This window comes from Mojavia sp. (assembly GCF_059505145.1).
Genome location: NZ_JCACKA010000047.1, coordinates 309,215 through 414,448, shown reverse-complemented (window position 1 = coordinate 414,448; position 105,234 = coordinate 309,215). Strand labels below are relative to the sequence as shown.

81 protein-coding genes and 1 other RNA gene (1 of these 82 running past the window's edge) are annotated in these 105,234 nt (G+C 42.0%); 31 read left to right on the top strand and 51 right to left on the bottom strand.

Going from position 1 to position 105,234, the window contains the following annotated elements; all coding sequences use genetic code 11:
• Positions 1 to 128: 128 nt before the first annotated feature.
• Positions 129 to 584 (bottom strand): DUF2141 domain-containing protein, encoded by a 456-nt coding sequence (locus tag AC5JL8_RS08965; protein ID WP_495879424.1) that lies wholly within the window; start codon positions 582 to 584, stop codon positions 129 to 131.
• 193 nt (positions 585 to 777) lie between these two features.
• Here AC5JL8_RS08965 and AC5JL8_RS08960 point away from each other — a divergent pair, with 193 nt between their 5' ends.
• The 3 genes from AC5JL8_RS08960 to AC5JL8_RS08950 all read left to right on the top strand — a co-directional run bounded on the left by AC5JL8_RS08960 (position 778) and on the right by AC5JL8_RS08950 (position 4,264).
• Positions 778 to 1,860, top strand: coding sequence for a glycosyltransferase family 4 protein (locus tag AC5JL8_RS08960; RefSeq protein ID WP_495879423.1), 1,083 nt, complete (start codon positions 778 to 780; stop codon positions 1,858 to 1,860).
• Positions 1,861 to 1,903: 43 nt separating this feature from the next.
• Positions 1,904 to 3,208 carry an ABC transporter substrate-binding protein gene (locus AC5JL8_RS08955; RefSeq protein ID WP_495879422.1) on the top strand — a complete coding sequence of 435 codons (1,305 nt, stop codon included), beginning with the start codon at positions 1,904 to 1,906 and terminating at the stop codon, positions 3,206 to 3,208.
• Positions 3,209 to 3,364: 156 nt separating this feature from the next.
• On the top strand, positions 3,365 to 4,264 hold the full coding sequence (locus AC5JL8_RS08950) for a S66 peptidase family protein (protein ID WP_495879421.1): 900 nt from the start codon (positions 3,365 to 3,367) through the stop codon (positions 4,262 to 4,264).
• Between the two features lie 13 nt (positions 4,265 to 4,277).
• On the opposite strand, the gene AC5JL8_RS08945 is transcribed toward AC5JL8_RS08950, so the two are convergent.
• The 5 genes from AC5JL8_RS08945 to AC5JL8_RS08925 form a co-directional block, all read right to left on the bottom strand.
• Positions 4,278 to 4,742, bottom strand: a complete 465-nt coding sequence (locus AC5JL8_RS08945; RefSeq protein ID WP_495879420.1) for a YbhB/YbcL family Raf kinase inhibitor-like protein — start codon at positions 4,740 to 4,742, stop codon at positions 4,278 to 4,280.
• Positions 4,743 to 4,834: 92 nt separating this feature from the next.
• The gene (locus tag AC5JL8_RS08940; RefSeq protein ID WP_495879419.1) at positions 4,835 to 5,950 is read right to left on the bottom strand and encodes a Gfo/Idh/MocA family protein; all 1,116 of its coding nucleotides are present in this window, start codon (positions 5,948 to 5,950) and stop codon (positions 4,835 to 4,837) included.
• A gap of 712 nt (positions 5,951 to 6,662) precedes the next feature.
• Positions 6,663 to 7,226: an FkbM family methyltransferase gene (locus AC5JL8_RS08935; protein WP_495879418.1), complete on the bottom strand. Its 564-nt coding sequence runs from the start codon at positions 7,224 to 7,226 to the stop codon at positions 6,663 to 6,665.
• A gap of 172 nt (positions 7,227 to 7,398) precedes the next feature.
• Entirely contained in the window at positions 7,399 to 9,483 is a 2,085-nt protein-coding gene (locus AC5JL8_RS08930) for a S9 family peptidase (RefSeq protein ID WP_495879417.1), read from the bottom strand.
• 165 nt (positions 9,484 to 9,648) lie between these two features.
• Positions 9,649 to 10,401, bottom strand: a complete 753-nt coding sequence (locus AC5JL8_RS08925; protein ID WP_495879416.1) for a hypothetical protein — start codon at positions 10,399 to 10,401, stop codon at positions 9,649 to 9,651.
• 116 nt (positions 10,402 to 10,517) lie between these two features.
• On the opposite strand from AC5JL8_RS08925, the gene hemE reads away from it, so the two are divergent.
• The 3 genes from hemE (at position 10,518) to AC5JL8_RS08910 (ending at position 14,544) form a co-directional block, all read left to right on the top strand.
• Positions 10,518 to 11,570: a uroporphyrinogen decarboxylase gene (hemE, locus tag AC5JL8_RS08920; protein WP_495879415.1), complete on the top strand. Its 1,053-nt coding sequence runs from the start codon at positions 10,518 to 10,520 to the stop codon at positions 11,568 to 11,570.
• Between the two features lie 232 nt (positions 11,571 to 11,802).
• Positions 11,803 to 12,765: an NAD-dependent epimerase/dehydratase family protein gene (locus AC5JL8_RS08915; protein WP_495879414.1), complete on the top strand. Its 963-nt coding sequence runs from the start codon at positions 11,803 to 11,805 to the stop codon at positions 12,763 to 12,765.
• 189 nt (positions 12,766 to 12,954) lie between these two features.
• The gene (locus AC5JL8_RS08910) at positions 12,955 to 14,544 is read left to right on the top strand and encodes a B12-binding domain-containing radical SAM protein (RefSeq protein WP_495879413.1); all 1,590 of its coding nucleotides are present in this window, start codon (positions 12,955 to 12,957) and stop codon (positions 14,542 to 14,544) included.
• 667 nt (positions 14,545 to 15,211) lie between these two features.
• Here the strand turns inward: AC5JL8_RS08910 and AC5JL8_RS08905 are convergent.
• Positions 15,212 to 16,099 carry a carbohydrate ABC transporter permease gene (locus AC5JL8_RS08905; RefSeq protein WP_495879412.1) on the bottom strand — a complete coding sequence of 296 codons (888 nt, stop codon included), beginning with the start codon at positions 16,097 to 16,099 and terminating at the stop codon, positions 15,212 to 15,214.
• Positions 16,100 to 16,184: 85 nt separating this feature from the next.
• Between AC5JL8_RS08905 and AC5JL8_RS08900 the strand changes: the two genes are divergently transcribed.
• Positions 16,185 to 16,727, top strand: coding sequence for a hypothetical protein (locus tag AC5JL8_RS08900; RefSeq protein WP_495879411.1), 543 nt, complete (start codon positions 16,185 to 16,187; stop codon positions 16,725 to 16,727).
• On the top strand, positions 16,724 to 17,389 hold the full coding sequence (gene purN, locus AC5JL8_RS08895) for a phosphoribosylglycinamide formyltransferase (protein ID WP_495879410.1): 666 nt from the start codon (positions 16,724 to 16,726) through the stop codon (positions 17,387 to 17,389). The genes AC5JL8_RS08900 and purN overlap by 4 nt, the downstream gene beginning before the upstream one ends.
• 11 nt (positions 17,390 to 17,400) lie before the next feature.
• Here purN and AC5JL8_RS08890 read toward each other — a convergent pair whose 3' ends face one another.
• Positions 17,401 to 18,024, bottom strand: coding sequence for an HMA2 domain-containing protein (locus AC5JL8_RS08890; RefSeq protein ID WP_495879409.1), 624 nt, complete (start codon positions 18,022 to 18,024; stop codon positions 17,401 to 17,403).
• 822 nt (positions 18,025 to 18,846) lie between these two features.
• Positions 18,847 to 19,716 carry a nitrate ABC transporter ATP-binding protein gene (locus AC5JL8_RS08885; protein WP_495879408.1) on the bottom strand — a complete coding sequence of 290 codons (870 nt, stop codon included), beginning with the start codon at positions 19,714 to 19,716 and terminating at the stop codon, positions 18,847 to 18,849.
• A 150-nt stretch (positions 19,717 to 19,866) separates the two neighbouring features.
• On the opposite strand from AC5JL8_RS08885, the gene AC5JL8_RS08880 reads away from it, so the two are divergent.
• Positions 19,867 to 20,136: a hypothetical protein gene (locus AC5JL8_RS08880; protein ID WP_495879407.1), complete on the top strand. Its 270-nt coding sequence runs from the start codon at positions 19,867 to 19,869 to the stop codon at positions 20,134 to 20,136.
• A 173-nt stretch (positions 20,137 to 20,309) separates the two neighbouring features.
• Here the strand turns inward: AC5JL8_RS08880 and AC5JL8_RS08875 are convergent, their stop codons facing one another.
• On the bottom strand, positions 20,310 to 22,307 hold the full coding sequence (locus AC5JL8_RS08875) for an ABC transporter ATP-binding/substrate-binding protein (protein ID WP_495879406.1): 1,998 nt from the start codon (positions 22,305 to 22,307) through the stop codon (positions 20,310 to 20,312).
• Positions 22,308 to 22,341: 34 nt separating this feature from the next.
• Between AC5JL8_RS08875 and AC5JL8_RS08870 the strand changes: the two genes are divergently transcribed.
• Complete coding sequence (locus tag AC5JL8_RS08870; protein WP_495879405.1) at positions 22,342 to 22,536, top strand: hypothetical protein; 195 nt, start codon at positions 22,342 to 22,344, stop codon at positions 22,534 to 22,536.
• A gap of 3 nt (positions 22,537 to 22,539) precedes the next feature.
• On the opposite strand, the gene ntrB is transcribed toward AC5JL8_RS08870, so the two are convergent.
• Together ntrB and AC5JL8_RS08860 are read right to left on the bottom strand one after the other, a co-directional pair.
• Positions 22,540 to 23,379 (bottom strand): nitrate ABC transporter permease, encoded by an 840-nt coding sequence (gene ntrB, locus AC5JL8_RS08865; RefSeq protein ID WP_495879404.1) that lies wholly within the window; start codon positions 23,377 to 23,379, stop codon positions 22,540 to 22,542.
• A 205-nt stretch (positions 23,380 to 23,584) separates the two neighbouring features.
• Complete coding sequence (locus AC5JL8_RS08860; RefSeq protein WP_495879403.1) at positions 23,585 to 24,967, bottom strand: CmpA/NrtA family ABC transporter substrate-binding protein; 1,383 nt, start codon at positions 24,965 to 24,967, stop codon at positions 23,585 to 23,587.
• A 667-nt stretch (positions 24,968 to 25,634) separates the two neighbouring features.
• On the opposite strand from AC5JL8_RS08860, the gene AC5JL8_RS08855 reads away from it, so the two are divergent.
• Positions 25,635 to 26,345, top strand: coding sequence for a phosphatase PAP2 family protein (locus AC5JL8_RS08855; protein WP_495879402.1), 711 nt, complete (start codon positions 25,635 to 25,637; stop codon positions 26,343 to 26,345).
• A gap of 75 nt (positions 26,346 to 26,420) precedes the next feature.
• On the opposite strand, the gene AC5JL8_RS08850 is transcribed toward AC5JL8_RS08855, so the two are convergent.
• Positions 26,421 to 26,873, bottom strand: a complete 453-nt coding sequence (locus tag AC5JL8_RS08850) for a hypothetical protein (RefSeq protein WP_495879401.1) — start codon at positions 26,871 to 26,873, stop codon at positions 26,421 to 26,423.
• A 361-nt stretch (positions 26,874 to 27,234) separates the two neighbouring features.
• Here AC5JL8_RS08850 and AC5JL8_RS08845 point away from each other — a divergent pair, with 361 nt between their 5' ends.
• Positions 27,235 to 27,681: a hypothetical protein gene (locus AC5JL8_RS08845; protein ID WP_495879400.1), complete on the top strand. Its 447-nt coding sequence runs from the start codon at positions 27,235 to 27,237 to the stop codon at positions 27,679 to 27,681.
• Positions 27,682 to 27,885: 204 nt separating this feature from the next.
• Here AC5JL8_RS08845 and AC5JL8_RS08840 read toward each other — a convergent pair whose 3' ends face one another.
• The 5 genes from AC5JL8_RS08840 to AC5JL8_RS08820 form a co-directional block, all read right to left on the bottom strand.
• Positions 27,886 to 28,086, bottom strand: coding sequence for a sugar-transfer associated ATP-grasp domain-containing protein (locus AC5JL8_RS08840; RefSeq protein WP_495879568.1), 201 nt, complete (start codon positions 28,084 to 28,086; stop codon positions 27,886 to 27,888).
• A 370-nt stretch (positions 28,087 to 28,456) separates the two neighbouring features.
• Entirely contained in the window at positions 28,457 to 29,353 is an 897-nt protein-coding gene (locus AC5JL8_RS08835; protein WP_495879399.1) for an isoaspartyl peptidase/L-asparaginase family protein, read from the bottom strand.
• 165 nt (positions 29,354 to 29,518) lie between these two features.
• Entirely contained in the window at positions 29,519 to 30,802 is a 1,284-nt protein-coding gene (locus AC5JL8_RS08830) for an ATP-grasp domain-containing protein (protein ID WP_495879398.1), read from the bottom strand.
• A 75-nt stretch (positions 30,803 to 30,877) separates the two neighbouring features.
• On the bottom strand, positions 30,878 to 32,563 hold the full coding sequence (gene hflX, locus AC5JL8_RS08825; RefSeq protein WP_495879397.1) for a GTPase HflX: 1,686 nt from the start codon (positions 32,561 to 32,563) through the stop codon (positions 30,878 to 30,880).
• A 90-nt stretch (positions 32,564 to 32,653) separates the two neighbouring features.
• Entirely contained in the window at positions 32,654 to 33,931 is a 1,278-nt protein-coding gene (locus AC5JL8_RS08820; RefSeq protein WP_495879396.1) for a glycosyltransferase, read from the bottom strand.
• Positions 33,932 to 34,665: 734 nt separating this feature from the next.
• Between AC5JL8_RS08820 and AC5JL8_RS08815 the strand changes: the two genes are divergently transcribed.
• Complete coding sequence (locus tag AC5JL8_RS08815) at positions 34,666 to 34,812, top strand: hypothetical protein (RefSeq protein ID WP_495879395.1); 147 nt, start codon at positions 34,666 to 34,668, stop codon at positions 34,810 to 34,812.
• A gap of 71 nt (positions 34,813 to 34,883) precedes the next feature.
• On the opposite strand, the gene galE is transcribed toward AC5JL8_RS08815, so the two are convergent.
• The 9 genes from galE to AC5JL8_RS08770 all read right to left on the bottom strand — a co-directional run bounded on the left by galE (position 34,884) and on the right by AC5JL8_RS08770 (position 47,464).
• Positions 34,884 to 35,870 (bottom strand): UDP-glucose 4-epimerase GalE, encoded by a 987-nt coding sequence (galE, locus tag AC5JL8_RS08810; protein ID WP_495879394.1) that lies wholly within the window; start codon positions 35,868 to 35,870, stop codon positions 34,884 to 34,886.
• 20 nt (positions 35,871 to 35,890) lie between these two features.
• The gene (locus tag AC5JL8_RS08805; RefSeq protein ID WP_495879393.1) at positions 35,891 to 38,113 is read right to left on the bottom strand and encodes a family 1 glycosylhydrolase; all 2,223 of its coding nucleotides are present in this window, start codon (positions 38,111 to 38,113) and stop codon (positions 35,891 to 35,893) included.
• A gap of 191 nt (positions 38,114 to 38,304) precedes the next feature.
• Positions 38,305 to 40,749: a UDP-galactopyranose mutase gene (gene glf, locus AC5JL8_RS08800; protein WP_495879392.1), complete on the bottom strand. Its 2,445-nt coding sequence runs from the start codon at positions 40,747 to 40,749 to the stop codon at positions 38,305 to 38,307.
• 1,316 nt (positions 40,750 to 42,065) lie between these two features.
• Positions 42,066 to 43,121 (bottom strand): 3-deoxy-7-phosphoheptulonate synthase, encoded by a 1,056-nt coding sequence (aroF, locus tag AC5JL8_RS08795; RefSeq protein WP_495879391.1) that lies wholly within the window; start codon positions 43,119 to 43,121, stop codon positions 42,066 to 42,068.
• Between the two features lie 209 nt (positions 43,122 to 43,330).
• A complete protein-coding gene (locus AC5JL8_RS08790; protein WP_495879390.1) occupies positions 43,331 to 43,801 on the bottom strand; it encodes a PAM68 family protein in 471 nt (156 codons plus the stop codon).
• Positions 43,802 to 43,812: 11 nt separating this feature from the next.
• On the bottom strand, positions 43,813 to 44,082 hold the full coding sequence (gene rpsO / locus AC5JL8_RS08785) for a 30S ribosomal protein S15 (RefSeq protein ID WP_495879567.1): 270 nt from the start codon (positions 44,080 to 44,082) through the stop codon (positions 43,813 to 43,815).
• 93 nt (positions 44,083 to 44,175) lie between these two features.
• Complete coding sequence (locus AC5JL8_RS08780) at positions 44,176 to 45,846, bottom strand: alpha-amylase family glycosyl hydrolase (protein WP_495879389.1); 1,671 nt, start codon at positions 45,844 to 45,846, stop codon at positions 44,176 to 44,178.
• Positions 45,847 to 46,069: 223 nt separating this feature from the next.
• Positions 46,070 to 46,924 (bottom strand): cyanophycinase, encoded by an 855-nt coding sequence (locus tag AC5JL8_RS08775; protein ID WP_495879388.1) that lies wholly within the window; start codon positions 46,922 to 46,924, stop codon positions 46,070 to 46,072.
• Between the two features lie 336 nt (positions 46,925 to 47,260).
• A complete protein-coding gene (locus AC5JL8_RS08770; RefSeq protein WP_495879387.1) occupies positions 47,261 to 47,464 on the bottom strand; it encodes a hypothetical protein in 204 nt (67 codons plus the stop codon).
• 348 nt (positions 47,465 to 47,812) lie between these two features.
• Here AC5JL8_RS08770 and AC5JL8_RS08765 point away from each other — a divergent pair, with 348 nt between their 5' ends.
• Positions 47,813 to 49,723 carry an acetate--CoA ligase family protein gene (locus tag AC5JL8_RS08765; RefSeq protein WP_495879386.1) on the top strand — a complete coding sequence of 637 codons (1,911 nt, stop codon included), beginning with the start codon at positions 47,813 to 47,815 and terminating at the stop codon, positions 49,721 to 49,723.
• A gap of 311 nt (positions 49,724 to 50,034) precedes the next feature.
• Here AC5JL8_RS08765 and AC5JL8_RS08760 read toward each other — a convergent pair whose 3' ends face one another.
• From AC5JL8_RS08760 to AC5JL8_RS08750, 3 genes are all read right to left on the bottom strand, one after another.
• The gene (locus tag AC5JL8_RS08760; protein WP_495879385.1) at positions 50,035 to 51,078 is read right to left on the bottom strand and encodes a 3-deoxy-7-phosphoheptulonate synthase; all 1,044 of its coding nucleotides are present in this window, start codon (positions 51,076 to 51,078) and stop codon (positions 50,035 to 50,037) included.
• 261 nt (positions 51,079 to 51,339) lie between these two features.
• On the bottom strand, positions 51,340 to 52,998 hold the full coding sequence (locus tag AC5JL8_RS08755) for an alpha-amylase family glycosyl hydrolase (protein ID WP_495879384.1): 1,659 nt from the start codon (positions 52,996 to 52,998) through the stop codon (positions 51,340 to 51,342).
• Between the two features lie 325 nt (positions 52,999 to 53,323).
• Positions 53,324 to 53,701, bottom strand: coding sequence for a DUF1823 family protein (locus AC5JL8_RS08750; protein ID WP_495879383.1), 378 nt, complete (start codon positions 53,699 to 53,701; stop codon positions 53,324 to 53,326).
• A 259-nt stretch (positions 53,702 to 53,960) separates the two neighbouring features.
• On the opposite strand from AC5JL8_RS08750, the gene AC5JL8_RS08745 reads away from it, so the two are divergent.
• The 3 genes from AC5JL8_RS08745 to hisD all read left to right on the top strand — a co-directional run bounded on the left by AC5JL8_RS08745 (position 53,961) and on the right by hisD (position 56,695).
• Positions 53,961 to 54,263, top strand: coding sequence for an acylphosphatase (locus AC5JL8_RS08745; RefSeq protein ID WP_495879382.1), 303 nt, complete (start codon positions 53,961 to 53,963; stop codon positions 54,261 to 54,263).
• Positions 54,264 to 54,634: 371 nt separating this feature from the next.
• Positions 54,635 to 55,252 carry a hypothetical protein gene (locus AC5JL8_RS08740; protein ID WP_495879381.1) on the top strand — a complete coding sequence of 206 codons (618 nt, stop codon included), beginning with the start codon at positions 54,635 to 54,637 and terminating at the stop codon, positions 55,250 to 55,252.
• A gap of 162 nt (positions 55,253 to 55,414) precedes the next feature.
• Complete coding sequence (gene hisD, locus AC5JL8_RS08735; protein WP_495879380.1) at positions 55,415 to 56,695, top strand: histidinol dehydrogenase; 1,281 nt, start codon at positions 55,415 to 55,417, stop codon at positions 56,693 to 56,695.
• Between the two features lie 157 nt (positions 56,696 to 56,852).
• On the opposite strand, the gene AC5JL8_RS08730 is transcribed toward hisD, so the two are convergent.
• The 6 genes from AC5JL8_RS08730 to AC5JL8_RS08705 all read right to left on the bottom strand — a co-directional run bounded on the left by AC5JL8_RS08730 (position 56,853) and on the right by AC5JL8_RS08705 (position 69,895).
• Positions 56,853 to 61,643 (bottom strand): CHAT domain-containing protein, encoded by a 4,791-nt coding sequence (locus AC5JL8_RS08730; RefSeq protein ID WP_495879379.1) that lies wholly within the window; start codon positions 61,641 to 61,643, stop codon positions 56,853 to 56,855.
• A 172-nt stretch (positions 61,644 to 61,815) separates the two neighbouring features.
• The gene (locus AC5JL8_RS08725; RefSeq protein ID WP_495879378.1) at positions 61,816 to 62,550 is read right to left on the bottom strand and encodes an amino acid ABC transporter ATP-binding protein; all 735 of its coding nucleotides are present in this window, start codon (positions 62,548 to 62,550) and stop codon (positions 61,816 to 61,818) included.
• Positions 62,543 to 64,042: an ABC transporter permease subunit gene (locus AC5JL8_RS08720; protein ID WP_495879377.1), complete on the bottom strand. Its 1,500-nt coding sequence runs from the start codon at positions 64,040 to 64,042 to the stop codon at positions 62,543 to 62,545. The genes AC5JL8_RS08725 and AC5JL8_RS08720 overlap by 8 nt, the downstream gene beginning before the upstream one ends.
• A gap of 529 nt (positions 64,043 to 64,571) precedes the next feature.
• Complete coding sequence (gene murD / locus AC5JL8_RS08715) at positions 64,572 to 65,942, bottom strand: UDP-N-acetylmuramoyl-L-alanine--D-glutamate ligase (RefSeq protein ID WP_495879376.1); 1,371 nt, start codon at positions 65,940 to 65,942, stop codon at positions 64,572 to 64,574.
• An 88-nt stretch (positions 65,943 to 66,030) separates the two neighbouring features.
• Entirely contained in the window at positions 66,031 to 68,181 is a 2,151-nt protein-coding gene (gene glyS / locus AC5JL8_RS08710; RefSeq protein WP_495879375.1) for a glycine--tRNA ligase subunit beta, read from the bottom strand.
• A gap of 496 nt (positions 68,182 to 68,677) precedes the next feature.
• Positions 68,678 to 69,895 (bottom strand): HhoA/HhoB/HtrA family serine endopeptidase, encoded by a 1,218-nt coding sequence (locus tag AC5JL8_RS08705; RefSeq protein ID WP_495879374.1) that lies wholly within the window; start codon positions 69,893 to 69,895, stop codon positions 68,678 to 68,680.
• Between the two features lie 478 nt (positions 69,896 to 70,373).
• Between AC5JL8_RS08705 and AC5JL8_RS08700 the strand changes: the two genes are divergently transcribed.
• Positions 70,374 to 70,775 carry a metal-sensing transcriptional repressor gene (locus tag AC5JL8_RS08700; RefSeq protein ID WP_495879373.1) on the top strand — a complete coding sequence of 134 codons (402 nt, stop codon included), beginning with the start codon at positions 70,374 to 70,376 and terminating at the stop codon, positions 70,773 to 70,775.
• Positions 70,776 to 70,846: 71 nt separating this feature from the next.
• Positions 70,847 to 71,662: a 2-succinyl-6-hydroxy-2,4-cyclohexadiene-1-carboxylate synthase gene (gene menH / locus AC5JL8_RS08695; RefSeq protein ID WP_495879372.1), complete on the top strand. Its 816-nt coding sequence runs from the start codon at positions 70,847 to 70,849 to the stop codon at positions 71,660 to 71,662.
• A 215-nt stretch (positions 71,663 to 71,877) separates the two neighbouring features.
• Here the strand turns inward: menH and AC5JL8_RS08690 are convergent, their stop codons facing one another.
• Complete coding sequence (locus AC5JL8_RS08690) at positions 71,878 to 72,591, bottom strand: glycoside hydrolase family 24 protein (protein WP_495879566.1); 714 nt, start codon at positions 72,589 to 72,591, stop codon at positions 71,878 to 71,880.
• 131 nt (positions 72,592 to 72,722) lie between these two features.
• Here AC5JL8_RS08690 and AC5JL8_RS08685 point away from each other — a divergent pair, with 131 nt between their 5' ends.
• Entirely contained in the window at positions 72,723 to 72,887 is a 165-nt protein-coding gene (locus AC5JL8_RS08685; RefSeq protein WP_495879371.1) for a hypothetical protein, read from the top strand.
• On the opposite strand, the gene AC5JL8_RS08680 is transcribed toward AC5JL8_RS08685, so the two are convergent.
• The gene (locus AC5JL8_RS08680) at positions 72,888 to 73,547 is read right to left on the bottom strand and encodes an SDR family oxidoreductase (protein WP_495879370.1); all 660 of its coding nucleotides are present in this window, start codon (positions 73,545 to 73,547) and stop codon (positions 72,888 to 72,890) included.
• A 178-nt stretch (positions 73,548 to 73,725) separates the two neighbouring features.
• Between AC5JL8_RS08680 and AC5JL8_RS08675 the strand changes: the two genes are divergently transcribed.
• Positions 73,726 to 74,409 carry a DUF1997 domain-containing protein gene (locus tag AC5JL8_RS08675; protein ID WP_495879369.1) on the top strand — a complete coding sequence of 228 codons (684 nt, stop codon included), beginning with the start codon at positions 73,726 to 73,728 and terminating at the stop codon, positions 74,407 to 74,409.
• A gap of 60 nt (positions 74,410 to 74,469) precedes the next feature.
• Here the strand turns inward: AC5JL8_RS08675 and AC5JL8_RS08670 are convergent, their stop codons facing one another.
• Complete coding sequence (locus AC5JL8_RS08670) at positions 74,470 to 74,940, bottom strand: DUF4079 domain-containing protein (protein WP_495879368.1); 471 nt, start codon at positions 74,938 to 74,940, stop codon at positions 74,470 to 74,472.
• 231 nt (positions 74,941 to 75,171) lie between these two features.
• Between AC5JL8_RS08670 and AC5JL8_RS08665 the strand changes: the two genes are divergently transcribed.
• Both AC5JL8_RS08665 and AC5JL8_RS08660 read left to right on the top strand, forming a co-directional pair.
• On the top strand, positions 75,172 to 76,455 hold the full coding sequence (locus AC5JL8_RS08665; RefSeq protein ID WP_495879367.1) for an ankyrin repeat domain-containing protein: 1,284 nt from the start codon (positions 75,172 to 75,174) through the stop codon (positions 76,453 to 76,455).
• 842 nt (positions 76,456 to 77,297) lie between these two features.
• Positions 77,298 to 77,888, top strand: a complete 591-nt coding sequence (locus tag AC5JL8_RS08660; protein ID WP_495879366.1) for a cobalamin biosynthesis protein — start codon at positions 77,298 to 77,300, stop codon at positions 77,886 to 77,888.
• On the opposite strand, the gene AC5JL8_RS08655 is transcribed toward AC5JL8_RS08660, so the two are convergent.
• From AC5JL8_RS08655 to AC5JL8_RS08620, 8 genes are all read right to left on the bottom strand, one after another.
• Positions 77,860 to 78,213 (bottom strand): phage holin family protein, encoded by a 354-nt coding sequence (locus AC5JL8_RS08655; protein ID WP_495879365.1) that lies wholly within the window; start codon positions 78,211 to 78,213, stop codon positions 77,860 to 77,862. The genes AC5JL8_RS08660 and AC5JL8_RS08655 overlap by 29 nt on opposite strands.
• 405 nt (positions 78,214 to 78,618) lie before the next feature.
• Positions 78,619 to 79,527 (bottom strand): peptidoglycan-binding domain-containing protein, encoded by a 909-nt coding sequence (locus AC5JL8_RS08650; protein WP_495879364.1) that lies wholly within the window; start codon positions 79,525 to 79,527, stop codon positions 78,619 to 78,621.
• Between the two features lie 155 nt (positions 79,528 to 79,682).
• Entirely contained in the window at positions 79,683 to 80,972 is a 1,290-nt protein-coding gene (locus tag AC5JL8_RS08645; protein ID WP_495879363.1) for a M16 family metallopeptidase, read from the bottom strand.
• A gap of 61 nt (positions 80,973 to 81,033) precedes the next feature.
• A complete protein-coding gene (locus AC5JL8_RS08640) occupies positions 81,034 to 82,275 on the bottom strand; it encodes a M16 family metallopeptidase (protein ID WP_495879565.1) in 1,242 nt (413 codons plus the stop codon).
• 379 nt (positions 82,276 to 82,654) lie between these two features.
• Positions 82,655 to 82,839: non-coding RNA, 6S RNA (gene ssrS, locus AC5JL8_RS08635), on the bottom strand.
• A 64-nt stretch (positions 82,840 to 82,903) separates the two neighbouring features.
• On the bottom strand, positions 82,904 to 84,076 hold the full coding sequence (locus tag AC5JL8_RS08630) for a 5-(carboxyamino)imidazole ribonucleotide synthase (RefSeq protein ID WP_495879362.1): 1,173 nt from the start codon (positions 84,074 to 84,076) through the stop codon (positions 82,904 to 82,906).
• On the bottom strand, positions 84,073 to 84,561 hold the full coding sequence (locus tag AC5JL8_RS08625; protein WP_495879361.1) for a pentapeptide repeat-containing protein: 489 nt from the start codon (positions 84,559 to 84,561) through the stop codon (positions 84,073 to 84,075). Before AC5JL8_RS08625 ends, AC5JL8_RS08630 begins: the two co-directional genes overlap by 4 nt.
• A 216-nt stretch (positions 84,562 to 84,777) precedes the next feature.
• Positions 84,778 to 86,967, bottom strand: coding sequence for an ATP-binding protein (locus AC5JL8_RS08620; protein ID WP_495879360.1), 2,190 nt, complete (start codon positions 86,965 to 86,967; stop codon positions 84,778 to 84,780).
• 525 nt (positions 86,968 to 87,492) lie between these two features.
• On the opposite strand from AC5JL8_RS08620, the gene AC5JL8_RS08615 reads away from it, so the two are divergent.
• Together AC5JL8_RS08615 and AC5JL8_RS08610 are read left to right on the top strand one after the other, a co-directional pair.
• On the top strand, positions 87,493 to 87,816 hold the full coding sequence (locus AC5JL8_RS08615) for a slr1957 family protein (protein ID WP_495879359.1): 324 nt from the start codon (positions 87,493 to 87,495) through the stop codon (positions 87,814 to 87,816).
• A 437-nt stretch (positions 87,817 to 88,253) separates the two neighbouring features.
• Positions 88,254 to 89,843, top strand: coding sequence for an alkaline phosphatase D family protein (locus tag AC5JL8_RS08610; protein WP_495879358.1), 1,590 nt, complete (start codon positions 88,254 to 88,256; stop codon positions 89,841 to 89,843).
• 147 nt (positions 89,844 to 89,990) lie between these two features.
• Here the strand turns inward: AC5JL8_RS08610 and AC5JL8_RS08605 are convergent, their stop codons facing one another.
• Entirely contained in the window at positions 89,991 to 91,904 is a 1,914-nt protein-coding gene (locus AC5JL8_RS08605; protein WP_495879357.1) for a GTPase family protein, read from the bottom strand.
• Positions 91,905 to 92,147: 243 nt separating this feature from the next.
• Between AC5JL8_RS08605 and AC5JL8_RS08600 the strand changes: the two genes are divergently transcribed.
• The 3 genes from AC5JL8_RS08600 (at position 92,148) to AC5JL8_RS08590 (ending at position 94,002) form a co-directional block, all read left to right on the top strand.
• The gene (locus tag AC5JL8_RS08600; RefSeq protein ID WP_495879356.1) at positions 92,148 to 92,438 is read left to right on the top strand and encodes a DUF433 domain-containing protein; all 291 of its coding nucleotides are present in this window, start codon (positions 92,148 to 92,150) and stop codon (positions 92,436 to 92,438) included.
• Entirely contained in the window at positions 92,435 to 92,806 is a 372-nt protein-coding gene (locus tag AC5JL8_RS08595; protein ID WP_495879355.1) for a DUF5615 family PIN-like protein, read from the top strand. Before AC5JL8_RS08600 ends, AC5JL8_RS08595 begins: the two co-directional genes overlap by 4 nt.
• A 215-nt stretch (positions 92,807 to 93,021) precedes the next feature.
• The gene (locus AC5JL8_RS08590) at positions 93,022 to 94,002 is read left to right on the top strand and encodes an aldo/keto reductase (protein ID WP_495879354.1); all 981 of its coding nucleotides are present in this window, start codon (positions 93,022 to 93,024) and stop codon (positions 94,000 to 94,002) included.
• A gap of 113 nt (positions 94,003 to 94,115) precedes the next feature.
• Here the strand turns inward: AC5JL8_RS08590 and AC5JL8_RS08585 are convergent, their stop codons facing one another.
• Positions 94,116 to 95,225 carry an S-(hydroxymethyl)glutathione dehydrogenase/class III alcohol dehydrogenase gene (locus AC5JL8_RS08585; RefSeq protein WP_495879353.1) on the bottom strand — a complete coding sequence of 370 codons (1,110 nt, stop codon included), beginning with the start codon at positions 95,223 to 95,225 and terminating at the stop codon, positions 94,116 to 94,118.
• Positions 95,226 to 95,600: 375 nt separating this feature from the next.
• On the opposite strand from AC5JL8_RS08585, the gene AC5JL8_RS08580 reads away from it, so the two are divergent.
• Both AC5JL8_RS08580 and rimM read left to right on the top strand, forming a co-directional pair.
• Positions 95,601 to 96,884 (top strand): valine--pyruvate transaminase, encoded by a 1,284-nt coding sequence (locus tag AC5JL8_RS08580; protein ID WP_495879352.1) that lies wholly within the window; start codon positions 95,601 to 95,603, stop codon positions 96,882 to 96,884.
• A 13-nt stretch (positions 96,885 to 96,897) separates the two neighbouring features.
• A complete protein-coding gene (rimM, locus tag AC5JL8_RS08575; protein ID WP_495879351.1) occupies positions 96,898 to 97,563 on the top strand; it encodes a ribosome maturation factor RimM in 666 nt (221 codons plus the stop codon).
• Positions 97,564 to 98,141: 578 nt separating this feature from the next.
• On the opposite strand, the gene AC5JL8_RS08570 is transcribed toward rimM, so the two are convergent.
• Positions 98,142 to 101,405 carry a PAS domain S-box protein gene (locus AC5JL8_RS08570; protein ID WP_495879350.1) on the bottom strand — a complete coding sequence of 1,088 codons (3,264 nt, stop codon included), beginning with the start codon at positions 101,403 to 101,405 and terminating at the stop codon, positions 98,142 to 98,144.
• 866 nt (positions 101,406 to 102,271) lie between these two features.
• On the opposite strand from AC5JL8_RS08570, the gene AC5JL8_RS08565 reads away from it, so the two are divergent.
• The gene (locus AC5JL8_RS08565) at positions 102,272 to 104,653 is read left to right on the top strand and encodes a phosphoketolase family protein (protein ID WP_495879349.1); all 2,382 of its coding nucleotides are present in this window, start codon (positions 102,272 to 102,274) and stop codon (positions 104,651 to 104,653) included.
• 382 nt (positions 104,654 to 105,035) lie between these two features.
• Here the strand turns inward: AC5JL8_RS08565 and trxA are convergent, their stop codons facing one another.
• A protein-coding gene (trxA, locus tag AC5JL8_RS08560; RefSeq protein ID WP_495879348.1) for a thioredoxin crosses the window boundary here: on the bottom strand, positions 105,036 to 105,234 show its 3' portion. 134 nt of this gene lie beyond the right edge of the window; only the last 199 of its 333 coding nucleotides appear in the window; the start codon falls outside the window, past its right edge — the gene reads right to left on this strand; the stop codon is at positions 105,036 to 105,038.

Genomic DNA, 105,234 nt, shown 5'->3' with positions numbered 1-105,234 from the left:
GCAGGGAGCAGGGAGCAGGGAGCAGGGAGCAGGGAGCAGGGAGCAGGGAGCAGGGAGCAGGGGGAAAGAAAAAAGGCTGATCTGTATTGCCTACCTAATATATCTGTATTACAGCCAATAGCAAACCACTATAAATATTTTAAATGTATTTGGATGCTGGTATTTGGGCCTGCCAGCAAAACGGCTGCATCGCTAAATGGAGGCGCACTAGTGCGAACTTCAGGATTTCTGGAAAAGCCAAAGCCTTCGGTAGGCATCCCTAGAGTATTACGATTGAGCTTCAAATCTTCATTTTGATCGTGCATGGCTGCAATGGCATAACTACCTGCTGTCAAATTTTCAAAAGTAATTTTTACAGTCTTGTCGGTAATCTTGGTACACTGCCTTTGTAATACGCGATCGCGTTTGTTAGGAAAACCTTCACTCTGGGCAAAGATGCTGGCGCATACTTGGCCTTGCGTGTTTTTAAATCCATCAATTTCTATGGTGAGGTTGCCTTTAAAAGCTGCCTTAGCACTAGATGACCATGCTAAATTTCCCAAAACTGCTAACAGCAGCATACTAACTTTCAATTTGTTAACCATAAATTTTCAATTTATCCAAAAATGTTAGGTAACTAAATTTCTACTTATAGAAAGACGGCTTTCCTGGTATCTTGAACAGCAGAAAGACAGTAATTATTTTCTTTAGATAATCATATAGTGGGAAATGCTTTTCACTTGTGATCTAGCTACTCAATAATTCAAAAACAACAAAACTAACTAAATTTTGCACAAGATGAAGCTAGCATTTATCACAGCTACCCCCCAAAATGCCAAGCTTGGAAGTGGAACCTTTGTTGGTAATGCCCACTTGATTGCTCAGTTGCGATCGCAGCATACTGTTGATGTATTCACTCCAGCTAAGTCATCCGGGCCGATGGGTTATATGGTGCATCGTTTCCGTTGGAACTGGCGACTTGATCCGCTTGACTTTGACAAATATGATGCGGTAATTGGTCTGGATATGGATGGTTACACGATTGGCGATCGCATTAAAGCGCCTTTTATTGCCTATATTCACGGTATTATTGCTGACGAAGCCAAGTTTGAACGGGGTTGGGTACGTACATCCTTAGAGTTAATGGCAAAAGCAGAGCGTGTTAGTGCCCATCGTGCTGATATGGTGATTGCTACTAGCAAATATTCTCGCCTCAGACTCACCGAACTTTATGGCTATAGCAAAGATATCCATATCGTACCGCCTCCGTTTGATCTTCAAGGATGGGATGCGGCAGTAGCATCCGTAACTAAAAATGAAGAAGACCAAGTAAATACACGCCCTACTGTACTATGTGTGGGTGTGCAGTACCCACGTAAAAATGTCGCTACTCTAATTCGCGCCGCAGCAATTCTCCGCCAACAAATCCCAGATGTGGAAGTGCGAATTGCAAGTAAAGGGCCAGAGTGGAATAACCTACGCCGTCTTGCTCAAAAACTTAAGTTAAATCAAACTGTGACCTTTCTTGGCTACGTACCCTATGAGGAGCTTGTCCGCGAGTATGTCCGGTGTCATGTCTTCTGCTTACCAAGCCTGCAAGAAGGCTTTGGAATTGTTTTTGCCGAAGCAATGGCTACCAGTAAGCCTATTGTCGCTAGCCGTTCCTCGTCGACACCTGAGTTAATTCAACATGGCGTTCAAGGTTTACTAGCAAATCCTTTAGATCCAGAAGATTTGGCGCACCAATTAGCAGAAGTACTTTCGTCGCGGGCAAAAGCCTTGGTGTTGGGTAAAGCAGGCCGCGCTAAAGTTGCAGAGTTTGATGCACCTGTAATTGCCCAACAATTTAATCAGTTGTTGAACAAAATTACTGAAACCTAAATAACTATTAAAATTAGCCGCTTGCCAATTTTTCATTTTGCCTATGAAAGCCAGATCTGCCATTTTCCCAAGCAATAATATAGGCGATCTATTGCTGCGATCGCTGTTTATAATTTTACTGGGTCTATTTTTACTTACTCTCGGCGGTTGTCAGACTACTAGCCAAGCAGACAGCAAAATTGTGCATCTCACTCTTTGGCATGGTATCAATCCGCCTCCTAATCGAGATGTATTTCAAAAATTAGTAGATCGATTTAATCAGGATCATCCTGATATTCAAGTGGAATCTATCTATGCAGGACAACTCGATCAACAAATACCGAAAGTTTTAACCGCAGTTATCGGTAATGTTCCACCAGATATTTTGTTCTTCAACCCGCAAATTACAGGTCAGTTTGTGGAATTGGGAGCAATTCGTCCCCTTGAAGATTGGTTAAATAAATCACCACTAAAATCAGAAATTATCCAGAATCTTTTTGACGAGATGCAGTTGGACGGTCATATTTGGTCAGTTCCTTTATTTGCTGGCAATGTTGGACTTTTTTACAGACCAGATTTGTTTAAAGCAGCAGGAATTACTGAGCTGCCAAAAACATGGCAAGAATTACGGCAAGTAGCTAAAAAATTGACTGTAGACCGCAATGGTGATGGAACTCCAGAACAGTATGGAATATTAATGCCGCTAGGTAAAGGAGAATGGACGGTTTTTACTTGGTTTCCTTTTTTATTAAGTAACGGTGGCACAGTAGTAGAAAATAACCAGCCCAATTTAGCAAATCCTAAAGCGATCGCTGCTTTACAATTTTGGCAAGACTTAATTAAAGACGGTTCTACTAAATTCTCTGCACCAGAAAGAGGATACGAAGAAGATGATTTTGTTGCCGGTCGTGTTGCTATGCAGTTAACAGGGCCTTGGACATTTATTATGAAAAGTAAAGTAAATTTCGATGTCCTGCCGATTCCTGGCAATGTTCAGCCAGCAACTGTGCTTGCTAGCGGCAATATGTTTGTGATGAAGACCACACCTCAAAGAGAACAGGCAGCTTTAAAGTTTTTAGAATATATAGTGAGTGAAGAATTCCAAACAGAATGGAGTATTGGCTCAGGTTTTTTGCCTGTAAATATTAAATCTGCTCAAAGTCAGGCTTACCAAGAATTTATTAAACAAAAACCCGTTTTTAAAGTCTTTCTTGACCAAATGTCTATATCAGGTTCTCGCCCAATTATTCATGGCTATAGTCGCCTGTCCGACAATTTAGGAACAGCCATCGAAGCTACCATGCTAGGAGCATCTCCAGAAACAGCCTTGAAAAAAGCCCAAGAACGCCTTAATTTAATGTGGAATTAATTAAGAAAGGCAGATGGCAGATGGAATCAAGAGATTTTTTTCTCATATACCATAAAGGTTTAAGTTTTGTAGGGTGGGAATTTCCCACCTTAGAAATTAAATTCTAAGTTAATAATTTAAACAGAATTTGTAATTTTTACACCTAACAGATTATTAATGAAAACCACAATTTTACCAGCACCCTTAAAACCTGGAGACTTACTAAAAGTAATTGCTCCTAGTGGTGCTTTGCGGGAATTTGAAGTGTTTGAGCGGAGTTTAGAAATTTGGCGATCGCGTGGTTATAAAGTAGAAATCATCCCCACAATAGATGATAGATGGGGATATTTAGCAGGTAAAGACGAAGACCGCCGCGATCGCCTAGCCACAGCATGGCATGATCCAAATTGTCGAGGTATCCTTTGCGCCAGGGGTGGTTTCGGTAGTACCCGCATCCTCGAAGATTGGAATTGGCAAGAAAATTCAACACTACCAAAATGGTTAATTGGCTTTTCTGATATCACTGCTCTGTTATGGAGCCTTTATAATGTCGGCATTTCCAGCCTTCATGCTCCTGTACTAACAACTCTTGCCAATGAGCCAGATTGGTCAATTGAGCGCTTGTTTAATTGGGTGGAAGGTCGCCCCATCGAACCTATTAAAGGTTGTGGTTGGGGCGGTGGTGTTGCTAGTGGTATTTTGCTACCAGGCAATTTAACGGTCGCCACTCATCTGTTGAATACACCGATACAACCAAACTTTGATAGTGTGATTCTAGCATTTGAAGATGTTACAGAAGCACCTTACCGGATAGACCGAATGTTGACACAGTGGCGTTTATGTGGGGCTTTAGCAAAAGTCCGGGGAATTGCATTGGGTAATTTTACTGATTGTGAAGCGCCACCAAACGTGCCTAGTTTTAGTGTTGAAGAAGTTTTGCGCGATCGCTTGGGTAATTTAAGAATTCCTGTAATCTCTGGCTTACCCTTTGGTCATGAGAGTCCCAATGCAACTTTGCCAGTTGGTGTATTGGCAACTTTAGATGCAGACGAGGGGATTTTGAGTTTAGAAACATAGAGCATAAAATTGGCTACTCAATCTGCCTCGCGTAGCGCCCCATGACTTCTGCCTTATCCAGCACATGACCATCTATCGCTGCCATTATCTCTTGTTTGCTTGCTCCTGCTGGCAAATCAAGCATTATGTCTAATGCATGAAGTTTAAAAAAGTAGCGATGAGTGCTGTCTTTTGGTGGACAAGGCCCGCCAAAACCTAAATCCCCAAAACTATTTTTTCCTTGAAAGCAGCCATCAGCAAGTTTAGGTTGCTTGGCAACATCTTCTGGTAATTCGCGGCTATCAGCGGGAATATTGTAGATAATCCAATGGGTAAATGTTCCGTTGGGTGCATCGGGATCATCCATAATCAAAGCAAAACTTTTTGTTCCTGGAGGAGGGTCTTCCCAGGTTAAAGGAGGAGAGATATTTTCCCCATCGCAAGTGTATTTAAATGGAATAGTATTGCCAATAAAAAAAGCTGAACTTCTTATTTCCATAGTTTTACAAAAATAGAGGGATATGGATGAGGGGGTGTAGGTAATTCCTATACCCCTATAGCAAAATTTTGGTAGCAAAATTTTGAAATTGTTTACGATTTACCAGAAGGGTCTGCTGCGTGAACTAATTCTGTCTGTTGAGCCTCAGGACGCTGAATAATTTGCTGGGCTGAGGGTCTATGCTGACGCTTAAACTCGCCCAATTGCACAGGCTGATGAGTTTGTGCTGATTGGTAGATAGCACGGATAATGCGAACATCTGCCAACCCCTCCTCACCTGATGGTTCTGGGTCTTGACCAGTCAGCACGCAGTCTGAAAAGTAGATGATTTCTGCGGCAAACTGGCTACCAGCAGGATAGGATTGTTCCTGCGTTTCATTGTTGATGGTGATTTGTTGCTTCAGTTCCCCCGCATAAGAGTATGCCGATTCCATCTGCAAATTACCTTTTGTACCCACTACTTGGAGAGTCGAAATTGGTGCAACACCAAAGCTAGAAGTAAAGCTTGCTAGTCTCTCCCCAGGAAAACGTAAAATAGCGCTAGTCATTTCGTCAGCTTCGTCAAAGCCCTTTTCGCCTTTGCTGCTACTATAAGCAAAGACTTCTGTGGGTTCATCCCGGAATAGATAGCGGGCAGCATTGATACAGTACACACCCATATCGTAAACAGTACCGCCGCCATTAGAGATTGGCTCTAATCGCACGTTTCCTTCCTCAACCTGTTGAGAAAAGACGGAGTTAAAGATCCGAGACTCGCCTATTTTTCCTGAATTGACAATTTCTACTGCCTCCATATTTGCTTTGTCAAAGTGCAGACGGTAGGCAATCATCAGCTTGACATTGTTATCTTTGGCAGCACGAATCATCTGTTCGCACTCTTGTTCTGTTACCGCCATTGGCTTCTCGCACAGCACATGAACTCCGGCATTTGCTGCCCGCACGGTATAATCGCAGTGCAAATGATTGGGCAGAGCAATATAAACTGCATCAATTTCACCACTTCTTAAGCAGTTGTCGTACTCTTCGTATGGGTAAGCCTTCACCCCGTACTGCTTACCTAGTTCTTCACGCTTGATTGGATCTTCGGAAAACAAAGCGACCAATTGTGAATTTTCGGTTTGGGCAAAAGCAGGCAAAACAGTTTCTTGGGCAATCCAACCTAGTCCGATAACAGCATAACGAATTTTGCGCTTACCGTTTGTTGTCATTTTTAAACCTCCTGATAATTGCCTCTCCATGAATTTTTGCCAGATGCAGCAATCCCTCTGGCGTACCTAACTCCAAAAATTTCCCCAACGCTAAATTTATTAAATTCTGGTTTTGAGAGAACCCCTACGAAAATAAGGGTTAAACACTAGGGGGTAGGGAATAATAGATTTTTTATCCTGCATTGTGGCGATTCGTTCATGGAGTCTCTTGCCTTAAAGCTAGAAACTTATGACATCACCTCCATCCCCCTATCGATTGAGAACAGAAGTAGCACATTTCATTCTCATTCCATTTCTCGTACCAAGCTTGCTCGTAGAAAAGTACAAAAATACGGCATCTCACAGCCAACTCTCTACCTGACTGGAAAATGCCGCTGCTTACTATAAGACTCCTATTTGATTTTTGCGAAGCTAGGTACACCTTTATTCATTCTTCCCTGTTAAGAGTTCCCTATCTCCACAAGTGATTCAGAATCAAATCGGATTGCTATTTTGCTACCTATTCTTAGCGCACAGCATACAAATTAAAGATATCAACAAAGCTAGAGGGTAAAAGTTCCCTTTTTTGAGTTTTCATCTTAAAACCATAAGATTCTAGCATTCTTTTTATTTTATCTAGCCGCCCTTCTGTATCATGAACCTCAGCGACTATTTGCTTTATTTTGCCCCAGTCCTTATCTTCTATACCTTTTAAAACTTCGTACTCTTCACCTTATACATCTATTTTTAATAAATCTATTGAATCGATCGCTAATTCATCAATTACAGAAGATATTGTTCTCACCTTACATTTAACTTGTTGTTTTTCTACAAATAGATGTTCAAATATATTTTCTATCTTTTCTGATTCGTTTTCATTTGTAACAGTATCTGTATTAGCTAACGCATCACCTGGCTTGATTGTGGAATTTCCAGCCATATTTGGATAAAAAGTAAATAATTTTTCAGGGTTATTTTCTGAACTAAAGCCACAATTAAATAAAGACACGTTAGTCAACGAGTGCATATATATATTTGCTTGTAGAACTGCAAAAGTCGGCTGAATCGGCTCAAAAGCGTAAATTTTCAAGTTTTGTTGAAGTTTGCTGACAAATAGAGAGAAAAGTCCAATATTTGCTCCAATGTCGAATATACAATCATCTTCGTTAATTACAATATCCTGCCCAAGATACTGCTGTTCGGTGAATATTTCTGAAAAGATATATTCTGTTTCTTCATCACTGCTGATATAGTAGCATTCCAAACCATTTGAAAAAGTCATTTTTTTTCCGCTCATTATTGGCCCTCTACTTATTTATTGGCAAACTTAATTATTCTACCTTGTGGCAGGTAAAATTACGGCTAAACTGGTTGTAAAAATCTAAATACTAAAATTAACCACAGATAAACACAGATAAATATCGGTGTGAATTTGTGTTCATCTATGGTTCTATATCCTCAACAGAGACCTACGCAAGAGGTTTAATATTTCCCAAACCCAACCGATCCAGAATAAAAGCATATTCAAAAGCAAGTTCTCGCAAGCTTTCATAGCGTCCAGATGCGCCGCTATGTCCTGCACCCATATTCGTTTTCAGCAGAAGAACGTTGTTATCAGTTTTGAGTTCTCGTAATTTAGCTGTCCACTTAGCTGGTTCCCAATACTTAACGCGAGAGTCATTTAAGCCAGCAAGAATCAACAAATCTGGGTAATCTTTAGCCTCGACGTTATCGTAGGGGGAATAAGATTTCATGTAGTCATAATAAACTTTGTCGTTGGGATTACCCCATTCTTCCCATTCCATTGCTGAAAGGGGTAATGATGTATCCAAGATAGTAGTTACTATGTCTACAAATGGAACATCAGCAACTACTACTTTAAATAAATCGGGACGCATATTAATAACTGCTCCCATGAGTAAACCGCCTGCACTACCACCAGAAATGGCTAGGCGATCGCTTGCTGTCCATTTTTCGGCAATTAAATATTCTGCACAGGCAATAAAATCTGTGAAGGTGTTCTTTTTGTGCAAAAATTTGCCATTTTCATACCACTTACGCCCCATTTCTTCACCACCACGAATATGGGCGATCGCAAACACCACTCCCCGATCTAAAAGTGACAGGCGATTTGATGAAAATGTTGCTGAATACGAATAACCATAAGCGCCATACCCTGTAAGCAACAAGGGATTTTGACCATCTTTTTTAATCCCTTTTTTGTAAACAATGGATATGGGAACCTTTGTACCATCTTGGGCGGTAGCCATCAGCCACTCACTCTGATACTGAGTTTTATCGTAGCCACCAATAACTTCCAATTCTTTTTTCAACTCCCGCTGATGTGTTTCCATGTCGTAATCAAACACAGATTGGGGAGTAATCAAAGAGGTGTAACTAAACCGCAGAATGGTAGTATTAAATTCTGGGTTATTGCCTTCAGAAAATTCATAGGTAGGCTCTGGAAAAGTAATATTGCTCTCATCACTTGTTAATAAATTTTGTACTCTTGCAGTTTCCAGACCACCTTTTCTTTCATAAATTACTAAGTACTTGGCAAAAAGACTAATTCCTAATAACAACACATCTTCTTGATGGGGAATTACAATTTGCCAATTTTCTTTGGCTGGTGAAGTTACTGGAGTTTTTACTAGTTTAAAGTTAGTAGCTTTTTCATTAGTAACGATATAGAAATAATCACTATGATGGTCAACGTTATATTCTATGCCTGTAGTGCGTGGATGGATTATTTTCCAATTGTCAGTAGAATTATTTGCATCTAAATAGTGAATTTCTGTAGTGATGCTGCTTTGTAAATTCATCAAGATATATTCTTGACTGCGGGTTTTGCCAACATATAAGTGGTAACTTTCATCCGGTTCTTCATAAATCAAAACATCTTCGCTAGGAGAAGTGCCTAAAGTATGGCGAAATAGTTGGTAAGGGCGATTGGCTTCATCAATTTTGGTGTAGAAGACTGTCTGGTTATCGTTAGCCCAAGCCAAAGAGAAATAAGTGTCAGGGATGCTTTCAGAGGATAGCTCAAATGTAGTTAAATCTAGGAAATAAAGGGTGTATTGCTCAGAACCACTAGTATCAACTGAGTAAGCTAAGATTTGATGATTAGGACTAATAGCAATTACACCTAAACTGAAAAAATCGTATCCTTTTGCTAGCTCATTTTCATCTAAAAGGATTTCTTCAGGAGCTTCTAGGCTGCCTTTTTTGCGACAGAAAATGGGATAAGCTTTTCCTTCTTCAGTACGTACATAGTAGTAGTAATCATCTTTGCGATATGGCACTGACAGGTCAGTTTCTTTAATCCGTGCCAGCATTTCATTGTAGAGTTTTGTTTGCAGCGCTTCTGTATGCTGCATCATCGCTGCTGTATAAGTGTTTTCCGCTTCTAAATAGGCGATAACTTTTGGGTTTTCAATATCGCGCATCCAAAAGTAGTTGTCAATTCTTTGCTCGCCGTGTAACTCTAAAACTTGTGGTTGTTTGTCCGCGATAGGAGGCTTACTAATATTACGTGAAAGATTATCCTTATTCATATTTTGCAAAGTCAAGTATAGATATAACAATTCGAGTGATTCCTGAATCACTCATAGAGACAAGGAACGGGGAACTCTTAACATGGAAGAAGGAATAAAGATGTACCTAGCTTCGCAAAAATCAAATTGGAGTCATATATGAGTATAAACTAACTGCTTAGTAACTTAAGATGAACTAGAAATTCTAGTTGTGTGGTGTAAGTTTCTTTTCAAATTACACAACCCAATTGCTGGTATAATCCCCAAAATAAATGCCGTAAATCCTTGCTCATTAAAATACCATATCGAACTCCGGTAAGCTTCGGGAATAAAATTTTGCAGTAAGGAAAGCAAGCCAACCAAAAGACTGATGAAGAAGAAGCAAATGGTAGGCAGGAAATTCCACCACCAAGCACCTACTGTGTAGCGACGCAACACCAACCATTGGCAAAGCCCTAGCCAAACTCCAGAAATAATATATGCAACAGTAGACATAAATCCCAAAATTATCATTGCATCAGAAGTTAAACTGTCATTCAAAGATGAGGCAACGCCAGAAATGTAAGAAATCCAGGCTGTAGAAACAGTGTTGGCAATTAGCCAACCGACGCTAGTGGCTAGCATCCACAGCCAACCGGATAGATATCGACGCAAGACAAGCGCTTGATCGGCGGCGAAAATTGCCGCAAACACAAAGCTGCTGAAATAGCTGGCCAAGGTATTCCACATTTGTGGATCTTGAGACAAAACAAGCAAGAAGTTATATAAAATTTTTTCTAAGGCAATACTGGCAACACCACCCACAACCCATCCTAAGCAGGTCATGAAAGTAAATTGAATTAAAAACCTCCTTCTTTGGGAACGCGGGATCAAAAACCTTCCTGGGTTAGGAACCTTCTGAGTAGATGCAACATGAGAGGAACCGTTATCAGCTTGCATATAAAGTTAAGTTAAGCAAAGACTAGCATTTTTGAGTCCAGCTACCTGAAAAAGCGTAATCTCAGAATGATAAGCTAAACAGTGACATAAAAAAGTGACTTAGGATGAAGTGTTAAATGGGCGTTTCCTCAACAGCTCCTAATCTTCTTAGAGCAGCTCGTGGTGAAGTAGTAGACCGTCCCCCTGTATGGATGATGCGACAAGCGGGACGATATATGAAAGCATATCGAGATTTAAGAGAGAAGTATCCTTCTTTCCGCGATCGCTCAGAAATTCCCGAAGTAGCGATTGAGGTTTCCTTACAGCCTTGGAGAGCCTTTCAACCAGACGGAGTTATTCTATTTTCCGATATTGTAACGCCGTTGCCTGGTTTGGGCATTGACATGGATATTGCGGAAGGTAAGGGGCCAATTATTTACTCGCCCATTCGCACTCAAGAACAAGTTGATCACCTGCGTTCCTTTGATCCAGAAGCATCTCTGCCATTTATCAAAACAATTTTGCAGGCGTTGCGTCAGGAAGTGGGGAATCAATCAACAGTGCTAGGCTTTGTCGGTGCGCCGTGGACGTTAGCTGCTTATGCAGTGGAAGGAAAAGGTTCTAAAACCTATTCCATTATCAAAAATATGGCTTTCTCTGAGCCAGCGATATTGCACGATCTGTTAGGAAAATTAGCAGATGCGATCGCCGTCTACGTGCGCTACCAAATTGACTGTGGCGCTCAAGTTGTGCAAATGTTTGATTCTTGGGCTGGTCAATTAAGTCCTCAAGATTATGATGTCTTTGCTCTGCCTTATCAACAAAGGGTGTTTGAGCAAGTCAAGCAAACCCATCCAGATACACCTTTGATTTTGCTGGTTAGTGGTAGTGCAGGTGTGTTGGAGAGAATGGCAAAATCTGGCGCAGATGTTGTGACTGTAGACTGGACAGTAGACATGGCAGACGCACGGGCAAGATTGGGTAAGCACGTGAAAGTTCAGGGAAATCTCGATCCGGGAGTGCTATTTGGTTCCAAACAGTTTATCCGCGATCGCATTCTCGATACCGTTCGCAAAGCTGGAAATTGGGGCCACATTCTCAACCTCGGTCATGGTGTAATGCCAGAAACTCCAGAAGAAAATGTTGCTTTCTTCTTTGAAACGGCAAAGCAACTTAATGCACTTGTATAGTCAAGTGTGAGTTGTCAGTGACCATTGACAACTCACAACTCATAAATCCTTGGGAATCTCTAATTTAAAATTCAATTCAGCAACTCATTTTTTACAGCATTGTAAAAAAATTGAGAGTTTGTTATAAATTCAAAAACTAAGTGAACAGTTAACTGAGTGATTTACTCACAAGGCTAGATTGGGAACTAAAAATTAATAATAAACAACTTATAACTAAAACTAAAAATTTTCTATGAGCCAGAAACGGATTTTAGTGACTGGTGCAAGTGGCTGTATAGGTCACTACCTAGCTGAAGCCTTAATTAAAGAAACTGATCACGAGTTGTATTTACTGGTGAGAAACCCAAACAAATTGCAAGTTGATACTCAGGCGCGTCCAGGTATCACTGTTTTGCAAGGCGATATGCAACAAATTGGCCAGTTTGCTGAATTGCTGTCAACAATTGATATTGCGGTACTCACAGCAACAGCTTGGGGCGGTGATGAAACATTTAATATTAATGTAAACAAGACTCTAGAATTGCTGAAGTTGCTAGATCCAGATAGATGCGAACAGGTAATTTATTTTTCTACTGCTAGCGTTTTGGATCGTTACAATCAACCACTCAAAGAAGCTGGGGAAATTGGTACAGATTACATTAGTTCTAAATACGAGTGCTTGCATCAGTTACCGAAATTAGCGATCGCACCCAAAATTACCACAGTTTTTCCCACTTTAGTTTTAGGCGGCGATGATAGAAAGCCCTATTCCCATTTAACATCGGGTATCCCAGAAGTCACAAAATATATTAACATAATTCGGTTTTTGCAAGCCGATGGTAGTTTCCACTTTATCCACGGCCGAGACATTGCTACCACAGTGCGATATTTAATAGAGCATCCACCCAGCGAGCGGGAACCTCGCAAGTTTGTTTTAGGTCAACAGCAATTGACTGTTAACCAAGCTGTAGAAGAAGTCTGCGCCTATTTAGGTAAAAAAATTTACTTTCGCATTCCCCTGTCTCTATCATTAGCCAATTTTATTATTATCGTGTTCCGCATTCAAATGGCGGCTTGGGATAGATTCTGTATGAACTATCGGCATTTTACTTACGAAAAGGTAATTAATCCCGCCAGTTTTGGGTTACCAAATTATTGTGCAACTATGAGCGATGTTTTAAAAATTAGTGGTGTTAAAAGTACTAAATCTTATTAGTTTAGGTGGGCAATGCCCACCCTGCAACTATATCTATTTCAAAAATCCAATAGAAATCCTATGATATTGCTTTTATTTAGGATAAGAAAAAAATATTAGCGAACATTTGAAGCTGCTTAGATAAAAAGTCAATGTGTCTTTATTTTCGTTAAAGTGGGATAACAATCAAAGTGTGAGGATTGATACTGTATGCGAGTCTTACTAGTGTATCCAATATTTCCTAAAACCTTTTGGTCATACGAAAAAATTCTGGAGTTAGTTAATCGCAAGGTTTTATTACCACCTTTGGGTTTAGTGACAGTGGCGGCAATTTTGCCTCAAGAATGGGAATATAAGCTAGTTGATCGCAACATCCGCCCGGTGACTGAGGAAGAGTGGAACTGGGCTGATGTAGTCATTTTCTCCGCAATGATTGTCCAGAAACAAGATTTACTAGACCAAATCAAAGAAGCAAAACGGCGTGGTAAGTTAGTTGCCGTGGGTGGCCCCTATCCCACCTCCACACCCCATGACGTGCAGAACGTTGGCGCAGACTTTCTGATTCTCGATGAAGGGGAAATCACTTTGCCCATGTTCGTTGAGGCAATTCAACGTGGTGATAGATCTGGTACTTTCCGCACTGCTGAAAAACCAGATGTGACAAGCACACCAGTACCCCGCTTTGATTTATTAGAATTAGATGCCTATGACATGATGTCGGTGCAGTTTTCGCGGGGTTGTCCCTTCCAGTGCGAATTCTGTGACATCATTGTTCTTTACGGTCGTAAACCGCGCACCAAAACACCAGCCCAACTGTTGGCAGAGTTAGATTATCTCTATGAGTTAGGTTGGCGACGGGGTGTGTTCATGGTGGATGACAACTTTATTGGCAACAAACGCAATGTGAAATTGTTGCTGAAAGAGTTAAAAGTTTGGATGCAAGAACATCAATATCCCTTCAAGTTTGACACCGAAGCTTCAATTGATTTAGCACAAGACCCAGAATTGATGGAGTTGATGGTTGAATCTGGTTTTGCGGCGGTATTTTTGGGTATTGAAACACCAGATGAAGATAGCTTGCAAATGACGAAGAAGTTTCAGAATACCCGTAGTTCTCTGACTGAGGCGGTAGAAAGCATCATCAAAGCCGGATTGCGCCCAATGGCTGGGTTTATTATCGGGTTTGATGGCGAAAAAGCAGGTGCAGGCGATCGCATTGTCCGGTTTGCTGAACAAGCTGCAATTCCTTCCACTACCTTCGCCATGTTGCAAGCGCTACCCAATACAGCGTTGTGGCATCGTCTGAAAAAAGAAGGTAGGTTGCGGGAAAACAAAGACGGCAACATCAACCAGACCACCTTGATGAACTTTATTGCTACTCGTCCCCTGGAAGATATTGCTAGAGAATATATTGAAGCATTCTGTACTTTATACGACCCAGTAAAGTATTTGGATCGTACTTATCGCTGCTTCTTGATGATGGGTGGGCCAAGCTGGAAAGCACCTGCCAAAATGCCAGAGTTGATAGTAATTAAAGCGCTGTTGATTGTAATCTGGCGACAAGGCATCAAACGCGAAACCCGCTGGAAGTTCTGGCATCACTTATTTAGCATCATCAAGCATAACCCCAAAGTTGCCGATCATTACCTCGCTGCTTGTGCCCACAACGAGCATTTTCTAGAGTATCGCCAAATTGTGCGCGATCAAATTGAAAGTCAGCTAGCAGAATATCTCGCACAAGGTGCAGAAAGACCTTATGTACCACCCGTGAAGGAAAAGGCAGAAGCCGTAGTTAGTTAAGGGAATAGTAAAAAATAAATTTCCCAGAATGTAGGGGCACAGCACTGCTGTGCCCTTTGCAATGTTGTTGGTTAATTGATGATGTGCCTGAGCTAAAGCTTACCAGGAAAAAACAGTCCAGAACTTACGCACTCAGATCCCCCAACCCCCTTCAAAAGGCGAGCCACTGCGCCCTTGCGGGTTAAGCGACTCCCTCAGTGGCGTGGCTTTAGACGTTCCCCCTTTTTTAAGGGGGGTTAGGGGGGATCAGGGTTTCAGACTTCAGTGCGTAAGTCCTATAATTGTTAAAATTGGCAGGTGAAGAAAAATTAGAATCTGGTGTGACTCTTGTTTTGCTTTGCGGTTTCTATTTCCTCATTCACGAGTATCAAACACTCCTTGATAAAAGAGCAACCTACTTCTTTGCGCCTTTGCGCCTACCCTGCGGGAAGCCCTTCGGGTGAATCCTACGGATACGCTACGCGAGCGGCAGTTGCTTCAAGTCGCTTAACCCTTTCGGCAGTCGCTCATGGGGAGCCACTGCGTTGCGCGGGTTTCCCGCGTTGTAGCAAGTGGCGTGGAAACCCCCTGCGTACCCGTCGCTGCCTCACCAACGCACTGCCTCACCACCCCGTGTCTATGCGCGAAACAAAAAAGACTTTTCATTGACGTGAAAACATCTGTAATATTACTCTTCGCCCCAAGTTCGCAACTGTAAATACACAAACACTAACGTCACTGCTAACAATACGGTTGCTGCTGCGGCTGCGTAACCAAAATCAAATTGACCAAAGGCTTCTTGATAAATGTAGTAAACTAATAAATTTGTAGAATTTAGTGGGCCGCCACCAGTCATCACATAAACTTGCTCAAAACCCCGCAAAGTAAAAATAGCAGTGGTGACGATCGCAAATATTAAAGTAGGTCGCAATCCAGGTAAGGTAATGTGCCAAAATTGTTGCCAGCCATTTGCGCCATCCAATTCCGCAGCTTCGTAGCGACTGGGAGGAATTGCTTGCAAACCTGCTAAAAATACCACCATATTAAAACCGAGTTGTTTCCAAATACTCAATAAAATGAGTACAGGCATAGCCCAAAAAGTATCTCCTAACCAGGGGATCGATGGAATAGCAAAAAAACCTAAAAATGCATTTACTGGCCCGGAGGTTTGAAACAGCCAGCGAAATCCTAAACCTGCCGCTACAAGGGAAATAATTGAAGGTAAGAAGTAAGCACTCCGCATAATTCCTCGCCAGGGAACGGAACGATTTAATAGTACTGCCAACCCTAAGGGAATAACTAAACTGGGAATGACGGTGGCAACGGTAAAATAAATAGTGTTACCCAGAACTTGCCAGAAATCGCTATTGAATAGTAACCGCCAATAATTTTTGAAGCCTACTAGATAAGTGCCTGTGGATGTGAAACTACCAGCGGTAAAACTGAGGTAAAACAAATAGGCGATCGGCCAAATTATAAACACACTCAATAAAATCAGCGCTGGTGTGAGAAAAATCCAAGCGGCAACTGTATCATTATCAAGCAGCTGCATACGAAACAAACGTGATGCTTTCATGGCAATGTTAGCTATTGAATATCGGCAGAGTGTGATTCTACGCAGAGGTACTGTTAAGATCCTTTCAATTTAGTGGCTCACACAAATGCTGAAAATTTTTCCCCAGTTTGGCAAATTCACCATTGCTGGTAAAGTTCTGACCTCTAGCGTATTTATAGCATTATTGATGACACTCAATAATACTGTGCTAGGTCAACCAACAACAGCACCGACCCCAAAGCCATCTCAACCAAATCAGCCTTTGCAGCCTATTGCCCAGAAAATATTAGGACAATGGCAAGCTAAAGACCCTTCATCTGCGATCGCCTTAAACTTCATATTCTCGCCTGAAGGTAAATTATATATTTTTTCGCCCAATTCTCAGAATCCTGTGGCTGTCGAAGTGAAATACAGCATTAACCCGACACCACAACCTATGCATCTAAATATCACCATCTCCAAGAATCCAGAACCAGTGCTGACAATCTTTGAATTTACCGCTGATAATCAACTACGGTTGCAATTAGATAATACTGATTCTGGCAAATCCCGGCCTAAAACTTTTTCTCCAACAGCGACGCTATTCACCAAAGTTTCCGACACAGCCAAATTGCCGGAAAATGTTAAAATTATTGACCCTCGTTTATGAGTAAAAATTTCACTCTAGATACTGCTAGCCTCATTTCACCAGACATTTCTAGCAACCATACACCCAGCACTCCCCTAAAACTGGGAATTATGGCTTCTGGGAATGGTAGCAATTTTGAGGCAGTTGCTCAAGCTATCCAAGCAGGACAGCTAAACGCCCAAATTCAAGTTTTAATTTATAATAACCCGGAGGCTAAGGCTGCTGTACGGGCTACAAATTGGGGTGTAGAAGCGGTTTTATTAAATCACCGTGACTACAAAAGCCGCGCTAAGTTTGACGGGCAAGTTGTGCAGACATTGCAGCAGTATGATGTCGAATGGGTGATTTTGGCAGGCTGGATGCGACTGTTAACGCCAGTATTAATTGATGCCTTTGCCGACAAAATTATTAATATTCATCCTAGCTTGTTGCCCAGTTTTAAGGGAATTCATGCTGTGGAACAAGCTTTGGCTGCTGGTGTAAAAATTACTGGCTGTACAGTGCATTTAGTTTGTTTAGAAGTGGACAGCGGCCCAATATTAATGCAAGCAGCTGTGCCAGTTCTCCCGGATGATACAGCAGAAACTCTTCATGCCAGAATTCAAATTCAGGAACATCGAATTTTACCACAGGCGATCGCACTAGCAGCACAAAGGCAATTGCAGCTGACATCAAAAGGATGAAAGGCACTCTATTACAGCGGCGCTGGCTGTAAGCTTACTTGTTTAGGGCTGGTTTGCGTTTGCGATCGCTTACCGGGCAAGATGAAATTGGCAGTAGATTTCAGCCCTTTAACAAAAGCTTTCGCGCTTGTGAGTAACCGTTCCCATCTGTCTTTTCTAAACTGGTGATGTGTAATAGCGTTACGTGCTTGGTTGATGTTACGTGTACTGTCAATCAAGTTAATTAGAGCATCAAAAACCGCTGTTGCTATTGATTTTGCCGTTACTTGGGCAGGCAAAGTTACATTTGGGGCGGTTTGAATCAGATTTACCAGATGCGATCGCATTTGGTCATCTGAAATTCCGCCTAGTTGATAATGAATAACAATAGATGCAGCCGTCGAGTTAACACGAACATTCGTAGTCCGAGAGTCGGATTCTATTACTCGCTTGAGTTTATTGGCATACTCAGAATCTTTGGCTATTCGAGGAATACGAAAACGAATACGTCCAGGAATTGCATGGGCAACACTATAAGATATATTTGGCGGCGACACTGTTTGATTAGCTGCGCTCTTATTTGTCTTCTGAGATTGTTGTCGATGCTGATTGAGAATAGGAGTTTTGTTAGAATTAGACCGTTTTCTAGAAGTCATAATGTTATATATTAGTTACAAAAAAGTAAAAATAGAGCCGAGGTTTAGAAATTTTTTTTAATATAGGACTCATATTTGATTTTTGAACAAAATTCAGTACACCTTTATTCCTTCTTCCCAGTCCCCAGTCCCCAATCCCCAGTCCCTTACCTCTACGAGTGGTTCAGAAATCAAATCGGATTGCTATATGCTTTTTAAATTAATACGCTTCAGTTTAGCTATAGCTATTTTTAATTGAGCCTGTCTATGAAATTGTTAAAGTTTGCAATTGATTCGGTTTATGTACCAAAAGCTGATTGATATAGGACTCATATTTGATTTTTGAACAAAATTCAGTACACCTTTATTCCTTCTTCCCAGTCCCCAGTCCCCAATCCCCAGTCCCTTACCTCTACGAGTGATTCAGAAATCAAATCGGATTGCTATACTACTTTACAGACACGCTCTAGCTGAAAAAATCTATCCCAATAGTGAGAAAAGATTTTAGGAATGCACAAGGCTAGTAAAAAGACACTGTATCCAGCTTTCAAGAGGTAGTCAGCACATTAAGCCATTGTGACTAGCACCAATAATTACAACGTCATACGATTCCATAATTGCAATTTTAAGGGTAAAGCATATTCCCCGATGTTAGAAACTGCTGCAAGTGTCTAAATCTTCCGTGGGTTATAGAAATTTTGCGATTTTGATATATTGCTATAGGTTTATGATCCCCAGACAACAAAGTTTTTGCTACAAATTACAAAAAAAGCCAAAAGAAATAGGTAAAACTTTTGACTTCTACCCTTTGACTTTTGGCCTGTGTGCTACTCAGGGAACGTTCTAGCCGACATCATCGTGGGCAAAACGGTTAAAGAGGAAATCTAAGGCATAGTTACGTAGTTGGTAATATTGTGGATCTTCCATGATCCGGGCGCGATCGCGTGGACGCGCAAAGGGAATTTCCAACACTTCACCAATCTTGGCATGAGGGCCATTGGTCATCATTACCAATTTGTCTGCTAAAAATAGCGCCTCATCAATATCATGGGTAATCATCAGCACTGTACAGCGATTATCACCCCAGATTTTCAGCAGTTCTTCTTGTAACTCTTCTTTGGTAATTGCATCCAATGCGCCAAAAGGTTCATCTAAAATTAGAACTTTAGGACGAATTGCCAAAGCACGGGCGATGGAAACACGTTGTCTCATACCGCCGGACATTTGCATTGGCTTCTTTTCCATAGCATCAGCCAAGCCTACCATTGCCAGATGTTCTTTAACGATCGCTCTTTTCTGCGCTTCTGGCTTTTCGGGATAAACGGCGTTAACAGCTAGGTAAATATTTTCAAAAGCAGTCCGCCAAGGTAAAAGCGCATAATTTTGGAAGACAACCATCCTATCTGGGCCTGGTTTGGTGATTGGCTGTCCTTCTAGCAATACTTGCCCAGAGGTAGGAAAGTTAAAACCCGATACCATATTTAGCAGCGTCGATTTGCCACAACCAGAGTGACCAATCACACAAAGGAACTCGCCTTGTTCTACGTTGAGGTTAACACCATCAAGTACAGTGAAAGGGCCTTTTTTTGTGGGGTAAACTTTAGAAACGTCTCTAATCTCTAGAAAAGGCTGACGGTTACCAAATCCAGTTACTGATGTTCTTCTTTGTGTATCTCTAGGGATTTCGTTTAATTTTAAATTGCGGTTTTGCATGGGGATTATGGAGTTAAAAAGCTGAGGGTTAAAGTTCAAAAGCTGATTTAGGAGTTACGCAGCGATTAAGGAGAAGGGAAAACAAACCACGAAGGGCGCAAAGGACGCTAAGGAAGAGGGTTTGAGAGAGATTTTTGCCTATGTCTTGTTATGGTTAAGGTACTAAGACTGATTAATGAGGATAAAAGGCTCATTAGTGAGGTTCAAAGAGTGATTAACGGAGCTAAAAGCCTCGTTAACGGAGATAAAAGCCTCATTAACGGAGCTAAAAGCCTCGTTAACGGAGATAAAAGCCTCGTCAACGGAGATAAAAGACTCGTTAACGGAGATAAAAGCCTCGTTAACGGAGATAAAAGCCTCGTCAACGAAGATAAAAGCCTCATTAACGGAGATAAAAGGCTCTCGCGTCTGGAAAAATAAGGGCTGGGAGTGTCCTCAAGGTTTAAAACCTGTGAGAATAATTTTGAATTTTGAATTTTGAATTTTGTAGGGCTTACGCACTCGCAACGAGAATCAAGACTTTGGGATTGCTTCCCTACGGTCGCAATGACGAAATTACGTTATTGGTGCGTAAGTCCTGTTTTGAATTCTCCCTAAGCTGCTGTCCTTCTTGGTGCATCAAGGATGACTTCGGCAACTGAAAAATCGCGTTTAATTTGCAGGCTGTTAAGATAGGCAATTGGATCATCAGCGTTAAAAGGTTTGCCATCAAATAACTGAATGGGTTGGCGAGTGTAGCTAATATCCAAACCTAATTCTCTAGCTGCGGTGCTGAAAACACTCACCCGACAAACTCTTTCTACAACTTCTACCCAATTTCTGGGAAAAGGAGTGTCACCCCAACGCGCCAATTGACTCATAATCCAAATTTGTTCGGTGCGACTGGGGCGGTTAATCGCAGACTCAGAATAAAATTGGTGATGAGCATAATCCCGCAGTGGATGGTCTAAATCACAGACAAGGTTATTAGGATCTTCGAGTTGGATATACTCTACATCAGTGCTGACATAATCTCGCCCTGCCAAAATCTGTCTAATTTCTTCGGCATTGTTGGGATTTGCACAGTATTGACAAGCTTCTAGCAAAGCTTTGGTTAACGCAATGTGGGAATTAGGATAAGCCTGTGCCCAATCTTCCCGTACACCAAGAACTTTACCAGGGTGTCCTAGCCAAACTTCTAAGTCTGTAGCAATTGTAAAGCCAACGCCTTCTACAGCAGCACGGTAGTTCCAAGGTTCGCCCACGCAGTAACCATCAATACTTTTAGCTTGCAAGTCGGCTACCATCTGTGCAGGTGGAATGGTCTTGATATCCACATCACCATCGGGGTCAATTCCCCCAGCCGCCAGCCAGTAACGCAGTAGCAAGTTGTGCATTGATGCGGGATGCACTACCCCCATTGTGTGCCTTTGCTCACGGGTGCGTAGCAAATACTTTTTAAAGTCTGATAATGTTTGTATACCTTCATCGTAAAAACGTTTTGCCAAGGTAATGGCGTTACCGTTACGAGTCATGGTCAAGGCGGTGACAACGGGGAGGGGTTGGTTTTTATGTCCCCCCAAAGTTAACCACATCGGCATCCCGGAAGGCATTTGAGCAGCATCTAAATAACCGCCGCTGATACCATCCTCGATACCTCGCCAGCTGCTTTCTCGCACTAGGTTAACTTCATCTAAACCATGCTTGGTAAAGAAACCTTTTTCTTTAGCAACTGCTAAGGGGGCGCAAGCAGTAAGGGGTAAAAAGCCGATTTCTAAATTAACTTTTTCTAAGCCATGACGGGCAATATTAGCAGTTTTTCTGGCGCGGATTTTCTTAATACGTTTCTGCTGGTTGAGGAAGTAAATCATCTCACTCCGCAGACTGTAGTAGCTGGGGTGTTCGACTACTTCCATGCGCTTACGGGGTCTGGGGATATCTACTTCAAGAATGTCACCAATTTTGGATTCGGGGCCATTGGTCAGCATGACGATTCTGTCAGACAACAGCACTGCTTCATCTACGTCATGGGTCACCATCACAGCAGTGACTTCATTTTCTTCGCAGATTTGCATCAGTTGTTCTTGCAAATTCCCCCGTGTGAGTGCATCCAATGCACCGAAAGGTTCATCTAGCAATAGTAACTTGGGACGAATCGCTAAAGCACGGGCGATCGCAACTCGCTGCTTTTGTCCTCCAGATAACATTCCCGGCTGTTTATCAGCATGGGGACGCAACCCCACCATATCTATATGTTTTTCGACAATGGATTTGCGTTCAGCAGCAGGCATCCCCTTCATTACTGAGTCTACAGCCAGGGCAATATTTTCTCTTACCGTCCGCCAAGGTAGTAGCGAATAATTTTGGAATACTACCATCCGGTCTGGGCCTGGTTTGGTGATTCTTTGCCCTTCCAAAGTAACTACACCTTCAGATGGTAAATCCAAACCTGCAATCATATTTAACAGAGTGGATTTTCCGCAACCGGAGTGACCAATCAAGGAAACAAACTCACCTTTTTTAATCTGGAGGTCAATTCCTTTGAGGGCGATATATTTACCACCGCCGGTTAATTCAAAAACCTTATCAATTTGATCAACAGCTACAAACATAAGTTATTGGGGAATGGGGATTGGGGATTGGGGAATGGGGAATGGGGAATGGGGAATGGGGAATGGGGATTGGGGATTAGGGAATGGGGAATGGGGATTGGGGAATGGGGATTGGGGATTGGGGATTGGGGATTGGGGAATGGGGATTGGGGCATTGGACATTGGGTATCGGGTATCGGGGAAGTTTTTCTCCCCTGCTTTTTCCCTGTCCCTAGTCCCCAGTCCCTAGTCCCTACTTCTGCTCTGCTGGTAAAATTTTGTTTTGCAGCCAAGCCATCGCTTTATCTAGGAGCAACCCAACAATGCCGATGTAAACTAGAGCCAAAATCACTTCGCTGACGTTGTTATTTTGATAAGCATCCCAAATAAAGAAGCCGATGCCGACAATACCAGACATTACAATTTCTGCTGCGATAATCGCTAACCAAGCCAAACCAATTGCAATTCTCAAACCAGTGAAAATATAAGGTAAAGCAGCAGGAATCAGAATGTTGGTGAAATATTCTTTGCGGCTAAGTTGCAGAACTTTCGCAACGTTGTTGTAATCTTGGGGAATTTGGGTAACGCCGACAGCAGTGTTAATTAATATGGGCCAAATTGCTGTGATGAAAATAACGAATAAAGCTGCTGGTTCGTTTTGTCTTAGTGCTGCTAAAGAAATCGGAACCCAAGCCAAAGGTGGTACAGTCCGCAATAGCTGAAAGATGGGGTCTAAAGCTTTGGACATTGTTTGATTGACACCAATTAAAATGCCCAAGCCAATACCGGCAACTGCCGCTAGGCTATAACTAATTGCAACCCGTTGCAGACTGGCCAAAATTTGCCAAAACAAACCTTTATCTATACCACCTCGGTCATAAAATGGCCAGAAAATTAGTATCCATGTGTCTTGAATAACTTGTATGGGGCCTGGTAATGTTGCTCCGGGAGTTAAAGCAAACAGTTGCCAGAGAATCAGGAAAATAGCGATCGCGATCGTTGGAGGTATTAGGTCAGGAAATTGCTTTTGCAGACGAGATATAAAGCTATTATCAAATCTAGGGGTTGCAGGGCGTTTTTGGGCGAGTGTCATAAACTGTGTTTTCCTGTATTGAAATTGGGGATTAGGGACTGGGGACTGGTGAGACAGCGACGGGTACGCAGGGGGTTTCCACGCCACTTGCTACAACGCGGGAAACCCGCGCAACGCAGTGGCTCCCCATGAGCGACTGCGTTCCCCGAAGGGGTTCTCGAAGAGTACCCGAAGGGGGACTGGGGATTGGGGTTCTGGCTAATAACTAAACATTAACTTTCTTGATTTTGAGACTCTTCAAATATGCTTCTGGATTTTCGGGGTCAAACTTAGTGCCATCAAAAAATTCTTCTACACCACGGGATGTATTTTTAGGGATGTCAGCAGCAGCAATTCCTGCCTCTTTCGCTGCTTCTTTCCAAATATCTTCGCGGTTGACTTTATTAATAAGTTCTTTTGCCTTAGCCGCATTATTAGCAATGTAGTCTTTGGGTAAAAATCCCCAACGAACGTTTTCAACTATGAACCATAAATCATGACTTTTATAGGGGTAAGATACATTACCTTTCTCATCTTTCCAGTAGTAAGCTGCCATTGATTTATCATCAATCTTGCGACCATCTCCCATGTCATACTTGCCTTGGTATGGTTCTGCAAGAATTTCCGGTGAAGGAAGGTTGAAATAATTTCTCCCAGCCAGAATTTGCGCTGCTTCTTTGCGGTTCTCGAAATTATCCAGCCACTGCTGTGCTTCCATAATGCCTTTGAGTAGTGCTTTCGTTGCTTTGGGATGTTTGTCTACCCAATCGGCTCTCATAGCCAGGTATTCTTCTGGATGATTCTTCCATATCTCTGCGGTTAATGCTGCTACGTAGCCGGTTTTGTCTTGCACAAGGCGATAAGGCCAAGGGTCGCCTGTACTAAAAGCATCCATCGTTCCTGTCTTCATGTTGGCAACAGTTTGAGCCGCAGGTACGGTGAGCAGTTTGACATCTGCATCAGGATCTATACCGCCTGCTGCTAACCAGTAGCGAATCCATAAATCTTGGTTCACGTGAGGGAAGGTGAATGCTGCGGTGAAGGGTGTTGAGGATTTGAGTTGCGTTAGCACAGACTTTGCGCTAGCCAATTGCAAACTAATACCTTTGCCTTGGTGCTTGCTGGCGATCGCAATTCCATTCCCATGTGTAATTAATTGACACAATACATACATAGGAATTTTTTGATTGCCTTTGGTAATTAAGCCTTCTGTAATTAAATGTGGCATTGGCATTTGCCATTGACCACCATCAATACCACCACCAGCAGCGCCAATTTCTACATTATCTCTTGCTGAACCCCAAGAAGCTTGTTTAGAAAGGTCAACATTGCTCATGCCATACTTGGCAAAAAAGCCTTTTTCTTTAGCAATAATTAACGGAGCCGCTTCTACAATGGGAATATATCCCAGCTTTACTGTAGTAGTTTCTGGTTTTTGTTCAGGACTAATATTAACCACTTGCTGAACTGCTGCTTGTGTTGCCCCACCACCATTGCTTAGATTCTCAGGAGGATTTCCTAAACAGCCTTTCAGTAATACAGCACCTGCCGAGGCTCCGGCTGTGACAATAAATTTGCGGCGAGAAATTTGATTAAATAATTCTGTCATAATATCTCCTTTTATGTAAATTTAAGTTTTTGTAAACATGGCAAATCAGGCAAAAGAAACTTTATGTTTCTTGCACTATTAATCGGTCATTAAATCTATATCTCAACAGCAAAACTCAGCCATTTCTATTAAGAGAAGGCAACTTTTACTGTCTTGATAAAAACTTTGTTGGCTTGATTTTGGCTGTAACTTCGGCTGTAACTTAGTTAGTGTGCCGCAGAAACATTACCTAACCTTGTTGAAATTAGTTTACAGGGTTTAAAACTAAAATGGTTAACTCGACCCCAGGAAATATTAAATAAATATTAGATTGCTTATATAAGTAAAACCTTATATTTCTTCACGGAAATGAAGCAAAAACCTTGATAGATAGATCAGCATCTATGCAATATATTGATGCCAAAATATGATTTTGGCTTGAAACCTGGATTTTTTGAAGTTAAACAAATAAGACAATTAAAAAAAGTTGATATTAGCTGCATATAATCTATGGTTATGAGAGATTTTTTCAATGCTATAAGTTATCCACTAGATAGAATCAATAGATGGATATAAATACACAGCATCAAAAACCTCAACATAAGCGCACTAAGATAAGGCAGCTAAGTTGAGGGGGAATGTGTACATCTGTGGTTCCTTTTAGTATTGGTTTTTGGCAATAAGTCTAATGTTTAACTTTAATCTCTGGGGACATCTCCAGTCCTTGTTCAACTTTCTTAAGCACCTAGCAAAAACTCAACGTGTCTCTCTAATACTGTTGTTGATAGGAGTCTTTTTACCCTTACAGGTATTTGGGGAGTTGGCGGAAGAGGTTTGGGAAAATGAAGGTGGCTTTCCGTGGGATGTACCTATTCTGTTAGCAATTCACTCAACATCTCAACCGCAACTAGATGTTTTTGCCTCTGTACTAACCAAATTGGGGGTATTCTGGGGAGTCTTTCCTCTTGCCACTGCGATCGCATTAAGTCTATTCATCCGCCGACAATGGCGTAAACTTGCTTACTTGGTTATCACCTTGCTAGGAAGCATCATTATTAACCGCACGGCAAAAGAACTGCTGCATCGAGTGCGTCCTCATCTGTGGATCTCACCAGCACCAGAATTTGACTATGGATTTCCTAGCGGTCATGCTATGTCGAGTATGACCCTAGTAGCCGCCTTGGTAATTCTGACATGGGGCACTCGCTGGGGCAAGCTGGTTTTGATTTTAGGGATTTTGTTTGTCTTGGCGATTGGTTGGACTCGGCTGTACCTCGGAGTTCACTATCCTAGCGACATTCTTGCAGGCTGGACAGCCTCGATCGCTTGGGCAACAGGAGTCAGTTTGCTCATTAAACCACGTTCAACAAACCCCTTCGGGGTAGGGAACAGGGAATAGGGAACAGGGCATAGAGAACAAACGGATGCCAAGGCTTTAATCTTCCCCTTCCCCTTCTGGCTTCCCCTTAAGCACTTAAAATCCTTGTTGTTGTCTAAATTGCTGCTGCTGTTGTTGTTGCCTCAACTGTTCCCATTGCTGTTGTAATCTAAATTGTTCTCCCGGTTGTTGCTGTCTTAGTCTGAAATTATCTTGCTGTCTAAATTGTTCTCGCTGCTGTTGTTGTCGGAGTCTGAATTCATCTTGCTGCTGCCTAAATTGTTCCCACAGCTGTTGAGATTGTTGCCTCGACTGATTCTGCTGTTGACTCCATCCCTGTTGCGGTCTTCTCAATTCTTCCCATCGTTGTTGTTGTTGCAGTTGTCTTAACTGCTCTTGCTGCTGCTGTCTTAACTGTTCTTGTTGCTGTTCTTGGTTTTGAGCAATTGTCTCAACAGTTCCTGCCCATGCTGGAGAATGTGTCAGCGAGGCTATTGCCAGGATAATGAGCGGTAGCCTTGATTTAACTATTAATGAATAATTCAACATACATTATTCTCGAAAATTGTTACAAATTGTAATGCGCCTTCGTCCTCAGAAGGATTGCACAGATACTCTCAAACCTTTATAAATTTAATTAATATTAAAATTAACTCGTTATATTAGCTTTACTACGAAATAATTTTTTTCATTTTTGGAGCCTCAAGAGTTCATTTAGTTCGCATAGCTTTAAGATATGTTGAAGAATGCTTAAGTGTCATCACCTGAGTGGATGACAGTCTAAGAATCTATTAAAAGAGCGAATTTGTCTAACAACTTATGACTGTAAAACCTCTGCCTAGAGAGCGATATAGCTGATCAACCAAATGAAGTAAAAATAGAATGCTAAATCTCATGAAGATTGTATTCTATGAAACTAAAGTATTTTACGAAACGCCTTTCGATTGTAGGACGCTGGATAGCGACAACTCTGTTTTGTGCCTTAGCAATGACCTTCGTTTGGCAGGGTGCGTTTTTCTCGAATACTTCAGCAATGGCTAATCCTGCTGCAAGCTTGATCGCATCGGCAGACGCAGGCGATAAAGTTCAAGACAAACTCGATGACACTGCTAAAGCATCCAAGAATTTCATCCGAGATGCGGCAGATAAAGTTGAGCAAACTGCAAATAAAAACGCTAATAAAGTTGATCAAGCAGATGATAATGGCAGTTTTGTTGAGCGCAAAGCCAAGAGCGATCGCAATACAATTGAGAAAAGAGCAGAGGAAGATGCGGCTCGGACAGAGAAAGCAGTAGACAACAACATCAATGCTGTTCAACGCACTATTGAGAACATCAAGGATGCTTTTACTAAGTAGAGAATAGATACTATAGGACTTACGCAAGAAATCTCTACTGCCTCACCGCGCTGGTTCACCGCTACGCGTCTACGTTTTTTCAGAATTTTGCGTAAGTCCTGATTAAGTCTGACTTTTATTTTTTAGTATTACTTTTGGCTTTATTTAATACTTTTGTACTATTAATCGCACTTCACTGTTCCAGTTGCGTAAGTCCTGCAAATATTAGAGCGGGAGTAAGTGGCTAGAAAACACGGCAAATTTTTCCTGAGCAAAAGCTATTTTGTTTTGAAGTCCCGAAAGTTTTGGCAAAGTGCCATCGATCGCTTCTAATCGCGGTATTAGTCCCTCTCGATTGGCAATTTGAATCGAAAGTCCAGGACGGGCATTGATTTCTAGTAAAAGCGGCCCTTTTTCGCGATCAATAAGTCCATAAATAATATATTTTGTTACATTTATAACTAAATCATTCTAAACGTTGATTTGACGAGATTTTTGAAAAAAAACCTGAAATTGTGACTTAGAAGACAGAAATTAACGTTTGCTATATTTACCCCAAAACCAACATTGATTGGCTTATTGCTCTAATAGTGCGTCAACTTTGAATTGACGGGTGTAGATCGACGCGGTGACGTGGGGAAATTGTCCGTGCCGCCGCGCCAACCTTAGCCTAGCAATTTCAACTTGACAGACCACTACTTCGGTGAGCAAAAATTAGAACTCAGACTTATGGAGCCGTTGCACATCAAACTAAATCATAGTTGGAATGTTGCGATCGCATGATTGCGCTGCGCCTTTAAATTTTTTCAGCAAGAGTCTTTTTCTTAGTAAACACAGCTGGCTTGTCTTGGGATGTGGTCATATAACCACAAGCCATATCCGACGAGTTATGCGCCCAGCCAACTCTTCCCTGACCATCCAAAAGGATGCACCCAGCTTCTCCCTCAACTTTAGATTTCAAAATCTCAATTGCCATTTGCGCTGCTTCGTCTGGATGTCTATCTCCATCTAGCAAATCAATCGCAGTTTTAGCCAGAACCACCGGGATAATCGACTCGCCATCACCTGTTGTTGAGCAAGCACCAAGTTTATTATCAGCATACAAGCCAGAGCCAACGAGCGCGGTATCGCCGACGCGACCAGCTAACTGATTTGTAGTCCCCCCAGTAGAAGTGCCAGCTGCTAGAGTGCCGTTAGCATCTAAAGCTACACAACCAACGGTATTGGGGCGATCGATTACTTCTTGTTCTTCCTCCCACTCTTTTCGTTGTTCCCCAGTAATTAAGTCTTCTTTTGCACACATCTCAACTCCATTGTCAGCTGCAAAGCGTTCTGCACTCCGCGCCACTAGTAGCATGGGTTTTGTATCCATAATCTTTCTTGCTACCGAGATGGGATGACGGACGCCCTGAACTGCTGCTACCGATCCCCAACCAAAGGAATCGCCCTCCATAATTGCTGCATCTAGCTCTACCTCCCCATCGTCATTAAGAACCGCACCCAGACTAGCATTAAATGTTCGGTCAGCTTCTAGAACCCGAATGGCTGCCTCAACAGCTTCTGCGGCAGTACCCCCGCTTGTTAGGACTGCCCAACCAGCCTCTACAGCTGCTTTGCAACCTGCATTATTGGCTTCAACCTTATTGTCTGTGATGGTTTTTGCCCCACCGTGAACAACAATAGCTAGTGTCATAACTTTCCTTTTATCTTTTATAGATAGGTGTATTCGTCAAAATTGGAATTATTAGGCTTGTTGAAGTCAACAGGCCTTTTGCAATCTATTGATTGCATCACTCGCATTCCATACAAGATTGTTATATGGGTGCAATTTCTTGAAAGCAGGAAATTTAGGGGATGATTACACTGACTCACCAAGCCAATGTAATCCCTTATTTTTTAGGTTCTGCTCATTGTCCTGCATTTGCGCGATCGTCTCTCCAGCTACAATCCCGTAAATTTCTGTGTAGATTTTTCCGTATTTGACCTTCTCTAGAGCCGACAGAATGATAAAATCTTTGCTCTCCAGTTCTGGTTTCAAGGTCATTAAAACAGAGTCCAATGCCCCAGCCATACGATAGTCACTGGAATACTTAGCTACCTCTTTTCCCATGCCTAGTAGGGTATGGCGCTGCAAGCAGAGTGGAGTCGAGCCATTTATTCGGAAATTAACATCAATTACATAAAGCTGTCCGTCTTTGTCTTCTAGTACGTCAAAGCCAACAAAGCCAAAATAACCATGCTTATGAGCATACTCACCAATGGCGGCAATCATCTCACCGAATCGGCTCATGTCGGTTTGGCGGTAGTTAATTACTCCCCCTAAATAGTTGCCTTCTGAGGTGACGAGTTGACTTGTAGCGCCGATGAGCGTTATATCTCCTACTTTGTTGACATAGAACTGTACGCAGTAATTCTGCACGACATTGTTGACAAAGTCAGAGACAATAATGTGATCGAGCAATTTAATATCGAGATATTTCCTCACCTCTTTCAAGCAATAGTTTAAATCGCTGGTGCTTTTGATAATATAAGTACCTTCACCTGAGAGTCCGTGGGACGTTTTGATTAAGTAGGGAAATTGCTCTGGTAACTGGATATCTTCAAGACTGACGGCGTGAAGATTGTAACTATCGTATTTCGGACATTGCGCCCCAAGTTCAGCTAGCGTCACTTTGCTGAGTAAGCGGTAGTGGGTATCGGGGGCTACTGCGTGTTTTTCATAACGCAGATGATCGAAGGGAAATAGAGTGATAATTTTGTCAAAGCGATCGCCTTGGCTTAACTCATCAAGATAAACTGAGCAGTCCATCTTCTCCATATTGGTGTAGCTAAAGCCAAAATGCTCCTGCCAGTAATCAATTAATGGCTTTTGGGGTGAAATAATCGCAATTCCCACAATAGCGTCACCTAGCACAGCTAGATTTTTCCAAGGTTCCTTCTGGCAAATCTTATCAAACGAGGTTTTGGTGGCTTCACTACTACCATCTTGAATATAGTATTTTTTTACATTAGGGTAAGCTGCCCAACTGCCAGTAGCAGGATAATTTGGTAACAATGCATAACGCCCATCTGTAGCGTCTTGAGCAAACAGATCAGATAAAGAATTTCCTTGAAAGTAATCAAAATCGTATTTTGAGTTCATAGAAAAATTCAAGTTTAGTTTCGAGGGGATTGGGTATTGGTTATTAGAGAATTAATTTCCATCCCCTTTTTGTGCTTATGAGTTTTGTGTGGCTGCAATGGCATTCACAGGTTCAAAAATCAGTTGCAACAATCGCTGTTTTAAAGTTTCTAAACCTAAACGTTCAGTAGCTGAAATAAATAGAGCCTCAGAATAATTTTGCTGTGCTTTCGCCAAAACCTCACTATCTACGCGGTCAATTTTATTAAAAGCAATCAAACTTGTTTCTGGAATCTCAGGCATTTCTTCGAGGATTTGCTGAACGCTGGCAATATGACTTTCCCATGCTGGGTGGGACAAATCCACGATATGAAGCAAAACATCGGCCTCAATTACTTCCTCTAATGTGGCGCGGAAAGCATCCATTAGTGGTGGCGGGAGTTCGTGAATAAACCCTACAGTATCTGTTAGTAAAATCGACCTTCGTTCTTGAGTTTCAGATTCTGTAATTACCAACTTGCGCGTTGTTGGATCGAGGGTAGCAAATAGTTGATTTGCTGTGTAAACCTCAGCATTAGTTAACACATTTAGCAAAGTTGATTTACCAGCATTTGTATAACCAACTAATGCCACAACAGGAATTTCTTGTTGTTGTCGTTGTTGCCTAATTCGGGCACGGTGGGCTTGTAATTCGTCCACTTCTTGCTGTAGCTGGGCAATTCGCCGCTGAATTACTCGCCGTTCTGTCTCCAGTCTAGTTTCACCCGGCCCACGCGTACCAATCCCAGCCCCTAATCTGGACATTTCCCGACCACGCCCGCGCAATCGAGGTAGCATATATTCGAGTTGTGCCAGTTCTACTTGTAATTTACCTGCACCAGAACGAGCGCGTTGAGCAAAAATATCTAAAATTACTTCTGTTCTGTCTACAACCCGCATTCCAATTTCAGCTTCTAAATTGCGGGCTTGGGATGGCGAAATATCTCGGTCAAAAACAATTAAATTAGCTCCTAACTTTTGTGCCAAAAGAGTAATTTCTTCCGCTTTTCCTTGACCTATAACTGTTTGTGGATGGGGGCGACTACGTTTTTGTCGTACTGTATCTAATACAATTCCTCCAGCACTTTCTACCAAACGCACCAGCTCTTGCAATCCATCTTCAAACCGTTGAGGAGAGATATCATCTGTCTGCACTCCCACCAGTAATACTTTGTCTTGGTCAGATACAATATCTTGGTTGAGGAATATACCTTCTCCAGCTTCAGAAATTTCTCGCTCCCATTCCGCAACTAATTCATCAAATTCTTGTTCGGTTAAGTCATCCAAATTAAGGGGAGGTGAAATTTCCCAAGGAGTTTCTAAATCAGGGACAAGATGCGCTAATGTTGCTGCTTTAATTTTGCCATCAGCCACGCTTAACACTACAAGAGCATCTAAGCGTTGACGTAGCATTGCAATCAACGCACCTTCATCAGGTTGTTCTGATTTGAATTGAGTAGCAATGCAGTGAATTCCACTCAATCGTTCCGCACTGTGGCGGGGTAATTCTTCCGGTGGAATTTGTGTTTGAAAAGGAGTTCCAACAGCAATTCGGATTACTTGCCCACGCCGATTGATATAACAACAAATCGGGTGATGAATTTCTGTGGTAATTGTAGCTAATGTTTGGGCAAATTCAGGTGTGGTTAATCTATCCCCTGGTTGCCGTTGCTCATACAGTCGTTGTAATAATTTGATTTGACTCGATTTTATGCCTTGAACATTGCCATAAATATTTTGCATATACTAATAGCTGAAAAATTTTTTGCTCTTGTTGTTTTATATTTAGCTTTTTAAAATCTTGAGTTAATCTACCAAGAGAAATAAGAAAATTTATAATGCCTCTACAACTTGATAACGTTGGGATTGAGTAACCTGCTCAATAATATCTGCTGCTTGTTTGACGCCGCCGGCTTGTTGAATTGACTGCTGAATTTTCTGGGCATTCTTTGTGTAGAAATTTTCTGTTATTACCCGCTCAATTGCCGATCGCAATGTGGAAATGCTGAGTTTGGGCAAAGACAACACTTCTCCTACTCCGGTTGAGCGAATGCGTGCGCCAGTTCCAGGTTGTTCAAAGGTGATAGGAATTGCTATCACAGGTACGCCGTAGCTCAGGGAATCCAATGTTGTATTCATTCCCCCATGGGTAATTGTGAGACTAGCTTTTGCTAGTATCTCCGGTTGGGGAGCATACTCGACTACTAAGGGACTTCCAGGTAGCGATCGCACTGTTTCTGCATTCATCCCACCTCCATGAGCAATTACCAGTTGTACATCCAAATCTTCGCAAGCAGCAGCAATGCAACGAAATACGTCGTGTTTAGTGTTCTGGACGCTTCCTAATGACGCATAAACCATAGGCTGTCCGGTTAATTTCTCGTAGGGGAAATCAACCAATTGTGGTGAAGCATTTCGCAACGGCCCTACATAATGGAGGTGCGATGGCAGGTTAGGAATGGGAAACTCAAACGCCGCAGGTTGTTGACTAATATGGGCGAGTCGTGCGTTGGAAGCATAGATGTGGCGGTATTTGGACAACTTCCACTGTTTGCGGTAGTTATTAATCGCTCCTAAAATTGGTTGGCAACTGCGATCTAAAAGGTAATACGCTGTCTGATTACGGATTTTTGCCCACTGCGTATTCTGATAACTCCAGGGTGTGAAAAAAGGAGGAACATCAGTTCGACGGTGAATTACCTGAGCGCAAGAAATGCAGATAAAAGGTAGATTGAGATATTCCGCCACCGTTTCGCCAACGGGTTCGAGTTGATCTACCAACAAAATATCAATTCCTATCGCTGCGATCGCTTGGGGTGCATCTTGACAAATAATTTCCACCATTTGCTGGCAAAAATCGAGGGAGTAACGCAACGCCTCCAAATGACTTAACTTTCCTAATTGTGCAAAGGCTTCAGCCATTGAGCCAGGTTGATAAATCGCTTCGCCAATAGGATAAAAATTTATCCCCTCCGATTGCACCTTTGATTCCAAATCGGGAATTTGTAGGAAGGTGACACGATGACCACGTGATTGGAGTTCTCGCCCCAATGCAGCTTGGGGATTCAGATGTCCAGGATAGGGTGGGCAAATAACGCCAAAGTGAGCCATTGGTTTTGAGATTTTGGATTTGAAATTTTGATTTTCCCTGACTCAATATCAAGCAAAATTATTTAGCGATCGCAATATTGTAATACTCTCTGTTTATCAACGGTTGGAAGCTGTCACCAAAGTATATACATATAATCATGATGTTCTTGTAACCAAAGCGGTAACAAGGGATGAATGACCAAAAAGTTACTAATGCAATTATTTGGGCATGATGGGAATGAATCTACTCTTTTTCAGCTTCTTTATCAGACAAAAAATACAAAAACTAAATAGAAAATAATGACTAACTTATTTTTTTCAATTTAAATTAATTTTACTAATTACTGATTTAGTATCTTTATTGTATCGATATAATTATTGTCTGTTTTCTATCTTTGGTTCTACTTGTAAGTATTCCTAAAGATAAGATAAAACCAATTAGCTAGCGATGCCCATTCAGCGATTGGGGCTATAGATTGGCTATCTGCCTGCTTTTTGGTGCAATTATCAAAATGGTAGATTATGAAATTTGGAATCTCTAACTGTCACAGTGGCTGAGGTATTTAACCTGCTGCCTCAATTCCACGCATAAAATCTTCTAGTAGTGACTTAAAAAATAGTGTAATCGTTGTAATAAATTGAGATAGCGGTACGCGGTGCAATAATTTGTATTGCTTCTAGACCTTGTTTAGCATCCATCGTTAAGAGGATGCCAAAAATTTTTGTTCCACCTCAATGAAAAAAATTTCATCACCATGCATGAAACAGGGGCTAGGGATTGGGAAGCAGGTGAAGCAGGTGAAGCAGTGACGGGTACGCAGGGGGTTTCCACGCCACTTGCTACAACGCGGGAAACCCGCAAGGGCGCAGTGGTTCCCCATGAGCAACTGCTGTTCGCGTAGCGTATCCGTAGGATTCACCCGAAGGGGTGCAGGGGAGATAGCACTCAGAACTCAAAACTCAGCACTGTTTATTACTTATGCCGTTTTTGATGCCATTGCCAAGCGTGGGAAATGATTTCGTTCAGATTTGGATACTGTGGATTCCATCCCAAAATTTGCTGTGCTTTGTCGCTGCTACCAACTAAGATTGGGGGGTCACCAGGACGGCGATCGCGCTCTACAATTTTGAGTTCTTTTCCTGTTACTTTTTGGGCTGTTTCTATGACTTCTCTGACTGAAAAACCGCTACCATTGCCTAAATTAAATACTTCGCTTTCTCCCCCTTTTAATAAATATTCCAAACCCAAAATATGAGCTTGTGCTAAATCAGCAACGTGAATATAATCCCGAATGCAAGTACCATCTCTGGTAGGGTAATCAGTGCCAAAAATAGCAATAGTTTCTCGCTTACCTAAGGCTGCAAATAGCACCAGTGGGATGATATGAGTTTCAGGTTCGTGGTCTTCACCTAATAACCCATTGGGATCAGCACCTGCGGCGTTAAAATAGCGAAATCTCACAGATTTGAGATTGTAGGCTGGATCAAAATCCGCTAATATTCGCTCTACCATCCATTTGCTAGTTGCGTAAGGGCTGATGGGATCTTGCGGATGTCCTTCAGTCAGTGGCACAAATTTAGGTACGCCATAAAGAGCGCAAGTAGAAGAAAAAATGAACTTGTTAATAGATGCAGCCAGCATTGCTTCTAACAATGTCAGCGTGCCAATGACGTTATTACGATAATATTTGCCTGGGTCAGTAACAGATTCACCCACGGCAATGTAGGCAGCAAAATGCATCACTGCCGCTATATCATGGGTTGTAAATATTTGATCGAGAAGTTGGCGATCGCTCGTATCACCAACAATCAATTTCACCTGCAAAACTTCTTCTACAATTTCTCGATGCCCATTTGAAAGATTATCGAGAACAACGACCTCATAACCTGCTTGCTTCAGGGCTAATACTGCATGAGAGCCAATATATCCGGCTCCACCTGTGACTAAAATAGTCGTCATAATTTGCGAAAACTCCCAACTTACAATTTTTCTAGCTCATCGAAATAGCGGGACATTGCATTGTCAAGGGACGGCATCAATTCACCGCGATCGCTACCCAAAACGCTATAAGCTGGGCGGGGGGCAATAAAACCAAGTTCTCGTGTGGGGCGGGCAATTAAATTGCTAACGCTCACGCCTGCGGTTTTCGCTGCTAACCGTGCTAAATCAGCCCAGGCGATCGCACCTTGATTTGCCAAATGCCATAACCCAGACTCGCCGTCAATTAACAAATCAAGGCTGGCATGGACAAGATCGGGTACATAGGTAGGTGAAACAATAGAATCATCAGCAGCGGTAAAGGTATTTCCAGCACTTAGCTGACGTAGAGCTATAGTTACGAAGTTGTAATCATCCCACGGGCCGAAAAATGCACTAGTGCGAATCACTAGCGATGCCGGATTAACCTTCAATACCAGCTTTTCTGCTAAAGCTTTGCTGCATCCATACACATTCAGGGGGGCAACAGTATCAGTTTCTCTATAGGGGTTAGTTACAGTACCATCAAATACCAAGTCTGATGAAAAAGTCAGCAGTGGCACGTTATACCGCGCACAAGCAGTTGCTAAATTTGCTGCTCCCTCTGTATTATTAAGCAGGCAAACATCAGGTTCATGCTCTGCATCATCTACTCGCACGTAGCCAGCAGCATTTACAACTGCCCAGGGCTTCAACTCAGCCAGAACCGCATCCACCGAGTCCTGATTGGTAATGTCCATTTCCTGACGAGACAATAAGCGGTATTTAATACCACGCACCTCGCACAAACGCGCAAAAGCTCTGCCTAGAGTTCCTCTGGCTCCAACGATCGCTAAAGGCGCGGAGGATACAGAAATATTGGAAATTTTAGCGTTTCCACCACTGACTATCTCACCACAACTCACAGCTGGGTACAATAGACGCTCTTGCCGATGCCACCACCCTGGTATTTCCAGTAAAGGATGGTCTGGTTGGTTCCCAGTTGCTAAGTCGCGCACCATTTTGGCAATTGCTGTTGGTCGTGGAGTTGGCGATCGCAAATCAAACACGCCTGATTCGTAGTTGCCAACCCAGCGAGTTACTAAGCTATTCCAATCATAAGTACCTAGAAGCGCCCAAACGGTCACAGCACGAACATCTACACCCTGCGATCGCACTGACTGTGCTGCATTCCACACCTCATAAAGCCAGCGTAACTGCTCCTCACGGGTGCAGTGGAGGTGAACTTCGGTGATCGCTAGTGGCAGTTTGTAACGTTCCCATGCTTCTTTAAGTAATGTGCGTGGCCCTGCTGCACCCTCAAGACAAACTCGCACCGCCTCTACATCTGCATATTTATCCTTGCCGTTGCCACCATGCGTCCAAGCTGGGTAATTTTCTAGATTCTCATCTAAAAAGCGATCGCTTGTGATGTAGTGGTTAATACCCATAATGTTTGGGGGGCAGGGATTTTCCCTAAACCAGCCAAGTTCTGCCTCGCTAAACCCGCATATTTGCAGGTACTCCCACATGGGATGATTTGAATCTATGCGACCGCAGAGCAAATCAAAGGTCAACCAGCGACGCTCATTTTCCAACTCTGCTTGATAAGCCAGCTTGGGTGTACTGTAAACCTTACCCAAATCATCAGTTTGCACAAGTTGGGCATTGGGATTAACCTGCCTAATTGCCTTCATCGAAAGGGCGATCGCGCGACACTCCCCTAACAAAGCACGGCCAAAAGTTAAATCATCCCGACCGTGAGGATACCAGTGACCGTACAACCCGCTGAATCGGGCCGTTGTTAGTGGTTCGTTTACAGGTGTGTAATATGTTACCCAAGGATAGCGTTCTGCCACTGCGCGGGCAAACTCAGCTAGTTTCTCTGGAAAATCCGGATCTACCAAACTGGTGTGATCTGGGCCGCTACCATGATGCACTAATCCCAGAATTGGACGGATACCAAGTTCGCGTAATCGTCCTAGCCGCTCATCCGGCCACGACCAGTCAGCATTCTCCAACCCATTGGGTGCAATTCTCTCCCAAAGCACAGGGTAGCGAATTGCCTGTATCCCCAGTTGTGCGAATAATTCCAGGTCATCCAAGCGCGTTGCATGACCGTTACGTTCCAACTGGTCAAAATACTTGTCACCCACACGATTAACCGTACACTCCAGACCAGCCCACACTTCCAGGGGAAGCTGTGATTGCTGAGTGTCAAGCGTTGAGTTGAAATCAACAGTCATAACGTTATAGCTCAAGCTTATATTCTGTTATTCTTCCTTCGCGCTCTTTGCGTTCTTTGCGGTTCGTTTTCTTAACCACAAAGGCACTTATAGCCGTTTGCAATTGTTGAGAATATAGGTCTTTCGTAGGGGCACAACAATGTTGTGCCCTTACCCCACTTGATTGTTTCAAGGTAAGACACCAAGTATCCTCAAGCCTTAACTCCGATTTGTTTATACACAGAAAGAGCCTGAGCGACACATTGATCCATGTTGTAATACTTGTAGGTTGCCAGTCGCCCAACAAAGTATATTCCTGTTGCGGTATCAGCCAACGCCTTGTATTTCTTGTACATTTCGTTATTCTCAGGGCGTGGTACAGGATAATAGGGGTCTCCCTCTCCCTTGGGAAACTCGTATACGATGCTAGTTTTGGCGTGTTCCTGACCAGTCAGGTATTTAAACTCTGTCACACGAGTATACAATTGCTCGTTGGGATAGTTGATTACTGGTGCAGATTGAAATACTTGGGTGTTGTGTGTTTCATGTTTGAAATCAAGCGAGCGATACGGCAGTTTGCCATAACGATAATCAAAGTACTCATCAACGGGCCCGCTGTAAACCATCTCGCGGCAAGGTATCGCTTTTTGAATTTCCCGGTAATCAGTGTTGAGCATTACCTTGATATTCGGATGATTTAACATATTCTCGAACATCCTGGTAAAACCATGCAGTGGCATTGCTTGGTATGTGTCTGTGAAATAGCGATCGTCGCGGTTGGTACGGGTAGGAATCCGGGCAATCACTGATTTATCAAGTTCTGATGGGTCGAGTCCCCATTGCTTGCGGGTATAATTTCGGAAAAACTTTTCGTACAATACTCGACCGACTTTGCTGACTACCACATCTTCTGAGGTGCGGATGTTTTCTACTGGTTCAGCAAGTGACTTGTAAAATTCCTCTACCTCAAATGAATTGAGATTCATCCCATACAGCTTGTTGATCGTATCGAGGTTGATTGGAATAGGCACAAGCTGTCCATCTACGCTAGCAAGGACGCGATGCTCGTAAGACCGCCATTGCGTAAAGCGCGAGAGGTATTCAAAGACTTCGCGGGAGTTGGTGTGAAAGATGTGAGGGCCGTACTTGTGTACCAAGACGCCATGATCGTCATAATGATCGTAAGCGTTGCCGCCGATGTGATTGCGCTTGTCTACTACCAGCACTTTCTTCCCTGACTGGCTGGCCAAGCGTTCAGCGATGACGCTGCCAGAGAATCCCGCACCTACAATTAAGTAATCAAAAACAAAGTCTCTGGTAATAACGTTTGGAGCTTGTTTTCCAGAGACTACGCCCTTAGAGTTATTTTTTTCTTCATTGTCGCGGGCAGCAATAGCAGAGTCGATGAGCTTCATCATTGATGCCCAGGTACGATCCCAAGATATCTGCTCTAAAAAGCTATCTACTCGGCTTAACCATCCCGATGCAGGAGTATCTTCTTGCATTGCCTGTTCTATAGCGGTAACGAAATCAGAGACTGTGTCTGCAATTCGTACCAGCTTCGAGTCTCCGTAGGGACGTACTACATCCCGAATTGTGGTAGACACCACAGGCTTACCTGCGGCCAGATACTCTGGAGTCTTTGTTGGGCTAATAAAGCGGGTTGACTCATTGCGCGCAAACGGCAGCATTGCTAAGTCCCAGCCAGCCAAGTATGTAGGTAACTCTTTATAATCTTTACTACCGAGATAATGAATATTCTCACGCTGTGGCAGTGTTGCGGGATCAATTTTCACAACTGGCCCAATGATTACCAGATGCCAATCGGGACGCGCATCGGCGATACCGCGTAGCAGTTCGATATCCATCCGCTCATCAATCACGCCAAAGAAGCCAAGGCGCGGATGGGGAATATTTGCCTGATCTGCTGGTTCTTCTGTAGTAGTTCTTGCCTGTGCAAAATGAGGTACATCTACACTGCTAGGAAAAGCATAGACATTAGGATGTTGATTGACTTTACTTTCGTAAAGGCTTTGTCCCCCAGTAAATACTAAGTCTGCACGGCGGAATAGTTCAGCTTCGTAGTTTTTTAAAGTCGGTGAAGCTCCTTTGAATGCAGACAACTCATCCATGCAATCGTATATTACCGCTTGGGGTTGCAAGTGGCGTGTAAAGGCGATCGCCATTGGTGTGTAGTACCAAAAAATGTAGTTGCGGAGGTTATACTCTGCAAACAAACCATCAATCAGTACTTGTAAATCGGCGTTTACGGCTTCCTCACTCAGACCTTGGGGTAGGTGTGGCACAACAACCACAACCCCACTGTTATCTTCGCTAACATCCAACCGCCCCAACGGTTCTTGGCTAAAAATTGGCTCTTCGATAAAGAAAACCCGTCTTCCTTGGGCACAACGGCTGAGAATATGTTGCGGTCTTTGATAGACAAAATTCCAACGCAAATGAGATAGGCAAACTATATCAGGCGCATCTTTAAAAACTTCTGTCGTTTGTACATTTTTCTTGAAAGGTGATAAATTCAGCGGTGATGTGCCTGAAGGCTGTGATTTAGCCATATCCGATAGCTTGGCTTCACTTGGCTTCGGCGACACAACATGACCGTTAGTATTATTTTCTACGTGAACTTTTTTGCTTGACATATTTTCTTTTCACGAAAAGTTTTGCGTTATCAACTAGCCAGTTACAGAACCAAAATTTCCAAAATAAGGCTATAGCTACTCTTTTGATTGCGTTTAGCGATTTGCCATTTAGCACAATCTATCCAGAATATTTATTTCTGGGATGCTTGCTATGAACTTGTAATTATTCCGGAGAAAATTGTTATATCTAATTACCAAATCCCAGGAATAACAAACCTATAAAGCAATTACCAATCACTTCAATCATTAAGTTAAGAATATATGCTTATTATTATGTCCACTTCTACTTGAAGATATATTTGTATATATCAAAAGTTTTAATTTTGTGTACAGTTATAGCTTTTTATGCGCGTAAACACGCAATGCCTAAAGGAATGAGGGCTATATTTGCATATACCAAAAGTTTTATTTTATCTATAGTTATGGCTACTCATTCGTATAAACTTCCAAAAATACAACGAATGGTGTATACTTTAACTGCCTAATGAAAGCTCCAAATCATTGAGAGTAAGGTTGGAAAAAGTTTGATAAAAACCAACCCGAAAACGCTATTTGTAAATTCTTATGAAGCAGATTCGGGTGAGTCGCTTCGGCATAAATTAAACGAATCACAGCACTATAAATTATAAATTCAGGCATTTACGGTAACACTACATAATTTTTACTGAGGCGGCAATATTAATTTGTCATTACCCAGATTTTTGTAACAGTTAAAGTATTGCACTGACCGATATCCCGCCCTGAACTAAAGTTCGGGCTAATAACTTAAGTCCACTCAAGTGGACTGAAATCTCTGCTTAGTCCTCTTGAGAGAACTTTAGCTATTAGCCTGGGAATTCATTCCCAGGCGGGTTAGCAACGAAGCGAGAAATTTAAACAATGTAGCGGTTCATCTCATTAGTTCTGATGGATTAATCGGCGTTGCTGATTTATGGGATGAATTTTGTTTCGCGCATAGACACGGAGTGGTGAGGCAGTGCGTTGGTGAGACAGCGACGGGTACGCAGGGGGTTTCCACGCCACTTGCTACAACGCGGGAAACCCGCGCAACGCAGTGGCTCCCCATGAGCGACTGCCGAAAGGGTTAAGCGACTTGAAGCAACTGCCGCTCGCGTAGCGTATCCGTAGGATTCACCCGAAGGGTAGGCGCAAAGAAGAAATCTTTAGCCTTGGTCTTTGCATTTATGCAACGCCGATTAATCTACCATCGCAACCCTGTAGAGAAGTTGCATACAACTTCTCTACAATCTATCAAAATTGATGAAACAGACCAGTAGGTAACGACAAGTCTTCTAGAGTGAGGACATTGTTAATTTTCAAGCTAGGGCAACTGCTGGTTGCCAGCGTCCTACAGCCTTACCAATCACTGATAATTCTTGCATTAAGTGGTCAAAAGCTTCTGGTGTCAGAGATTGAGGGCCATCTGACAAAGCTTTCTTCGGGTTGGGGTGAACCTCAATCATGAGAGAATCAGATCCAGCTGCGATCGCAGCCATTGCCATTGAAGGTACAAACTCAGACCAACCTGTACCGTGACTGGGATCAATCATAATTGGTAGGTGAGTCAGCTTTCGCAAAACTGGCACTACCGATAAATCCAGGGTATTGCGAGTGAACTGGCGGTCAAAGGTGCGAATTCCTCGCTCACATAAAATTACATTCGGATTTCCCGCCGCTAAAACATACTCGGCAGCCATCAACCAGTCTTCAATAGTAGCCGCCATTCCCCGCTTTAAGAGAACTGGCTTCGGTTGTGCGCCTACTTTTTTGAGCAAGGAGAAATTCTGCATATTCCTTGCCCCTACTTGGATCATATCGGCAACTTCCACGATTTTATCCAGATCAGCTGCGTCCATGACTTCTGTAATGATCCCCATTCCGCTTACTTCCCTAGCCTTGGCTAACAATTCCAAAGCACTCTCGCCGTGTCCTTGGAAGGCGTAGGGTGAAGTTCGGGGTTTGTATGCACCACCGCGCAAAAACTTTGCTCCCGATGCCTTAACGCGCTGGGCCGTTTCTACAATCATTTCTTCGTTTTCTACAGAGCAAGGGCCCGCAACCACTACCAAGGGATGGTGTTCACCAAATACAACTGGCCCATCGGGAGTGTCAACCACCACCTCAGACGCTTCCCCATGACGGAATTGACGACTAGCACGTTTGTAAGGTAGCTCTACTCGCAACACTTGCTCAATCCAAGGGCTAACTTCCTGAATTTGTAGCGGGTCTAAGTCGGCGGTCTCACCTACTAAGCCAATAACCACTTTATGCTTACCCACAATTTTTTCTGGTGTCAGCCCCCAGCTAGTTAATTCTTCGCTGACGCGATTTATTTCCGCCTCTGGGGAACCGATTTTCATTACGACAATCATGTGAAATTCCCTTTTTAGTTGAGTTGCTTTCTAAGGGGCTTAACCTTCTGATTTTGTAACTATAGCGCTCAGTGGATTTATTGCTGAATGTTGGGTGTAAAAGAAAATCATAAATTTTAAATTAGCAATGTTGAAGTTATCAAAACACTTCAACATTCAGGCTAAAATTTACCCAACATTGCAGTCTTCTATTACCTGAGCGCTGAGTATCATACGTTCTTTTGCCGAGTTTCGCGCCAAACAGCGACCATTCTTCCCCAGTTTGTGCCGAACTCACCCAAACCGTGCCAACTACCGATTCTTTCTTCATCCCAAGAGGCAGAGAGAACACCATAAGTGATCCCCAACACTCCCAAACCGAAAAAACCCATGTTTACCAATAACACGGCAATAGGAGCTAGTTTGATGCCGGTATAGGTGGGCAGCAGATAGCTAACAACCAGGGTGGTAATGCCCAAAGCTGTCGGTATACCACAAAATCCAGCTACTCGCCGAATCATCCGCTGGCTAACAACTTGCGGAATTGCCATCTCTTCTTTGGTGAAAGGTGGCTGCTTGCCAACCTGTTTACCAGATTCCTTTGGCTGTGCTGGTGGCTGATTCTTAGCTTTTGCTGGTTTTTGGCGCTTTTTGTTTGGTTCAAAAGGCAAGCGACTGCGTTCAGATTCTTCAGCAGACATAAGCGATGTCCTTAACCACGAATTCCCAAGCGGCCAATCAAAGCTTGATATTTTTCCCGGCTTTCTTGTTGAACATAAGATAGAAGGCGTTTGCGCTGACCAATCAGCTTTAACAACCCTCTGCGAGAAGAATGGTCTTTTTTATTCGCTTGGAGATGTTGGCTGAGGCGGTTGATGCGCTCAGTTAACATGGCGATTTGAACATCGGCAGAGCCGGTATCAGTTTCGTGAACTTGGTAGTTAGAAATGATTTCTTGTTTGTGCTGTTGCGTCAGGGCCATGATCGATTCAATTTCCGATTTTTCTAAATTTATGCAGCAGTCTCTCATAATATCACAGCCCTCAAGCTGTAGGGTGAATCCACTTGACTGCTACTATTGGGAAACAAATATTTTGGCTGTGTAGGGTTGTAGGTCAGTAACCATACCATCATCCCCAGTTTCTACTTGATAGTTGGCGAACCAATCTTGCCAATGTTCAGCAATGGGGAAGTTGGGAAGATGATATTGAGTTAAATTTTCATCAGAAAAATTTACTACAACTACGACTTGAGAATCTTGCCCATCCCAACGGGCATATGCTAAAATTCTTGCCTCTACATCTTCGTGGAAAAAGTCTATATAATCACTTTGCAAAGCTAGGTTCTTTGTACGGAGGGCAATGAGTTTTTTGTAATACTCAAATAAATCGTGGTTTTCGGTTTTTTCTAACAACGGCCAAGCAATTTTCTTTGGTTGAGTAACGCTTTGGCTTTTGCGCTTATGTTCACCAAATTCTTCTCCCATCCACAGCATTGGTACACCCATCGCTGTCATCAATAGCACAGCGGCTAATTTGGCTCGTGTAAATGCTGCTTCATCAAAGATACCCGATTCGCCTAATTCTCTAAATAAACGTTCGCGATCGTGTGTTGCCAAATAATTTATCGCATTTGTAGCAGTTTTATAACCCTGCCGTCTGGGTTCTAAGACCTGCTTGAGATTTTCTAAGTCAAATTTTTCACCGCAAATATGTGGAACTATAAAGTAGTGAAAACTTTCATGCCAGCAAGCATCCATTGGCCCTTCTGGTGCTGTGACTTTGCTGGTGTCAGGAATGTGTTCGGCAATATTGTAAAACGGCTTGCGGACACTATTGTTTTTTGCTTGTTGGGCAAGCCAGTCCATAAATTCAAAGTTAGCTAATTGGCGCACTGCATCATAGCGGATTCCGTCAATGTGATACTCTTGCACCCAAAAGCGCACTACATCCCCGATATATTTCCAAGCAGGTTTAACGTCTAATTCTTCGTCATAGTTATCGTAGTTCAACTCTGGCCCCCAGTAATTTTCTGGGTCTTCGGGATAATGCATGTGTTCGTAGTACCAGTAATTTCTATCAATTAGCATTAACGGGCACTCTTCATCAGTATGGTTATAAATTCCATCAATGAAAACCCGAATGCCTCTACTATGGCACTCATCAATAAATCGCTTTAAATCTGCTGTTGAACCATAGCTAGATTCTGTAGCGAAGAAGTGACGTATTTTGTAGCCCCAGCTATAATCTCCAGGATACTCATTCACTGGCATTAATTCAATTGCATTAATGCCTAATTCTCGTAGGTAATCTAACTTTTCAATAGCATCTAAATATTTTCCTCGTTTCTCACTATCAACCTCGCCGCCAGTAAAATCAGCAACGTGCATTTCATATATTATTAATTCTTTATTTTCTGGTAATGGCGTATCGTCATGCTGCCAAATATAACTATCAACGATTCGCTTACCATTTTTAATCTGCAATACACCGACTTTTTTTTGTTCATCAACGTCTGTTGCATAAGGGTCGATGACTTCTACCCATTCATCAGGTGCAAAATTAGGACTTTTACTCTGAACACGAAATTTATATTGATAAATACCGTCCTCTAGTTCTGTTTGGGTGCGAAAATAACCGTCTTCTCCTTTTTCCATTGGGATTTCTTGCCATTCGGAAAATGACCCGATTAAGGCAGCTCCTTTGTTACGAGGAGCAAACAATTTAAATTCAATTAACTTTGCCATCTCAACCTGTTAGAAAATGTCTAGAGTTCCATTGAAGAAAATTTGCTTGTAGGAAACGACTGTTTTTGATTAAGAATAAAATCATGAATCCCCCCCATTTCCTGAAAAATGGGACTATTTCAACCCTATTTTCCGGGCGTTAGTTGGGGGATTCTGATAAAAATAGACATTACTAATCGATAAATATTGACTCCCCACTTAATTCAAATGCATCTAATTAAAGTTAGCTATTTGCTGAACCAACAGGTATAGAAGCATCAGCTATAGAAGCGTTCTGTAGGATAGGCCTGCGACTTTTTAGATCAAACTTGTAGCCATGTGGCAAGATATGAAGTTTAGCGCCGAAAATAGCTAAAGGCTCATCTTTCAAGATTTCGTCAATATTGTTATGTGTAGCTTCTGACTCATCAACAATTGTGACTGCACCTTCACCAATCACTTCAATTTGGTTATCGGTCACTACCATAGCGGTATTTTCGTCAATGCCAAATCCTAAGTCAGCAGGTTCTTGTAACAAAGCCGAAATTAAGCGTCCCAGGCGACCACGCTGTGAAAAATGCTGATCAATTACCACTCCTGGCAAAAAGCCCATACCAGGGCCCATGTCAACAATTTCAATCCGCGGATTTGTCTCCGAATCGCCTTCTACAATCATTTTGTCAGGCATTACGGCAGCACCCGCACTTGTACCAGCCACAACTATGCCTTCAGCAAACCGTCGGTGAATAGCTTCATCGAGTACAGTACCCTTGAGAATGCTGGTAATACGAGCTTGATCTCCCCCGGTAAAAAAGACTCCAGTTGCTTTCTCAATCGCTTCTAAAGCAGTAGATGAAGATGCATCTTCACGGCTTTCTGTATCAACTATACGAACACTTTCCGCTCCCAAGCGCTCAAACACTCTAATATAATTTTCTCCAACTTCTCTTGGGAGTTCTGTTGCCGCTGTCATAATGACGATACTAGCCTTCGTTCCCCCTGCCCGTCGCAGAAACTCCCGTAGAATTTGGCAATCTCCCTCTTTATCTTCAGCACCACCAATAATCACTAGTTGCCGTTTCATTTCGCTCGCCACCATGATGTCACCTGAGATTAGTTAATCCATTTCAATAAAACATGACAATTAGAACTATAAAATCGTCCATTTGGTAGATTCAAAAATTAACTTTAAAATTGTTGGTTATGTAGATATTTCCAATCTTCAAATTTAAAATAATAAATATTATTTTTCAGTAAAACATTAATTTTTATAAATAATATTAAAAAATCAGTTTAATAAGCCTCTAGAAAATTACTCTAGAGGCTTGTTTAATTATTTTTGCTCTTTACTCCAGCCATCAGCAGCAAAACATCTTCTTTTAAAATTTTGGCTTTATTGCCATGATTTAAACATCTACAGCCAGATGGTTATTATTTAATGAAGCCGACTTCTATAAAGCAAGTTAATTAAGAAAAAACGTGCTTGCTCTAATGGAAGATGCCTGGGTTTGCCCTGATATACTATTTGGTACTCGTTGCTGTCTGGGCCATCTCCATGACCAGAAATAAGCTTGTTGTGAAAAGCTTCATCAGCAAGTTGCCGAACTTCATTTCTCAGAGCAACTTGTGTGCTGTTCATACTTTCTTTGCTGTCTCCTAAGATCCTTATTATACGTATATAAAATTTTAGAGTAGCTCGCACCTTTCAAAGGTTATATTTTTTATGGGTGATATTGCTATGAAAACTATTCTTTGCCTAGTTCTGACTGAGTAATGAAAACTTATAGGGCTTGATTATACCCTTAGATAGCTGAAAAAGTCTGGCAGTAGGGTTAGGCTGTGCCAAGAAAGGTTGAGTTTTATACTCGGATCAGCAGCAAAGCGATCGCTCCCCAAAAACTAAGGAGAATTAATTGACAATCGATGAGTCTGGATAAACGCAATCAGCGTCCGGACTTCAGGGTGTTTAGCTAAAGGTTTATTATCAATGCTGCAAGAAAAAAGCACCGATGCAGTCCGCATCAATGCCAGAAAAACTGATGTATTCGATATTTTCCACTTCAACCATTACATTGGCGCAAACCCTTATTTGAATGTAGGGGCTTTAGTATTCGATTTTGTTGTGAGTGAGTATAGAAAACCTCTGCCTATTGAGGAGTATGTTTCAATTATTAGCGATCGCTACCCACATTTAGGCAATCAAGAATACGAATCCTATGCCCATTTGTTTGCCCAAACTGCATCAGAAGTAGGTAAGCTGGACATGGGTTTACACTTAAGCCGCTGGAGTGTAAAATCATCTTCAAATGATGTGCGTATTGCTCTAGAGTCGCTTCATGAACGCACTACTAAAGGAGTAGTCTACTTTGTATGGGACTGGTTTGAAGCCATAGACCGAGATGCAGACTTTCTATTTGATGAGGAGTTAGTGCGGCTACAAAATAGATTTCGACAATCTGTCTACGGTGGCCCTACAGTATACGCCTTATTGCGGACAGCCCACGCTAAAGGTATTCCAGTTTTTTACCTGTGGGAAGAAGGACTAATGCAATATGGTTATGGAAAAAACCATATTCGTGGTGTAGCAACAACTTTTGACTGTGATAGTCACATTGATTCTGACTTTACAACTCGTAAAGATGACTGCAAAGCTTTTCTACACACGTTAGGTTTCCCAGTACCAAAGGGCGATATTGTTGTATCCGAAAAGGAAGCCCTAGCAGTAGCAAGAGAAATTGGCTATCCCGTTGCAGTCAAACCTGTAGTCGGTCACAAAGGAATTGGTGTGACGGCTGATGTGCAGGACTCCCTAGAATTACAATCTGCTTATGATCGGGCACTTGCTGCGATTCCAGAAGAACAACCCACACGAATAATTGTGGAGAAAAGCATATCTGGATCAGATTTTCGCTTGCTATGTGTTGATGGTAAATTCATCGCCGCAACCGAACGCCGCCCAGCATCGATTGTAGGCAATGGATATTCAACGATTGATGAGTTAATTAGACAAGAAAATCGCAAACCTGCTCGTTTGGATACACCCACTTCGCCAATGAGCAAAATCCAGCGTGATGACGCGATGGAATTGTACCTAGAAGAACAAGGCTTGTCGTTGGATAGCGTCGTTGAGAAAGACCGCACTGTGTATCTGCGTAAAGTAGCTAATCTCTCAGCTGGCGGTATGAGTATTAATGCAACGCATACAGTTCACCATGACAATATTATTTTGGCGCAAGACATTGCCCAACACTTCCGCCTGACTTGCCTTGGTATTGATGTCATTGCTCCAAGTCTTTCAGAATCGTGGAAATCTGGCAACTTTGCCATCTTAGAAATCAACGCCGCACCTGGCATTTTGATGCATCTTAACCCTGCTATTGGAGAAAGCGTTGATGTACCTTCCCATATTCTGGGAACTTTCTTTGAGTCAGGTACAGATGCCAGAATACCAATTATCACCTTTAATAAAATTGCAGTTCAGGAACTGCAAGAAACGATTGACCATATTCTTTTGCAACATCCTGACTGGATAATTGGTGCTGTTTGCCGTGATGCAGTTTTCGTAAATCGCTCGAAAAAAGTAATCAGTAAAGATTACAACAGCAACATCCAAAGTTTGTTACGTAATCCAAAACTGGATTTACTGATTGCCGAGTATGGGGGAGATATCCTGGAAAAGGATGGTATGTTTTACCAGGGTAGTAACATGGTCGTTCTAGATAATCCCACTGAGCCTGAAATGATGTTAGTGCGGGATGTTTTTGATGGTTCTACTGTGGTGATTAGAAAAGGAAACGATATTTCTATTAGCCGCAAGGGTTTAATTGAAGATTACACCTTGGGAGAAGAGGAACCATTTACACGAGTTTATTTGAAAGAAGTTGGCACGGTTTTGTAAGTAGAAAATTAGGCGTTCTAGATATCTGCATAAGGAGGTGAATGTCATTATTACATAGCAATACATTACCTCCTCAAATTTAATTGAGGAGGTAAATTATTAGTTTGTATTGGTTTTGCGTACACCAATTTGATTTTGTGCTTTGCAATGCTTTCAGTATCTAAGAAAAGCTTTTTAAATTTAAATGGCAGAAATTTTTTGTTATACCATATCGATTTTTATCTTTATTTGTAATACGATACCCTACCTCAAAACAATCTTAAAAAGCCGCTAGATGCTTACTAGCGGCTGTAATCTGCGTATCACTAAAACTACTTAAGTTTTTCGTAGGCTGCTAAAATAATTTTTTCTGTTTCCTCCCAGCCAATACATTTATCAGTGACTGAAACACCGTATTGTAATTCCTCTTTTTTACAAGTAAGCGGTTGGCTACCTTCATACAAATTCGATTCCAGCATCATGCCAACTATTGAGGTATTGCCATCAACAATTTGTTGAGTAACGTCTTCAAATACAGAAGCTTGCCGTCTGTAGTCTTTATTTGTATTACCATGACTACAGTCAATCACGATTCGCGGTGGTAAACTTGCCTCTTTTAACTTTTGTTCCACTAGTTTCACATTTTCTGCATCGAAATTTGGCTGATTACCACCCCTTAAAATAACGTGACCGTAAGGATTGCCTCTAGTTTGAAATACGCTGACTTGTCCGTCTTGATTAATTCCTAGAAAATTGTGGGGGTTTCTAGCTGAGTGCAGGGCATTTAAAGCCACTTGAATGTTACCATCAGTCCCGTTTTTAAAACCCACAGGCATCGAAAGTCCACTTGCCATTTCACGGTGAGTTTGTGATTCGGTTGTGCGCGCTCCAATTGCAGACCAGGCAATTAGTTCACTAATGTACTGAGGTATAATCGGGTCTAGAGCTTCTGTAGCAGCAGGTAATCCTAATTCAGCAATTTGTAAAAGCAAGCTACGGGCAATTAATAAACCGTTTTCTACATGGAAAGAATCATCCATCTCAGGATCGTTAATTAAACCTTTCCATCCTACTGTTGTTCTGGGTTTTTCAAAGTAAACCCGCATAATCAACAGTAGTTTGTCTTGGACTTTCTCAGCCAGAATATTTAGTTTTTCTGAATATTCTAGTGCTGCTTTTGGATCGTGGATTGAACAGGGCCCAACTACTATAAATTTTCTTCTATCCTGGAAATCTAGAATTTGCTCTAATTCTTGTCTAGATTTCAAAACTGTGTGTTCAGCTAGTGGAGTTAAAGGTAATTTTGTTTTTACTTCGTTGGGAGTTAATAAGACGTGAGAATTCTCAATGTTGGCGTCGAATAATTGGTTGTGCATGGAGCAGAACTTGTGATTTACGCTGCTGTGTTCTAGCGTAAAAATTATATACACATTTTAAAGACAAAGTGTATTATAAAATTAAAGACTTTTTCTAAATTGCTACTGTATTACTATATAAAATAATAATTAAACGTGTTTAATTAGACCAAACAAGTGCGGATAATTCAGTTAGCCATATTAATATTGTAAATAAAAAGGGGGCAGTACTCCCCCCTTTTATTGGTTACTAAATAGATAAACCTGTAAAGGCGTATCTATTTATTGCCAAACAAACACTTTGGCTTCGTAGGGCCCTATATCAGTTATGATGCCATCATCACCAGCTTCGACATCATAATTACCTGTCCACTCGTGCCATGTGCCACTACAGGGAAAATTAGGAACATGATACTCAGCTAAGAAGTTTTCTGAGAAATTTGCTACAACAACTACACGAGAACCACCATCATTCCAACGGCTGTAGGCTAGGACTTTTGCTTCTGGATTTTCGTGGATAAAATCGATATTCTCTGTGTAGAGTGCATGACTAGTTTTACGCAAATTAACCAAGCCTTTATAGTATTCAAACAAACTAGAATTTAAGCCATTACCTAGTAATGTCCAATCAATTTTGGCTGATTCGGGTTGTTTGGGTTTGTATTCACCAAATTCTTCACCCATCCAAATCAAAGGTACGCCAACAGATGTTACTAGAATCGCTGTTCCTAACTTAACGCGTTTAAAGGCTTCTTCATCAAAAATATTACGATTACCTAGTTCCACCATAAGACGATCATGGTCGTGGTTGGTGAGGTAATTTACGACGTTGGTTGCACCCATGAAGCCTTGACGTTTACAGTCAATTACATCTTTGAGGTTTTCTAAATCAAAAGTATCACCACAAATGTGTTCTGTAATTATATAACGGAAACTGTCATGCCAGCAACCATCCATTGGGCCATCGATATTGGTAATGCTGGTAGTTTCAGGTATGTGTTCTGCAATATTGTAAAAAGGTTTAGAACCAGCAGCTTTTTTCGCTTCTTGAACAATCCAGTGCATGAAATCGTAATTGGCAATCTGCCGTGCTGCATCATAGCGAATACCATCTAAGTGATATTCTTCAACCCAAAATCTTACGGTATCACCGACAAATTTTCGTGCCGGATATGTGTCTAAATTTTCGTCATAGTGTTCATAATTGAACTCAGGCCCCCAACTATTATCAGGGTCACGAGGCTCGTGATGATACCAATAATCGTGGTCGATTTGTGTTAATGGGCTAGAAGCTTCTGAGTGATTATAAATACCGTCCATAATGACGCGAATGCCTCTAGCATGACACTCATCAATGAGGTTTTTTAACCCAGCTGTCGAACCATAACTGGATTCAGGTGCAAAAAAATGGCGGGGATTGTAACCCCAGCTATAATCACCTGGATATTCTTTAACTGGCATCAACTCAATAGCGTTGATTCCCAGTTCACATAAATAATCTAGTTTTTCAATAACGTGTTTATATTTGCCTCGTGCATAAGGATCATCTTCGCCACCAGAGAAGTCTCCAACATGCAATTCATAAATGATTAACTCGTGGTCAGCAGGTAGAGGTTTATCATCATGTTGCCAAACGTATGTATCGATAATCCTTTCGCCATCTTTAATCCGAACAATACCATTATCTTTACCGCCAAATTCGTCAATATCAGTTGCATAAGGATCTGTGACATCAACCCACTGTTCTGGTTCTAAAAACCATGAGTTTGATTGCACACGGAATTTATATTGATATTCCCCATCTTCTAATTCAACAGAAGTACGAAAATAACCATCATCACCTTTTTCCATAGGAATTTCTTTCCAGTCGGAAAAAGAACCAATTAATACTGCTCCTTTGTTGTAGGGTGCAAATAAATTAAATTCAATTGGCTTTGCCATATATGTGATTTTTGGAAGTAGAAATACTTGGTAAAAGTATTCTCTGATTTCCTATTAAATTAGCCAATCGTTCCCTAGAAATATTTAATTAAGCAATACGTCTATCTAAAGTAATAATTTTTTGATTTGGTGATTTTTGCTAAAAGAAAATTATTTAATCAGTTAAATACTTGCTGATTTTGAATACCAATATATTTTATAGTAAAAACTTTTGAGCATCAGTGCCGAGTGGTTTTTACTCATAAATAAAGTTTAAAAAGCAAATAATTAGCAGATATTTGAAGGCAAAATTATCATGATATGCCTAAATATCTGCTACTTAAAATTAGCCCAAGTCTTCGCTAGTTTGTTGGAGATAACTTAACAACCAATTCGCAGCTGTTGCCCTGCGAGTCTGCCGAGGGCCGAATTCGCCAATTTTGTAACCTTTAAAACCCAACTTTTCTTTGAGTATTTGTTTGTTGTGTTGAGGGATAGAACGAGTCAATTTGACTGTTGCAGGACGACTATCAATAAAATCTGGTGGTTGTGGGTACTCATCGCGCCATTCTGACGCTACTTCGCTAGTGTCCCATTGTTCATTTGCACTGTTGTAGCGATAACCTAAATAGTGCCATACTAAATGGTTGACTGTGGCATCATCAATTGTCTCATTGAGAATTGCCCAAATAGTTTCTGTATTGAGTGGTGGCAAGTTAGACATAAGCAAGTTGAAGTTTCAAATTGACGCATTAATAAATTGAGAATTGGGGATGTAGTTGATGGTTAACAGTTCTCTATGCATCCTAATAGCGATCGCAATCCAGGTAGTGAACAACAATTTATCACTATTAACCAGCTAGACTACTAAATATAGGGATAATTTTATCCCTAGCCACATCTGCGGTAAGAACCATCAGCCAAGACTCAGTTGTGCATTGACAAACCAAGTAGACTAAAAATCGTAAATAATAGACCAATCAATGCAGAATTTCACACCACACCCAAAGCTTATCCGTGCCCATTTAATCATTTCTGGCCGAGTTCAAGGAGTTGGCTATCGCTACGCCACAGTAGATACAGCTAGCCAGTTGGGATTAACAGGTTGGGTGCGAAATCTCCCTGATAGTCGAGTGGAAGCAGTCTTTGAAGGGTCACGAGAAGTTGTGGAAGAGATGATTCGCTGGTGTCATGCTGGCCCTCCAGCTGCTGTGGTGAAAAATGTTGAGGTTGAATACGAACAACCAGAAGGTTTACAGAGATTTGAAGTTAAACGGTTAGACTAAAACTTATACTTACGTAAGTGAATATTATTATCTGCAAGGTTGATGTATCCCTTACGGTTAAAGCTGGAGGTTTGTATGCCTTCCTGCATGAAAACGAAGTATAATATTTTCATCATTTATCCTGCTTTTTGTCAGAAAATAGTGAAATCGTCTGTTTGATTTCTTCACTCGGTAAAGTTTGGTTTAGAGTAGCTTATTGCATAAGCAACGATCAAAATTGAAGCTATATTTGTAGTATGCTCATCTGCGAATTAAGGTAATACCCATAAAGGATAAGCACTCATAATTAATTTTCGGATAAGTTAAATAGCTAAATTTTTGATTCAGTTATGTTAATGCAGTCTAAGGGTAAAAATCAAAGAATTGGGAGTTTGACTAGACTTGCAAGAGTAGGATTGAGTCTAGCATCTTTGAGTTTGGCTACAGCAAGCATAATTTCCTCCAAGCCAGTGGTAGCTAATGAAAACCAAAGAATGGCCACAGCATCTACGGAACTACCAGTAGTAAAATCGGCGGCTTTGGGTACGGATATGAATGTACCTTGGTCAAAGCCTGTAAGGATTGACGATCCTTTTGAAGGAAATTATCTGGGGATTTTTGACCGAAATTATTTCTGGCGAAACGTTATTGATAATAATGCTAGGGTTGACGTGATTAGCCTTTGGAGCCGGAATTCTGTTCGCCTTTTGTTAGCTTACCGCGATCGCAATTGCTCGTATGGTTCATACTACCACGCCTTTAGAGCAATACCGGAGTGTTTAGTATCTAATAACACACTAAAGATTACTAATCTCTATATTAAACTAGGCGATCGCGTCTTTCGTTTAGAAGGAAACAACAGTAGATTTAAAGTCAGCAACGAGTTAGCAACGGCTCTCAAAAATTCACCTGCTCAAAATGTGAGTATTAGACTTTTATCAGAAACTGGAGAATCGGTAGATAGCGAAATAGGTAAAAAAACTGTAGAAGCTTGGAAAGCTATTTACTGAAGAAGGTCTCGAAGAAAAATTCACATCTATAGCAACTGAAGAATGGTATATCATTTATGCTGAAAAATTAAGCTTTTTTAGGGATAAATTTGGGGTAAAATGTCATTGTTTGTACCCCGATTTCAAATACTTATTGACCTTAGCGCTTCTAAAATACTGTCCATGCAGCTACTTCAAACAATCGACAAAGATTTTTCTGCTAGATTCAAAGCCCTTGTGAACGATCGCCGGGAAGCAACTGTTGATGTTAGCGGGACAGTAAGAGATATTCTATCTGATGTCAAAGTGCGTGGTGATGCCGCAGTCAAGGATTATACAAGCCGCTTTGACCACTTCAACTTACAGTCTTTGCGTCTGAGTAATAGCTTTATTGCCGAACACGCAGCCCAATGTTCCCCTGATGTGAAAGCAGCATTAGAGGTGGCTGCTGAACGGATTGCGGTTTTTCATCACAAACAATTGCCGCTAGATATTGGCTATACCGATGCCGTAGGGGTCAAGCTCGGATTAAATTGGGTAGCACTGGCTACCGTGGGGATTTATGTTCCCGGAGGGCGAGCCAGCTATCCTAGTTCTGTATTGATGAATGCCTTACCTGCCAAAATTGCCGGGGTGGATAGAATTGTCATGACAGTACCGATGCCTCGCGGTGAAATCAATCCCGCAGTACTCGCAGCAGCGCAAATTGCTGGCGTGACAGAAATCTACGGTATTGGTGGGGCACAAGCAGTAGCAGCACTAGCTTATGGAACAGAAAGTATTGCTCCTGTCGATAAAATTGTCGGCCCTGGTAATGCTTATGTTGCTGAAGCAAAACGACAAGTATTTGGCAGGGTGGGAATTGACAGTATTGCAGGCCCATCAGAAATTTTAGTTGTCGCAGATAGCAAAAATGATCCAAACTGGATTGCTTGGGATTTGCTCTCACAAGCAGAACATGATCCCAGTGCGCAGTCAATTTTGATTACGGATTCTGAAACATTTGCTCAGGAAGTGATCAAGGCGGTTGAGCAGATTTTGACAAATTTAGCTACCAGGGAGGTGGCTACTGCCAGTTGGCAACAACACGCAGCCATAATTCTTGTAAGTGATTTGATAGAAAGTATTCCCCTAATAAATCAGCTAGCTCCAGAGCATGTGGAATTGTGCGTAGATAACCCACAATTGCTTGCTAACCAAATTAAGTGTGCTGGTAGCCTGTTTTTGGGACGCTATACACCAGAAGCAATTGGCGATTATTTAGGTGGGCCAAACCATGTGTTGCCTACAGCACGTTCTGCCCGCTTTGCCTCTGGCTTGAGTGTCTACGATTTTCTCAAGCGGATTACTTATTTGGAATGTAATCAACAGGCATTGGAAACAATAGGCAAAGCAGCTATCACCCTAGCAGAAGCAGAAGGTTTACCAGCTCATGCAGGTAGTGTGGCTGTGCGGTTAACTTGAACGGATAAGTGTTTGGAAAGTCCAATACTAGATTCATCTCATCACAGATGCCTGCAACTATGCCTTACTTGGTCAATATCCTGTACCCTGATATCTAATGGCGATGCTGTCATGCTTCTAAAATGCAGCATTTACGATCGCACCTGCGGAATCTGGGTTACAACCCATTACCGATGAGAATGAAAGGGGCCCAATAGTAGGGGTGGCTAAGGTTATTGCTAGCTGGTTTTAATTGACTATTGTCAGGGATTGGGTCTAATACTATGCCCCGCTTTTGGCTCAAAGCTTCGTAATTTCCAGTAATTAATGCTATTTGGGCTGCTTGTAAAGCTTCGGCTTTGGTGGTGTTAGGCTTTTGGAGCGCAGTATAGAAAGCATCCATTAAATTTTGCGTCCCCCCATCGTCAACAGACCATAAGCTGGCGATCGCGGCTCTGGCTCCGGTTCGTTGTATTTGGTAGCCAAAGCCCAAAATTTCTTTACCATCGCCTAATTTGTCCCCCAAGCCGGTTTCGCAAGCACTTAGCACTACCAAATCTACGTGAGGTAGGTTCCAGTTTTGCACATCACGCAGGGTAACATACTTGCCATTACCAAACACGATAAAAGAATCTTCTGGCTGACCAACTACAAAAGCGGCGTGAGTTGCCAAATGCACAATGTTGTAGTCATTCATTGAATAAACAATATCTGGGTTGAATTGGTCATCTACTAATTTCTTGGTATCACGAATTGTGGCTGCTATTCCTTCCACTTCCTGACCTGCGAACTGTAGCCCTTGAAAAGTAAAATCTTGTTTGCCAATTTTGATATTGACGCTACGTTGAGAATTAGCAAATGCAGCAGCTAAAACTTGCAATTGTGGCTGTGGTTTAGTGGTGAAATTGGTCAGGCTCAGAGCAGTAACATTATTGACGCGGAAGCGTTGCACCAGCCATTGCTTACCATCGTATAAAGCAGCTAAAGGAATGTAACGCAGTTTGCCATCGGGAGCGTAAATGATGGTTTTTGTTTTCGCTTCAGCTAGGTCTTTTTCGATAGGTTTAATTAGCCATTCATAAAGTTGACCAGCAGAAACTTTCGGCTTACTAGTGGGATTTTGCAAATCACGACGGTATTTCTCAATAACGCTGTTCAGTTGTTCTTGAGTAACAGCAACTGTACGATGAATTGGAGGCCCATAAGGAGTTGCTAACACTAGTTCCAGACGGTCTTTAAGAACTAACGGATAAAGAATTACTGCATCTTGCTGGAGCCGCTGAAGATTGTTCTGAATGGTTTTTACTTGAGTTTCTAAGTTGATATTTTCTCCACCAGTACTTTGTTGTAACTCTGCCACTAGTTTTTCCACTTCTGGATTTTTGATAAATTCACCAAACTGTTTACGAATATCTGTTTGAAATTTCCTCAATTCAATAATTCGCTGTTGTTGGGTACTCGTTCTTTTACTTGAGGGTTGAATCTTTTCTAGTGTGTCTAATTCCTTACCCAATGCTACTGCTTTATCAAGGATGGCGTTGGTACTGGGGTCAGTTGATGGTTGCGGCGAGCTAGTTCTCTGGCTAATATTCAGATAATCTTTTAACTCTTGTAGTTTGAGCAAATCCAACACCTGCCGTGCTTGGGCTATCTGACCTTGAGAAAGTAACAAATCTGCTAATTCTCGGTAAGTATCTGCCTTAGTTTCGCCTTTGCGACCAGCTTGTAGAAAGGATGTTTGCAACTGTGGAGGTAAACCTTGAATTTTTTGCCGCACTTGCTCTAGCCCACGAACAGCTTTTTGATAGTATTCAATAGCCTTCTGTGGCTGATTCAAACTGCGATAAGCGCGTGCTAAACCTGTAAAAGCACCAGCACCACTACCTGGGATATTGGGAGTGGGATTTGTTTTTAATGCTTCTTCATAAAAAGATATCGCCTTTTGAAGTTGTCCCGATTTGCGGTAAACATAACCTAAGTGGCCTAAAGCACTAGACTCTAGCGATCGGAATTTTAGCTTCCTCACAATAGTCAATGCTTCTTGGGCTGTAGCAACAGCTTTTGGATAGTCTTGTAACCCTTGATAACCACCGCTCAAACTCAATAGTGCAAAAGATTTCATTACAGGACTTTTACTTTGCTCAAATGCGGCTGTTGCTTGTTGTGCCAGTTCTATTGTTTTTTGGGCATTTCCTTGGTGATAATAAATACCGCCTAAGGATAGCAGTGCAATACCTTCCATTAAATGATTTTGCGTTTTGCGAGTAATTGTCAGAGTTTGTTGATAAAAAGAAATTGCTTGTTGATAGTCTCCTAAATTAGTGTAAATACCACCTAATGAAGGTAGGGCTAGTAATTCTGCCATTGGATTTTTGATTTCTTGGGCAATAGCTAAACTCTGTTTGGCAAACTCAATAGCTTTGGGGTACTCTTGGAGACCCATATAAGTAAGACTTAAGTAACTCAAAGCCATCGATTCAAAAAAACGGTTTTTATTTTCCCGCGCAATAGTCAAGCCTTGTTGTAGTAACTCGATGGCTTTTTGATCATCATTTTGTCCAGCAGAGTAAGCAGCGCCTAAAATAACTAATGCTAGTCCTTCCAAATCACGGTTTTTAATCTGCTGTCCATTTTTTGAGGGATTTTCTCCTCTGGCAATTGCTAAGGATTGTTGACTCAATTCAATGGCTTTAAGATAATCTCCCTGTGCTAAATAAATAGCAGCAATATTTACCGAAACAGCACTTTCAAATTCAGTTCCTTTAGTAATGGATAACGCTTGTTGAAGTAGCTCAAATCCTTTTGGCAAGTTACCCATGTAGTTATAAGCACTTCCCAAAAGCATTAAAATCTTGCCCTCGTCAGCACGATTTTTCGTTTCCCTTGCTATTACTAGGGCTTGCTGAAAGTAGTTAATGCCTTGGGGTAAGTTTCCTAATTGGAATGAATAAGCCCCGCCGACTTGCGTTAGTGTATTTTGTTCTAAATCTCGGTCTTTGCTCTCCCTCGCCACTTTTAGGGCTTGTTGATAATAGGTAATTGCTTGAGGTTCGTTTTTCATATCACTAAAAGCATTACCTAAATTTGTTAGCAATTTTGTTTGTCTTTCCCAGTCTTTAATTTCTTCAGCAATAGCTAGTGCTTGCTGATAGTATTCAATCGCTTTTTGGTATTTCTGTAAATTATAATTAGCCAGACCAAGACCTCTCATAGAGGTGAGTTGATATGGTCTATTTTTGATTTCTTGAGCAATAACTAATGCTTGCTGAAAATATTCAATTGCTTTGGGGTAATCTTTAAGTGAATCGTGGTAAATGCTACCTATATCATTCAATAAATCAGATTCTTTATCGCGCTTCTTTAAATCCCGCACAACTGCGACACTTTGCTGATAATAATCAATAGCTTTTGCATATTCTTGCAATGAATTATAAGCCTTACCGAAGCCGTAAGCTAGGATTTTAAATTCACTTTCACGGTCTTTAATTTTTCTTGCGACTATTAAAGCTTGTTGAGAAGTATTGACTGCCTTATGGTATTCTTTAAGATAATTATAAGCGTCACCTATAGTAGTCAAAGTATTTAATTCACAATCAGGCTTGTTAGTTTTTCGCTCAATTGCTAGTGCTTGATTATAATACTCAATTGCTTTACTATATTCTTCCAAGTTTTGGTAAGCTCCACCAAGAGCATAAATATCGCGTGATTCACAATTGAGTTTGTTAATTTCTAAGTTAACCTTAATATTTTGCTGAAAGTAATCTATAGCTTTTGGCTTATCTTGCAGAGATTGGTAAGCTTTGCCAATGTTATATAAAATGTCAGATTCACGGTTTTTATTTTTGCTCTCGCGTGTTGGTAATAATGCTTGCTGATAAAACTTGATGGCTTGTGGATAATCTTTAAGTTTATAGTTGTAAACCTGCCCCAAGGCTTGCAGTGTTACAGATTGATATTCGATATTTTTTATTTCTCTTGCGATCGCCAGACTTTGCTGATAGTAATCAATCGCTTTTTGGGAATCATCTAAGGAATTGGAGTAAATATTTCCTATGCGATACAGGCTGTCTAACTCACCATCGCGCCGTTTTATTTCTCGTGAAATCGCTATAGTTTGCTGATAATAATTAATTGCTTTTTGATAATCTTTTAGTGAATTATAAAAATCCGCCAATCTGAATAGAGCAGAAGCTACTAAATAACCGTTATTAATCTGCCGCGCGATCGCCAAGCTTTGCTGAGAGTAATTAATCGCTTTCTGGTAATCTTTCAGCGAGTTATAACTATCCGCCAAACTTTTTATTGCGTTAATAGCTAACTTACGGTTGTTAATTTGCTGGGCAACTGCCAAGCTTTGTTGATAGTAATCAGTTGCCTTTTGGTAATTCTCTTGAGCATAATAAATATGACCAAAACGCCGCAATGCATCTGATTCAAGTTCACCGTTTTTAATTTCTCTTGCAATTACCAGTGTTTGCTGTTGGTAATCTAGAGATTTGGTGTACTCCTTTAAGGATTTGTACGCTACACCCAAAATACTTAAAGATTTTCCCTCTAATAGACGGTCTTTGATTTCCCGTGCAACTGCTAAACTTTGCTGAGAATACTCTATCCCTTTCTCATTCTTATCTGAGAAAACATAGCCACTACCTAAACCTTGTAAAGCCTTACCTTCTCCTTGACGGTCTTTTATTTCTCTATAAATAGTTAGTGCTTGTTGGAAAGACAGCAAAGCTGCTTCATATTGATTCTCATCAACCTGCTTAGTCCCAGTCTCTACTAGTCTATCTGCTTCTGCCTTACGGTTTTGTTGTGGTGGGGTGACTTTATCTGTATTTGGTGTTTGTGCTACAGCGCTGTAAATTTTTGGCTGTCCATACACAGTAGCAAGTATTAAAAATATCAGGGTTGCAATAATTGTAGAGAAGCGAACTGTACTGTTTGTACAAACTTTTAGAGGTCGATTCATAGGTAAGGCTGTCGAAAATTTGATGAGTGTCTGCTGTTTTCTACAGACACATTTCTCAGCCTTCCTTAAATGATGTAAGTGCGAGGCATTATTTTGATAATTTTTAACAATATGGGCTGCGATCGCAGTCTCTTAGCTTGAATAGTCGTAATGTTGAGTGCTGAGTGCTGAGTTACAGCATTTTTTCTAGAAACTGCTTGGCGCGATCGCACTGAGGATTGTGGAAAAATTCGCTTGGTGTGGTGTCTTCTGCCAAACATCCTTGATCGAGGAACATTATTCGGCTGGCGGCGACTCTGGCAAATCCCATTTCATGAGTCACAATTGCCATTGTTATCCCAGTTTGTGCCAAAGCTTTGATTACTTCTAGCACATCTTTAACCATTTCTGGATCTAAGGCAGAGGTTGGTTCATCAAACAATATCATCTCTGGTTCCATTGCTAGGGCGCGGGCGATCGCAACTCGTTGTTTTTGTCCGCCGGATAGTTTTGCGGGGTAAACATCCGCTTTCTCCACCAATCCTACCTGGCCAAGTAACTCTAACCCCTTTTGCGAAGCCTGTTTCTGATTTATTCCCCTAACTTTAATCGGGGCGTAGGTGACATTTTGCAACACCGTCATGTGGGGAAACAAATTGAAGTGTTGAAACACCATAACCAAGCGCTGCCGAACTTTGGCAATGTTTACCTTGGGAGCAGTAATTTCATATTCTTGAAAGTAAACTCGTCCTCTGGTGGGGCGTTCTAACAAGTTCATGCATCGCAGGAAAGTTGATTTACCTGAGCCACTTGGCCCTAGAATAGCTACTACTTCACCTTGGTAAATCTCAGTCGAAATATCTTTTAAAACATCGAGTTTACCAAAAGATTTACACAAAAACTCTGTACGAATTACAGCCTTACTCACTTCGTCTCAACCTCCTTTCGAGTGTAGATGCACCAAAAGTTAGACCCATTACCAAAACATAGTAAATTAACCCAGCAAACAGCAGAGGTTCAAAATATATATATTTATTAGCTCCCACGATTTGGGCACTGCGTAAAATTTCTACCACGCCAATAGTTGAAACTAAAGCAGAATCTTTCAAAAGTCCAATCGTTTCATTCACCAAAGCCGGGAGAATGTTCTTCAATCCTTGAGGCAAAATAATGTCCCACATCATCAACGAATAGGGAACACCCATAGACATTGCTGCTTCACTTTGTCCTTTATCTACTGCTTGAATTCCACCCCGGATAGTTTCTGACATATAAGCCCCAGAGTTGAGAGTAAATGTTAATACTCCCGCCTGTAATGCTGGGATATCATAACCAGTCAGCTGGGGTGTTGCGTAGTAAACCAATGCCAACTGCAACAACAATGGTGTGCCTCGAAATACAGAAGTGTAAGCGTTGGCTAACCAGCCTAGTGGCTCTATATTAGAAATTTTTAATAGAGATAGTATTGTTCCCCAAATTAAACCAAGTAATACTGATAACAGTGTAAATAATAAAGTTAAGGGTATTCCCTGAAGAATAAATGGCAGATCGGGAATGATTCTTCTAAAGTCTAAATTCAATCCACCTTGAGGTGCGGGTGCTGTTGAAGATGCGGCGTTGGCTGCGGTGTTGAGGGAAAACCACTTCGTTGCTAATTTTTCTAGTTCGCCTCTGTCCTGCATTTGCTGAAGGACTTTGTTAAAAGATTGTACTAAAGGGGAACCTTTAGGAAAAGCGATCGCCGAACCTGTAGCCTCTTGCGCTGAGGGAATTACATTAAATTCTAAATCTGGGTTAGCTTGAGCAAATCCCTTAGCCACAGTATCTTCGACAATAGCAGCATCAATTCGCCCAGATTTAATTTCTTGAATGACTTCAGGAACTTTGTTAAGTTGCTTTAATTGAATACCTGTAATTTTTTGAGCTAATTTTTTAGCATTTTGCTCTTGAATTGTCCCCAATTGTACGCCAACTTTTTTACCTGATAAATCTTCTGGTTTTTTTAAATTACTACTCTTAGGAGCAACAATTGTATCTTGCGCTTGGTAATAGATGATCGAGAAATCAACATTTTTGCGTCGTTCATCTGTAGGCGTCATCCCAGCCATTACGAAATCAGCACGATTTGCTTGCAGTGCAGGAATTAAGCCGTTAAAATCCGACTCCATCACCTTGAGTTTAAACCCCAGTTCCTTAGCAATGGTATTAGCAATATCAATATCAAAGCCAACTATTTTCCTTTCACCACCCTTAGTGTCGTAATACTCATAAGGAGGATAATCCGGTGAGGTAATCAGCGTCAGTGTATCTTTACCAACTGACGAAGCTGCTTGTAGAGGAAAGCTATGCTGGGTAATGGTAGTGATTGCTATCATTGCTACAAATAGCAGCATAAATAGCAATACTTTGCGTTTTTTCATTTCTAAACACTAACACTCTAAGTTGATCTACACCTTGGACTTCGATTCTGCAATGCCCAAATTTTATTCATCATATTGCAGTAGATCTAACCTTAGACTTTAGAAACGTATCTGGCAATCTGATATTATTTAAGTTGGCTATAAGAATGAAAAAGGCTTGGCAATTACCAAACCTTGTCAATAGAAGTGAAAGACTCACATCAATTAAATCATCCTTACCTTTAGTAGTTCATCTACCTTTGGGAAGTTTATATACGCCTTAAAAAGTGATTTGGCCTAATATTTGAGCAAGATGAAAACGCTTTAACCGATTTAGTCCACTCAAGTAGACTGAAATAGTTAGCGATCGCGATTTTGTGCATACCATGCGAGTTCATGGGCGGTATATGCGAAACAAAATTGATCCGGCGTTGCATCAATGCGGGATGAATTAAAATTTTATATCAAGGCTAAAGATTTATTCTTTGCGCCTTTGCGCGAAAAAAAATTCATTCCATCAATCAGCAACGCCTCAAATAATAGTTCTATCTCAACTACCTGCCCAAGCAAGACACAACTCGCGAAAATGATCGCCCCGGACTTCAAAATTAGGATACTGATCGAAACTCGCACAAGCAGGAGATAACAAAACTACAGCAGCTTGATGCTGTTTGGCTAACTCGGCTCCTCTAGGAACAGCCTTCTCCATTGTTTCAACAATTTCATAACTAGAATACCCTACCTCTTGCAGGCGTTGGGCAAATGCAGGTGCAGCATTACCAATTAATAAGACAGCGGCTGCTTTGGCTTGAATTTTTGCTAACCAAGCAGTGTCATCACCTGCTTTAGCTTCGCCACCAGCAATCAATATTGCTGGATTTTTAACCGATGCTAAACCAACTTCAGCAGCATCGTAGTTAGTGGCTTTGCTGTCGTTGATAAAATCTATACCTTCCCAAGTGCAGATATGTTCTAAACGATGGGATACACCGGGAAATTCTCGAATTGCATGGGAAATCGCATCACGATTAATACCCCCCAACCGCGCCGCAGCTACAGACATCAATAGATTTTGCTGGTTATGTTCTCCCACCATCCGTAAAGCAGAAACTTCCACAATGGGTTCTGGTGTAGCTGTGGGAGCCAACTTTTCGACAACCCAACCATCTTCGATGTAAAAGCCGCGTTCTCCAATTAGGTAATCTTTACCTTTAACACTTGTCCAGTAAGCGTCAGGCCAATGACTTGCACCCAATTTGCTTAAGTACGCATCATCACCATTGAAAACTTGCAATTGAGACTGACGTAATAACTTAGCTTTAATGTCGTAATAGTTCTCTAATGTCTTGTGGCGGCTGAGGTGATCTGGTGTGAAAGTTGTCCACACACCGATGCGAGGAGTGAGGGTGACAGATGACTCTATTTGATAACTGCTGAGTTCGGCAATTACCCAATCAGGATGTTTTTCGGCTAAGGCAACTTCGCAAGCAGCGTAGCCAATGTTACCGCAGGCGGGGGCATCTAAACCCGCTGCTTGAAAAATAGCGGCAATTAAAGCAGTGGTAGTAGTTTTGCCGTTAGTACCTGTAATTCCTACCCAAGGTTGCGATCGCAGATGTCGCCAAGCGAGTTCCATTTCCCCAATAGTTTCAATGCCTAATTCTCTGGCTTTGAGTAATAAAGGAATATCCCAAGGTACACCAGGACTAACGATAATTAATTGTGGTAAATCAGACTCATTGAATTCCAGGGAATACCCCAGTTTCACGGTAATTTGCTCGGTAGCTAGTTCTTGTTGTTGTTGAAGGAGGGCTTCGGAGGTGTTGCGATCGCTTAGTTCCACCTCCCAACCTTCCCTTTTCAACAATCTGGCCGCAGCAATGCCGGACTTTCCTAATCCAATGACAGAAGCTCTAGGCATAGATTGTATGTAGCAGAGATCCCTGGTTAAGCACTAATCATAGTAGCGTTTCTTGGTAAAAATTACACCTATATTTTGTTGATTTAGACTACAAATTTTTGACGATCGCACCAAAGTCAGCTAAAACACGGGCATGGTTGCGAAGCAAACCAAGTAAATTTAACCGATTACGCTTAATTTCTGGATTGGAGTCCATCACTAATACGCTCTCTGGCCCATCAAAAAATTTACTAACAGTAGGAGTAATTTTTCCTAGAGATGCTACTAACAGTTGGTAATTTCGTGATTGCTGCGCTGTTTGAGTTTGCGGCACTAACTCGACTATGGCATTGTAAAAAGCTTCTTCAGACGACTTTTGAAATAGTTCTTTTTGAACTAATGCTGTTGGTTCTAATTGTTGTGTATCCAAATCTCCTTGGGCTGCCAAGCGTGTGGAACGGTTAACAGTTTCGTAGATGCGGTCTAAAGTACCATCTTGACGAATTTGCTGGAGGTATAAAGCGCGATCGCGCACATCTAATAAATCCTTTAACGCCCGTTCTGTATATTCGGGGTCATTCTCTCCTAACACTGCATTTACGAGGTCATAATCAATTTGTTTTTCTTCTTGCAGTAGAGTACGGATACGTTGCAAGAAAAATTCTCGCAAAGCTGTAATTAATTGCGCTAAATCTTTATTATGTACTGTTACAAAATCTGTTGCTATTTGCTCCAATAAACTTGCTAAATTAATTGGTAAATTAGCTGACCATGTAATGTTAATTACAGCATTCGCTGCCCGTCGTAAAGCAAAAGGATCGGAAGAACCGGAGGGTATTAAACCCAACCCGAATATACTTACCAAAGTGTCCAATCGGTCTGCTAAACCAACAACTTGACCTGTCAAAGTTTCAGGTAAGATATCATCGGCTCCTCTAGGCAAATAATGCTCAAAAATTGCCCTAGCAACTTCTGCGGTTTCGCCACTAGCTAAAGCATACTTCTCTCCCATTACTCCTTGTAATTCAGGAAATTCGTACACCATTTGAGTAACTAAATCTGCTTTACAGAGCAAAGCTGCCCTCAGAATATTTTGACGCTGATTTTCTGCTAATTGCAGTTGATTGGTGATCTGTTCAGCAATCTTGACGATTCTATCTACCTTGAGGCGCAGCGAACCTAAATCTTCTTGAAAAGTGACTTTTTCTAATTGTGGTAAATAGCTTTCTAAAGGTTTAGCTAAATCAGTTTTGTAAAAAAATTGTCCATCTGCTAATCTGGCACGGATGACTCTTTCATTACCGACAGCAATGATATCTGCTTTGCTGGGGTTACCGTTAGAAATGGTGATGAAATAAGGAAGTAATTCTTTGCTATTGGCAGCTTTGAAGACAGGAAAATAACGTTGGTGACTTACCATAACGGTGGTAATCACCTCAGTAGGTAAAGTCAAAAATTGTGCTTCAAATTTACCCATAACAGTAGAAGGATATTCTACTAAGTTTGTCACTTCCTCTAATAAATCAGGGTAGATTTCGGCATAACCATTTAACTTTTGCACAGATGCGTGAACTTGCTCTTGAATGATGTTTGCGCGTTCATCAGCATCAACTATGACGTAGGCAGAGCGCAGCGTGGTAACATAATCAGTAGCTTGGGAAATTGTGACCGTTTCTGGATGTAAAACACGATGCCCACGGGAGATGCGATCGCTTTTCACTACCTTAGAAGCATTGACTAATTCAATTGGCAACAACGCCTCATCTAACAAAGCGACCAACCAACGAATTGGTCGAGAAAACCTCACATCTCCATCACCCCAGCGCATCAACCGCTTTCCTTCTAAACCCGAAATCCACTGGGGTACTAGTTCGGTTAAAATTTCCGCTACCGGACGACCGGGAATGCTTTTCTTGACAAAAACAAATTCCCCTTTATCAGTTGGACGAACTTGCAGCGCATCGACTTCTACACCTTGCTTTTTAGCAAAGCCTGCTGCGGCTGGTGTTGGTTTGCCATCTTTAAAAGCTGCTTGTGCGGGAGGCCCTTTAATTTCCTCTTCGCGGTCTGGTTGCTGAGATGGTAGACCTGTGATGAGTACCGCTAGACGGCGAGGAGTACCATAAACTTCCACAGCATCGCTAGTTAGGCTGTTTGCTAAAAGACTTTGGGGAATGAGCGATCGCCACTGTACGATAGCATCACGGAGAAAGCTTGCAGGTAGTTCTTCTGTTCCAACTTCTAATAAAAATGCAGGCATAAGACATTATGTGTAAAACAGCGAGTTTCAACAGTTTACCTCGCCTGTAATGCTGACGGGTTGACTTGGGAAACAAGCAGATGTCGATTAACACTTTATTTGTCGTCGTTAACTGATTAATGTCATCATTAACAAATTAATGTCGCTGTTGTCTCCTCACTCTCCAAAATTTCATCAACATCATTCGATCTGCCAAAAGCTAAAGATGCATTAACCTCATCGGAGTTTAGCGTTTCACTCATAAAGAAACTCCACCGCTTGGAATCCTTGAAATCTTTGATTTGGAAATACTTGAAGCTACTTCTGACAAAAAGCAAAGTTCACACCCTAAGCCGGCTATGTGATATTATCTAACCTGCTGTAAAGCTACGAAGTGGGCAAGCTGAACGCTAAAGCCACACGAGCGCTGATCTTACAACTAGAGAGAACGAGGCTTCAGTAAAACCATGGAGTACAGATTATCGTCAGGGCACAACGGCCGTTGTGCCCCATTGTGTTATAAGGACGCGTTTTGTAACTCAGCCGTGCGTACAGAAAGCTGCTGTGTCTGGTTACCTCGTTGCACTTTCACTTGCAACGCTTGACCGAGGCGACTACTTTCTACAAGATTTTGCAACTGTTCAGCTGTAGTAATTGTTTGCCCATCAATTTGCACAATTACATCTCCACGCCGGATACCCGCAGATGCGGCTGGAGAGTTCGGTACAACTCGCATCACTAAAACACCGTTAACTTCAGGGATTTGAATCGGAGAGTTGGGATCGGTGTTGTTTTGCTTGGCTAGCTCAGGAGTTAAAGTTAGCATTTGCACGCCTAAATAAGGGTGAACCACTTTACCTTCACGTTGCAGTTGAGCTGCGATCGCTTTCGCTTTATCAATGGGAATAGCAAATCCGATCCCCATCGCATCGGGGCGAATAGCTGTATTGATCCCAATCACTTCACCTTGACCATTCAAGAGAGGCCCTCCAGAGTTACCAGGGTTAATCGCGGCGTCAGTTTGAATAAACTCTAAGCGTTTGTCTGTAATGCCAACTTGGGCGCTAGAACGTTTGAGGGTGCTGACAATTCCCAAGGTAACGGTATTATCAAATCCTAAAGGATTACCAACTGCGATCGCCCAGTCTCCTACCTGTACATTACTAGAAGAACCCAAAGGAGCTACTGGTAAATCGTTACCAGCATTAATTTTCACTACTGCCAAATCTGTAACTTCATCAATGCCTTGAACTTTGCCGTCAAAGGTGCGACCATCCTTAAGCCGGACTGTTACTCTATCAGCTTTATCAACTACGTGAGCATTAGTCAGAACTAACCCACTCTTGTCAAGAATGAAACCAGAGCCAAGACCGCGCAATTGCTCTGTAGGCATTTGTTGGGGGAAACCGTCACCAAAAAATCGCCGGAAAAAAGGGTCTTCAAGAAATGGATCGACACGCCGAGTAATTGTACGCTCTGTATCAATCCGTACCACTGCTGGCCCAACACGATTAACTGCTGCGGTGACAAAGCTACTAGCGCCTATCGCACCCGAAGCGGGCGATTGTCGTTGAGCGATCACTTCTGGCGTATCCGCGATTTTAGACTTTGGTGCTGGTTCTGCTTGAGAGGGTAACACTCGCAGACTGCTAACAGTTAGCACAACTCCTAGAAATATAGCTAAGACATGGGAACTGAGTTGGCGTATAGACCAGGGTAGTTTGGGAAATCTCATAATCACAACCTAAATCTAAAAGCTTAATTTTTGCTTAGTCGTGAAAAATCTATCTAAAGTTATTTTTACAGCAAGGATAAAAATCCTTACGTGACGTTTACGCTTTACTTCAGGTATAGTCTACTCCCCAACGTTGTATCCTAAGTTGTATTCATATATGATTGCTGGAATTTGATGGAGGTGAGAGAGTTAGCGAACTATTACAATTCTTCCTCATCCACCTCATATCCCTTTTTCTGCAATTTCTATCTTTGATTACAAATCAGTATTAGTTGGGGCAGAGGATGCGCTACCTGTAATCAAATTAATTGTATATTCAGCCCAAAAGCTATTATGGAGATTATCCCTTAAAAGGTTCGGATTTCACCCCATATCGAATATTGGGAATTGGTAATTATCCTCTTACACCCTTACCGATTACCAATGAGCGATCGCTCCCTAGGCTAGTATCTTAGTACGACCAGAACTTTGATAACCCATGAATGGATTAAACCGATTACCTAAAGAATCCTTGCCTACACCCCAGCAGGCAGAACACTCCCATCATCACAGCACAGACCAGGAACATTTAGATCATACTCCTGCACATGGAGAATCGGTTCATCCTCACGTTCATAGTGAAGAGTCCTTACGGCGAATTGTTAATCGATTAGCGCGTATAGAAGGACACATCCGTGGTATTAAGACAATGGTGCAGCAAAATAGCCCTTGTCCTGATGTTTTATTACAAATTGCTGCCGTGCGGGGTGCATTAGATCGGGTAGCACGAATTGTTCTAGATGAACATTTAACTGAATGTATTGCTAGAGCTGCCAAAGAGGGCAATATGGAAGTTGAACTTGAACAACTTAAAGCGGCTTTAGATCGATTTTTGCCTTAAAGAGCAGAAAAATATCAGTAATAAACCCAGGCGAAGCAAAACTGCCAGGGTTTTTCAATATGTCCTGTAATATGACTCTCGAAAATTATCAATTTCACTATTCTTTGATTAATAACCTAGATAAGCCAATAATTCTTTTTTTGCATGGATTCATGGGTAATATCGATGAGTTTGATGAAGCCATACAAATATTATCTGATGAATTCTCTTATTTAATTCTTGACCTTCCCGGACACGGTAAAACTCAAGTTTTGGGTGGCGATGATTACTATACAATGCCAAAAACTGCTGATGCCTTAATTCATTTATTGGATGATTTAAAAATTCCCAAATGCTTTTTAGTTGGCTATTCAATGGGTGGAAGATTAGCTTTATATCTGACCCTGCATTTTCCAGAACGTTTTATTAAAGTTGTTCTGGAATCAGCTTCTCCTGGTTTGGCAACAGAAACAGAACGGTTAGAAAGAATTCACCGCGATTCACAAATAGCTAGAAAATTAGCTAGAAGCATTGAAAGAAAAGATTTTGCAGCATTTTTATCGAATTGGTACAATCAAGCGATTTTTGGTAATATCAAAAATCATCCAAAATATAACTATATGGTAGAAAATAGGTTACAAAATCATCCCGTAGAATTGAGTAAATCACTGAAACTATTAGGTACTGGATGTCAGCCTTCTTTATGGGAAAAACTTAAAGAAAACAAAAATCCTTTACTGTTAATAGCTGGAGAAGATGATAAAAAGTTTGTAAATATTAATACAGAAATGGCAAATTTGTGTGATGCTATACAGCTAAAAATAGTTAGCAATGCTGGCCATAACGTTCACTTTGAAAATACCAATGATTTTGTGCAAAATGTTAAAGAGTTTTTCAATAAATCATAGACAGTGCAATCTATGAATTATCAAGATTAAGAAAAAATGCTATTAAATAATTTTAAATAAAATTTTGTTTTTTAATTTTTTGTATTAATTAAACTCACATCATGTCAGTTGAAATTGGCATAATAACAAATCTATAGCCAAGGATTTTTTTGAGGAATTAAGTCCTCAATATGAAAGTTATTTAGGTTAATTAACCAAACACCAAAACACTTCTCCTATGAAAGGGAAATATCAGATGAAACTCTTTTTACCGGGGTGGATGGGAGAGGTGTAGGGATTGGGTTTAGAGTTGAGTTTGGTGATGGTGGTGGATTAGTTGCTTTTAATTCTTCTTGCAATATTTTTTGGTAAATCTTAGGCAAAAAGCGACTAATAGAATTAGTCTCTATCCCATATCCTAAGCTTGTCCAAGTGGGAGATAGTCGGCGCAAAACTTCGTTTAATCTACCCTGACGCAATTGTTGGGAAATATCAGTTCCCCAAAATTTAGAATCACTTAACCATCGGTAAACCACTACATCTTGATACTCTGCTTCAAAACTATAAGAAGTCCAAAACATAATCTCCATTGGGTTGGGATGGTAGCGCGGGGCAATTTGAAACCAAGTGGTGTTGATGATTTGATATCTACCAGCAGCAGTAGAACAATTACCCGTGTTGGGGCCAGTAACAATGGTGACACATATTTCAGGATGACGGCTGAGGTCACTAACCTGCTGGCCACCATATAACAGAGAATAGGGACGTTTGCTGTTTGCTTCGCTGGCGGAGATAGTTCGCATCAAAGCTCGGATATAAGGATCGCCACCTTTCATGACTAAGGGTGGCTGTTGACCTCCGAAGACGGGATCGGAAGGCGATCGCAGGTCTCCATGTATATACCACTGCAACAAATATACGAAACCGAGAAGCGCGGCTATAGGGCCAATCAGTTTCTCAACACCTTTGAATTTAAAGCCTTTCAGAGTTTGACTCCTTAATATTCACTCTTTTAGCTAACAACAATGGTCGATGCACTGATTTCAGCAAATCTCATTAATTTAGTTCTGAGTGCTGAGTCGTGAGTGAGAAAGAATTTTTAATCTACCCTGCGGGAACGCCTTTAGCGAAAAATGAGGGAATCCTCCTTGCAACTTCTCTTTGCAGTACTGCTTTTGCAACCGAGTGGCTGCTTGCTCAACACTTGCAACTCAGCACTCACAACTGGGCACTCAGCACTATTTAATCAGGCGACGTTAGCAAATAGCTCGCCAAAACTTTTAGAGGTAGCCTCTGGTTTGGCAACAATTTCGATAATTTTATTACGTGCGGCTGGTTCAGATAGGGCTTCCACACAAACCTGGGCGACTTTTTGGCGAGGAATACTGCCATCAAACAATGTATCAGCACTCTGCATCACTATAGGATTGGAGTTATCTTCATTCTTCAACCCACCTGGTCGCACAATTGTATAGGTAAGACCGCTTTTTTGCAGATACTCCTCAGCTTGTTTTTTCCAAACCAAAATTAGCCAGAACAAGTTTAGTGGATGGAAAAACTTTGAAGTACACAAAGAAGAAACAAAGACAAAATGCTCAATTCGCTTTGCTTTAGCAGCATCTACTAAATTTTTAGTACCTTCAAAATCCACTTTGTACGGCCCAGTAGGGTCAAAGCTGGGTTTTGCGCCAGTAGCACACAATAGGACTGTGCTATCACCTAAAGCAGTATTCAGGCTTGCTGGGTTCAACACATCGCCTACTACCAGTTCGGCCTCAGGAGGCAAAATCGCTCTGGCTTTCTCGGTATCCCGAACCAAAGCACGGACGGGAATGTTACGCGCTATCAGCTCTTGCACAATCCGACGACCTGTCTCACCTGTTGCCCCTGCTACAAATGCTTTCATGATAAACGCTATCCTAGGAAACTAATATGTTCTTGTTCAGTTCTTTATTTTAGTGATTCTATGAAGTTCATGACAGATTAATAAGGATTCAGCCAAAATATAAACTGAGTGCGAATAGACCCACGCAAGCTGGGAACGATTAATATAGACAAACGCCAAAGAATACAGGAACGCATTTATGCTGTCGAGAAACGGCGAATACCAATCTTTGGAAATAACAGAAGCAGTTTTGCCTGTGGTGTCAGACCCAGTAGAAGCTGAGGACGCACTCACAGGAGCAGGTATAGCGACCCTAACAAAATTTTACGGTCACTATAGCGATTTTATGGAAATGTATGCTCCCGTACAAACGGTTGCTGAGTACCTTAATGCTCACGCCTCATGGTTTGTGCGCTGTGCGGAACCTATGAAGGTGCAACCGCTAGGAGAAAATGGCTACGCTTTAATAATCGGTCGTTTTGGCTCTTTTGGTTATGAAGTAGAGCCGAAAATTGGTTTGGAACTGTTACCCCCAGAGGAAGGTGTCTACCATATTCGTACTATTCCTATTCCTGATTACCGTTCACCTGGTTATGACGTAGACTATCGGGCATCACTCCAGTTAATAGAAAATAAGGCAAAAGATTTACCTAGCTATGATGGTGAGGTGACAAGAATTGAGTGGGAACTGGATTTGATAGTTTATCTTCACTTTCCCCGGTTTATTCAGCGATTGCCCAAGTCTTTAATTCAATCTACAGGCGATCGCTTACTTAACCAAATAGTCCGCCAAGTCTCTCGCCGCTTAACTCACAAAGTGCAAGAGGATTTTCACCAATCTTTGGGAATATCCTTTCCTGTCACCTCTAAGAAAAAGCGATAAAGCATTCAGTTGCCAGTTATCAGTTATCAGCCGAGAAACTGGTAACTGATAACTGACTCTCTAGGCATTAGTAAGAATTCTTTGGACAATTTGCACACCAGTGACCGCCTGCCAAGCAAACAATCCTAAAAGTGTGAAATTCAATAAAATATGAGTCATGCGCGCCCAATTCGCTCCTTTTTGCATATAAGGAGATAGAGCAGCGGAAAATGCAATTAAGCTAGTCATGCCAAGACCTGCTAACAGATGAGGTCCGACAAATAATTTACCATTATTGATGTAGGTGACACCCATCCCAGCGATCGCACCTGCTACCATCAAACCTAAAAGTATAGACCCAATTTGGTAGTGTCTAACGTTATATCTACCTTTAATCAATTCTTTCTTCTCATCACCCTGAGCATTTCTAGTACGCTGTACTTGTAGCCCTAGATAAGCAGCATAAAGCGAGAGTGCTAATAGTAGCCACATCATTACTGGGTGAAAGAAGTTCAGCCAATACTTGAAAGATGCAGAAAGTTCCAAATTCATGGTTTAGTTGCCCGATTATTAAATCTTCATAAAAATTAGCATAACTCTATTTTCTATGTTCGCAAAATAGAATTGACAGTTCTGGGTATACAGAAGTAGACAGCAATAATCATGACCTTTTTGACTATTTTCTGCTATTTCTAACTCCACCCTCTTGCAAAAGTTGATAAACAATCTCAGACTGAATTCTGGGGCTAAATCAACAAAAACCGCCTGTGCGGAATTTCATCCATGACTGAAAACAATGATATTTTGCTGCTGAGTGCTGCTAAGAGTGGCGATATCAAGCGGCTATGTACGCTACTAGCTGCTGGTGCTAAGGTGGACGTGTGCGATCGCGATGGCACTACGGCGTTAATGTTTGCTGCTAATTTAGGCTACACCGAAATTGTGCGATCGCTGTTGGATGCTGGGGCAAATATTAACCTACCCAGAAAACGTTATGGTTTAACAGCTTTAATGCTGGCAGCTAGTGCTAATCAGCTTGATATTGTGCAGCTTTTAATATCTAGAGGTGCAGATGTCAATGCTACCAACGAAGATGGCAGTACAGCATTGATGGCAGCAGCACTTAAAGGTAATGTTGATGTGGTAAAAGCCTTACTTGCTGCTGGCGCTGAGGTAAATATTACAGATAAAGATGATGACACAGCTTTAAAGTTGGCAGTTAAGCACCGACACACAGCCGTTGTCCAAGCATTTATCCAAAGTGGTGCAGATATCAATACCCAAGATGAAGACGATGAAACGCTGTTAATGATAGCAGCAGACTTGGGATACTTGGAGGTTGTACAAGCACTACTGGCGGCTGGGGCTGATGTGAATGTAAAAAACACAGATGGTGGAACTGCACTATCAGCCGCAGCAGCAGCAGGATATGGTGAAATTGTAGCGGTTTTACTGGAGCGAGACATCCAGATTAATCTCCAAGATAATGATGGTGAAACTGCTCTGCACCTTGCCGTTGTTGAGGGCTACGCTGATGTAGTGCAAGTTTTACTCAACCGAGGTGCAAATGTGCAAATCAGGAACCGTCTTGGTGATACACCTATACTAGTAGCAGCCTTGCAGGGACATAGCCAGATTGTCGAATCATTGTTGAGTTGTGGAGCTGACGTTCATGATAAAAATCTTGGTGAGATACCTTTGACCTTAGCAGCATCTCAAGGTCATACTCAGACGGTGCAGGTATTACTGGACTACGGTGCAGATGCGAATATACCAGTAGATGATGGCAAAACAGCTTTGCTCAAAGCCACTGAACGCAATCACCCAGAAGTAATGCAATTGTTGCTAGCTAAAGGGGCAGATGTGAATTTTCAAGACTCAGCGGGGGCAACGGCATTGATGTGGGCCGCATCAGGAGGTTATTATGAGCCTGTGCAATTATTGCTCGAAGCTGGGGCAGATGTAAATTTGCAAAATCGTGGTGGTTATACAGCTTTGATGATTGCGGAATTTAATGGATATAAAAATATTGTGCGGAGTTTGCGAAAAGCTGGGGCACAGGAGTAGTGATTTCTGGCGTTGCTGAATCAAGGTATAAATAAGGCAAGCAGGGGGAGAAAAGAATTTTAATTTTTCCAAAAGCTTCTATCATATTTCAATTCAGCAACGCCTAGGTTCTTTAATAATCTTCTACAACTTTACTTTAGATTAATTAAAATTTTTGGTATTTGCTCAGTAGTTGTTGTAATTATAATTACTTACTCGATTAGCTCATACTAATAATCACTTGTTTACAGTATTTTAATCACTAAAAGAGCAAATAGATGCTGGATGTTGATAATGGAAATGATTCTCAAATCTAAGTATCACATCTTTGGTGGATTTTTATTATAGTAATTATTACTCAGACAAACGCTAAATTTTAAGAAATTTAAAACAAAATTGATAAAAATAGCTAAAACTTAGATATTAAATCAACTTTTCAACTTCGTATAAAGGAGATATAAAATAACTAATTCCACCACTAACAAATAAAGAAATGCTGAAGAGAGCAAAACTCCGTCGCAACTCTGTAAATTCGCTGCAACGAAGAAGGAAGAAATTGAAACACCAAGATAGAGAAGGCAAAACACTTGCGCCTCAAGAATTCTAAGGAAGTAAAAACGAATCTAGAAATTCATCTTTTACTTTTTACCTTTCACCTGGTCTCTGCCTCGGCGTTTCCTACTGTGCTAGATGTACATCAATATATAGTTTTTAGCTTTCTGGAAAAGTATTCTAACGATCAATTTTTATGTATCATACTGAACTTAAAGTAAAACAACTCATATAAAGCGGCTAATTGGCAATAATTTGGGCAATTATTGAGGAAATAAAATTTTCTAATTTAACTGATAAGAATACGGCTAGTGAATGATAAACTTTCTAAATTACAGTGCCAGCCACAAATTTTGTGGGTGGGAATTGGTTGTCGACGAGGTACATCACGGCAGTTAATTGAAACAGCAATTCAGCAAGTATTAAAAGAAAATCAACTAAAGCAAAGCGCGATCGCAGGTATTGCTACTATCGACAATAAAGCCTCAGAAGTCGGTTTAGTAGAACTTTGCTGCCTACGCAATTTACCTTTAAAAACCTTTCCGGCAGCAGTTCTTAGAATCGTCTGTGTCCCCAACCCAGGTAAAATTAGCGAGCAAGAAATCGGGACTCCCAGTGTAGCGGAAGCATCTGCCATTCTCGCGGCTTCTCATGTCAATTGGCATTTAAAAATGACAAACCAGAGATGGGAAAAGACAGAACAAGTTCCACTTCATCCATCTCTAAACGTGAAAGCAAATTCACATCACCTCACTCTTTCCTTAGCTGCTTTGGAGGTAAAGTTATTAGTTCCCAAACAAATTTTCCGCTTACAGGAAGAACCAGGGGCAGTAACAGTAGCTGTTGCCCAAAGCATCAAAAGAATAGAGAGTATTAATCAACTACTCTCAGAACATAGTTGATGACGCTAGAAACAATCGCTAGCACAATTGATCCCAATAAAGCAGGTAAGAATCCATTAATCTCAAAACCAGAACCAGGAGTGAGAAAGCTTGCTAACCACAAAGTTAAGGCATTGAGGACAAATGTAAACAACCCAAAGGTGAGTAAAGTAATTGGAAACGCCAAAATACTAAGAATCGGTCGAATAAACGCGTTAACTAGCCCGATAACAACAGCAGCTACAAGGGCAATCACAAAATTCTTGACGATGAATCCAGGAACAATATTAGCAGTGATTAATAAGGCCACTGCCGTACCGAGCCAAGTGAATAAAAAGTTTTTCATAAGCATAAGCTGTTTTAGCGAAAATAGCAGGAATTTTAATTATCCCTCTGTTGCAGTATCGGATAAAACACTAAGCTGTTGTGTTTTTTATTTGCACATTGAGACAGCAAAGGGCACAAGGGTACAGGAGAGGCTTTGCAGGTTTTACTTAAAATGATCATGATGCTATTTGTAGGTACGACAGATGATCAAGTTTGTTTGTATCTGAGTATCATGTTTGCTAAAACGCTTGTATTATTTGTTGAGGCTGGTAATGGGTAATCACCTCTCTCCAAATTACCAATTACTAACTAGAAATTATTAAAAAAGTACTAAAAAATTTTTGCCATACACTTACTACGGCAGGCTTCTCGCCTGCCATCGCCCAACAAATGGAACTATGATGGACAAAAACAGCTTATAATTTTAACGCTGGCGCTGCGATCGCTCCAACAGAATCTCCCAGGTAGCAGCACCAGCTACACCATCAGCCTCCAAATCATAACGCCTTTGTGCCGCTTTGAGCGCCGTCTCGGTTGTTGGCCCAAAATCTCCATCTATACCACTTTCTAGGAAACCTTGCTTTTTCAATAGTTCTTGTAACTTGGCTACTTCCGAACCACTGTTGCCTAAACGCAAAATGGGAAATCCTTCTGAGGTGTATTGAAGGTTAGGTTTTTGTGGAGAGTTAGCGAATGGATTAGTACGGACTGGTTTAGTACGGGTTGGTGCAGTCCGGGTTGGTGTAGTCCGGTTTGGTTTAGTCCGGGTTGGCGTAGTCTTTTGTTCTCTAGCACTTGTAGCTTGCCTTGGTTGAGCAGGTTTTGGTTCAGATATAGGATTAACCCTGCGGATGTTAGTAGCTTGAGAAGGAACAATTACCGCCGCCGGGTTGGGGGCCGGATTTGGTGCAGGAACAGTTGATGCCACTATTGGTTGGCTGGGGAAAAGCCGCTGCCAAGTGAGGTTATCAACAATACCATCTGGATTTAAGCCAGCCGCTTGCTTAAACCGAAAAACGGCACTAGCAGTAGTATCGTTATAGATACCATCCACTGCACCTGTGTAAAAGCCTAAAAGTTTTAGAGCTGCTTGAAGTTCAGACACACGTTCTCCTTGGCTACCAATGTTCAACGTAGGGCGGTTGATGTTAGCTCCCGGAATTGCTTGCGAAATGTTCTGTGGCGCTGCAATTGTTACTAAAGCCGAGGAAGTAATGAACAGAGGCACAGAATAAAGCAGAATTACCCAATAAAACTTATTGGTGTTCAAGAAGCGAAGTAACTTAAGTAAATTTGAGTAGCGCAATATACTAACTGACAGGCTGCCTTTCATGGAATTTACCACCGGAATCTTCTGATGCTAATAGTACAGCCGCTTGGGTATAGAAAACAGCTGATGCGTTTTCTCTACGTATATGCTACACGTTAGCGTAAAGTTCTGCGGGCATGGCTGCGCTTACCGCGAAGCGTCTTTGTTAGGAGAAGCTCCTATGCTAGCAGGCTGGCACTATTAATTGCTTCCTCTGGGCCGACTAAAGACAAATAAGGTTCCTGTAAGTACCGAAAAGCTGCTGCCATCGCATCGGCTGCATTCACAGATGCAATCATTTCTTGAAATTTTTGGTCAAATTCAATTCCCAACCCTAAAATCTCATACCAGCCATATATTTGAGCAATTTGCCCATTAGTTTGTTTACCTAGCGCGTACTGTCCCAATATCTTGTTTTTAGCAGCCTGGAGTGCGTTGGCTGATACTTCGGTGGTACATAAAAGATCCACCTCTGTATGCAATCCTCTAAGGGCAATGCTAGTATTTTCTGGCGCTGTTCCCATATAAACGACAAATGATCCCGGAAACAGCCTTGTGGGGTAAAATGCAGACACTTCGTAAGCTAATCCCTGTTTTTCTCGTAATTCCACAAATAAGCGACTAGAAAGCCCATTGCCCAAGTAGGTAGAAAGCAATTTTAAAGCAGCATAGTCAGGAGAACTTACCGAGGGGCCTAAGTAACCCAGCATCACTATTGATTGTTGTGTCTGTAGAGGGTGAAGCTGGTGCTGGGGTTTGACTTGAATATCGGACAAATTCAGTATTGGTGGTGCTTCAGTAGGAACTTGCCAATCTCCAAAAACTTCTTCTACCAGTTTTACGGCATCTTCTAGGGTAATTCGACCAGCAATACTAATTACTAGATGATCTGGACGAAAATGAGTTTTGTGATAATTCACTAAGTCCGCACGAGTTAAGCGGCTCATAGTGGTTTCATCTCCTAGTATCGACATAGCATAGGGATGATTTTGGTACATTACCTGCCGCATTTGGTCAAAGGCAATGGTAAACGGCTGCTCTTTTTGAGAGCGGATATCTTGTAGTGCCAAACGCCGTTCTAGTTCGACCTGGGTTTCTGGAAATGTGGGCGATCGCATCATCAGCCCTGCCAATGCTAAAATTTCCCGAAAATCTGATGTTACCGTCTTCAGAGATAGCAAAAAATAATCAGTGCCTGTATCAGCACTTAAACTCGCTCCCACTGATTCGACTTTTTCGGCAATTTCCAAGCTAGAAAGCCCATCGCATCCTTTTGTCATTACTGCTGACAACAAATGCGCTAGGCCGGACTGTTCACGGGTTTCGGCACAACTACCAGCACGGACAAAAATTCGCGCTGCAATAATATCTGCAACCGGATTTTCAGCTACTAGCACTACTATGCCATTGTTCAATACAGTGCGGTGGATAGGGGAATTAGATAAAGAGGGATTCACAGTTTGAGTCATTAGTCAACAAGTCAAGAATTCCACAGTCAACAGTCAATAGTCCTTAGCTAATGACTAATGACTAACAAGGTTTAAGGATAGTAACGGCGTAATTTTGAGGTGAAAGATACTGTTTAGCTAATTTTTGCAGTTCTTGGGTATCAAACGATAGAATTTTTGCGGGATAGGTAACTGCTAATTCAGCTTGGGCGATGGTATTGTAGTATCCATAAAGTCCAGTAAGTTGATTTGGCGTTTCTGTAGAAAAGGCATAGTCATTACAGAGCAACCTACGTGTGCGGGCTAATTCTTGCTGGCTAATTTCCGAGTTTTGCAAATCTTCTAAGTGAGCGCGAATCAAGAACTCAACTTGCTCCAAGTGTTCTGGTTCCAACCAAGCAGTAATGGTAAATAAGCTCGAATCCCTTTGTAGCGAACAATTACTGCAAATTCCCTGAACTAATTGCCGTTCTTCTCGCAAATCACGCACTAAACGTGAACTCCGCCCTTCTGCCATTAATACTGACAGTAAATCTAAACCATAAGCTGTGCGTAGTTGATCTACACCAGGTGCGTGCCATGCCATGAGCAACCGCGCCTGCTCTAGCCGTGGTAAATACAGTTCTTGACGATGAATTCCCTCTATTATCGGCTCTGAAACATTTTCGGATTTGGGGCAATCAGAGGGTTCGGCAAAATCTGCAAAGGTGCGATTGACTAAATCTAAGGCTGAGTGCTGAGAAATTCCTCCCACAATCACCACCGTCATATTTTCCGGTTGATAATGGGCACGATGAAAACAGCGCATGGCCTCTGGCGACTGCTGCATAAGTTCTCGCTCTGTACCCAGCACTGAACGTCCATAAGGGTGACGCTGATAAACGCTTTGAATGAGAGCTTGAAATCCTATCCAGTCGGGATCGTCATGATAGGAACGAATTTCTTCTAACACCACATCCCGTTCGCGGAGAAATTCATCTTCTCGAATCGCTGCATTCAGCAATAACTCGCCCAAATGAGGCAGCGTTTCTTCGAGATCAGGGGCAGCTGTAGTCAGGCAATAATGGGCATAATCATAACTTGTAGCCGCATGACTTACTCCACCGCGATTTTCAATGTTATAATCGAAGACCCCAGGGGGTAATGTTTCTGTCCCTTTAAAAATCATGTGTTCTAGAAAGTGAGCCATACCAAACCAAGGTTCTGGCTCCAGGGTAGCTCCAGCACGCACCCAAACATCTGCCACAACTACAGGGGTAGTGGCGATTTCTTGATGAATGAACGTTAAACCATTGTCTAGGTGAAAGACCGAGGCTGGAAACACGGTATTAATTAGTTGTTGTGACAATTTTTTGTAGCTTTAACCACAATTTAACGCAATTTCGCCATCTTAACTCTGAAACATAGCGAATTCAGAATCAATTTATACAGATTTGGCTTTTAAGAGCAGCGATCGCCAACTCTTCATATAGCGTTGGATTTTATATATGGATTATAAAATCTTTATGTTGTAATTCTTTAAAAAAATTATATATGTTTTTTAAATATAACGATATAAATTGATCAATATTAAATTAATTTGTTTATTCCGCCTAGTTTCACACAGATGATTTAAAATTTTCAATTCTGAATTCCTAAAAACTTTGCTGAGTTGAATAATTAAAGCTCCCAAGGTTTGGTCTACTTTGGGAGCTAAAAATTTTGAGTTCACCGCGACGCCGTTTTACCTAAGTTTATGACCTGGTTAAACCAGGGTGGGTATCTCAGTTTCTCGTTTAAAGTTTCCGGGTACATGCCCGGTCTACTGCCACGAGAACTCTTCGATTCCCTTATCTTTAAAGGCATAGATCAAAAAACTTGATGGCAGTCACCAACGTCGTAGTGCAACTAACTCATTATAGCTTTCAAAAAGATGTTGTGTGTTCAATATCGAAATTTTCTCGAAAATTCTCTTAGGAAGGATACCAGATAGCTTCTATAGCTTGGGCAATAGCAATTGCCGCATCTCGGCTTTGATGATCTAGCAAAACGGTGACATGACCTAGCTTACGCCCAGGACGTGATTCTGTCTTGCCGTACCAGTGGATGTGAGCATGAGGAACTTCTGCTAGTTGTTGGCGCTGGCTTTTGTAATCACTTTGCGAGGTTTCGTAACCCAGAAGGTTTACCATGACAGCGCTAGGGGAAATTAAAGCGGTATCACCCAAGGAAAAACCACATACTGCTCGCAGATGCTGCTCAAATTGCGAAGTTTCACACGCGTCCAAGGTAAAATGGCCGGAATTATGAGTACGGGGTGCAATTTCATTGACTAGCACTTTGCCATCGGCGGTGAGAAATAGCTCAATGCCAAAAACACCTACAACTTGTAAGCTATTTAATAAAGTTTTGGCGATCGCTTCTATTTCTGCGGCTTGATTAGCAGTAATTTCTGCTGGCGCAATCACACGCCGACACACTTGTTGTTCTTGTTGGGTTTCTACCACTGGGTAGGTAACTACCTCAGCATCTACAGAACGAGCGACTATTATTGCTAATTCTCGTTCAAAAGGTACAAACTCTTCGATTAAATAACTTGCTTGATTGCCAGTTGGTTTGCTAGAGCTAGCATCTAGCTGGTACTGCAAACTAGCCCAGTCCTTAATTATAAAAGTACCCTGACCATCATAGCCGTGGCGTCGGGATTTTAAAACAACTGGAAAACCCAAATCCTCAATTTTAGATTGCAGATTTTCCGGTTGGACACTTGCTAAATATTCGTCTAGGGCAAAAAAAGCGGGAACTGGTAATCCCAAATCTCGTAAATAGCAGCGTTGCTGATATTTGTCTAATAAAGGAGTCAAAGCTGCTAATTTAGGACGGAAACAAACGCCTTGGTTTTCTAAGACAGATAAAGCATCTAAGTTAACAAACTCGTTTTCAAAAGTGATAACATCACATTTTTTAGCTAAAACCTTTGTGGTCGTGACGTCATCAACTGGGGCAAAAACCGTTTCCTGCGCAATAGTTACAGCTGGATCGTATTTACTAGGAGTTTGTATCAGTAATTCCACACCTAATTTCTTAGCCGCATCCCCCATCATCCAGGCTAATTGCCCACCACCAATTATACCAACACGCTTCATTGACATCCTAGAGAATCTCGAGTTTGCACGCCAGTCTTAGAATTTACACCACTGGCTTTTTCACATAATTCTTTGATTTGTGCTTTATCCAAAACTGCATCGGTGAAATCTGCACTACTGATATTCACATCAGTAAAGACTGCACGCAATAAAAGGGCTTCTTTTAAAACGGCATCGCTCAAATCAGAGCCAGTTAAGTTTACCTGATCCACCATTGCATTTGTTAAATCCGCCCCATGCAGTTTTGCTTGCGTCATCACCGAAGCACTTAAAACTGCTCCTCGCAAGTCAGCATCTGTAAAATTAGTTAGTTCTAAATTTGCATTAGAGAACTCAGCTGCTTGTAAAGTTTGCCCCGAAAAATCGCGTCTTGTTAACTCTGCATTACTAAATGACAGCGGATGAGTCCAGTCTGCCAGTGCAGGGGAAGCGATGAAAAATACAATCATCCCCAGAATTAATGCCAACCCTTGCCGCCAAAACATATCCGCCTAGCTCATCTGGTGTCTAGTTACTGCCTTTTAGCTTATCGCATTTTAATTACACAAACCTATCTTAGAGAATAAAGCAGAGAGCAGAGGAGCAGGAAAGACAAGGGGAAAATTTATTACTCAGCACTCAGCATTTTCAAGGCGATAGTCTACTTTCAGAACTTTTAATAAACCTTTCCCATATAACTATGATTAAGTTGTTACATAGCTTCATCCTTGTCGTCGGATAGGCAATTGGATAACAAACTCAGTTCCTTGACCAAGGGCAGAGAAGCATTCTAATTTGCCACTATGTTTTTCGGTAATGATTTGATAACTAATTGCCATGCCCATACCTGTACCTTTGCCTACAGGTTTGGTGGTGAAGAAGGGATTAAAAATCAGGTTTTTCACTTGTTCTGGCATTCCTGGCCCATTGTCGGCGATCGCAATTTTTACCCATTGGGAATTGCACACAGAGGTGCGAATGGTAATTTGGCTGGGATTGGCTATCATTTCCTCATAGTTGCGCTTGCTATTGACCTCATCTAAAGCATCAATTGCATTTACCAAAATATTCATCAAGACTTGATTGAGTTGTCCAGGATAGCATTCTACTTCGGGCAAGTTCTCATAATCCCGAATCACTTCAATTGCCGGAGATTCTGGTTTATCTTTTAAACGGTGTTGCAGAATCAAAAGTGTACTTTCAATTCCTTCATGAATATTAACTGTCTTGAATTCCGCTTCATCCATCCGGGAAAAGTTCCGCAGCGATAAAACAATGCTGCGAATTCGCTCAGTCCCTATTTTCATGGAAGGTAGAATTTTTTGTAAATCCTCAATTAAAAACTCTAAATCGATTTCTTCAGCTAGTGCTTGCACTTCTGGGTCATCGCTAGGATGGCGTTGCTGGTAAAGCTGGATCATCCTGAGCAAATCTTGAGTATAGTTGTTGAGATGGGTAATATTGCCGTGAATAAAATTGACCGGATTATTGATTTCATGGGCAACCCCTGCTACCAGTTGACCGAGGCTCGACATTTTTTCACTTTGAATTACTTGTGTCTGGGTGCGTTGCAACTCGCTTAATGCAGTTTTTAATTCGTCGGTACGTTCTTCCACCCGGTCTTCTAGCTCTGCTTTACTATTTTCCAGGGCAGTAAAGTATTCTCGCAATTGCCCTGCCATGTGATTAAAAGAATTAGCCAGTGTATTGAGTTCCTGAATATGGCTAACATTTACGGTCTGGTCTAAGTTACCAGATGCCATTGCCTGACTAGCGCGGTTAATTCGCAGAATCGGCTTGGTAATCCAGCGTGACGTAGCATAGCCCATTAGTGCTGCCATTACTAATGCCACTACACAGAGCAAAATACTAGTCCGAGTATTGGCGTTAATTTGTGCCATAAAAGCTTGTTCTGGCAAACTCACTACCACCAACCAATCCATTCCATATTCGTCACGCCAAGGGGTGACATATACAAAATTCTTTTCTCCTTGCCAATCTAATTGCACTGTTTTGGGTTCGGTAATTGGCTCAAACCCGTTGAAGGTTTGCTGAATATGTTTGGCAATACCTTGAATCGCTAAGTCGGGACTGTCGGTAGCTTTCAACCGCTGAATCTCGCCTTTAACCAGTGTAAAAGGTTGCTGAGTGCTAGAGTTCGCTATCAGCAGACCATTACGCTCCAAAATGAAAACCTTTCCATAGCGGTTAACATCCAATTGCCGTAAAAATTCGCTTAATTTCAAAAGATGAATATCAGCACCAACCATCCCTAGTAAACGATGATTTACGTCATAGATTGGACGACCCGCTGAGGCGCTAATATAAGGAATACCAGCAGAATCCCAAGTGTAGATACGTGACCAAATGGGTTTACCTGCTTTTATTGGTTCTGTATACCAACTTTCTTTGAAGAGGTCGTAATCGTATGTTTTGTTGAGACGAGTAGGATTGCCCTGACCATCAGTGGCATAATTGCGAGTATTGTTCGGTGGTTTGTTAGTCCACTCTTCGACTGTAACTGTTTTGCCGTCGAAACGAGCAGCTCCTGCCCCTTCGCCTGTAACTAATCCGATACCGATGTAGCTTAAGTCATAGGCCTGCATCTGTTTCCAGAAATACTTTGCTACAGTTTTGCGATCGCGTACATCCAGCAATCCCATCTCAATTGTATCGGCATTAATCTGGTTCACCTTGTTAGGAGCGGATAGATAGGAATTGAGATGTTGCTCAACTATATCGCTTGTGCGATTCATTAACTGGTCTGCCAAGTCGTTCACGGCTTTCTGTCCATTCTTAAATGACAGAAAACCAACCAAACCCACTGCTCCAAAGATTTGCAAGAAAAACGGAACAATGAGAACAAGCTGTAATGGCAATGCTCTAATTCTGCTTGAGTACAGTTTTTTCATAAATAGGTTAGTAGGTGCAATTGTCTGACTGCTTCACGCACTCGCTGCCACACCATATAGAATTCCCAAATAAGATACCCAATTCCATACGTAAAACTACGAAGTCAAGGGAAGCGATCGCTTATCCTGCATTGCACTTAAAGGATGACTTCAGGAAATGTCATTAATTAAGTACTATTTATTTACAATTCTTGACTTAAAAAAGAGATTTTTAGAATATATATTTTTTTATGCTTATTTTATATTTCAGCAACCACCCATAGAATTATTTACAATACTTTACTTATTCAGTTTCTGGTTAAGTTTATTGTATTTTGATTTAACCAGCCTCAATCGGCTGTTAGCCTTGTAATTAAGTCAAGTATTGTTTGAGTGTATTTATATATGGTTCTCAAATGCTTGATAAATCTTTATTTAAGTGGTGAATCACCGTTAAATTTATAGCAGTAGATAGGTGTTATCGACTGAACTAAATATTTATATTCAGAGAACTACACAAATTCAACAAGTTACCCTAGCAACCCGATGATGAATCATTACGCTATCGAATGGATTGAGGCATGGTGCCTAGAAAATGGCTGGACAGATTTATTTGTAGAGCGGCGCAATAACTACTGGGCTTTTCCTCCAGGCGGTGTAATGCCTGAACCAATTCCAGTTCACGCACTCAGATTGATTAAAGCTGAAAAGGGGCTAACTATTGAAGAAAGATTGTGGTCGATATCAGCAGTAATTGGCACAATTGTAGCTGTATTGTCTACCGTTTTCTTTAAGTGCCCTATGCCATTAGTATTAGCTTTTGCTTTTAACGCAGTTACAGTGGCCCAATTTGAACCTGAAGATGCCTAAATTTTTCTTTTGGGCATTTATTTCTATCGGCATAAAAAATTAAAACTGCTCTTGACTAAACCTTCAACAAGAGCAGTTTTTAATTTTAGGTATGCCAATAAAATATCCTACCTATGTAGTAGCGCTAAAGCATGCTAATTAACGCAGAGTTATTGCTGCTTTTAACCAAAAATACTACGTTGTCATACAGCATAACTTATTGATATACAAATATTAAGTTGATGTTAACTCCTCCTTTGTACAGAATTAATGTCTTACTAGTAGGTTGTGGTCAGGAAAGTAATATATGACACAGACTAATTAGTAAGCCAATCTGGTCTTTAAAGCCTGATTTAGCAAGGGTATGCTTGATAGCAATTGCCTATCATTACCCTGGATTTGTGGTGTCATATGTTTCTCTGCTTTCATTCACCTATCTAGTGAGGGGTAAAGGAAGGATGGTTAAGTACGAGAATTTTGAGCGGTTACTACACAATTCGATCAAGCGACGTAACTTCATTATCGGGGCGGGAGCATTCACTGGTTTGGCGATCGCTAGCCAGTTTTCTCATCAACGTGCGATCGCTCAAGGTAGATTTTCCGATAATCCTTTTAAGCTTGGTGTAGCGTCGGGTGAACCTTATCCAAACAGCGTGGTGATTTGGACTCGTCTAGCACCAGAACCTTTAAATGGTGGTGGAATGCCACCTGTTAATGTACCAGTGCGTTGGGAAGTATCAAGCGATCGCAACATGAGGCGGATTGTGGCCAGGGGTACTGAGCTTGCAACTCCAGAACTAGCCCACTCAGTTCGTGTTGTAGTTGAAGGACTCCAAGCTGATACTTGGTACTGGTATCGCTTTAATGTAGGTAACCAAGCTAGCCCAGTTGGTCGGACTCGTACTGCTCCTTTAGCGGGTAGCTACCTGGGCAAATTTAACTTTGCACTAGCATCCTGCCAGAACTATCAGCAGGGATACTATACTGCTTACAAATACATGGCTCAGGATGACCTCGACTTGGTAGTCCATGTTGGTGACTACATCTATGAGGGAGGAATTAATACTAATGGCCCCAGACAGCATAATAGTTCAGAAATTCTGACATTGGAAGATTACCGCAACCGTCACGCCCTCTACAAAACTGATGCCAATCTCCAAGCTGCTCATGCAGCCTTTCCTTGGATTGTTACCTGGGATGACCACGAAGTAGAAAATAACTATGCCAACTTCATCTCACAAGTCGATACTGAACCAGATCAAGATCCGGCAATCTTCCTGCAACGACGAGCAATAGCTTATCAGGCTTACTACGAACATATGCCACTACGTCCCTTCTCACGACCAGTAGGCCCCGATATGCAACTTTACCGTCGATTGAATTTTGGTAATCTGGCGACATTTCATGTTTTAGATACCCGTCAATATCGTACCGATCAACCCTGTGGAGACGGAACTAAAGAACGTTGCCCAGAAAATTTCGACCCACAGGCTACAATTACTGGCAAAGCACAAGAGGATTGGCTATTCCAAGGATTAACTAGCTCGCAGACTAGATGGAACATTCTTGCTCAACAGGTTCCGATTGCTCAAAGAGATATGAAACCAGGGGAAGGTGGAACCTTCAGTATGGATAAGTGGGATGGTTATTTAGCTTCGCGCGATCGCCTGATCGCTTTTCTAGAACAGCAAAAGCCCTCCAATCCAGTCTCCTTGGCAGGGGATGTGCATTCACATTGGGCAATGAATCTCAAAGCTGACTTCAATAATCCCCAATCCGCCACAGTGGGAAGTGAATTCGTCTGTTCCTCAATTAGCTCCGGTGGAGATGGCTCAGACACTACCCCCACAGTTGAAGCCTACTTGCCAGATAACCCACACATTAAGTTCTTCAACAATCAACGTGGGTATGCACGCTGTACACTGACTCCTACCACTTGGAAGACAGACTATTTGGTAATGTCAGACGTGACAACCCCATTTGGCAGAATCAGTAACCGTGCTTCATTCATAGTTGAAAACGGTCGTCCGGGAGTACAGCGCGTCTAATTTTATATAAAACCACAGACGAACACCGATATTTATCTGTGGTTTTATATAAAAAACATAGACTTATGTAAGAGATTTAATGTTTTTACAATCCAACAAGCAAGTTGTCGTTGGCATCTCAAAAAACACTATCTATTACCTACTGAATCAAACCTGCTTCAGATAGTAATCAAACCGCTCTCGGAGTTGCTCAACTGTCAGGTTTTGTGCCCAGTATTCAACTAATGCATGACCAAAAGCCCAAGCGTTGCGATCGCTCTTGGCAGTGTTTTCTAGCAGCAGCGGCCAGAGGGATAGCAAGTCAAAATTGAGCTTGATAGAGTTATCTGTATTGAAGAGAGAAAAAATCTCATACGCCATTTGAAGCTTACCAATCACGATAGGCAACTGTTCCACCGGAATTTGTTCTGCTAGCAGGTAAGCCAGAGTAGGAGATCCGGTTGATAAGGTGGAAATAAATTGCAGAACAGGACTTTTTAGAAATGTGGTTAGCCCTTGGGTTGTCGCCATCTGGAAGGTGTAATGGTCGATGATTTTAGCAGCAGCGACAGTACGAGCTTCTAAGTTACGTAAAAAGCGGGCTAAACGCAGTTGTTTAGCAGGAGCGATCGCTTCTACTAATCCTAAAGATAAAGCTTCTATTCCCCAGGCTACTCGACCAGTTTTCGTGTCACCTGTGACGACAGGCAAAACCAAATTAGAGAAATCGCCCAGCAATTTAGCGCGATATTCTGTAGCTTCTCGAATAGCAATTTCCTTCGGGCGATCGCCCCATTCCCAATCATAGGGAGGTTGCCATTCACGAATCGGACGGAGACGATCTACCTGGGTGACTATAGTAATCACAGGTAAATCTGTCACCTCTGCCTTCATATCTTGAAGAAAGTCCACATCCATTTGCAAGGCAGGATCAAGGGCAGGAGTGACTAATAGCAGCAGATCAGCGTTAGTTGCATAATCTAACACCAAATCCCGGAAATCTGCACGGTTGACTTGTTCATACCCTGGAGTATCCCAAAGTGTGAGAGTTTCATTGTTTTGAGTCTGCCACTGATAATTTTGAATCTGATCGGTACTGGGCAACACATCAACGGCAGCTAGATCTGATTGAAACAATGTATTAATTAGGCTACTTTTTCCCGACCCTGTTCGCCCTACAAGCAAAATATTGACAGGTTTCTGTTCAACCACTTCTGTAGGTTCTGCTTCAGCCAGGATATCTCGCAGAGTTTGAGTCTTAGTCTGAGGTAATGTAGGTTGAGGAGAGGAAAATTCTGTAATTGGCAGAGTGCTACCACCGTAGAGAGCGATCGCCTGTCGGCATAAATTCCGCAGTGCTGCTTCGCGCAACATTTGGCTTAAATTTACTAATAATTGCTGATTAGCTTGGTTCGTGTAGCGCTGGCTGGCTCGTTTTGCCACAGCAGCCACCGGGTTTAATAGCCATTGTGCCCAATTCCAAGCTTGCAAAAATTTCCGGGCAGATGGTTCCAACTTCCGGTAGACCTCGTATGCCTCGTATGCCTGCCCAACTGTCACTTGATTTAGAGCAGGTGATAACTTCTGCATCCACTGATCCAAGTCATCCATAGTGCCCCGAATCAGCCCGTAAGCTTGGGTGATGTAAATGTTTAATAAAGGATATTTAACTTCAGGATGGTAGATATGAGCGATCGCTACAACCAGATTTTGGCATCGCGTCCAGAAAGTTTGCCAATCTTCCCAAATCGGGCGATCGCTTTGTGCGGCTTGCAAAATTTCATTTAGGGCTGCTTCTGCTTGAGTGGTAGTGTCATTTCCTGCTGGTAGTTGGTTAATATTCGCAGATGATGCCAGTTCCTCACTAACCTCTGTCATCACAGCTTGCAGTTGATCTACCGCCGGTTGCGTCCATTTCACCAACAACCAACGCCAACCCACAAAGATAAGAGTGAACACACCCCAAATCCAATTAATGCCCCAAGTGTGGATCTGGAATCCTGCGGATACTAGTAAGAAAGTGATAATAAAAGCGATCGGTGTTGCGAGTACAACCCACTGCCACAATTTTAAACGCACCATTACCCTTTACCTGGATTAAACTTCTTGTACAAATGACGAATAGGAAGCTTAGGAAAGTTGATTTTTTATGACACTTGTAAAAAGTCTATCGTTTCTAATTTGGGTAAAATGCTAGTTTATTTTGATAAGTGCTTGTTATTTTGCTCTGGCCAGCTTAAGCAATAGCTACAAAGCTGTCTTGCTGGGTTAAAAAAAGGTTTATATTGCTCAATAGGGATAGAAGCAAGATTTACCCAATAGACTATGCAAACTATTACAGACATCGGTACATTGATTGTCCGTACACCGGAAACTTGTGGTGGTCGCCCTAGAATTGCCGGACACCGGATTACAGTTCATAACATTGCAATTGACTTCAATGCAGGCATGAAGCCGGAAGACATTCTTGCACAAAGACCGCAGCTAACATTGGCACAGGTTTATGCAGCACTGGCTTATTACTATGCCAATAAAGAGGCAATTGATGCGGAAATTGCTAGAGAAGTTGAAGAATTTTACCGTTTGGAAGCTGAATACGCAGCAAAGATACAGTGAGCCAGATTTGTCTGTATTTAGATGAGGACAGCGTTGAGAAATCTTTAATTACAGCTTTCCGCAATGCAGGTTTAGATATAGTGACAGTTGCCGATGTTAACAGACAGAGCTATCCTGATGAGGAGCAGCTAATTTGGGCAACAGAGCAAGGGCGTGCCCTATATAGCTACAATCGGAGAGATTTTTATCTTTTACATACGGAGTTTCTGACAGCACAGAGAAATCATGCTGGTATAGTCTTGCTGCAACAACAACGTTATTCGGTTGGACAACAATTACAGGGGTTGCTTAAGTTGGTTACTACTCGGTCAGCCGAGGATATGGTTAACCAACTAGTGTTTTTGAGCGCTTATATTGAGAAAAGCTAAAGATTTTGTACGCAGCATTCTTGCAACTAGCAAAGCCCTGATACTGAAACGAGATAAGCTATTAAGCATCTAATTTGCAGTTTAGACCGCAGGGGGGCAGGAAGAGAAGTTGCCAGGAGGGTTTCCCTCCAAGCAAACTTCGGGGAGCAGAGGCGTGATAATGAATTTTAAGAGAAGTTTTCTCAAGGTAGTCAGAAAATCTATAGCGAGTAAATATGCAGATTAGCCAGGAACTATCGCTCCCAACTATGGGCTGTGGAACTTGGGCATGGGGGAACCAACTGCTCTGGGGATACGATCAAAGCATGGATGACCAGTTGCAAGCTGTCTTTAACCTTTGTGTGAGCAACGGCGTCACCCTATTTGACACTGGTGATTCTTACGGAACTGGAAGATTGAAGGGGCGGAGTGAGATACTTCTAGGACAATTTTCTCGTGGATATCAGGGTATTAACACAGAAAAAATTTGCATCGCTACCAAGCTGGCTGCTTATCCCTGGAGATGGACACGCCAATCAATGGTACAGGCCTGCAAAGCTTCTGCCCAACGTCTGGGAAGAAATGTAGATTTGGTACAGATGCATTGGTCTACCGCAAACTATGCTCCTTGGCAAGAGGAACGCCTTTTGGATGGTCTTGCCGATATTTATGAGCAAGGATTAGTCAAGGGCGTAGGATTATCCAATTACGGGCCTAAACGTCTCCAACGCGTACATAAAAAGTTTGCGGAACGAGGAGTTCAAATTACCACTCTGCAAGTTCAATACTCTCTGCTGTCTACATATCCTGTCACTCGACTAGAACTTAAAGATGTTTGCGATCAACTAGGGATAAAACTGATTGCCTATAGCCCTTTAGCGTTGGGGCTTTTGACAGGAAAATATTCTCAGAAAGGGCCTTTTCCTAAAGGCATTCGAGGTCTGTTGTTTAGGCAGTTATTGCCAGGTATCGGCCCACTTTTAGCCTGTTTACAAGAAGTGGCACAGTCAAGAAACAAAACTATGTCACAGGTAGCAATTAATTGGTGCATTAGTAAAGGAACCATTCCCATCCCTGGCGCGAAGACTGTAAAACAGGCTCAGGAAAATATTGGTGCTTTGGGTTGGCAGTTGGACTCCGGCGAGATAGCTGCGCTAGATCAAGCTGCTACTAGTGTGGATAAGAAAATGGTACAAAACATCTTTCAAACTAAGTAAAATATCTATTTATTGAAAGTTGTTGCGTAGCCTAACTAAGTCAGCAATATTAACTTATGACCACAAGCGATCGCAATTAAAAACGAGATATAGTTTTAAGAAAATAAGGGCGGCTAAAACGTGACGACGCTACGAATTGATTCGCCTTTGTGCATCAATTCAAATGCATCATTAATCTGCTCAATCGGCATTACATGGGTAATCAAATCATCAATATTTATCTTTCCATCCATATACCAATCAACAATTTTTGGCACATCTGTACGTCCCCTAGCGCCACCGAATGCTGAACCTTTCCAAACACGTCCGGTTACCAGCTGAAACGGACGAGTACTAATTTCTTGCCCCGCACCTGCAACACCAATGATTACACTTACGCCCCAACCTTTGTGGCAGCATTCTAATGCTTGACGCATCACTTTGACATTGCCGATACATTCAAAGGTATAATCAGCACCGCCTTTGGTTAAGTCAACTAAGTAGGGTACTAAATCACCTTCTACTTCCTGGGGATTAACAAAGTGTGTCATGCCAAATTTTTCTGCCAAGGCGCGTTTGCTGGGATTAATATCTACCCCAACAATCATATCGGCTCCCACCAGCCGCGCCCCTTGAATGACATTTAAGCCAATACCACCTAAGCCAAAAACTATTACCTTTGCACCTGGTTCTACCTTGGCTGTATAAATAACTGCGCCAATGCCGGTTGTTACGCCGCAGCCAATGTAGCAAACTTTATCAAATGGGGCATCTTCCCGAATCTTGGCAACAGCAATTTCCGGCAACACTGTGTAGTTGGCAAAGGTGGATGTGCCCATGTAATGATGAATCATCTGCCCATCAAGGCTAAAGCGACTCGTGCCATCGGGCATAACCCCACGTCCTTGAGTGGTGCGAATGGCTTGACAGAGATTGGTTTTGCGACTGAGACAATATTCACACTGACGACATTCTGGGGTGTAAAGGGGAATTACATGATCTCCTGGCTTGACACTGGTGACACCAGCACCCACCTCCACAACCACACCAGCGCCTTCATGTCCCAAAATAGTGGGAAACAAACCTTCAGGATCAGCACCAGAAAGAGTGAAGGCATCGGTATGGCACACGCCACTAGCTTTAATTTCGACTAATACTTCTCCAGTTTGTGGCCCTGATAGTTGAACGGTTTCAATAGTCAACGGCTTACCCGCGCCGTAAGCTAATGCTGCTTTAACTTCCAAGCTTGAGCTTCTCCTAGATAAATTTTCCTTAATGGGCTGATCTGAGTTTAGATCGGGGAGTGGCTGAAGAAATTTTTTGTAACTTTTTTGCAATCTTTTTGCATTCTTGTTAGGGAAGAATACATAACCAGAGCTTCTGACTTTAATAACTATAGGCTGATAGGTATGATGTGCATGATACACTTTTGGATCAATCCATAATATCTTCTCCAGCAATATATTGTGATATTGTGACTTTGTTAAAATATCATTCTTTAGTTAGATTGGTTAAGGGTAGCAACATCTGTTTTGCAACGACGTAAACTTTGTGCTAGCAGTAACCCTCCTTTAATAAGAATTTGTCCACACCTTGATGAATCTATTTTTTCAAAACCTATGAATCCTGCCCTTACTAAATTCGGCGCTCAAATGTCCAACCTGACTGGCGTTCGAGCAATTATGAAGGACATTGTTGAAACATTGCAATCTGGTGCAGGGCAGGAATTGATTAATTTGAGTGCGGGCAATCCTTTAATTTTGCCAGCGGTAGAGCGGTTATGGCGGGATTGTACAGCAGAATTACTTGCTAGCTCAGAATATGGTGAAGTGGTTTGCCGTTACGGGTCTAGCCAAGGTTATGCACCTTTTATTGAAGCGATCGCTAATGATTTTAATCGGCGGTACGGATTAAACTTAACTGAACGCAATATCTTAGTTACCCCCGGTAGCCAAACTCTCTACTTCTACGCTGTCAATGCCTTCGGTGGCTACACTAATACTGGTGAACTGAAGCAGATTGTTCTGCCTCTAAGTCCTGACTACACTGGTTATGGCGGTATCTGCTTAGTTCCAGAAGCCTTAACTGCTTATAAACCAGCCCTAGATATTGATACAGCTAACCACAGATTTAAATATCGCCCTGATTTTAGTCAACTATCAATTACAGAAAATACAGGTTGTGTTCTATTCTCTCGTCCTTGTAACCCTACAGGTAATGTTCTTACTGATGAAGAAGTAAGAAAAATTGCCGCCCTGGCCGCACCTTATGATGTGCCAGTTTTAATAGATTCGGCATATGCTCCTCCCTTCCCAGCGCTCAACTTTACTGATATGTCGCTGATATTTGGAGAAAATATTCTTCATTGCACAAGCTTATCTAAGGCAGGGTTACCAGGAGAACGGATTGGCATTGCTATTGGTAATGAACGGATGATTCAAGTTTTAGAATCGTTCCAAACAAATGCTAGTCTGCATTCATCGCGTTATGGACAAGCGATCGCAGCTCGTGCTATCAACTCTGGTGCTTTAGCCGAAATTGCCGAGCAAGTTATTCGCCCATTTTATCAAAACAAGTTCAGTGTTCTAGAAAACACTTTAGATGCATCCATGCCGAAGGATTTACCTTGGTTCTTGCATCGAGGTGAAGGCGCAATCTTCGCTTGGTTGTGGTTAGAGGATCTACCAATTACCGATTGGGAATTCTACCAAGAACTCAAGCAAGTGGGTGTAATTGTTGTTCCTGGTAGTACCTTCTTCCCTGGTTTAAAGGATGAGTGGCAGCACAAGCACCAATGCTTACGCATCAGCCTCACAGGTAGCGATGAGGAACTGGTTACTGGTATGCGACGTTTAGCAAAGGTGGCTGAACAAGTTTATCAGCGTGCAGTTGTTAGCGCTTAGTTAGGTAGTGGGAATGAACCGCAAAGGCGCGAAGGACGCGAAGAAAAAGATGGGGAGCAGAGGTGGAGGGGAGCAGGGGGAAATTGAAAAACGCCCAATCCCTAATCCCCAATCCCCAGTATCCAATACCGATGATTGGCTCGACATTGGTAAAATTGTTGCAGCTCAAGGGTTAGCTGGAGAGTTGCGCGTGTATCCTAATTCGGACTTTCCCGAACGATTTGAAGTGCCGGGAAAACGCTGGTTGCTACGTCCTGGCGAAACAGAACCGCAACCTATCGAATTATTGGTAGGGCGTTACATCGAAGGTAAAAATTTGTATGCGATCAAGTTAGCGGGTGTAGAAAATCGCAACCAAGCAGAAGATTTGCGTGGTTCTAAGTTAATGGTTCCAGCAAGCGATCGCCCCCAATTGGCAGAAGATGAATATTATGTCCCGGATTTGATTGGCTTGGAAGTCTTTTTGCAGGCATCGGGTGAACTTGTTGGCACAGTTGTAGATATAATCCCCGCTGGCAATGATTTATTAGAAGTGGAATTACACCCGGCATTTGCTGGTAATAAAAAACAAAAGAAAGTTTTAATTCCGTTTGTCGAAGCGATCGCGCCTGTGGTAGATATACAAGCCGGTCGGATTGAAATTATGCCACCGCCTGGATTATTGGAAATCAATGATTAAGTTTTTGGTTGGCTTCAACGATGAGATCGCGGCTATTTAATTTTGGGTTTTGTTCCTCAATCCAGCCTACGAAGAAAAGCGATCACCTTCAACCGTAGGCTTTGCCCAATTGCACTGAGTAAAAATTGCTGTAACTATAACCACAAGAACGGCGTTGCTTGTGACACGAACGACGTTGGTTATGATACCAAGTTGCGTTCTGTTGTAGTCATCTTTCGTTAGGGGAGATTGCTTCGCTCCACTTTGTTTCGCTCGCAATGACAGTTGCTACTTTTGATTGCAACTTGGTATGACAAGCGTAATTTACAGCAATTTTCAGATATAGCAAAGTGCTGAGTGCAAAGTTGTGAGTGCTGAGTTGCTATCTGCCCTGCTCCCCTTCGGGTGAATCCTACGGATACGCTACGCGAGCAGCAGTTGCTCATGGGGAGCCACTGCGTTGCGCGGGTTTCCCGCGTTGTAGCAAGTGGCGTGGAAACCCCCTGCGTACCCGTCACTGCTTCACCTGCTCCCTGCCCCTCTGCTTCTCAGTCCCCAGTCCCCAGTTCCCTTATCCCCTGCCTTCTGCCTTCTGTCTTCTAACGATCAGTCGTGACAATCAATTCTGATAAAGTATGCAATAAATCCTGCGCCGTGTAGGGCTTTAACAAAAATGCCTTGGCTCCCAGCAACAAAGCTTGCTGGCTGTGAGTAGGCAATCCACTACTAGCAATAATTTTTACTTGTGGATTCAATCTCTTCAAGGTACGGATAGTGGTTAACCCATCCATAGTAGGCATCATGAGATCCATCAATACTACGCTGATTTCGTTTTGCTGCTGGGCATAAAGGGCGATCGCTTCAATGCCATTATTAGCCGACAAAGTTTTATAGTTATAATTCTCCAGTGTTAACTTGGTAATTTGTTGCACTATTGTTTCATCATCCACAATCAAAATCAACTCGCCGTTACCTTCGAGCATTTCTTCTTCGGCGGTTGCTTCGATTGCTGTTTCTTCTGCACTCGGCAAGTACACCTGAAATTGAGTACCTTTGTCTACCTCGCTCAAAACTTGCAAAAAACCACTATGGTTTTTGATAATACCTAAAACTGTTGACAGTCCTAGACCTGTACCTTGACCAACTTCTTTGGTTGTAAAAAAAGGATCGAAAATCCGATCTAAGATTTCTGGAGGAATACCCGTACCAGTATCTGAGACAGTAATGACGACATAGCGTCCTTCATTGGCTTCAAGGTGCATCCGGGCATAAGTTTGATCAATAAAACGATTTTCAGCAGAGATTGTCAGTATGCCACCATTAGGCATGGCATCACGAGCATTGACTGCAAGGTTCATTAAAACCTGATGCAGTTGAGTAGGATCGGCTTTAACTAACCACAGTGTCTTTGCAGAAATTTCAGTGCAGATTTCAATAGATTTAGGAAATGTCTGTTTGATGACTTGTGCGACTTCTAAAAGCACATGTCTCGGTTGCAAGGGAAGGCATTTTCCTTCTGTGCCACGGGCAAAGGTTAAAATTTGTTTGACTAATGCAGATCCACGTTTAGAGCTATCTTCCAACGTTTTCAAAAGTTCTTGAGTTTTTGCATCAGCATTTCGCAATCTTAACGGTAGCAATTGAGCAATCATTAGGATAGGGCCAAAAACATTGTTGAGATCGTGGGCGATACCACTTGCCAGTGTTCCCACGCTTTCCAGTCGTTGAGCGCGGTAAAACTGCTTCTCTAGTTGTTTCTTCTCTGTGATATCGGTGTTAACCACCAAGAGCGATTGGGGTTGTCCTGCTTCATCTTGCACGAGAGTGCAGCGGCTAGCAACGATGATGTTTTTACCTGTTTTAGTAATCTGCTCTAGTTCACCTTGCCAAAAGCCTTGCTCAACAACCACTTTTAAAAAGTCTTTAAATTGAGATGATGCTGGTTTGCAGAATAGGTCGTATGCTTTTTTTCCCAGAATTTCTTCTGTCGTCCAGCCATATAAATTTTCAGCCCCTCGGTTCCAAAATAGAATGTGGCTGTCCAGATCGCGGACAAATATCGCATCAGTGGTGATATCGATCAAGGCAGCTTGTTCAGCTATTTTCTGTTCTGCCTGCTTGCGTTTGGTAATATCTTCAATCACAAACGCAAATCTGGGATGTTCACCAAAGTGTTCGGAAATGGTGCAGACTGTGGCGAAAAACCATCGTTGACCTTGAGGAGATTCTTGAATATGTTCAAAGTGAACTGGAGCTTGAGTTCGTTGAGCTTCCAGGTAGTGATTACGCCATTCACTCTGATATTGCTCAGGTATCCCCATTTCACTGACCAGTATTTGCTGCAATGCTTCTGGAGTTACACCATAGAAGTTGGCTGTGGCTGGATTACAAGTCACGATTCGTATATCTTCATCGATCAACTCGACGATTCCCATCATCATCGAGGTACTATTAAAGAAACTGCGGAGTGTGGCTTCGCTTTGACGTAGAGCTTCGGTTGTCTTTTTACGCTCGGTAATATCTGTTGAAATTCCACAAATCGCATACGGCTTACCATGTGCATCATACAAAGGAAACTTGATGGCTAGATAAGTGTGCAACCCATCATCAAGTGGTACTTGTTCTTCAAACTCTATGGGAGTTAGAGCAGTAAAGATGCGACGATCGTTTTGCCAAAAAACCTCGGCGGCCTCGTATGGAAAAATATCATAGTCCGTTTTGCCTTTGACTTGCTCACTTGTTAAGTGAGTGAGTCTTTCGTATTGAGAGTTGACCAAAATGTAACGACCTTGGAAATCTTTGGCATAGATGACTGCGGCTGTATTATCTAAAATTGCCTGCAAGCGTTGCTCACTTTCCCGTAGCGCTTTCTCTGCCTGTTTGCGATCGCGGAGCGCAGCTTGCTGTTCGCTGATATCCGTGCTGACTCCTACTATACCAAAAGCTTGCCCAGCTTGATCTCGCACTAGTGTATTAACCACATGGGCTGGGAAGATAGTACCATCTCGTCGTTGCACCTCAAACTCTCCTTCCCATGCGCCAGTTGCTTGAATGCTCACCATAATCTGTTGAGCGATTTCCTGATGTTTAATAGGAACCGTGACTTCCAGAATGGATCTACCCATATCTTCTAAGGTAAGCTGATAAAGTTCCTCAGCAAACTTATTCCAGTAAATAACTTTGCCTTCCAGATCCGTTGCTATGACTGCATTACGAACCTGGTTGAGCAGAGATGCTTGAAAAGCAATCTGTTCTTCTGATTGCTTGCAACTGTCAAGTTTCTGTTGCGAATCAGTATTTATCTGGGCATCAGCCGTGCGTTGTTCAACTAGCTTTTCTAACTCTTGCTGTAGTTGCTGATTGATCTGGCTTAAATCTTCTAGCCTTTGCTGTAATGACTCAATGACCTGATAAATCCTGTCTTGGGTGATTAGCCCCACTAATTGATTCTGCTCATTCACCACAGGAAGGTGACAAATCTGATGCTGGCGCATGAGCGCTAAGGCTGTGAGGGCATTTTGTCCATCAGAGGCTGTGAGAGTAATTACCTGCTGCTGCATTACCTGAGAAATTTTCACGCTGGAGAAATCTGTCCCTAAAACGGTCAGCCTTACTACATCCTGCTCTGTAAATATTCCTACCAAGCACGACCCCTGAACTACCAAGGCACAACTATTTTGACCTTGGCTAGGCAAGCTCAAATCAGATGAAGTTTCTGCATTAGTTAAAATACAACCACTACCTTTTAGCTCACTCATTAAAGCAATTACATCGATGACAAGGGTATCAGGTGCCACAGTCAAAACAGAATATTGCATCACCTGATCCAGAGCAGGTAAATCAATGAGATAAGGGGGCTGCATAATTCAGCATTCCAGCCAATTAGAGGTTTAAACCTATAAAGACACTATCTCCCTAGCCCACACAGCAAACGAGTCAACTAGAAAGATTTTTTAAACTTTGTTGCAAATCCAGTCTTCTGGTCAACCAAACTTCTGATTTCAATTTTTGATTTAGTATTTAACAGATTGTTTCTATTATTATGAAAAACTAATTTTAAATTATATAGGATTCAGATCTAAATTTTTGAAATATACATAGAAATACACGTAGGGCAATGTCCACCAAATCCATGATATGTGGGCAATGCCCTACAATTAAGCTTCAAGTGTACGAAATTTTTTCAAAATTCAAACCAGATTCTTATAGAGAAAGTATCTTGGGCTTGGCTGATAACATATAATAATTTGCAGCTTCGTGACACCATAATTCTGAATTCTGAATTACAACAGACTTGATACCTAGCTTTGAGAATTAATAGCGTACTTCACTAACTTGAAATCCGCTGTATATTACTTGCGTCCTTGCCAATATCGAAATTAGCATCTGTCAAAAGAAATAAGTTTTAATTTTATAAAAAATTTTCTTTATATCTGCAATAAGTTTATCTATTAATTTCAAATTTATCTAAATTTAATCTTAAAAAGAAGCTTAAAAATTAACTGCAATCGCGTTAAGTCTGGTAGATTTTCAAAGAATTCCTCATAATGTATTGCTTTAGATTGATTTTAGATTCAAGCAAACAGGCGTAGTGAAAGACTAATAATCTCAGCTGTTTTAATATCAGTCTAAGAAATTTCATCATTAGTAAGATGACGCTCATCTTGTTGGCAAGTACACTTGCATACTAATGAATTCGTCAAAAACATTCTTGTAATGGAGTTTTGAGATGACTTTAGCAACTCCGACCCAATCAAAGCCTTTAACAGATGAAGAATTGCGTAAAATAAACGCCTACTGGCGAGCAGCCAACTACCTTTCAGTAGGACAAATATATCTCCTCGACAATCCACTGCTAAGAGAACCGCTGAAGCTAGAACACGTTAAACCAAGACTCTTAGGTCACTGGGGAACAACACCAGGTTTGAACTTTATCTACGTGCATTTAAATCGGGTAATCAAAAAGTTTGATTTAAACACGATTTATATAGCTGGCCCCGGTCATGGCGGCCCTGGGCTCGTCGCTAATACCTACCTCGAAGGTACTTACAGCGAATACTACTCCAACATCTCTCAAGATGCAGAGGGCATGAGGAAACTTTTCAAACAATTCTCTTTCCCTGGCGGTATTCCTAGCCACGCTGCGCCAGAAACTCCTGGTTCTATTCATGAAGGCGGTGAACTTGGTTATGCTCTTGTTCACGCCTACGGTGCGGCTTTCGACAACCCTGATTTGATTGTCGCTGCTGTTGTAGGCGACGGCGAAGCCGAAACCGGAGCTTTAGCCACTAGCTGGCACTCCAACAAGTTTATCAATCCTGTGTATGATGGTGCGGTACTCCCCATTTTGCACCTCAATGGGTATAAAATTGCCAACCCAACTGTGCTATCACGGTTGAGCCATGAGGAGTTAGAGAGCTTATTTGTAGGCTATGGTTACAAACCTTACTTTGTGGAAGGTTCTGAACCTGCGGATGTGCATCAGCAGATGGCGGCAACTTTAGACCAAGCGATCGCAGAAATTCAAAGCATCCAGAGGGAAGCTAGGGTACATGGTTTCACTCAACGTCCCCGGTGGCCGATGATTATTCTAAGAACCCCGAAAGGTTGGACAGGCCCCAAGGATGTAGATGGGAAAAAAACAGAAGATTTTTGGCGATCGCATCAAGTTCCCTTTGGCGAAATTGCTAAAAAGCCAGAACATCTAAAATTACTGGAAGATTGGTTAAAAAGTTACAAGCCAGAGGAACTGTTTGACGCTAACGGCAAGCTGATTCCAGAACTAGCAGAACTTGCTCCCAAAGGACATCGGCGTATGGGCGACAATCCCCATACCAACGGCGGTGTCCTGCTGCGCGACTTGAAGATGCCTGATTTCCAAAACTATGCCGTAGATATCCCCCAACCAGGCATGGTAGAAGCCGAAGCTACCAAGGTGATGGCGAAATTCCTGCGAGATGTCATGCGACTTAACCTCGAAAGCCGCAACTTCCGCATTTTCGGCCCCGATGAAACCCAATCGAACCGTCTAGATGCAGTATTTGAAGTCACAGACCGGACTTGGAATTCTCAAATTCTCCCAGAGGACGAACACCTATCCTCCAATGGTCGGGTGATGGAAATTCTCAGTGAAACTACCTGCCAAGGATGGTTAGAAGGTTACCTGCTCACGGGGCGTCATGGCTTTTTCTCCTGCTATGAGGCATTCATCCACATAGTAGACTCCATGTTCAACCAGCACGCTAAGTGGCTGAAAACTACCCTTGACATTCCCTGGCGCAGACCCATCGCTTCCCTCAACTACCTGCTTACCTCCCACGTTTGGCGACAAGACCACAACGGTTTTTCTCACCAAGACCCTGGTTTTATTGACCTTGTAGCTAACAAAAAATCAGAAATTGTTCGCGTATATCTCCCCCCCGATGCCAACACACTGCTGTCGGTAACTGACCATTGCCTGAGAAGCCGACACTATGTCAACGTCATCGTTGCCGGGAAGCAACCAGCATTGCAATACCTCGACATGGATGCTGCGATTAAGCACTGCACTAAAGGCCTTGGCATTTGGGAATGGGCAAGCAATGATCAAGGTAGCGAACCAGATGTAGTGATGGCTTGCGCCGGGGATATTCCCACATTAGAAACTTTGGCTGCTGTGGATATCCTACGCCAGCACTTCCCAGAGTTAAAAGTGCGGGTGGTCAACGTAGTCGATTTAATGACGCTACAACCAAAAACTGAGCATCCTCACGGTTTAAGCAGCAAAGACTTCGACACGATTTTCACCACCGATAAACCGATCATCTTTGCTTTTCATGGCTATCCTTGGTTAATTCATCGCCTAGCTTATCGCCACACCAACCATCACAACTTGCATGTGCGCGGCTTCAAGGAAGAAGGAACCACCACTACTCCCTTTGATATGGTCGTCCTCAACGATCTTGACCGCTTTCACCTCGTCATGGACGTAATTGACCGCGTGCCAAAATTAGGATATAAAGCGGCTTATGTCAAACAAAAATTGCAACATAAGCTAATCGAACACAAACATTACATTGAGAAGTACGGCGAAGATATGCCGGAGATTCGTGACTGGAAGTGGCCTTACTAAAAAGTACACATAAGGGGATGCGGAGAGATGTTTAGAAACATTTTCCCCACATCCCCTTAATTTTTTAACCAGCGATGGTGAACAGGTACATTGCGTATTTTTATGCGGCATTGCAATCCGTACTTTGCCTTGCCGCACTTATTGTCTTTCCTGTCAATGCGTAAGTTAGAGTGAGTAACCCTTTTAAGGCGACTCAAAAATCTTCGCTTTCCTCTCTGTGCCTCTGCGGTTAAAAAATAATTTATTTAACCACAAAGATACAGAGGACACAAAGGTAAGTAATTAAAAAGGAATTTTTTTACAAGATTTTTACCCACCTTGAAAGGGCTTGTTATAGCAAGTATGAAATCTAGAACCATATCCTACCACTGCCTAAAACAAGCTAGAGAAGCTTACTAACGGCACTGCTGAACTGCTCATAAGGAGAAAGCCCGATAATGCTTTCTGATAACTCACCATCTTTGAATATTAAAACTGCTGGAATACTGCGAAGCCCAAATTTTTTGAAAATCGGCTTGTTGTTATCAACGTCTACTTTGATGACCTTGGCGCGACCTTTGTATTCTTCAGCGAGTTGATCC

What these genes read in the sequence shown, in the direction of transcription:
- AC5JL8_RS08965 (WP_495879424.1), bottom strand. Translation starts at nt 584, where the DNA reads ATGGTTAACAAATTGAAAGTTAGTATGCTGCTGTTAGCAGTTTTGGGA.
- AC5JL8_RS08960 (WP_495879423.1), top strand. Translation starts at nt 778, where the DNA reads ATGAAGCTAGCATTTATCACAGCTACCCCCCAAAATGCCAAGCTTGGA.
- AC5JL8_RS08955 (WP_495879422.1), top strand. Translation starts at nt 1,904, where the DNA reads ATGAAAGCCAGATCTGCCATTTTCCCAAGCAATAATATAGGCGATCTA.
- AC5JL8_RS08950 (WP_495879421.1), top strand. Translation starts at nt 3,365, where the DNA reads ATGAAAACCACAATTTTACCAGCACCCTTAAAACCTGGAGACTTACTA.
- AC5JL8_RS08945 (WP_495879420.1), bottom strand. Translation starts at nt 4,742, where the DNA reads ATGGAAATAAGAAGTTCAGCTTTTTTTATTGGCAATACTATTCCATTT.
- AC5JL8_RS08940 (WP_495879419.1), bottom strand. Translation starts at nt 5,950, where the DNA reads ATGACAACAAACGGTAAGCGCAAAATTCGTTATGCTGTTATCGGACTA.
- AC5JL8_RS08935 (WP_495879418.1), bottom strand. Translation starts at nt 7,226, where the DNA reads ATGAGCGGAAAAAAAATGACTTTTTCAAATGGTTTGGAATGCTACTAT.
- AC5JL8_RS08930 (WP_495879417.1), bottom strand. Translation starts at nt 9,483, where the DNA reads ATGAATAAGGATAATCTTTCACGTAATATTAGTAAGCCTCCTATCGCG.
- AC5JL8_RS08925 (WP_495879416.1), bottom strand. Translation starts at nt 10,401, where the DNA reads ATGCAAGCTGATAACGGTTCCTCTCATGTTGCATCTACTCAGAAGGTT.
- hemE (WP_495879415.1), top strand. Translation starts at nt 10,518, where the DNA reads ATGGGCGTTTCCTCAACAGCTCCTAATCTTCTTAGAGCAGCTCGTGGT.
- AC5JL8_RS08915 (WP_495879414.1), top strand. Translation starts at nt 11,803, where the DNA reads ATGAGCCAGAAACGGATTTTAGTGACTGGTGCAAGTGGCTGTATAGGT.
- AC5JL8_RS08910 (WP_495879413.1), top strand. Translation starts at nt 12,955, where the DNA reads ATGCGAGTCTTACTAGTGTATCCAATATTTCCTAAAACCTTTTGGTCA.
- AC5JL8_RS08905 (WP_495879412.1), bottom strand. Translation starts at nt 16,099, where the DNA reads ATGAAAGCATCACGTTTGTTTCGTATGCAGCTGCTTGATAATGATACA.
- AC5JL8_RS08900 (WP_495879411.1), top strand. Translation starts at nt 16,185, where the DNA reads ATGCTGAAAATTTTTCCCCAGTTTGGCAAATTCACCATTGCTGGTAAA.
- purN (WP_495879410.1), top strand. Translation starts at nt 16,724, where the DNA reads ATGAGTAAAAATTTCACTCTAGATACTGCTAGCCTCATTTCACCAGAC.
- AC5JL8_RS08890 (WP_495879409.1), bottom strand. Translation starts at nt 18,024, where the DNA reads ATGACTTCTAGAAAACGGTCTAATTCTAACAAAACTCCTATTCTCAAT.
- AC5JL8_RS08885 (WP_495879408.1), bottom strand. Translation starts at nt 19,716, where the DNA reads ATGCAAAACCGCAATTTAAAATTAAACGAAATCCCTAGAGATACACAA.
- AC5JL8_RS08880 (WP_495879407.1), top strand. Translation starts at nt 19,867, where the DNA reads ATGGTTAAGGTACTAAGACTGATTAATGAGGATAAAAGGCTCATTAGT.
- AC5JL8_RS08875 (WP_495879406.1), bottom strand. Translation starts at nt 22,307, where the DNA reads ATGTTTGTAGCTGTTGATCAAATTGATAAGGTTTTTGAATTAACCGGC.
- AC5JL8_RS08870 (WP_495879405.1), top strand. Translation starts at nt 22,342, where the DNA reads ATGGGGAATGGGGAATGGGGAATGGGGAATGGGGATTGGGGATTAGGG.
- ntrB (WP_495879404.1), bottom strand. Translation starts at nt 23,379, where the DNA reads ATGACACTCGCCCAAAAACGCCCTGCAACCCCTAGATTTGATAATAGC.
- AC5JL8_RS08860 (WP_495879403.1), bottom strand. Translation starts at nt 24,967, where the DNA reads ATGACAGAATTATTTAATCAAATTTCTCGCCGCAAATTTATTGTCACA.
- AC5JL8_RS08855 (WP_495879402.1), top strand. Translation starts at nt 25,635, where the DNA reads ATGTTTAACTTTAATCTCTGGGGACATCTCCAGTCCTTGTTCAACTTT.
- AC5JL8_RS08850 (WP_495879401.1), bottom strand. Translation starts at nt 26,873, where the DNA reads ATGTTGAATTATTCATTAATAGTTAAATCAAGGCTACCGCTCATTATC.
- AC5JL8_RS08845 (WP_495879400.1), top strand. Translation starts at nt 27,235, where the DNA reads ATGAAACTAAAGTATTTTACGAAACGCCTTTCGATTGTAGGACGCTGG.
- AC5JL8_RS08835 (WP_495879399.1), bottom strand. Translation starts at nt 29,353, where the DNA reads ATGACACTAGCTATTGTTGTTCACGGTGGGGCAAAAACCATCACAGAC.
- AC5JL8_RS08830 (WP_495879398.1), bottom strand. Translation starts at nt 30,802, where the DNA reads ATGAACTCAAAATACGATTTTGATTACTTTCAAGGAAATTCTTTATCT.
- hflX (WP_495879397.1), bottom strand. Translation starts at nt 32,563, where the DNA reads ATGCAAAATATTTATGGCAATGTTCAAGGCATAAAATCGAGTCAAATC.
- AC5JL8_RS08820 (WP_495879396.1), bottom strand. Translation starts at nt 33,931, where the DNA reads ATGGCTCACTTTGGCGTTATTTGCCCACCCTATCCTGGACATCTGAAT.
- AC5JL8_RS08815 (WP_495879395.1), top strand. Translation starts at nt 34,666, where the DNA reads ATGCATGAAACAGGGGCTAGGGATTGGGAAGCAGGTGAAGCAGGTGAA.
- galE (WP_495879394.1), bottom strand. Translation starts at nt 35,870, where the DNA reads ATGACGACTATTTTAGTCACAGGTGGAGCCGGATATATTGGCTCTCAT.
- AC5JL8_RS08805 (WP_495879393.1), bottom strand. Translation starts at nt 38,113, where the DNA reads ATGACTGTTGATTTCAACTCAACGCTTGACACTCAGCAATCACAGCTT.
- glf (WP_495879392.1), bottom strand. Translation starts at nt 40,749, where the DNA reads ATGTCAAGCAAAAAAGTTCACGTAGAAAATAATACTAACGGTCATGTT.
- aroF (WP_495879391.1), bottom strand. Translation starts at nt 43,121, where the DNA reads ATGATTGTCGTAATGAAAATCGGTTCCCCAGAGGCGGAAATAAATCGC.
- AC5JL8_RS08790 (WP_495879390.1), bottom strand. Translation starts at nt 43,801, where the DNA reads ATGTCTGCTGAAGAATCTGAACGCAGTCGCTTGCCTTTTGAACCAAAC.
- rpsO (WP_495879567.1), bottom strand. Translation starts at nt 44,082, where the DNA reads ATGGCCCTGACGCAACAGCACAAACAAGAAATCATTTCTAACTACCAA.
- AC5JL8_RS08780 (WP_495879389.1), bottom strand. Translation starts at nt 45,846, where the DNA reads ATGGCAAAGTTAATTGAATTTAAATTGTTTGCTCCTCGTAACAAAGGA.
- AC5JL8_RS08775 (WP_495879388.1), bottom strand. Translation starts at nt 46,924, where the DNA reads ATGGTGGCGAGCGAAATGAAACGGCAACTAGTGATTATTGGTGGTGCT.
- AC5JL8_RS08770 (WP_495879387.1), bottom strand. Translation starts at nt 47,464, where the DNA reads ATGAACAGCACACAAGTTGCTCTGAGAAATGAAGTTCGGCAACTTGCT.
- AC5JL8_RS08765 (WP_495879386.1), top strand. Translation starts at nt 47,813, where the DNA reads ATGCTGCAAGAAAAAAGCACCGATGCAGTCCGCATCAATGCCAGAAAA.
- AC5JL8_RS08760 (WP_495879385.1), bottom strand. Translation starts at nt 51,078, where the DNA reads ATGCACAACCAATTATTCGACGCCAACATTGAGAATTCTCACGTCTTA.
- AC5JL8_RS08755 (WP_495879384.1), bottom strand. Translation starts at nt 52,998, where the DNA reads ATGGCAAAGCCAATTGAATTTAATTTATTTGCACCCTACAACAAAGGA.
- AC5JL8_RS08750 (WP_495879383.1), bottom strand. Translation starts at nt 53,701, where the DNA reads ATGTCTAACTTGCCACCACTCAATACAGAAACTATTTGGGCAATTCTC.
- AC5JL8_RS08745 (WP_495879382.1), top strand. Translation starts at nt 53,961, where the DNA reads ATGCAGAATTTCACACCACACCCAAAGCTTATCCGTGCCCATTTAATC.
- hisD (WP_495879380.1), top strand. Translation starts at nt 55,415, where the DNA reads ATGCAGCTACTTCAAACAATCGACAAAGATTTTTCTGCTAGATTCAAA.
- AC5JL8_RS08730 (WP_495879379.1), bottom strand. Translation starts at nt 61,643, where the DNA reads ATGAATCGACCTCTAAAAGTTTGTACAAACAGTACAGTTCGCTTCTCT.
- AC5JL8_RS08720 (WP_495879377.1), bottom strand. Translation starts at nt 64,042, where the DNA reads ATGAAAAAACGCAAAGTATTGCTATTTATGCTGCTATTTGTAGCAATG.
- murD (WP_495879376.1), bottom strand. Translation starts at nt 65,942, where the DNA reads ATGCCTAGAGCTTCTGTCATTGGATTAGGAAAGTCCGGCATTGCTGCG.
- glyS (WP_495879375.1), bottom strand. Translation starts at nt 68,181, where the DNA reads ATGCCTGCATTTTTATTAGAAGTTGGAACAGAAGAACTACCTGCAAGC.
- AC5JL8_RS08705 (WP_495879374.1), bottom strand. Translation starts at nt 69,895, where the DNA reads ATGAGATTTCCCAAACTACCCTGGTCTATACGCCAACTCAGTTCCCAT.
- AC5JL8_RS08700 (WP_495879373.1), top strand. Translation starts at nt 70,374, where the DNA reads ATGAATGGATTAAACCGATTACCTAAAGAATCCTTGCCTACACCCCAG.
- menH (WP_495879372.1), top strand. Translation starts at nt 70,847, where the DNA reads ATGACTCTCGAAAATTATCAATTTCACTATTCTTTGATTAATAACCTA.
- AC5JL8_RS08680 (WP_495879370.1), bottom strand. Translation starts at nt 73,547, where the DNA reads ATGAAAGCATTTGTAGCAGGGGCAACAGGTGAGACAGGTCGTCGGATT.
- AC5JL8_RS08675 (WP_495879369.1), top strand. Translation starts at nt 73,726, where the DNA reads ATGCTGTCGAGAAACGGCGAATACCAATCTTTGGAAATAACAGAAGCA.
- AC5JL8_RS08670 (WP_495879368.1), bottom strand. Translation starts at nt 74,940, where the DNA reads ATGAATTTGGAACTTTCTGCATCTTTCAAGTATTGGCTGAACTTCTTT.
- AC5JL8_RS08665 (WP_495879367.1), top strand. Translation starts at nt 75,172, where the DNA reads ATGACTGAAAACAATGATATTTTGCTGCTGAGTGCTGCTAAGAGTGGC.
- AC5JL8_RS08655 (WP_495879365.1), bottom strand. Translation starts at nt 78,213, where the DNA reads ATGAAAAACTTTTTATTCACTTGGCTCGGTACGGCAGTGGCCTTATTA.
- AC5JL8_RS08650 (WP_495879364.1), bottom strand. Translation starts at nt 79,527, where the DNA reads ATGAAAGGCAGCCTGTCAGTTAGTATATTGCGCTACTCAAATTTACTT.
- AC5JL8_RS08645 (WP_495879363.1), bottom strand. Translation starts at nt 80,972, where the DNA reads ATGACTCAAACTGTGAATCCCTCTTTATCTAATTCCCCTATCCACCGC.
- AC5JL8_RS08630 (WP_495879362.1), bottom strand. Translation starts at nt 84,076, where the DNA reads ATGAAGCGTGTTGGTATAATTGGTGGTGGGCAATTAGCCTGGATGATG.
- AC5JL8_RS08625 (WP_495879361.1), bottom strand. Translation starts at nt 84,561, where the DNA reads ATGTTTTGGCGGCAAGGGTTGGCATTAATTCTGGGGATGATTGTATTT.
- AC5JL8_RS08620 (WP_495879360.1), bottom strand. Translation starts at nt 86,967, where the DNA reads ATGAAAAAACTGTACTCAAGCAGAATTAGAGCATTGCCATTACAGCTT.
- AC5JL8_RS08615 (WP_495879359.1), top strand. Translation starts at nt 87,493, where the DNA reads ATGATGAATCATTACGCTATCGAATGGATTGAGGCATGGTGCCTAGAA.
- AC5JL8_RS08610 (WP_495879358.1), top strand. Translation starts at nt 88,254, where the DNA reads ATGGTTAAGTACGAGAATTTTGAGCGGTTACTACACAATTCGATCAAG.
- AC5JL8_RS08605 (WP_495879357.1), bottom strand. Translation starts at nt 91,904, where the DNA reads ATGGTGCGTTTAAAATTGTGGCAGTGGGTTGTACTCGCAACACCGATC.
- AC5JL8_RS08600 (WP_495879356.1), top strand. Translation starts at nt 92,148, where the DNA reads ATGCAAACTATTACAGACATCGGTACATTGATTGTCCGTACACCGGAA.
- AC5JL8_RS08590 (WP_495879354.1), top strand. Translation starts at nt 93,022, where the DNA reads ATGCAGATTAGCCAGGAACTATCGCTCCCAACTATGGGCTGTGGAACT.
- AC5JL8_RS08580 (WP_495879352.1), top strand. Translation starts at nt 95,601, where the DNA reads ATGAATCCTGCCCTTACTAAATTCGGCGCTCAAATGTCCAACCTGACT.
- rimM (WP_495879351.1), top strand. Translation starts at nt 96,898, where the DNA reads ATGAACCGCAAAGGCGCGAAGGACGCGAAGAAAAAGATGGGGAGCAGA.
- AC5JL8_RS08570 (WP_495879350.1), bottom strand. Translation starts at nt 101,405, where the DNA reads ATGCAGCCCCCTTATCTCATTGATTTACCTGCTCTGGATCAGGTGATG.
- AC5JL8_RS08565 (WP_495879349.1), top strand. Translation starts at nt 102,272, where the DNA reads ATGACTTTAGCAACTCCGACCCAATCAAAGCCTTTAACAGATGAAGAA.